The sequence below is a fragment of the Anaeromyxobacter paludicola genome (assembly GCF_023169965.1).
GTDB lineage: Bacteria > Myxococcota > Myxococcia > Myxococcales > Anaeromyxobacteraceae > Anaeromyxobacter_B > Anaeromyxobacter_B paludicola.
In genome coordinates this window covers 1463201-1573231 of sequence record NZ_AP025592.1, presented here as the reverse complement: position 1 = coordinate 1573231, position 110031 = coordinate 1463201, and the positions used below count along the sequence as shown (strand labels likewise).

Sequence of the window (110031 nt, the reverse complement as noted above, 5' to 3'; positions counted from 1 at the left end):
GGTGCGCGACGAGGCGAAGCGGCGCGAGGCGCTCGAGGCGGTGGCCGCCGCGGCCGGGGCGCTCGGGTTCGAGGTGCTCGGCCACGCCGAGTCGCCCATCGAGGGCCCCGCCGGGAACCGCGAGTGGCTGCTCGGCCTGCGGCTCGCGGGGCGGCCGTGAGCGGCGCGCCGCCGGCCGGGGAGGGGGAGGGCAGCGCCTACCTGCGCGCCACGCCGGTGGTGGACTGGCACGCGCCCGCCGTCCTCGCCCTGGCGCGCGAGCTCGCCGCCGGCGCCGCCGGCCCGGTGGAGGTGGCGCGCCGCTGCTTCGAGCACGTGCGCGACCGGCTCCGGCACAGCGTGGACGCCGGCGACGAGCAGGTGACCTGCGCCGCCTCCGAGGTGCTCGCCGCCGGCACCGGCCTCTGCTTCGCGAAGAGCCACCTCCTCGTGGCCCTCCTGCGGGCCAGCGGGCTCAAGGCCGGCTTCAGCTACCAGCGGCTCGCCAACCGGAACGGCACCTTCTCGCTCCACGGCCTCGCCGCGGTGGACCTGCCGGGCGTGGGCTGGTACCGGCTCGACCCGCGGGGCAACAAGCTCTGGCTCGACGCCCGGTTCGACCCGCCCCACGAGCGGCTCGCCTACGCCGCGACCGGGCCGGGCGAGTGGGACTCGCGCTCGGTCTGGGCCGAGCCACTCCCCGAGGTGATCGCCGCGCTGCGCGCCCCCGGCAGCGTGTCGGACGTGGTGGCGCACCTCCCGGATCACCCGGTCCCGCCGGAGCCGGCCCGGAGCTGATCCCCCCTTCGGGTCCCCTCCAGGGCGCCCGCGGCGGTCGCTAGACTTCTCCGGCCCTTCCGCGCCGATCCAGGAGACCCCCCATGACCCGCCTCGCCCTCGCCGCCCTGCTCGCCCTCGCCGCGATCCCCGCCACCTCCCGCGCCCAGACCGCCTGGGAGCTCGGCAAGAAGGCGGTCGGCGGCGCGGCCGTCGGGAAGCTGGAGAAGGAGCTCAACAAGCGGCTGCTCGCCGAGAGCCGGAAGAACCAGTGCTCGTTCAAGACCGACTCCGACGAGCTCGCCCCCGGCTGCGACCCCAAGGCGAAGCGGCTCGCCAGCGCGCTCGTGGACGCGAAGAGGCGGCTGCAGTCGGCCGGGGTCGAGAACTTCAAGTTCGAGGTGTCCGGCCACACCGACACCTCGGGCAGCGCCGCCCATAACCGGGAGCTGTCGCAGCGCCGCGCCGAGCGGATGAAGAAGGAGCTCGCCGCGAAGGGCGTTCCGTCCGGCGACATCACCGCCGTCGGGGTCGGGTCGGAGCGGCCGCTGGTGAAGCCCGACGACACGCCCGCCAAGAAGGCGAGGAACCGGCGCTACGAGGTGCAGGTCCGGCTCTAGCCGTCGCGGGGACGGGGGTCGCCGGCGCCCGCCGGCCGGCCCCGGACCGGCCGTGACCGGCGGTGCCGCCGCGCCCGGGCTCCCCCGGAGGCGCAATCCGGCATTCCTTGACCGGGCGGCGTGTATTTGTTACCTACACCGCACATTTTCGCCCCGGGCCTCGCCCGGTTACGAAAGTGGGCAGCGGCAGCGCCCACTTTTTTCTTTTTCTGGAAACATGTCCGCCATCGGCTCCGAGTCCACCGTCGAGCAGGTCCGCCGCGTCGTCGAGCCCGTGCTCGAGGCCGACGGCTACGAGCTCGTCGAGGTGGAGTGGCAGCGCGAGGGCGGCGCCTGGGTCCTGCGCCTCTACATCGACAAGGCGGGCGGCGTCACCATCGACGACTGCCAGGCCGCGTCCCGGACCGTGGAGCCCATCCTCGACGTCGAGGACGTCATCGAGCCGGCCTACGCGCTCGAGGTCTCCTCGCCCGGGGTGAACCGGCCGCTGCGGAAGCCGAAGGACTTCGAGCGCTTCGCCGGCGAGCGCGTGCACGTGAAGACCTACGGGCCGGTGGAGACCGCGCCGGCCGCCCCCGGCGTCGGGCCCCGGAAGAACTGGACCGGAACGCTGCGCGGCTTCCGCGACGGGATGGTCGAGGTGGACGTGGACGGACAGCTCCACCGGATCCCGCACGAGAAGATCGCGAAGGCCAACCTCGAGTACGACTTCGAGGCCGACCTGCACAAGAAGGAGTAGACGTGATGCAGCCGAACGTGAACCTCAACCTGATCCTCGACCAGGTCGCGAAGGACAAGGGCATCGAGCGCCCCGTCCTGATCCAGATCCTCGAGGAGGCGATCTCGCAGGCCGCCAAGAAGCACTTCGGCGTCGAGCGGGCCCTCAAGGCGCACTACGACGAGGAGAAGGGCCAGATCGACCTGTTCCAGGTCCTGACCATCGTCCCGGACGCGACCGAGGAGAGCCCCATCGCCGACCCGGTGAACATGATCCCGGTGAGCGTGGCGCGGGAGAAGGGCATCGAGGTGGAGGCGGGCGACGAGCTCGACTTCCCGATCTACTACCGGCCCGAGGACGAGGTGGAGGCGCGCGCCCAGGACGAGCAGTGGGGCGACCTCCTCAAGCTCAAGACCTACCGCCGCAGCTTCGGCCGCATCGCCGCCCAGACCGCCAAGCAGGTGATGATCCAGGGCACGCGCAACGCCGAGCGCGAGCTCATCTTCAACGAGTACAAGGACCGCAAGGGCGAGGTCATCACCGGCATCGTCCGCCGCTTCGAGCGCGGCAACGTCATCGTGGACCTCGGCCGGGCCGAGGCGGTGCTGCCGGTCCGCGAGCAGGTGCCGCGCGAGAGCTACCGCGCCGGCGACCGGCTCCAGGCCTGGGTGCTCGACGTGCTGCGCGAGTCGAAGGGGCCGCAGATCATCCTCTCCCGCGCCTCGGTGGACCTGCTCCGCAAGCTCTTCGAGATGGAGGTCCCCGAGATCGCCGAGGGCGAGGTGGTCATCGAGGCCGCCGCCCGCGAGCCGGGCGGCCGCGCCAAGATCGCGGTCAGCTCGCGCAACAGCGACGTGGACCCGGTCGGCGCCTGCGTCGGCATGAAGGGCAGCCGCGTCCAGGCGGTGGTGCAGGAGCTGCGCGGCGAGAAGATCGACATCGTGCCCTGGCACGAGGACCCGGCCCGCTTCGTCTGCAACGCGCTGGCGCCGGCCGAGGTCTCGCGCGTGCTCCTCGACGAGCAGAACCGGGCCATGGAGATCATCGTCCCCGACGACCAGCTCTCGCTGGCCATCGGCCGCCGCGGCCAGAACGTGCGCCTCGCCTCCCAGCTCACCGGGTGGAAGCTCGACATCAACAGCGAGTCGCGCGTGAAGGAGATGCACGAGTTCGCCATCCAGAGCTTCACGGCCATCGGCATCCCCGAGCAGACCCAGGAGATGCTGTACGCCCACGGCTTCCGGAAGGCGCAGGAGATCGCGAGCGCCTCGCCGGAGATGCTGACCCAGTTCCCCGGCTTCACCATGGACATGATCCCGGACCTGCAGAAGCGGGCCCGCGCCCAGGCCGTGGTGGACGCCGAGGAGGAGATCCGGCTCGAGACCGAGCGGGAGCAGGCGCGCCTCGCCGAGGCCCGCCGCCACCCGGACACGCTCACCCAGGACGAGCGGCTCGCCCGCGTGCGCGGGGTGGGCGAGAAGACCATCGAGCAGCTCAAGGGCGCCGGCTACGGGACGGTCGAGGCCATCCACAACGAGGCCGACGTGATGCGGCTGGCCGAGTCCACCGCCCTCGGCGTCAAGAAGGCGCGGCAGATCAAGCACGCCGTGGGCGTGTACCTCGAGGAGGAGGCCCGGCTCCGGGCCGAGCTCGATGCGGAGCGGGCCAAGAGCCCCATCTAGCGGGGGCGCCGGGGCGGTCCGCCCCGAGCGCACCTGCGTCGGGTGCGGTGGCAAGGCCCCCAGCGCGGAGCTGGTCCGGCTGGTGGTGGCGGGGGAGGCGGTCGCGATCGACCGCCGGCGCTCGGGGGGGCGGGGCGCCTGGTTGCACCCCGCCCCGGCGTGCCTGGAGCGGGCGCTGAAGCGGAAGGCGTTCGGGCGGGCCTTCCGGCGGGCAGTGGTCGTCGACGGCGACCTGCTCCGCGGACAGTTGACGGGAAGTTGGCGTAAGGATTAGGAGACGGGTTCATGTCGAAGAAGCGGGTACACGAGCTCAAGAAGCAGCTCGAGGAGCAGGGGATCGAGCTCTCGAACCATGAGCTCGTCGAGAAGCTCCACGCGCTCGGGTACGACGTGAAGAGCCACTCGTCCTCGCTCGAGGACGATCAGGCCTCCACGGCGTTCGAGCGGATCGTGGGAGAGCGCAAGCCGAAGCCGGCGCCGGTCCGTCACGCCGGCCCGGGCTTCGTCGTGCGCAAGCACGCCCGCGCCGACGTGGTCGCGCCCCCGCCGCCGGTGGCCGCCCCCGCTCCCCAGCCGCAGCCCGCGCCGGAGCCGATCGAGGAGGCGCCCGAGGCGTCCCCCGTCGCGCCGCCGGCTCCCGCCGCCGCGCCGGTCGATCAGCCGCCCGCCGCGGCCGCGTCGGCCGCCCCGGCGCCGCAGCCCCAGGCCGCCCCCTCGGGCGCGCCGGCGCCGCAGCCCGCGCCGGCCGCGGCCCCGGTCCAGGCCACCCCTTCGGCCAGCCCCGTCGCTGCGCCGCCCCCGGCCACCCCGGCCGGCGTGACGCAGCGCCCCGCCCAGCCCATGGCCGCTTCCTCGCAGACGCCGTCCACCACCCCGCCGGCCCCCAAGCCGCCCGCGGCGCCGCCCGTCGATCCGCGCACGCTCCGCCCCACCTCCACGCAGGCGGTGGTCATCAACCGGCCCCTCGTGCCGGTCCGGCGCGTCACGCCGCCCTCGTCGTCGCGGCAGAGCTACCCCGCCGCCCCCGGGCCGCGCGCCCTCGGCGAGGTCCGCGAGTTCAAGGTCGTCCCGGGCATGCTCGGGCGCGAGCGCGAGATCATCGACGTGTCGAAGCGCCGCGGCCGCGGCGGCGGGCGCCCGGCCTCGGAGACCCAGCAGGCGCTCTCGGGCAAGGAGCTCCTGCAGGCCGCCATCAGCGACCGGGCCTACGTTCCGATCCGCGGCAAGAAGAAGAAGCCCACCAAGAAGGGAGCGAAGACGCAGGTGACCGAGCGTGCCGAGCACAAGAAGGTCATCCGCGTGGAGGAGTCCATCTCGGTCTCCGAGCTCTCCCAGTCCATGGGCGTCAAGGCCTCCGACCTCATCCGGAAGCTGATGCAGCTCGGGACGATGGCCACCATCAACCAGCTCATCGACGCCGACACGGCGGCGCTGCTGGCGACCGACTTCGGCTTCACCGTCGAGAAGAAGGGCTTCGAGGTGGAGGAGTTCATCCCCGAGGTCGAGGTGGACGAGTCGAAGCTCGTCAACCGGCCGCCGGTCGTGACCGTCATGGGCCACGTGGACCACGGCAAGACCTCGCTCCTCGACGCCATCCGCCAGGCCGACGTGGCCGCCGGCGAGGCGGGCGGCATCACCCAGCACATCGGCGCCTACTCGGTGCAGACGCCGAAGGGGCCCATCACCTTCCTCGACACGCCGGGCCACGAGGCCTTCACGGCGATGCGCGAGCGCGGCGCCAAGGTCACCGACCTCGTGGTGCTGGTGGTGGCGGCCGACGACGGCGTCATGCCGCAGACCGCCGAGGCCATCAAGCACGCCCAGGCCGCCGGGGTGACGATCCTCGTCGCCATCAACAAGATCGACAAGCCGGGCGCCACTCCCGAGCGCGTCATGCAGCAGCTCACCGAGTACAAGCTCGTCCCCGAGCAGTGGGGCGGCGAGACCATCATGCTGCCGGTCTCCGCCCGCACCAAGCAGGGCGTGCCGGAGCTGCTCGAGTACATCGCGCTGCAGGCCGAGGTGCTCGACCTCAAGTCGAACCCCGAGACGCTGGCCGCCGGCCACGTCATCGAGGCCAAGCTCGAGAAGGGCCGGGGCCCGGTGGCCACGGTCCTCGTCGAGGAGGGCACCCTCCGGGTCGGCGACGCCATCGTCACCGGCATCCACTACGGCCGCGTCCGCGCGATGATGAACGAGCGCGGCGAGCAGGTGAAGGAGGTCCCGCCGGGCTACCCGGTGGAGGTGCTCGGCCTCTCCGGCGTCCCCGTCGCCGGCGACGAGTTCAACATCGTCGAGGACGAGAAGGCGGCCAAGGAGGTCGCCGCGCACCGCGCCGAGAAGGCCCGCCAGAAGGAGCTCGGCTCGGTCAAGCGCGCCACCCTCGAGGACCTGTTCGCGAAGTCGAAGCCGGGCGGCCAGAAGGAGCTCAACGTCGTCGTCAAGGCCGACGTCCAGGGCTCGGCCGAGGCGGTCTCGCAGGCGCTCCAGAAGCTGGCCGGCAAGAAGGTGGGGGTGAAGATCCTCACCTCGGCCGTCGGCGCCATCACCGAGTCCGACGTCCTCACCGCGGCCGCCGGCAAGGCGGTCATCGTGGGCTTCAACACCAAGCCCGAGACCAAGGTGGAGCAGATCGCGAGCCAGCAGGGCGTGAAGATCCTGCAGTTCTCGATCATCTACGAGGCGGTGGACGCCATCCGCACCGAGATGGAGGACCTGCTCGAGCCCATCATCAAGGAGAAGCCGCTCGGCAAGGCCGAGGTCCGCCAGCTCTTCAGCATCCCGAAGGCGGGCACCATCGCCGGCTCCGCGGTCACCGAGGGCGTCATCAAGCGCTCCGCCCACGTCCGCATCGTGCGCGAGCGCAAGGTGGTGTTCCAGGGCAAGATCGCGACGCTCCGCCGCTTCAAGGACGACGTGAAGGAAGTGGCCCAGGGCTTCGAGTGCGGCATCGGCATCGAGGGCTTCACCGACCTGAAGCCGGGCGACGTGGTGGACGCCTACGAGCTCGAGCAGATCCGGCAGTCTCTGGAGTAGCCGGCCGCCGGCGGCCGGCGCGAGAGAGAGGTAGGGCGTCATGTTCGTGGGCATCCTGCGGCTGACGCTCTACCTGCCCGAGCCCGGCTCGCTGAAGTCCAAGCGCCACCTCCTCCGCTCGGCCATCGACCGGGTGAAGGCCAGGTTCAACGTGTCGGTGGCGGAGGTCGGGGACAACGACCTCTGGCAGCGCAGCGTGGTCGGCGTCGCCGCCGTCGGCAACGACCACGCCTTCGTGAACGAGACCCTCGACAAGGTGGCCGACTTCGTCGGCTCCATGCACGGCGGGCAGGTGCAGATCATCGATCGGGTCCTCGAGATCGCGAGCTACGGCGATTCGCTGGGGCAGGGCGGCGCGCGGACCCTGGCCGAGGCGGAGGCCGAGGCCATGGAAGAGGACTGGGACAAGGACGAGAACCCATGAGCACCCACGACCGCCCGGCCCGCGTGGCCCACGACGTCCAGCGGGAGGTCTCGGCGCTCATCGCGCGGGGACTCAAGGACCCGCGCATCGGCGGCTTCATCACCGTCACCGGCGCCAAGATGTCGCCCGACCTGCGCGACTGCACCGTCTACGTCTCCGTCCACGGCGACGAGCCGGTGAAGAAGCAGACCATGGCCGGCCTCGCCGCCGCCGCCGGCTACCTCAAGCGCGAGGTGGCGCGGAACCTCAAGCTGCGCCTCGTCCCGAACCTCCGCTTCTCGTACGACGAGAGCATCGAGGAGGGGGACAAGATCGACCGGCTCCTCCGGGAAGTCTCCGAGAAGGAAGGCTGGAAGAAGTAGGCGCGCCCGTGACCACCGGCGTCCTCGTCGTCGACAAGCCCGCCGGCCCCACGAGCTTCGACGTGGTGCGCCGGGTGTCGCGCCTCTTCGGGCGCGAGAAGGCCGGTCACACCGGCACCCTCGACCCGGCGGCCACCGGCGTGCTGGGGGTCTGCCTCGGCGAGGCGGTCAAGCTGCAGCGCTTCCTCATGGAGGGCGACAAGGCCTACGAGGCCCTGGTCGCCTTCGGCGCCTCCACCACCACCGAGGACGCCGAGGGCGAGCTGGTCGAGGTGCGCGACCCCGCCGGCCTCGACGAGGCCCGGGTGCGCGCCGCGCTGCCGGCCTTCGTCGGCGAGCTCCGCCAGGTGCCGCCGATGTACTCCGCGGTCCGGGTGGACGGGCGCCGGCTCCACGAGTCGGCCCGCCGGGGCGAGGAGGTCGCGCGCGAGCCGCGCACCGTCCGCGTGGACGCCCTCGAGCTCCTCGGGTTCGAGCCGCCGCGGGAGGGGCGGGCGATGGCCCGCCTCCGGGTCGCCTGCGGGAAGGGCACCTACGTCCGCACCCTGGCGGTCGATCTCGGCCGCGCGCTCGGGCTGCCGGCGCACCTCGCCGCGCTGCGGCGCACCGCGGCCGGCCCGTTCCGGCTCGAGCAGTCCATCCCCCTCGAGGAGGCGGAGCGGCTCGGGCGCGAGACCCCCGCCGCCCTCGCCGCCCGGCTGGTGCCGCTCGAGGCGGCGCTCGGCTTCCTGCCGGCCGTCCGGCTCTCCGAGGGGGAGGCGCGCGATCTGCGCCACGGTCGCCTCCTCCCTTTGCCGGAGGTGCCTCCGGGGTACTCGGTGGCGCTGGGACCGGGGGGCGAGGTGCTGGCGGTGTGCGAGCCGTCCGGCGGGAGGCTCAAGCCGGTGCGGGTGCTCCAAGGAACGAATTGACGGCAAGCCCCCGGATCGCTTAGTAACACACCCCTCACTCCCGCCCGCACTGTCGCCCGTGGCGCGCGCCTTCGCCCCAGCGACGGTCCTGGCGGTCACCCGAAAGGAAGCATCTATGGCGTTGGTCCAGGAGAAGAAGTCCGAGCTCGTCCAGAAGTTCCGCCGTCACGACAGCGACACCGGGTCCCCCGAGGTCCAGGTCGCCCTGCTCACCGAGCGGATCACCTACCTGACCGAGCACTTCAAGACCCACAAGAAGGACCACCACAGCCGCCGCGGCCTGCTGAAGCTGGTCGGCCAGCGGCGCCGGCTCCTCGACTACCTCCGCACCGTCGACCAGAACCGCTACAAGGCGCTGATCGACAGCCTCGGCATCCGCAAGTAGTCGAAGGCCACGGCGCCCCGGCTCGCAAGGCCGGGGCGCTGTCGCATCCAGGCGGCGCCTCAGGGAGGAGCTTCCGTTTCCGATTGGATCGCCTCTCGCCGGAGGGGCGCTGCAGTCAGGAACTGAAGCACCTCGCGGGCGCCGCCGCCCGGCGCGAGCGCCGGTCAACCCGCTTGAAGAGGTGTACATGACTCCCATCCAGCAGAAGGTGCAGTGCGGCGCGAAGGAGATCCTGCTCGAGACCGGCAAGGTCGCCAAGCAGGCCGACGGCGCGGTCTGGGTCCGCTGCGGCGACTCGATCGTCCTCGTGACCGTGGTCTCGGCGAAGGAGAAGAAGGAGGGCATCGACTTCTTCCCGCTCACCGTGGACTACCAGGAGAAGCTCTTCGCCGCGGGCAAGATCCCGGGCAGCTTCTTCCGCCGCGAGGGCCGGCTCACCGAGCGCGAGACGCTGGTCTCCCGCATCATCGACCGCTCCTGCCGCCCCCTCTTCCCCGAGGGCTACGCCAACGAGACCCAGATCATCGCCACCGTCGTCTCCTTCGACCAGGAGAACGACACCGACGTGCTGGCGCTGACCGGCGCCTCGGCGGCGCTCCAGGTCTCGAACGTCCCCTTCAACGGCCCCATCGCCGGCGTCCGCGTCGGCCGCATCAACGGCCAGTTCGTCGCCAACCCCACCCTCGCCCAGCGCGGCGAGTGCGACATGGACATCGTGCTGGCCGCCTCGCGCGACGCCATCGTGATGGTCGAGGGCGGCGCCCACGAGGTGGACGAGAAGACCATGGTGGACGCGCTCCTCTTCGGCCAGGCGGCCGTGAAGGAGCTGCTCGACGCCCAGGAGGCGCTCGGCAAGGCCGCCGTCGGTGGCGGCGTGAAGCGCGCCTTCGAGGCGCCCAAGGCCGACGAGGCGCTCAAGGAGAAGGTGAAGTCCCTCACCTGGGAGAAGGTGAAGGAGGCCTACTCCCGCAACGAGAAGCACGACCGCTACGGCCGCCTCTCCGAGATCAAGAAGGAGATGATGGAGGCCTTCAAGGCCGAGGCCGCCGGCGACGCCGCCAGGCTGGCCGCGCTCGCCCAGCGCGAGAAGGAGATCAAGGGCTACTACGAGGACGTGAAGTACGAGTACATGCGCAAGATGATCACCGATGAGAAGCGTCGCATCGGTGGCCGCGGCGAGACCGACATCCGCAAGATCACCTGCGAGGTCGGCCTGCTCCCGCGCGTGCACGGCTCGGCCCTCTTCACCCGCGGCGAGACCCAGGCGCTCGTCGCCACCACCCTCGGCACCGCCGAGGACGAGCAGCGCGTCGAGCAGCTCACCGGCATGAGCTTCAAGAAGTTCATGCTGCACTACAACTTCCCGCCGTTCTCGGTCGGCGAGGCCAAGTTCCTGCGCGGCCCCGGCCGGCGCGAGATCGGCCACGGCGCCCTCGCCGAGCGCGCCCTGCGCCAGGTGATGCCGGACAGCGCGAAGTTCCCCTACACGGTCCGCATCGTCTCCGACATCATGGAGTCGAACGGCTCGTCCTCGATGGCGTCGGTCTGCGGCGGCTGCCTCTCGCTGATGGACGCCGGCGTGCCCATCAAGGCCCCGGTGGCCGGCATCGCCATGGGCCTCATCAAGGAGGGCGCGAAGATCGCCATCCTCTCCGACATCCTCGGCGACGAGGACCACCTCGGCGACATGGACTTCAAGGTCTGCGGCACCGAGGCCGGCATCACCTCGATCCAGATGGACATCAAGATCGGGGGCGTGACCCGCGAGATCCTGGAGCGCGCGCTCGCCCAGGCCGCCCAGGGCCGCAAGCACATCCTCGGCGAGATGGCCAAGGCCCTCACGGCGCCGCGCGGCGACGTGTCCGCCTACGCGCCCCGCATCACCACCCTGAAGATCCGCCCCGAGCGCATCAAGGACGTCATCGGGCCCGGCGGCAAGGTCATCAAGGAGATCGTCGCCACCACCGGCTGCGCCATCAACGTCGAGGACGACGGCACGGTCTCGGTGGCGAGCTCCGACCAGGAGCGCGTCGCCGCCGCCATCAAGCGCATCAAGGACCTCACCCAGGAGGCGGAGGTGGGCAAGACCTACCTCGGCACCGTGCGCAAGATCGTGGAGTTCGGCGCCTTCGTGGAGCTCTTCCCGGGCACCGACGGCCTCATCCACATCTCCGAGCTCTCCGACAAGCGCGTGAAGAGCGTCTCCGACGTCCTCTCCGAGGGCGAGGAGGTGATGGTGAAGGTCGTCTCCGTCGACCGCGCCGGCAAGATCCGGCTCTCGCGCAAGGAGGCCCTCGCCGACGCCGCCAAGAAGGACGGCGAGCCGAAGGCCGAGGCCAAGCCCGAGGTCAAGTAGGGGAGGGCGGCCCCGCCGCCCCTGAGCTTGCGCGCCGCGCCCGGGTCCGCCCTGGCGCGGCGCTTTCGATCCGGCCCCCGCCGGACCAGAGGACCGAATGAGCGTCACCGTGAAGATCCAGCGCGTCGCCGGCCGGGGCGAGCCGCTCGAGCTGCCCTCGTACCAGACGGCGGGCTCCGCCGGCCTCGACCTCCGCGCCGACGAGGCCTGCCTCCTCGCGCCGGGGGAGCGGCGGCTCGTGCCCACCGGGCTCCGGCTCGAGCTCCCCGCCGGCTACGAGGGCCAGGTGCGCCCGCGCTCCGGGCTCGCGCTGAAGCACGGCGTCGGCATGGTCAACGCCCCGGGCACCATCGACAGCGACTACCGCGGCGAGGTGGGCGTCATCCTGGTGAACTGGGGCCAGGCGCCGTTCGAGGTCCGGCGCGGGGAGCGGATCGCCCAGCTCGTCGTGGCCCCGGTGGTCCGGGCCGAGCTCGAGCTCGCCGACGCGCTCGCGGGCTCGGACCGGGGCGCCGGCGGCTTCGGCTCGACCGGCCGCTGACCCGCGCCATCTGCTAAGTTCACCGCGCCCCGCACGCCCGGGGCGCCAGGGCCCGAGGGGCCGAGGAGGACCGATGATCCCGCGTTACACCCGTCCCGAGATGGCGGCCGTCTGGTCGCCTGAGCGGCGCTACCGGATCTGGCTCGACGTCGAGCTCGCCGCCTGCGAGGCGATGGTCCGCCTGGGCCAGGTGCCGCCCGAGGACTTCGGCGCGCTCCAGCAGCGCTTCCAGGGCTTCCAGTTCGGCCCGGCCGACGTGGCGCGGATCGAGGAGATCGAGAAGACGGTCAAGCACGACGTCATCGCCTTCCTCACCTACGTGGAGGAGCTCGGCGGCCCGGCCGCGCGCCACCTGCACAAGGGGATGACCAGCTCCGACGTCCTCGACACCACCCTCGCGGTGCAGCTCCGCGAGGCGACGGGCCTGCTCCTCGCCGGCCTGGACCGGGTGATGGCGGCGGTGAAGCGCCGCGCCTTCGAGCACAAGCTCACCCCGATGATCGGCCGCAGCCACGGCATCCACGCCGAGCCCATCACCTTCGGGCTCAAGCTCGCCGGCTGGTACGACGCCTGGGGGCGCCGGCGCGAGGCGCTGGCGCGGGCTGGCCGCACCGTCGCGGTGGGCAAGATCTCCGGCGCGGTCGGGACCTTCGCCAACGTCGATCCCCGGGTCGAGGGCTTCGTGATGGAGCGGCTCGGCCTCGAGGGCGGCGAGGGGGCGGCCACGCAGGTGGTGAACCGCGACCGGCACGCGGAGCTCTTCTGCGCCCTCGCGCTCTGCGGCGGTACGCTCGAGCAGCAGGCCACCGAGGTGCGCCACCTGCAGCGCACGGAGGTCCGCGAGGCGGAGGAGCCGTTCACCGCCGGCCAGAAGGGCTCCTCGGCGATGCCGCACAAGCGGAACCCCATCCTCTCCGAGAACCTCACCGGCCTCGCCCGCCTGCTCCGCTCCTACGCGCTGGCGGCGCTCGAGGACGTGGCGCTCTGGCACGAGCGCGACATCAGCCACTCCTCGGTGGAGCGGGTCATCGGCCCCGACGCCACCCTCGCGCTCGACTTCGCCCTGCACCGGTTCGCCGGCATGATCGAGAACCTGCGCGTCTACCCGGAGCGGATGAAGGAGAACCTCGACCTCACGGGCGGGCTCTACGAGGCCCAGCGCGTGCTGCTCGCCCTGGTCGGGAAGGGGGTGGCGCGGCAGGAGGGGTACGTCTACGTCCAGCGCAACGCGATGAAGGTCTGGGAGGACAGGATCGACTTCCGGTCGGCGCTCAAGAAGGACCCGGACGTCCGGCGCGCGCTCGACGAGGCCGAGATCGACGCCTGCTTCGCGCTCGACTACCATCTCCAGCACGTGGACACGATCTTCCAGCGAGTGTTCGGTCGATGAGCCGCGGCGCGGGAGCCGCGATGGCGGCGGCGCTGGCGCTGCTCGCCGCCTGCGCCCACGGCGGCGCGGGGGCCCAGGGCGGCTCGGGCGCGCCGCCGGAGGCGCCGGGGTGCGCCAGCTGTCACGTCGCGGGCGAGCCCCGGCTGCGGGCCGAGGTGGTGACGGTCTGCCGGAGCTGCCACCCGGCGGCCCACGGCACGCTCCAGCCGAACGACCCGGGCGCGAACATGGCGTGCAACAGCTGCCACGATCCGCACGGCGTGCACGGGCTCTCGGCGAAGCCCGGGGCGTAGCGCCCGGCTCGCCGGGCCGCCGGCCGCGAGCGCCCCTCCCCCGCTCCCGCGTCGCGCGGGAGGGGGAGGGAGGCGGCGCGATCGCGCGGCGCCCTAGAGCAGCCCCGCCGCCGCCAGGTTCTTGCGGATGCGGGCGTCCACGCTGCCGGGCTCCGACTCGAACGTCTCGCCGGTGAGCCGCTCGTACGCCTCCATGTACTTCTGCGCCAGCATCACCCGGACGTCGTCGGAGAGCGGCGGCGGCTTGCCCTGGCCGGAGAAGCCGTGCTCCTTGATGAGCCACTGCCGGATGTTCTCCTTGTCGAGCATCTCCGGCTCCTCGCCGCGCGCGAACCGCTCGGCGTAGGAGGCCTCGACCCAGTAGCGGGAGCTGTCGGGGGTGTGGATCTCGTCGATGACCACCAGCTTCCCGTCGGCGATCCCCATCTCGTACTTGGTGTCCACGAGGATGAGCCCGCGCTGGTGCGCCCACTCCTGGCCGCGCGCGAAGAGCCGGTGGGCCACGGCGGTCGCCTCGGTCCAGACGTCCTTCGGGACGAGCCCCTGCCGCAGGATCTCGGCCTCGCTGATGGGCTCGTCGTGCTTGCCGTACTCGGCCTTGGTGGACGGGGTGATGATGGGCGCGGCGAGCCGCTGGTCGCGGGTGAGCCCCGCCGGCCAGTCGATGCCGTAGGCGCCGGCCTTGCCGGCCTGGTAGTCGCGCCAGAGCGAGCCGGTGATGTAGCCGCGGATCACGATCTCGACCGGCAGCGCCTGCGCCCGCTTCACCACCATGACGCTCGGGTCGGGCGAGGAGAGGACGTGGGTCGGGGCGATGTCCTTCACCTTGTCGAACCAGAAGAGCGTCAGGCGGGAGAGCACCTCGCCCTTGAACGGGATCGTGCCGAGCACGTGGTCGAAGGCGCTCACGCGGTCGGTGGTGACCATCACGATCCGGCCGTCCTGCGAGTAGTTGTCGCGGACCTTGCCCCGGTAGAGCGTGCCGAGGGCGGGGGCGTCGAATTCACGGAGGGTGTGGGCCAGCTGGGCCCGGATGCGCGGTTCGGTGATCATGGGGGAGGCATGCTAACGAGGCCGGCGCGGCAGGGGAAGCGCCATCTCCCAGCCCCTTGAGGTACTGTCGGCCCATGCGCCCGGATCGCGTCGTCCTCGTCCTGCATCGCCCCTCCAGCGCCGACAACATCGGCGCCGCGGCGCGGGCGATGAAGAACTTCGGGCTCTCCCGCCTGGCGATCGTGGCTCCGCCCTCCTGGAGCGGACCCGCGCGGAGCGGGGGGGCGGCGACCGGGCGCGAGGACGTGCTCGCCCGCGCCCGGGTGCTCGCCCGGCGGGCGAGCGACCTGCTCGACGCGGCCGAGATCGCGCCCGACGCCCGCGCGGCGCTCGCCGGGGCGACCTGGGTCTGCGGGACCACCTCCCGCGCGCTCGAGGGCCGGCCGCGGCTCACCCCGCGCGAGCTCGCCGCCGAGGTCGCCCGCCGCAGCGAGGCCGGGCCGGTGGCGGTCCTCTTCGGCGAGGAGCGCCGCGGGCTCTCCGACGAGGAGCTCGAGCTCTGCCAGGCCGCCTGCACCATCCCCACGAGCCCGGCCTACGACTCGATGAACCTGGCGCAGGCGGTCGCGGTGCTCTCCTACGAGCTCTCGCAGGCCGCCTCGGCGCCGCTCGCCGCGCCGCCGCCGGCCGAGCCGGCGCGCCACGCCACCGTCGAGGCGCTCTTCGGCCGGCTCGAGGCGCTCCTGTCGGCGACGGGCTACCTCAACCCGCAGAACCCGACGCAGATCCTGGCCGACCTGCGCCGCCTGCTCGCGCGCGCCGAGCCCACGCAGCGCGAGGTGGAGCTGCTCGCGGCGGCGGTGAAGTCGGTCGAGCGCCGCCTGCGCGCGCCCTGAGCCGGAACACGAAAACCCTCGCCCCGGCTGGCGGGGGAGGGTTCGTGCGCTGCGGGGCTGGCGAGGGGTGAGGCTAGCTCGCGGCGGCCTCGGCCGCCTTGGCGCCCTTGCGGCTCTTCTTCCAGGCGTCGAAGTGCTCCTGGCAGAGCCCGTGCTCGACGACCTTCTTCTTGCAGCCTTCCTTGCTGCAGGTGTCGTAGCGGCCGGGGAACTTCTCCAGCTCGCCGCGGCGCCACTGGTCGTAGTGGAAGAAGCAGAACCCCTTGGCGCGGTAGGCCCGCTTGCAGCCCTCGATCTTGCAGGCCTTCTTGCCGCCGCCCTTGGGCGCGGGCGCCTTCTTCTTGGTCTTGGTCTCGGCCATCTCTCGAACTCGTTGGTTGACCGCGCGCCTGAGGCGGCGCAGCGGCGGCTAGATAACCCGAGCGCGTGCCGAATGGCAACCCTGGAGAGAGGGTCGGCGCCCCAAGGGCGCCCACCCGAGCGCGTGCCGAATGGCAACCCTGGAGAGAGGGACCGACCTGCGCGGACCCTCAGTCGCCGCCGGAGGCCTCCTGCCCCGGGGACGGCGCCCTGGCTCCGGCGACCCGCTCCTCGCCGGGCGGCGCCGGGGTGAGCTGCACGGCGAGCGCCCGCTCCTCGTCCCTCCCGCGCCGGATGGTGAGCGCCACGCGCCGCCCCACGCCCGCGGTGGCCACCTGCCAGCGCAGCCGCGCCGCGTTGCGCACCGCCCGCCCGCCGAAGCCGGTGATGACGTCGCCCACGCGCAGCCCGGCCCGCGCCCCCGGCCCGCCCTCGGCCACGCTCGTCACCATCACCCCCCGCTCGGCGCCCAGGCCCGCCGCCCGGGCGAGGTCGCGCGACACCTCGCGCACCGAGACCCCGAGCCAGCTCCGCACCACCTTCCCCTGCGCGCGGAGCTGCCCCAGGATCTCCTTCGCCATGTTGATGGGGACGGCGAAGCCGATGCCCTGGCCGGTGGCGTTCACGGCGGTGGCGATGCCCACCACCTCCCCGCGCAGGTTGAGGACCGGGCCGCCGGAGTTGCCGGGGTTGATGGAGGCGTCGGTCTGGATGAAGTCGTAGAAGCCCTCGCGGCCGGCCGGCGACACGTCGTCCCGCCCGGTGTGGCTCACGATCCCGAAGGTCACCGAGTGGCTCAGGCCGAAGGGGTTCCCGAGCACCAGCGCCCACTCGGCGATCTCCACCCGGTCGGAGTCGCCGAGGGGCACCACCGGCAGCGGCTCCGGCACCTCCACCTTGAGGAGCGCCACGTCGGTGGGCCCGTCGGCGCCGACGATCCGGGCCGGCACGCGCTGGCCGTCCTCGCCGAGGTCCACCTCCACCTGCGCGGCGCCCTCCACCACGTGCGCGTTGGTGAGGATCCAGCCGTCGCGGTGGATGACGAAGCCGGTGCCGAGCCCCTTCTTCGGCGCGCCGTCGTGGTACCGGTCGAAGAGGTCCTCGGGCGCGCCCTGGCCCGGCCCGCCGCCCTTGGGCGCCTCCGGCGGGGCGGTGGTGATGACGCTCACCACCGCGGGCATGGCCGCCTTCACGAGCCGGGTCAGGTCGGGGATGGGGGGTCGCGGGGCGGCCCCGTGGAGCTCGCTGAAGAGCGGCTCCTCCGGCGGGGCCGCGCCGGCCGGCGGCTCGGCCGCGAGCGCCAGCGCGAAGAGGAGCGCCCCGAGCACCATCCCACCTCCTGCGGGATCGCGAGGGCGATCCCCGGTGAGAAGGTGCGCGCGGCCGCGGCCGGGCACAACCGAGCGCCGGCGCCGCCGCGCGGAGCCGTGAAGGCTCCCGGCTGGCGGCCGCCCGGGGGCCGGGCGCCGGGCATGGCGCCGCCGCGGAGATCGCTAGCGCGCCCGCTCGGTCACCAGGCGATCGAGCGCGGCGTGGTCGGAGGCGCTGTGCTGCTCGTGGGGGAGCGGGCTCGGCCGGGCGGCGGAGGCGGAGCGGCGCGCAGGGGAGGGCGACGCCGGGGAGGGGGCGGGCTTCGCCGGCGGCTCCCGGCGGGGCGGCGCCGGGCTGGGCTCCTCCTCGTCGGCCTCGTCGGGCGCCGGGGCGGGGCGGGCGTGGCCCCGCGCGTGCGCGTGCGCCTGGGGCGCGTGGAGCGCTCCCGCGCGCTCGAGCAGCGTCTTCCCGTCCACCGGGACGAGCGCGAAGAGCGCCGCCAGGGTGCCGAGGACGAGGAGCCACTTCAGGAGCGCGAGCATGCGGGGGAGGGTGGCACGAGCGCCCGGGGCGGTCGAGTTTTCGGGCCGTCCGGAGGAGGGCGGCGCCGGAGGGCGCCGACGCCTACGCCAGCCAGGGCGCGAGGTCGGCGGCGCGGTGCACGATCACCTCGGCGCCGGCCTCGCGCAGCGCCGCCTCGGGCACGAGCCCCCACCCGACCGCCACGAAGGGGATCCCGGCGGCGCGGGCCGTCTCGAGGTCCACCCGGCTGTCGCCCACGAAGACCGCGTCGCCGGGCGACGCGCCGAGCTTCGCCAGGAGCGCGAGCGCGCCGGCCGGATCGGGCTTCCGGGCCGCCTCGTCCCCGCCGACCACCGCCGCGAAGCGGCCGCCGACCCCGAGCCCGTCGAGGATGCGTCGGGCGAGCCGCCCCGGCTTGTTGGTGAGCACGGCGAGGGTGCGCCCCGCGCCGGCGAGGACCTCGGCGACGCCCGGGTAGAGGCGGGTCCGGTCGAGCAGGTGGGCCTCGTAGTGCTCCCACCAGGCCGCGAGGGCGGGCTCGAGGAGGTCGGTCCGCGGCGCGACGGCCCGGGCCACCAGCTTCGCGGCCCCCTCGCCGACGAAGCTCGTCACCTCCTCGAGCGAGCGCGCCGGCAGCCCCACCACGCCGAGGGCGTGGTTCACGGCGAGGCAGAGGTCCTCGCGCGAGTCGATGAGCGTGCCGTCGAGGTCGAGGAGGGCCGCCCGGGTCACGCGCGCGCCTCCCGCTCGCCGGCCGCGCCGCCGGTCTCGCGCCGTTGCAGGACCCGCTCCAGGGCGGCGGCCACGCGGGGGTCGATCTGGCGCCCCGCCATGCTCGCCACCTTCTCGCTGGCGGTCGCGGGCGGGAGGGGCCGCTGGTACGGGCGCTCCGAGGTCATGGCGTCGTAGACGTCGGCGGCCGAGACGATGCGGGCCACGAGCGGGATCTGCTCGCCCGCCAGCTGGTCCGGGTAGCCGCCCCCGTCCCAGCGCTCGTGGTGCGAGCGGATGCCGGGCAGCGCGCCGGCCAGGAACTCGACGCCGCGCACGATCTCCGCCCCGATCACCGGGTGCTCGCGCATGACGGCCATCTCCTCCTCGGTGAGCTGGCCGGCCTTGCGCAGGATGGGCTCGCCCACGCCGATCTTGCCCACGTCGTGCAGGAGGCCGCCGTACTCGAGGAGGCGCAGCTGCGGCCCGTCGAGCCCGAGCTCCCGGCCGATCTCGACCGAGAGGTCGGCGACGCGCTGGCTGTGGCCGCGGGTGTACGGGTCCTTGGCGTCGATGGCGCCGGCGAGGCTCCGGAGGGTGTCGAGGTAGCCGCGCTCCAGCGCCGCGATGAGCCGGTGGTTCTCGGCGTCGTAGCTCGCGAGCTCGCGCGACATGTGGTTGAAGGTGTAGGCGAGGTCGCCGATCTCGTTGCGGACCTGCACCGGGACCTCGCGCCCGAAGCGGCCGCGCGCGATCTCGAGCGCGCCGGCGACGCAGGCGCGCACGGGGCGGGTGAGCCGCCGGGCGAACCAGGCCGACAGCGCGACCGAGAGCGCCACCGAGAACGCCCCCGCGCCGATGGCCAGGCCGTCGAGCTCGGCGCGGGTGGCGAGCAGCGCGCCCAGGACCGCCACCGGCACGGCCGACGACAGGAGCATCAGCCCGAGGATGGCCCGGAAGAGCCTCATCCGGCGCGCGCCGCCCGGGCCAGCTCGGCCAGCGCGCGCTCGATGGTGCGGCGCCGGAACGGCTTCTCGAGGTAGGCGTCGGGGGCGTCGCCGCCGTCCACCGCCCGCACGCTGTCGTCGCTGATGGCGGTGAGGAGCGCCGCCGGGACCCGCGCGCCGCCGCGCCGCATGGCCTGGAGGGCGTCGAGCCCGGAGAGGCGCGGCATGAGGAAGTCGAGGATGACCGCGTCGGGCCGCTCGGCCTCGTAGAGCCGCACCGCCTCCTCGCCGTCGGCGGCGGCCACGACCGTGTGCCCGAGCTCGGCGAGGATGTCCGAGAGCATGGCCCGGATGAGCCGGTCGTCGTCGGCGATGAGGAGCTTCATCGGGCCTCCATGATATCCCGGACCGAGGGCCGGGTCAGGGGCCGAGCCCCACCCACTCCGTGCCGTCCGCGAAGACCTCGCGCTTCCAGATGGGCGTCTCGCGCTTGAGCCGCTCGATGGCCTCCTCGCAGGCGCGGAAGGCCGGCGTGCGGTGCGGCGCGGCGGCCGCGATCACCACCGCCGACTCTCCCGGCTGGAGCACGCCCACCCGGTGGACGATGGCGAGCACGGCCCCGTGCGCCTCGGCCAGCTGGGCGCCGATGCGGGCGAGCGTCTTCTCGGCCATGGAGCGGTAGGCCTCGTACTCGAGCCGGACCACCGGGCGGCCGCGCGTCTCGCTGCGCACGTCGCCGCTGAAGGTGACCACCGCCCCGCGCCCGGGCGAGGCGACCGCGGCCACCACCTCGGCGAGCGAGAGGGGCGCGTCCTGGACGCGGAAGAGCGGGGCGCCGCCGGAGACCGGCGGGATGACGGCCACCTCCGCCCCGTCGGCGAGCGGGTGGTGCTCCTCGACCAGCTCCTCGCCGGCCGCCATGCGGCAGCGGGGGAGGATCCGGGCCAGGGCGGGGTGGCGCTCGGCGAGCGCGCGCCGCAGGGCGGCGACGTCGGCCGGCTCGGGCAGGACGATGGTCTCGCGATCCAGCCCGGCGGCCTCCCGGGCGGCGGCGAAGAAGAGGACGGTGAGGTTCATGCGGCCATTCTAACCGGCGCGGGCCGCCTGCGTGGGCCGCGCGGGCGCCTCGCACCAGCGCAAGAGCTCGCCCTCCGGCGGCAGCGCCTCGGCGCGCCGCACCTCGGCGCCGCGCGAGAAGAGGATGAAGGTGGGGGACCGCTCGACGTCGTAGGCCCGCGCCGCGGCCGGCTCGGCGCCCGGGTCCACGGTCAGCACCAGCAGGTCGCCCGCCTGGTCCCGGGCGATGCGCCGCAGCTCGGCGGGCGCCTCGCCCGCGGAGAAGTCCACCAGCACCGGGGCGGGCGAGGAGCGCAGGGCCGAGACGAGCGAGGCGGCGTCCACCTCCTGCGGCGCGCCCGACACGTCGAGCGCGCGCTTGCAGCGGGCGCACTCGCTCCCGCCGGCCGGCGAGCCGACGCGGTTCACCGCCCCGCAGGCGGTGCAGCGGAAAACTGGCATGGGTCCCCTCGCGTGAAGCACATCCCCGCCGGCCAGTATAGCAGGAAGGGGACGGAGGGGGTCGCGCTATCGGTGGAAGAGCCGCGCCAGGTCGCCGAAGACGGTCAGGAGGATGAGGCCGAAGATGGCGATGAAGCCGACCAGGTGGACGGTGCTCTCCACCTTCTCGTCCACCCGCCGCCGGGTGACGATCTCGTAGCACAGGAAGACCAGCCGGCCGCCGTCGAGCGCGGGGATGGGGAGCAGGTTGAAGAGCGCGAGGACGATGGAGATGAACCAGACCATCGACAGGAACGGGGCGAGCCCCGCCCGCGCGCTCTTCGCCATCTCCTGCGCGATGCCGACCGGGCCCCGCAGCTCCGCCTGCTGCTTGCGGCTCACCATCTGGCCCAGGCCGGCGAGGATGTCGCCGGCCCGCGCGTTGGTGAGGGCGAGGCCGCGCCCCAGCGCCGCTGCCGGCGGGGCCCGGACGAGCCGCATGCTCGGCCCGAGCCCGAGACGGCCGCGGCCGCCGATCGCGTCCGGCACCGCGGTGAGCGCGAGCGGCGCGCCGCCCCGCTCCACGTCCAGCCGGACCGGCCGCGAGGGGCGGGCCTGCACCGCCGAGACCAGCGCCGCCCACGAGCCGACCGGCGCCCCGTCCACCGCCACGATCCGATCGCCCTCGCGCAGCCCGGCGCGCTCGGCGGCGCTCCCGGCCACCACCTCGCCCACCGCCGGCGCCGGGTCGGGCTCGCGGATGCCGGTGGTCGCGATCATGGCCCACGCGAGCAGCACCGCGCCCACGTAGTTCATGGCCGGGCCGGTGAGGATGACGAGGAAGCGTCGCCAGGCGGGCTGGTTCGAGTAGGCGGCCGGGTCGCCCGGCGCGATCTCCTCGTCCGGCGCCATGCCGGCGATCTTCACGTAGCCGCCGAACGGCAGGATCGAGATGGCGTACTCGGTCTCGCCCCGGCGGGTGGACCAGACCACCGGCCCGTACCCCACGCTGAAGCGCTCGACGCGCATCCCGCACGCCCGGGCCACGGCGAAGTGGCCGGCCTCGTGGATCACGATGAGGAAGGAGAACGCGAGGACGACGACCAGCGCGACGGCGAGGAAGCTCGCCGCCGCGGAGAGGGCCACGGCAGGGATCATCCGGCAGTTCCTATCACGTCCCCGACCTCCAGCACCTCGAAGGCGAGCACCCGGGTGCCGGGCAGCGCGGCGGCGTCGGCGCGCAGCCCGGCGCGCAGGCAGGCGTGCTTCAGGTACTCGGCGGCCCCCCAGCCCTGGCCCGCGGCCGCCGCCGGCAGCAGCACGGCGGCGTGGTCGCCGTGGGTGACCGAGAGGCCCTGGCGGGCCGGGTCGAGCCGGCCCGGGTCGTCGAGCGGCTCCGGCGCGGCCGCGAGCGCGACCGTGCAGCGGGCCCGCGGCAGCTCCGCCGCGGTGACGGGCGGGGTGCGCGGGTCCTCGAGGGCGGCGCGCACCGCCATGGCGGCGGTCTCCTCGAGGAGCGGGGCCGAGGGGGCGATGGCGCCGAGGCTGCCGCGCCGCTCGCCGTCCACCGTCCAGCTCACGAAGACGCCGGCCCGCAGCGAGGCGAGCCGGCCGGGCGCGGCGGGCGGGTCGGCGGGAGCGCCGAGGGCCCGCGCCAGCGCGGCGCGGGCGACGAGGAGGAGCGCGGCGCGCTCCTCGGGGACGAGGTCGATCACAGGCGCCTCCGCTGCCCGGTGAGGAGGTAGCGCCGGACGTCCCCCAGGATCTCGGCGTGGTCGAAGCAGAGCGGCGAGGGGAGCGCCGTCCAGGGGAAGGGGCGGGCCTGCGCGGCGTCGTCGCCGCCGACCGGCTCGCCCTCGGCCCGGCCGATGAAGACCGTGGTCACGGTGTGGCGGCGGGGATCGCGGCGCGGGTCGGAGTAGGCGTGGAACTGCTCCTCCAGCGTCACCTCGAGCCCGATCTCCTCGCGCGCCTCGCGCACCGCGGCGGCCTCGAGCGACTCGCCCTCGTCCACGAAGCCGCCGGGGAGGGCCCAGCCGCGCGGCTCCCCCTTGCGCTCGACCAGCACCACCCGATCGCCGGGCAGGAGCACCACCAGGTCCACGGTGGGGGTGGGGTTCCGGTACTCGGCCACGCTCAGGCTCCCGGCCCGACGATGAGCGGCGCCTCGCGGCCGGTCCCCGCGCCGCCCTCGGGGCGGGCCGGGAAGGCCTTCTCGACGAGGAGGCGCGCGAAGGGGATCTCGGCGGCGGGCCGGCCGGCCTCGAGGGCGCGGGCGGCCGCGGCGGCGGCGCGCGCGTCGTCCGGGCGGCCGGTCCGCTCGAGGTGATCGGCCACCGTGCGGAGCCGGGCCGCGAGCAGCGCGCGGCGGGGCGCGTCGAGCCAGGCCTCGGCCGCCTCGGCGACGGCGCGGGCCGACTGCTCCTCGCGCTGCTGCTCGTCGAGGTAGAGCGGCGAGACCGCGATCTCGTCGAGGCGGGCCGCGAGCGCGCGCAGGGCGTCCTCATCGGCGAGCCACGAGCGGAGCAGCGGCAGGGCGTGGAGCCGGCCGGACGCCTCGAGGGCGGCGCGCTCCTCGGGCTCGGGCAGCGGCGGGAAGCGGGCGGGCAGGTCGGGCGCCTCCCCGGCGGGCCCGAGCTTCGAGAGCCAGAGGTCGGCCCCCTCGGGCGGCGGCTTCGCCTCGCCGTTCAGCCGGCGCGCCTGCGCGACCAGCGCCTGCGCCGTCCCGCGATCGACCTCGTCGATGCCGAGCACGCGCCCCCGCTCCTCGAGGTCGTGCGCGAAGGCGCGGAACTCCTTGCGCCCGAGGACCCCGACCTGGAACTCGAGGAGGCCCTGGGCGTCGGAGAGGATGAGCTGGGCCACCTCGACGCCGCGGCCGGGCTGGTTGCGGGCGATCCAGACGGCGCGCTCGCCGTGCCCGTCCACCACCGAGGCGTAGCAGGGGAACTCCGGCTCGACGACGGCGACGGGAGCGGGAGGCGGCGGCCGGGCCGGCTCCGGGACGGAGACGCCGCGGGCCTTGAGGAGGTGGAGGCAGCGCTTCCCCTCCTTGGCCACGTCCTTCGAGGGGTGGGCGGCGGCGGCGGCGAGCAGGTCGGCGCGGCCCGCCTGCAGGGCGGCGCGCAGGACCGCCAGCGCGAGCGGCGCCGGGAGGGACTGCACCTCCTCGGGCTTGGCGCGGGCGATCGCGAGCACGATCCGGCAGGCGCGGCCGGCCTCCTCCCGGGGCGCGCCGGTGGCGGTGGCGATCTCCTGGGACTCCACGTTGGGATCCTTGAGAAGCGCCAGCACGGCGTCGGGGTCGGGGAGTGGGGTCATGGCGAGCGGACTCTAGCCGCGGGCGCCCTCTCCCTCAATTGTTTCGCGCCGGCGCGGCGCTACGCCACCTTCTGGAACTTCTCGCCCGGGAGGCCGCAGACCGGGCACTTCTCGGGGACGCCGAACTCGAGGTCGCCGCAGACCGGGCAGAGGTAGACCTGCATCTGCGAGAGGTCCTGGCCGCCCTCGAGGGCCGCGAGCGCCTGCTGGAAGAGGCGCGCGTGCACCTTCTCGACCTCGTTGGCGAACCCGAGCATCTTCTGGCCGCGGTGCCCCTCCTGCCTGGCCTGCTCCACCATGGGCGGGTACATCTCGCTGAACTCGTAGGTCTCGCCGGCGACGGCGGCCTTCAGGTTCTCGAGGGTGGAGCCGACGTGGCCGGCGTTGGCGAAGTGGGCGAGGGCGTGGATGGTCTCGGCCTCGGCGGCGGCGCGGAAGAGCCGGGCGATGGCCGGCAGCCCCTCCTTGTCGGCCTTCTTCGCGAAGGCGAGGTACTTGCGGTTGGCCTGGCTCTCGCCGGCGAAGGCGATCTCGAGGTTCTCGTTGGTGGTGGGCATGGGTCCTCCGGAGGAAGGTGGGAGGAACTCCTTACCGCATTTCCGCGCGCCGCGGATCGCGGGCCGGAGGGGCCGCCCTGGCCGGCGCGGGGCCGGTGAGGGAGGTCCTCCGGGCCCTCAGGAGCCCGCGAGCACCTGGGCCCGGCCGCGGGTGCCGCGCGTCTGGTGGTGGGCCAGCACCTTCGCGAGGTAGTGGCCGGTGTGGCTGGCCTTCACGCGCGCCACCTCCTCCGGCGTCCCCTCGGCGATGACCTGGCCGCCGCCGTGGCCGCCCTCGGGACCGAGGTCCACGAGCCAGTCGGCGTACTTGATGACGTCGAGGTTGTGCTCGATGACCACCACGGTGTTGCCGGCGTCCACCAGCCGGTCGAGCACGGCGAGGAGCTTCTTCACGTCCTCGAAGTGCAGCCCGGTGGTCGGCTCGTCGAGGATGTAGAGGGTCTTGCCGGTCCCGACGCGGGCGAGCTCGCGCGAGAGCTTGATGCGCTGCGCCTCGCCGCCGGAGAGGGTGGGGGAGGGCTGGCCGAGCTTGATGTAGCCGAGCCCCACGTCGTCGAGGGTCTGGAGGATGCGGACGATCTCGCGGTGGTGGGCGAAGTGCTCGATGGCCTCCTTCACCGAGAGGTCGAGCACCTCGGCGACGTTCTTGCCCTTGAACTGCACGCGCAGGGTGGCGTCGTTGAAGCGCTTGCCGCCGCACACCTCGCAGGGCACGAGCACGTCGGCGAGGAAGTGCATCTCCACGAGCTTCATGCCGTCGCCCTGGCAGGCCTCGCAGCGCCCGCCCTTCACGTTGAAGCTGAAGCGGCCGGGCTGGTACCCGAAGGCGCGCGCCTCCGGGGTCTGGGCGAAGACCTCGCGCACGAAGTCGAACACCTTGGTGTAGGTGGCCGGGTTCGAGCGCGGGGTGCGGCCGATGGGCTGCTGGTTGATGTCGATGACCTTGTCGATGGCCTCGTAGCCGCGCAGCGCCCGGTGCTTCCCGGGCACCTCGCGCGTGCCGTAGAGGTGGCGCATCAGGGCCGGCCGGAGCACCGCGTTCACGAGCGTGGACTTGCCCGCGCCGGAGACCCCGGTGACCGCGGTGAAGGTGCCGAGCGGGAACTCGACCGTGACGTCCTGCAGGTTGTTCTCGGTGGCGCCGGCGATCGTGATGGCGCCGTGCTTGCGCGGGCGGCGCCGCTCCGGGACGGGGATCTCGGCCCGGCCGGACAGGTAGGCGCCGGTGAGCGAGCGCGGGTCGGCCTTCACCGCGGCCGGCGTGCCCTGCGACACCACCTCGCCGCCGTGGGCGCCGGCCCCGGGGCCGAAGTCCACGAGCCAGTCGGCCTCCTCCATGGTCTCCTCGTCGTGCTCGACCACGATCACCGAGTTGCCGATGTCGCGCAGCCGCTTGAGGGTGGCGAGGAGCTTGCCGTTGTCGCGCTGGTGCAGGCCGATGGAAGGCTCGTCGAGGATGTAGATGACCCCGGTGAGCTCCGAGCCCATCTGCGAGGCGAGCCGGATGCGCTGGCTCTCGCCGCCCGAGAGCGAGGGGCCGGGGCGGTCGAGCGTGAGGTACCCGAGCCCCACGTCGAGCAGGAACTTGAGCCGGTTCTTGATCTCCTTGAGGAGCTCGTCGGCGATGCGGGCCTCGTTCCCGGCGAGCGCCAGGTCGGAGAGCCACTGGTGGGCGTCCACGATGGTGAGGCGGGACAGGTCCACGATGCCGCGGCCGCGCACCTTCACCGCGCGGCTCTCCGGCTTGAGCCGCTCCCCCTCGCAGGCGGGGCAGGGCTTGTCGGAGAAGTAGCGCATGTAGTAGCGGCGCATCGCCTCCGAGCCGGTGGACTTGAAGCGCCGGTAGAGCTGGTTCAGCACGCCCTCCCAGACGATCCGGGTGCGCGCCATCCCCTCGTTGCCGTTGAGGACGATGTCACGGTCGCGCTTCGAGAGCTTGCCCCACGGGGTGTCGAGGTCGAGCCCCAGCGAGCGGGAGAGGTGCTCGACGAACTCGAAGGTCCAGCCCTCGCCCCGCTCCATCCCGCTCGCCCAGGGCTCCACCGCGCCCTCGCGGATGGTGAGCGACGGGTCGGGGATGATGAGGTCCGGGTCCATCTCGGCCCGGGTGCCGAGCCCCTGGCACTCCTGGCAGCTGCCGAGCGGGCTGTTGAAGGAGAAGTTCTGCGGGGCGAGCTCGGAGAAGCTGAGCCCGCAGGTGTGGCAGGCGTTGGTCTCGGAGAAGAAGCGATCGTGCCGCTTGTACTCCTCGGGGTCGATGCCCGGCCCGACCTTCTGCTCCTTCTCGGCGTCGGCGACGATGAGCGTGCCCTTGCCCTCGCGCAGCGCCGTCTCGACCGAGTCGGTGAGGCGCCCCTTCACGCCCTCCTTCACCACGATCCGGTCCACCACGAGCTCGATGTCGTGCTTCAGCTTCTTGTCGAGGGCGAGCCGCTCGGTGAGGGCGTGGATCATGCCGTCCACGCGGACCCGGGAGAAGCCGCGCTTGGCGACGTCGCCGAGGAGCTCGCGGTACTCGCCCTTCCGGTTCTGGACGAGGGGGGCCAGCACCAGGATGCGCGAGCCCTCCGGCAGGGCGAGGATCGCCTCCACGATCTGCTGGGCGGTCTGCTTGCCCACCTGCCGCCCGCAGGACGGGCAGTGCTGCACGCCGATGGAGGCGTAGAGCACGCGCAGGTAGTCGTGCACCTCGGTGATGGTCCCGACCGTGGAGCGGGGGTTGTTGGAGGCCGCCTTCTGCTCGATGGAGATGGTGGGCGACAGGCCGCGGATGGTGTCGTACCGGGGCTTCTCCATCTGCCCGAGGAACTGCCGTGCGTACGAGGAGAGGGACTCCACGTAGCGGCGCTGCCCCTCGGCGTAGAGGGTGTCGAAGGCGAGCGAGCTCTTGCCCGAGCCGGACACGCCCGTGAAGACCACCAGCTGCTTCTTGGGGATCTCGAGGGTGACCGACTTGAGGTTGTGCTCGCGTGCGCCCTTCACGATGATGTGGTCGGGTTCGCTCACGGTCCGCCTCTCTTAATGCATGGAGGCCCCGCTGGCCAGCGCGAGCCGGACGCGCTAACACGGGCGCATGGACGCGCGCGCCGGGCGAGGAGGGTCGCGGTCGCTGGCCCGGCTGGCGATGCTGGCCTCCGGCGTCTGCTTCGGCCTGATGGCGGTGCTGGCGCGCCTGCTCTCGCGCGGCCCGGCCCACTTCACCGCCGGCCAGCTCACGGTGGTCCGCTTCGTCTTCGGCGCCGCCGCGAGCCTCGCCTACTTCCGGCTGCGGCCCGGCACCTACCGCCCCGTGAACCGGCGGCTGCTCTTCTCGCGCGGGATCTCGGGCGGCCTGGTGGTGGTGCTCTACTTCAGCGCCCTCGCCCGCATCCCGGCCGGCGAGGCGAGCCTGCTCTACAACCTGTTCCCGGTCATCGCCACCGGGATGAGCTTCTTCGCGTTCGGCGAGCGGCCCACGGCGCACCTCGTCGCGGCGCTCGGGGTGGCGACCGCCGGCGTGGGGCTCGTGCTCTCGGGCGACGCCGGCGCGGCGCGCCTCGGCCTCGGGCTGGGGGAGCTGCTGGCGCTCGGCGCCGCCGTCTTCGCGGCCACCTCGGCGGTGGTCATCCGCGCCATGCGCGCCACCGACAACGCGCCGACCATCTTCTTCTGGTTCTGCCTGGGCGGGATGCCGGTGGCGCTCCCCTTCGCGCTCACCGCCTGGCCCGCCGGGGCCGGCGCCTGGGCCGGGGCCGCCGCGCTCGGCGCGGTGTCGATGGCCGCGCAGGTGCTCATGACCGAGGCCTACGGGGCGCTCAGCGTGGGCGAGGCGGCCGTCTGGCTCCAGCTCACGCCGCTCGCCACCTACCTGCTCGCGGTGCCGCTCCTCGGCGAGCGCCCCACCGCCGCCGGCCTCGCGGGCGTGGTGATCGGGGTGGCGGGCGTGGCCTACGGGTCCGTCCTCGGGCACGCGCCCGCGCGCCGCGGCGGCGCCGAGCCCCAGCCGGGGAGGTGAGCGGGCGCCGTCCCGATCGAACGCCGCCCGGACGGGGGAGCGTGCTGGTGTTCGACTGGCTGTTCGTGCAGCATGGCAGCATGAAGGGCTCGGGGGGCGGGAAGCCCCGCCCTCCCATGAACTCCAACGAGAACCGAGGAGGCACACATGCGGAAGATGATGATCGCGCTGGCGATCCTGGCGATGGCGGGCAACGCTTCGGCGGCGCAGGGCGGCGGCGGCATCAAGGGGAGCGGCACCTACGGCACGGCCGGCTGCGGCCTCGGCTCGATGGCCTTCGGCAACCAGAAGGGCGCGATCCAGATCCTGGCCGCGACCACCAACGGCCTCTTCGGCACCCAGACCTTCGGGATCACCTCCGGCACCTCCAACTGCGGCGAGTCGGCGGTGGGCCTCTCCGGCACGAAGACCTTCATCGAGGCGAACCGCGAGGCGCTCGCGAAGGACATGTCGCGCGGCTCCGGTGAGACCATCTCCGCCCTCACGCACCTCGCCGGCTGCGCCGACGCCCAGGCCGTGGGCGCGAAGCTGCAGCAGAGCTTCCAGGCGGTCTTCCCGGAGCAGTCGATCTCGGACGAGGCGGTCTCCGCCAACGTGATCTCGACGCTCAAGGCCGACAAGGCGCTCTCCTGCTCCGAGCTGGGCTAGCTTCCGGCGCTGGCGCCGTGAGGCCCGGAGAGCCCCGTCCGCGGGGCTCTTCGCGTCTCCGCCCGAGGCGAGCGCCCCTCCTCGCCCTCCTCCTCGCGGCCGCGCTCCCGGCCGTCGCGGCGGCGGCCGGGCCGAGCTACCGCGAGGAGCTCGTGGGCGAGGCGCGCGCGGCGGGGCTGGCGCGCGATCGCCAGTGGCTGCGGCTCGGCCACTGGCGCGAGCGGGCCGCGGGCGGCTTCGAGAGCGAGGCCGACGGGCCGGGCTTCTTCCTCTCGGCCCGGGGGAAGACCGATCCGGAGGCCGAGCTCGCCGCCACCGTGCGCGGGCTCTTCGCCCCGGAGCCGAAGGACCCGGAGCGCCAGCACCCGCAGTGCCAGTTCCCGGCCCGCTTCGCCTTCCTCGTCCGGCGCCTCGGCATCGACGTGTCCCGGCTGCCGCCCCGGCGCTGCGAGAAGCTGGAGCGCTTCTGGGAGCGGACGCAGGCGCGCGGCGTCACCCTGGTCTTCTCGTCCTACTTCCTCGACAACCCCGCCTCGGCCTTCGGGCACACCTTCCTGCGGCTCGACAAGGGCGGGGCGGGGGGGCGCGGAGAGCGCGAGGAGCTGCTCGACCAGGGGGTGAACTACGCCGCGACCGCCGACACCGGCAACGCCGTGCTCTACGCGGTGAAGGGGCTCGTCGGGCTCTTCAAGGGCGAGTTCACGGCGCTGCCCTACTTCTACAAGGTCCGCGAGTACGCCGACTACGAGTCGCGGGACGTGTGGGAGTACGACCTCGCGCTCGAGCCGGACGAGGTCGCCATGCTGGTGGCGCACGTCTGGGAGCTCGGCTCGACCTGGTTCGACTACTACTACCTGTCGGAGAACTGCTCGTACCACATCCTCGGCGCGCTGGAGGCGGCGGCGCCCCGGCTCGACCTGCTCTCGCGGCTCGCCCCGGTGGTGCTCCCGGCCGCGACGGTGCAGGCGCTCTACGACAACCCCGGCCTCGTGCGCGGCGTGCGGTTCCGCCCCTCGATCCGCTCCCAGTTCCGCCAGCGGGCGGCGGCGCTCGACCCGCGCCTCCACGACGCGGTGGAGGCGCTCGCCGAGGACCCGGCGCGCCCCTCGCCGGCGGGGCTCGCGCCCGAGGCGGAGGCGGCGGTCCTCGACGCGGCGGTGGACCTCTACGACATGCGCCACGCCCGCGCGCTGGTGGAGGGGCGGGCCGGCGTCGCCGAGGCGCGCCAGGCGCTGCTCGCGCGCCGCAGCGGCGTGCCGGTGCAGAGCGCGCCGCTCACGGTGCCGCCGCCGGCGCACGGCGGGCCGGAGGTGGGGCACGGCTCGGCCCGGTTCACGGTGGGCGGCGGCGCGTCGAGCGACGCGGGCCCGTTCCTCTCGCTCGGCTGGCGCGCGGCGCTCCACGATCTCCTCGATCCGCCGGCGGGCTTCTCGCCGGGGAGCCAGCTCGAGTTCCTGGTGACGCGGCTCCGGGTCGAGACCCGGTCGCAGCGGCTCCGGCTCGAGGACTTCTCCTTCGTGGACGTGGTCTCGACCAACCCGCTCGACCGCTTCGACCGGCGCGTCTCCTGGCACATGCGCGCCGGCGCGACCACGCTGCGCGACGGGGGCTGCCGGGGCTGTCTGGCCGGCCTCCTCGAGCTCGGCGGCGGCCCGGCGGTGGTGGGCGGCGGCGGCGCGGTCACCGCCTGGCTCTCGGCCGACAGCGAGCTCGCGGGCACGCCTTCGCTCCGGGGCGCCTTCGGGTCGGGGCTGCGGCTCGGGGTCGGCCCGACGGCCACGCTGCGGCTCGCGGGCGCGCGCGGCGCGCTGCAGGCGAGCGCCGGCTGGCGCTTCCAGCCGTGGGCGGCGCCGGACACGGGGTTCGCCCTCGGGGCGGGGGGGCGGCTCCACCTCGGGCCGGTCTCGCTCGCCCTCGACTGGCGGAAGACGCCGCTCGCCCACGAGGGCGAGCTCTCGCTCCTGCTCTACCGGTGACGGCGCAGCCCTACAAATCCAGCTCGGGCGCGAACCGGTAGGCGTCCTCGCTCCGCTCGGTCACCACCCGCGGCGCGCCGTCGGGGCCGGTCAGCGTCAGGATGACCTGGTCCCGGAGCAGCAGCCGGTGCGGCACGAGCGTGTCGGGCTCGGTGGTGAGCACCTGCTCGGAGCTGGCGGACACCGACTTGAGCGCCGCGCCCTGGGGGCCCGGCAGGGCGGCCGCGACCTGCGCCAGGATCTCCTGCTCGCTCTTCTTCGCCGGCCGGACGGTGCGGGCCAGCTCCACGCAGCGCGCCTCGGCCTGCCCCTCCTCGCAGGGGACGCGCTTGTGGAAGAGGAGCTCCACGTCCATGGTCCCGGTGACCGCCGGGAGGAGGGCGAGGGCGCCCTCCTGCTGCGAGGTGACCGGGCGGCCGGCGGCGAGGGACCGGCCGCGCCAGGCGCCGACGGTCATCTCCCAGTCCTCGCGCACCTGCCGGCCGATGCTGTCGCGGGCGGTCCTGCCGCTGGGCTCGTCCGCGCCGCCGCGCCGCAGGAGCTCCACCGCGCGGTCGATCCCCTCGGCGCGCTTGAAGGCGCCGTCGCGCCCCACCACCTGCACCAGCGCCTCGCCGATGGCGAGGTTGAGCTGCAGCTCCGGCTCGTCGCCCTCGCCCTCGGTCCCCGAGGTGCGGACGAAGATCTCCCCGCCCTTGCGCTCGGTGGTGAGCTCGTGGCGCACCACCGCCCGGGTGGGGGGATCGCCCTCGCGCAGGGTCTGGTGCTCCAGCGCCACGCGGGCGCGGAAGCCGTCGGGCCAGGCGAAGCGGAGCGCGACCTGCTCGGCCCCGGGCGCGGCGCCCCCGTCCGCCTGGCGGGCGGCGTTGGAGGCGCAGGACGCCCCCGAGCAGGCTGCGAGCGAGACGGCGAGCATGGCGAAGGTGGGGCGGGCGGACATGGCGGCCTCCATCCGGTGAGTGAAGCACCACCGGGGCGCCCTGGCGAGGACCGAAGGGGGCGCACGTTCCGATTGGCGGCCGCGCCCGCCCGCCGGTAGAGGAGAGGCGTCCCCGGTGAGGCCTCATGCCCGCCCGTCTCGAGCCCTTCGGCGAGGAGCACCAGGCGTTCCGCCGCACCGTCCGCGCCTTCGTGGAGGCGGAGCTCCGGCCGCACGCGCGCGCCTGGGACGAGGCGGGGATCTTCCCGCGCGCGCTCTTCCGCCGCTTCGGCGAGCTCGGGCTCTTCGGGATCCGGCACCCCACCGCCTGGGGCGGCTCCGGGCTCGACTACTGGTACGTCGTCGCCTACGCCGAGGAGCTCTGCCGCTCCCGCTGCGCCGGGCTCGACATGGCCATGCTGGTGCAGGGGGAGATGGCGACCCCGGTCATCGGCGCGCTCGGCACCGACGAGCAGAAGCGCGAGTTCCTGGCCCCGGCCCTGCGCGGCGAGAAGGTGGCGGCGCTCGCCATCTCGGAGCCCGACGCCGGCTCGGACGTGGCCGCCATCCGGACCACCGCGCGGCGGGACGGCGACGAGCTCGTGGTGAACGGGGCCAAGACCTGGATCACGAACGGCACCCGGGCCGACTTCCTCACGCTGCTCGCGCGCACCGGGGAGCCGGGCGCGGGCGGGCTGTCGCTCCTCACCTTCCCCACCGACGTGAAGGGGTTCCAGGTCTCGCGCCGGCTCGAGAAGATCGGCAACCACGCCTCCGACACGGCGCTCCTCTTCTTCGAGGACTGCCGGGTGCCGGCGCGCTTCCTGCTCGGCGAGCCGGACCGCGGCTTCGGCTACCTCATGGAGAACTTCCAGGGGGAGCGGCTGGTGGCGGCGGTGATCGCGGTGGCGGGGGCGCGGCTGCTCCTCGAGGACGCGCGGCGGTACGGCGAGGAGCGGCGCGCCTTCGGCCGGCCGCTCTCGTCGATGCAGGCCTGGCGCCACCGCCTGGCGCAGCTCTCGACGGAGGTGGAGGCGGCGCGCTGGCTCACCTACCGCGCGTGCGATCTCTTCGATCGCGGCGAGCCGGCGCAGCGCGAGATCTCGATGGCGAAGCTCCTCGCCTGCGAGCTCGCGCAGCGGGTCGCCTACGACTGCATGCAGCTCCACGGCGGCATGGGGTACGTGCTGGAGAGCGACGTCGCGCGGGCCTGGCGCGACCTGCGGCTCCTCACCATCGCCGGCGGGACGAGCGAGATCATGCGCGAGCTCGTCTCGCGCGCCGAGGGGTGGTAGACCGCGCCCGAGGAGGGGTAGAGATGACCGACGCCCTGGCCGTGATCGTCACCGCGCCGACCGCCGACAAGGCGGCCGAGCTGGCGCGTACGCTGGTGGAGGAGCGGCTCGCCGCCTGCGGCAACGTGCTCCCGGGCGTGCGCTCCATCTACCGATGGGAGGGGAAGGTGGCGGACGAGCCCGAGGTGCTGCTGGTCCTCAAGACCAGCCGCGAGCTCTTCCCGCGGCTGCGCGACCGCGTGCTGGCCCTCCACCCGTACCAGGTGCCGGAGGTGATCGCGCTGCGCGTCGAGGGGGGGAGCGCCGCCTACCTGCGCTGGATCGAGGAGAGCCTGGCGCCGACGGCGTGAGGGCCTTGGGCGAGAAGGTTCCCGGCCCGCGGCTTCGCGCCATCCCCGGCGCGCCACCGACGAGGCGCCGGGAGCGGCGCGCGCGAGGCCCCGATGCTGGAAGGTGCCGGCTCGAGATCGCGCTCGAGCCGGACGTGGAAGGGCAGGGCGGCCGCGGGACACGGGCCGCCCCGCGCCGACGGGCTCGCCGCCACACGGTCGCGGAGCGAGCCCTCCGTTTGCCAGGCCATGCGCCGGGGTGAGGTGTGGACGGGCCGCGGGCTTGGGTTCATGGTGGGGGCCATGCCTGCCCGAGCCATCGGCCCCCACCGGCGACGACTCCGCGCCGTAGCCGCTGCGGCTCGCGTCGCGGCGGTCGCGCTCCTCCTGGCGCTCGCCGTTCCGGTCGCCGCAGATGGCTCGTCCGCTCGACCCGCGGCCACCCGGCTGGCGGCGCTCGAGGCGCAGGTGAGAGGGCGCCTCGGGGTCGCGGCGATCGACACGGGCTCCGGCCGCCGCCTCGAGTACCGGAGCGGCGAGCGATTCCCGATGTGCAGCACCTTCAAGGTGCTCCTCGCCGGCGCCGTCCTCCAGCGGGTGGATCGCGGAGAGGAACGGCTCGGGCGGCGCATCGCCTTCACCCCCGAGGACGTGCTGGATCACGCCCCGGTCGTGCGCGCGCACGCCGGAGAGGGCGCGCTCCCGGTGGAGGCGCACTGCGCGGCGAGCATCGAGGTGAGCGACAACTCGGCCGCGAACCTCCTCCTCAACGCGCTCGGCGGGCCTCCCGCGCTCACCGACTTCGCGCGCTCGCTCGATGACCGGGTCACCCGCCTGGACCGGACCGAGCCGGAGCTCAACACGGCGCTCCCCGGCGACCCGCGCGACACCACCAGCCCCGCGGCGATGGTGGACGATCTGCGCCGGCTGCTCCTCGCCGGGCGGCTCTCGCCCGGCTCGGCGCGTCGGCTCGAACGCTGGATGACCGCTTCCGTGACCGGCTCCAAGCGCCTCCGGGCCGGCATGCCCGGGAGCTGGTCGATCGCGGACAAGACCGGGACCGGCGCGCGCGGGACCTCGAACGACGTCGCGCTCCTGCGGCCCCCCGGGCGCGCACCGATCGCCGTCGCCGTCTACCTCACCGGCTCCGACGCACCGGCGGACGACCGTGATGCGGTGATTGCCGAGGTCGGCCGCATCATCGTGGAGGTGTTCACGAGCGAGCAGAGGTGAACGGGGCGCGCGCTCACTTGAAGCGGCCGAACGGGACCATCGCTTGATGGCCGCGGATTCCGGCCCAGCAGGTCGAGCGGCTGCGCTCCCGCGCTGGGGTGTCCTCCGGGCGCTGAGCTCCGCGCCGGCCGGGTTCCGCACGCCCCGCCCGCGCGCTCGGGTCCGCGGGGCGCGATGCGGGACTCGGCCGCCACCCGCGGCGGCGTCCGCGGGCAGTCCTCGCTCACGCTCAGGGCTCGGCAGGGCGATGGCCGGCGCACACGGTGCTACTGGGCTCAGCCGCGGGATCGGGCGCCGGGCAGCAGGTCGCATCGCTTGTCGAAGCGCCAGCGATCCGTAAGAGGGTCGAAGAGAGTGCCTCCGAGGTCCGAGTCCGAGGGCGAGTGGGGCTCGTCCCGACATTCTTGATTCGGCGTATGTTCTGGTGGTGAAGGGCCGACAGGGCATCCGCTGCGCTCCGACGTGCGGGCAACCAGCGTTCGGCGCCGGGACGCTCGCGCACCCAATGGGGCTGAACGCGTGTTCCGTATTCGTGCGATGATGCGGGCCATGTCGAAGCGCACCGGCCCACGTCAGCTCCCGCTCGACCTGCGCACGTGGGGTGGCCGCCGCGATGGGGCCGGGCGAAAGCCGCGCGGCGCGACGGCGGGGGTCGCCCACGTGCCCCGGCCCGAGGTGAGCGGGCGCCACCCCTTCCACCTCACCGTTCGCGCGCTGCCGCACGTCTGGAGCCTGCGCTCGCCACGCCAGCTCGAGCTGGTGCGTCGCGCGCTCCGCGGTTCGATGTCGGCTCGGACCGGCTTCCGGGTGGTCCACTTCTCGGTGCAGACGAACCATCTCCACCTGCTCGTCGAGGCCGACGACGCGGTGGCGCTCCGCGCCGGCGCGCGCTCGCTCGTCATCCGGCTCGCGAAGGGGCTGAACCGGCTCATGCGGGGGCGCGGTCCGGTGTTCTCCGACCGCTACCACCTGCGCCCGCTCACCACGCCGACCGAGACCCGCCGCGCCCTCGCCTACGTGCTCGGGAACTTCGCGTCCCACGCGCGGCGCAGCGGCGAGCCGGTGCCCGCGGGATGGCTCGATCCCTGCTCCTCGGCGGCGGCCTTCGACGGGTGGGCCATCGAACAGCCCGCTACCGCCCGAGCCGCACGGCGCACGCGGCCAGCGGCGCGCCCGAGGCGGTCACGGCGCCGGCGCGGACCTGGCTCTTGCGCGGTGGTTGGAAGAGGGCGGGCGGCCCGATCCCGCTGGAGGGCGCGGAGGGGGGCGCTCCTTCCGTCTGGAAGGTGCGGGAACCGGAGGCGGCGTACGCGATCGCGGCGTGAGCGGAGCGGTGCTCGGTCAGGCCCTTTGCGCGGACTCGGCACGTTGAACCGAGGAGCGCGAAGCGCTGGCCCGGGCGGCCGGGGGGCGCACCACCTTGCCGCAGATCTTCTTCGCGCAGATCTTCTTCGGGGACCGCGCCGTCGGCGGCTACGAGGAGCTGCAGGAGCTCGATCGGCGCGGCGGGCTCCGCACCGCTGCCGCCGCGCCGACCGAGGGGTGACCGGGCCGAGCAGGCCCGCGCGCTGGCTCAGTGCGGCTGCTGCGCCGTCTGGCCCAACCCGGCGCCGCGACCCTGCTGCTGGGCGCCCATCCCCGCCCCCTGCCCGAGCTGCCGCATGAGGCCGAGGGCGTCCCACTGGGACCACTCCTCGGCGACCTTCCCGCCCTTGAAGTGGGAGATGGAGATCCCCTCGACCGTGCAGGACTTGCCGGTCGGGGCGATCCCCATGAGCGGGGCGCGGTGCGTGCCGGTCATGCGCCAGCGGGTGAAGCAGGTGTCGCCGTCGGCGTCCACCCAGGACTGCAGGATGGTCGGCTTGAGATCCGGGAAGGCGGTCCGGTAGCCCCGCACGAGCTCGCGCTCCTGCGCCAGGTCGGCGTCGCCGGTGAGCGGGTCGTGGGCGCGGTACGAGGGATCGCAGAGCTCGTCGTAGACGTCGAAGTTCCCCTTGCCGAAGGCCTCCTCGATCAACCGGCGCTGCGCCTGCTTGATGTCCATCGCCATGGCTTGCCTCCTCCGCCGCCGGGAGTGGCGGCGCGGGAGATCTGCGCAGCGCGGCGGGCCGGGCAAGGGCGCGCGGCCCTCGAAACGAGGCGGCCCCCGGGAGACAGGGCTCGCGGGGGCCAGCGTCCGTTTCGGGAATGGCGGGGGCCGCCCGCGATCAGGGGGTTATTCTCTCCATCATGCGCGCGAACGGGATGGTCTCCCGCACGTGGTGGAGGCCGCAGATCCAGGCGACCATGCGCTCGACCCCCGCCCCGAAGCCGGCGTGCGGCACGGTGCCGTAGCGGCGCAGGTCGAGGTACCACTCGAACGCCTCGCGCGGGAGCTGGTGGTGCGCGATGGCCGCCTCGAGCACGGCGAGGTCGTCCTCGCGCTGGCCGCCGCCGATGATCTCGCCGTAGCCCTCGGGCGCGAGCACGTCGCAGCCGAGCGCGACCTTCGGGTCGTCCGGGTCCTTCTTGAAGTAGAAGGCCTTCATCTCGGCGGGGTAGCGGTGGACCATCACCGGCCGATCGAAGGCCGAGGCGACGATGGTCTCCTCGTCGCCGCCGATGTCGTCGCCCCACTTCATCGGGTGGCCGGCCTTCTGCAGCACCTCCACCGCCTCGGTGTAGGTGATGCGCGGGAAGGGGGCCTTCACGTTCTCGAGCTTGGACACGTCGCGCTCGAGCACGCTCGCGAGCTCGCGGCCGTGCTTCGCGAGGGCGGTCTGGACCACGTAGGAGACGAACTCCTCCATGAGCGTCATGTCGCCGTCGAGGTCCATGTAGGCCACCTCCGGCTCCACCATCCAGAACTCGGTGAGGTGGCGGCGGGTCTTCGACTTCTCGGCGCGGAAGGTGGGGCCGAAGCAGTAGACCTTGCCGAGCGCCGTCGCGCCGGCCTCCATGTAGAGCTGGCCGGACTGGGTGAGGTAGGCCTTGCCGAGGTCGAAGTAGGGCACCTCGAAGAGCGTGCTCGTCCCCTCGCAGGCGCTCGGCGTGAAGATGGGCGCGTCCACCAGCGTGAAGCCGTTCTGGTCGAAGAAGTCGCGGATGGCCTTCACCACCGTGTGGCGGACCCGCAGGATCACCTGCTGCCGCTGCGAGCGGAGCCAGAGGTGCCGCTGCTCCATCAGGAAGGCGACGCCGTGCTCCTTGTGGCCGAGCGGGAACTCGCGGGCCGGCCGGGCCTGGACCGACAGGTCCTTCACGTCGAGCTCGTAGCCGATGGGCGAGCGGGCGTCCTTCTTCACCGTGCCGGTGACGGTGAGGCTCGTCTCCTGCGGCAGGTGGTCGGCCTCGTGGAAGGCCTCGGGGCTGACGTTCCCCTTGAACACCACGCACTGGATGAACCCGGTGCCGTCGCGGAGCTGCAGGAAGTGGAGCTTGCCCGATGAGCGGCGGTTGTGGAGCCAGCCGTGGAGCGTGACCTCCTGGCCTTCGTGCTTCGCGATGTCGGCGACGTAGATGGTCGGTCTCATGTCGGTTCCCTCCGGGGCGGGCGCAATATACCCGAGGTCGCGCGCGGAAGCCCGCGGCGTTCCGTCGTGGAAAAGCCCTGGGCTCGCGGTAATATCCCCGGCCCCGAGAACCGACCATGTCCATGAACGAGCGTTACGAGCCGCAGTCGATCGAGTCCCGCTGGCAGGGGCGCTGGCGCGACGCCGGCGTCTTCCACGCCGGCCGCCGCCCCCAGGCCGAGGAGCGGTACGTCCTCGAGATGTTCCCCTATCCCTCCGGCGCCATGCACATGGGGCACGCCCGCGTCTACACCATCGGCGACGCGCTGGCCCGCCACCTGCGCATGAAGGGCTTCGACGTCCTCCACCCCATCGGCTTCGACGCCCTGGGGCTCCCGGCCGAGAACGCCGCCATCAAGGACGGCAAGCACCCGCGCGCCCGCACCGAGGAGAACATCGTCAGCTTCCGCGCCGAGATGAAGAGCCTCGGCTACTCCTTCGACTGGGACCGGGAGATCGTCACCGCCGATCCCTCCTACTACCGCTGGAACCAGTGGTTCTTCGTGAAGATGCTCGAGAAGGGCATCGTCTACCGGCGCGTCGGCAAGGCCAACTGGTGCACCGGCTGCAACACCGTCATCGCCAACGAGCAGGTGGTGGACGAGACCTGCGAGCGCTGCGGGTCGAAGGTGCTCGAGAAGCAGATCCCGGAGTGGGCCTTCCGCATCACCGCCTACGCCCAGGATCTCCTCGACGGGCTCGACGGGCTCACCGAGTGGCCCGAGCGCGTCACCACCATGCAGCGGAACTGGATCGGCAAGAGCGAGGGCGCCGAGGTGGACTTCGCCGTGGCCGGCTCCGGCCGGACGGTGAAGGTCTTCACCACGCGGGTGGACACCATCCACGGCTGCACCTACGTGGTGCTCGCCCCCGAGCACCCGCTCACCGCCGAGCTCACCACCCCGGCCCAGCGCGAGGCGGTGCAGGCGTTCGTGGAGCGGATGCGCCGGACCGACGCCGCCGAGCGCACCGGCGAGGGCGCGCCGAAGGAGGGCGTCTTCACCGGCGCCCACGCGGTGAACCCGTTCACCGGCGAGGAGGTGCCGATCTGGGTCGCCAACTTCGTGCTCGCCGAGTACGGCACCGGCGCCGTCATGAGCGTGCCGGCCCACGACCAGCGCGACTTCGAGTTCGCGAGGAAGTACGGCCTGCCGATCCGGGTGGTGATCCAGCCGGCCGTGGGCGAGCCGGTGGAGGAGGCCCGCCTCGAGGCGGCCTTCACCGACGACGGGCGGCTCGTGAGCAGCGGGACCGCCACCGGGCTCACCAGCGCCGAGGCGCGCCGGCGGCTCTCGGCGGAGGCGAAGGAGAGGGGCTTCGGCGCCCCGACCGTCCGCTGGCACCTGCGCGACTGGGGCTTCTCGCGCCAGCGCTACTGGGGCACGCCCATCCCCATCGTCTACTGCGAGGACCACGGCGCGGTGCCGGTGCCCGTGGACCAGCTCCCGGTGGTCCTGCCCGACGAGGCGATCATCACCGGCACCGGCGAGCCGCCGCTCGCGAAGGTGCCGTCCTTCGTGAACACCACCTGCCCGACCTGCGGCAAGCCGGCGAAGCGCGAGACGGAGACGATGGACACCTTCGTCGACTCCTCCTGGTACTACGCGCGCTACCTGTCGCCGAAGGACGACCAGCGCCCGTTCGACCCCGAGGCGGCGCGGCGCTGGCTCCCGGTGGACGTGTACGTGGGCGGCCCCGAGCACGCCGTCATGCACCTGCTCTACTTCCGGTTCTGGAACCGGGTGATGCAGGAGCTCGGGCTCGTCCCCTGCGCCGAGCCGGTGAAGCGGCTCGTCACCCAGGGGATCGTGAACGGCCCCGACGGCCGGAAGATGTCGAAGCGCTGGGGCAACGTGGTCGCTCCGGGGCCGATGGTGTCGCGCTTCGGCGCCGACACGGTGCGGCTCTTCATGCTCTTCGCCGCCCCGCCGGAGAAGGACATCGACTGGTCGGACGAGCAGGTGGAGGGGCTCTTCCGGTTCCTCTCGCGCGTCTGGCGCATCTTCGTGGCGCGCGAGGGCTGCTTCGGCGCGTCCGAGGCGGCGCTGGCGGACGCCTCCGGCGAGGCGCTCGAGCTGCGCCGGCGGACGCACCGGACCATCAAGCGGGTCACCGAGGGCTTCGAGGGCGACCTCAAGTTCAACACCGGCATCGCCGCGCTGATGGAGCTCGTGAACGCGCTGTACGCCTTCGAGCCCGGCTCGGAGGCCGACCGGGCGGCGGTGCGCGAGGCCCTGGCGGCCGCGGCGGCGCTGCTCGCGCCCTTCGCGCCGCACGTGGCCGAGGAGCTCTGGCACGCCGTGCTCGGGCCGGTCGCCGAGGGGAAGCTGCTCGCCGAGGCGCCGTGGCCCGGCTTCGACCCCGCGCTCTGCGCCGCCGACGTGGTGACCATCGCGGTCCAGGTGAACGGCAAGCTCCGCGGCGAGGTGCAGGCGCCGGTGGGCGCGGCGGAGGCCGAGGTCCGGGCCCTCGCCGAGGGGCTCGAGAAGGTGCAGGCCCACCTCGCCGGCAAGACCGTCCGCAAGGTGGTCTTCGTGCCCCGCCGGCTCGTGAACTTCGTGGTCGGGTAGGGCCGATGGCCCGCGCCGCGCCAGCCGCCCGCCGCCTCGCGCCGCCCCGGCGGCTCGCGGCGGCGCGCGCCGGGCTCCTCGCCGCGCTGCTCCTCGCCGCGGGCTGCGGCTACGGGTTCACCTCCGGCGCCGGCCGGCTGCCCCCCGGGGCGGAGCGGATCTTCGTGCCGCCCTTCGACAACCGCTCCTCCGACGCCGAGGCGGGCGCCTGGGTGGCGGCGGCCGTCCGCCAGGAGCTGGCGCGCCGCGGCGCGTCGGGCCGGCCGGGGGACCGGGCCCGCATCGAGGGGGAGGTGGAGACGATCCGCTTCCTGCCGGCGGGCACCACCTTCGTGCTCACGCTGGCGGTCCGGGCCCGGCTCGCCGTGGACGGCAAGCCGGTCGCGGAGCTCCCGCTGGCCCGCAACGAGGAGTACGTCGCCGGCCAGGATCCCCTCGAGACCGAGGGCCGGCGGCGGCTCGCCCTGCGAAGGGCGGCCGAGGCGCTGGGGCGGGATCTGGTGGAAAAGCTCGAGCGGCCGTGACCCGAGGGGTCAGGCCGCTCGTGCGGTGAGGCGCGGTCGAACGGCGCCTTACGCCTGGGGCTTCGCGGCCTTGGCCGCGGCCTTGGCGAGGCGCGAGATGCGGCGCGAGACCGCGTTCTTGTGCAGGACGCCCTTCGAGGCGGCCTTCGAGAGCGCGCGAGAGGCCTCGACGACGGCCTGCTTCGTGTCACCGCCCTGGGCGATGGCCTCGCGAGCCTTCTTGACGGCGCCCTTCACGCTCGTACGGACGTGGACGTTGCGGGTGCGGCGCTTCTGCGCCTGACGGTTGCGCTTCTCAGCCGAGCGGGTGTTGGCCAACGGAGTTCTCCGAGAATCAGATAGATAGAGAGCGGCGTTCTCTACCTTCCGGCGCGCGCGACGTCAAGCAGGTACGAGGCCTCTCGGCTGCTTTCCCGGGCCGGCAGACGGCGCGGGTCCGGATCGCGCTCGCGACGCGGGTTGCGCCGCGACGTCGCGCCGGCGGGAGGGAGCGGGGAGGGTGGGGCCGCCGGCGCGGCCCGCTCCGGCCGCGCCGTGCGCCGAGGGTGCGTGGCGAGCGCTTGTGCCACGTGGCCGGCAGCGACGCGTGCTGCGCTCGCCCTACGGCGGAGCGGGGGAGCCGGGCAGGCGCCCGGCTCTGGCTTGAGCGTCAAGGAACTGGCGTGAGGTGGGCCGATTGCCCACATCTCGCGACGGGTCCGGGGCGGCTGCGCTCTGAGTTATCCACCCAGGATGAAAGCGGGGGGGGCGCGGCACCCGGCAGGGATGATGGCCCGGCCAGGCAGGCGAGCGGTATCGGTCCAAGACACCGTTATTCCAGCAGCTTCATGGGTAGGAACCGCGCTTGCAAAGCCGTGACGTGGAGGAAACGACAGGGTGTCGCGCAGGCCACGCCGAGTTTCTCCACCAGTTATCCACAAACTTCGGTCTTGACGGGGGCGGCCGCTTGGCGGGAGTCGGCTAGCTCCCCTTCCCCTCTTGGGAAAACTTCCGCTTGGCCTCCTGCCAGAGCGCCTCCATCTCTTCGAGAGAGGCCCCCGCGTGAGGGATGCCGCGCCGCTCCAGCTCCTCCTCGATGTACTGGAAACGGGCGACGAAGCGGTCCACGGCCCCGCGCAGGGCCTCCTCCGGCGGGATCGAGAGCTTGCGGGCCACGTTGGCGAGCGCGAACAGCACGTCCCCGAGCTCCTCCTCGACGCGGCGCCGGTCGTCGCCCGCGAGGGCCTCGTCGAGCTCGGCGAGCTCCTCGTCCACCTTGGCTCGCGCCCCGGCCACCTCCGGCCAGTCGAAGCCGATGCGGCTCGCCTTCTCGGTGAGCCGCTCGGCGCGCGCGAGCGACGGCAGCTCGCGCGGCACGCCCTCGAGGACGCTCTTCCCGCCGCCCCTGGCCTGCTTCTCCTTCCGCTTCAGCGCCGCCCACTGCTGCAGCACCGCCGCCGAGTCCTTCACCTCGGCCCCGCCGAACACGTGCGGGTGGCGGTAGACGAGCTTCTGCGAGATCGCCTCCGCCACGTCGGCGAAGTCGAACTGCCGCTGCTCGCTCGCCAGCTCGGCCTGGAAGACGATCTGGAGGAGGAGGTCTCCGAGCTCCTCGCAGTGCGCCCGGGGATCGCCCGACTGCATCGCCTCGAGCACCTCGTAGGTCTCCTCGAGCACGTACGGCCGCAGCGAGTCCATCGTCTGCTCGCGGTCCCAGGGGCAGCCGCCCGGGCCGCGCAGGCGCGACATGATCCCGAGCAGCCTCTCCATCGCTTCCGTCGATCGGCTCATGCCGGAGTTTTCTAGCCCAAACGGGCCCGTGCTAGCATCCGAACTCGCTTGAGAGGGTCGCCCAGAACACCCGCCCCGTCGCCCCGGCGAACGACGCGCGTCGCATCGCGCCGTTGCGCCGGCCTCCTCCTGCTCGCCGCCGGCCTGTGGACGGCGCCCGCGCTCGCCCAGGTGGCGGCGCCCTCGCTCGTCACCGACGACCTGCAGCAGGAGGAGGAGCCCCAGCCGCCGTCGCAGGCGGCCGCTCCGGAGGACCGGGCCGCCCCCGAGCGGGCGCGCGAGCGCGCCGCCCCGGCCCTCCCGGCCACGCCCTCCGCGCCTCGCGCCGCGGCGGGCACCTCGGCGCCGGCCGCCGCCGCCCCGCAGGTGGGCGCGCCCGCGGCCTCCCAGACGGCCCCAGCCGCCGCCGCGCCGGCTGCGCCGGCCGCCGCCCCGCCCAGGCCCGACCCGAGCGCGACCCGCGCCATCGAGCCGGTCCGGGCCACCCGCGCCGACCTCGCCGCGCGGTGGCAGGAGCGCCGCCGCGCGCTGCGCGAGCAGGACCTCCCGACGGCGCTCTCGGCCCAGAAGGCGATCCTCTCCGGCATGCGCGAGCTCGGGATCGAGAACCTCGTGCCCGAGGCGGCCGCCGAGGCGCGCGACGCCGAGCGCGCGCTCGACGCCCGCGCCCCCGCCGACGCGGTCTCGCACGCCGAGCTCGCGGTCCAGCTCGCCCCCGACCTGCCCGACGGCTGGCTCGCGCTCGCCCACGCCCGGCTGGCGCGGGAGCCGGGGCGTCCCCTGGCCGCGCTGGACGCGCTCCGCGAGGCCGCGGGGGCGGCGCTGCGCGAGCCGCACGCGCGGCGGGCCCTGCTGGCCGACCTGCTCGGTGCCGCGCTCGCCGGCCTCCTGGCCGCGGCGGCGCTGCTCGTGGTGGTGCTCTTCGCCCGGACGCTGCGGCTGTTCCTGCACGACTTCCACCACCTCCCGGTCGTCCGGGGAGGCACCTCGGTCCAGGCCGGCTTCCTCGCCGTGGTGCTGCTCTCGCTGCCGGTGGTCTTCCGGCTCGGGCCGCTCGCGGTGCTCGCGGCCTTCGCCCTCGCGGCCTTCCTCTACCTCTCGCTCGCCGAGCGGCTCCTCGCGACCGCCGCCCTCGCCGTGGTGATCGCGCTCCCCGGGCTGTCGGCGCTCTCGGCCCGGGCGACGGCGTTCAGCGGGACCCTCGGCGAGCAGGTCTGGGAGCTCGAGCGCGCCGGCGGGGCCGAGGAGACCGCGGCGCGGCTCGCCGCGCGGGCGGAGGCGGAGTCGCTGCCCGCGCCGGCGCTGGCGGCGCTCGGCCGCTGGGAGAAGCGGCGCGGGGCGCTCGACCGGGCCCGCGCCTGGTACGAGAAGGCCGCCGCGGCCGACCCGCGCTCGGGCGCGGTGCTCGTGAACCTCGGCAACGTCTCGTTCCTCGAGGGCGACCTCGACGCCGCCAAGGCGGCCTACCTCTCGGCGGCGGATCGCGCGCCCGCCGAGGTGACCACGCTCGCGGCGGCCCACTACGGCCTCTCCAAGATCTACCTTCGCCAGTCGGCGCTGGAGCAGGCGCAGGAGGCGCGCAAGCGCGCCGTGCTCGAGGATCACGAGCTGCTCGACCGCTACGGCTCGGACGACGACTTCCGGGCCAACCGCTACCTCGTGGACGTGCCCGTGCCCCCGGGCGAGCTCGATGCCCTCGCCGACGCCGGCGCGCAGCCCGCGGTCCGCGAGGCGGTCCGGGCCAGGCTGGCGCGCTGGATCCCGGGCGAGCTCTGGCCCTGGGCGCCGGGGGCGCTGCTCGCGCTGCTCTGGGCGCTCGCGCTCGCGGGGCGCTGGCTCTCGCCGAGCCACACCTGCGAGAAGTGCGGCCGGCCCGCCTGCCGGCGCTGCGACCACCTCCAGGGCGCGCTCTGCGGCCAGTGCGTCAACGTCTTCGTGCAGAAGGGCGTGGTGGAGGTGCGCGACCGGCTCCGCAAGGAGGCGCAGGTGAAGCGCCACGCCCGCGTGAGCGCCTGGACGGCGCGCGCGCTGGCCGTCCTCGGCGGCGGGGCGGGGCACGTCTGGGCCGGGCGCGCCGTGCGCGGGTCGGCCTACCTCGTCCTCTTCGCCGCGCTCGCCTTCGCCGCCTGGAGCTGGCGCGGCGTGCTGCCCGCCCAGGTCCCCTCGGCCTACGCGCCGGGGCTCAAGCTCGCGCTCTCGCTGCCGCTCGCGGCGGCGGTCCACCTCGTCGCCGTGCGCGACGCCTTCCGGAAGGGGAGGCGCTGACCCATGGCGCTCAAGGGCACCCTCAAGGACTTCGGGATCGCCGAGATCCTCCAGCTCATCGGCCAGCAGGCCAAGAGCGGCGTGCTGCACCTCTCCTCGAAGGACGACGAGATCCACATCGTCATGTCCGACGGGAACGTGGTCTCGGCCGAGTACGCCGGGCGCAAGGCCAAGGAGCGGCTCGGCAACCTCCTCGTCCGCGCCGAGATCATCAGCCGCCAGCAGCTGCGGACGGCGCTCGAGCAGCAGAAGCGCAGCCTCCGCCGGCTCGGCGACATCCTGGTGGAGATGGGCGCGGTCCAGAAGGACGAGCTGCGCCAGATGACCTCGCTCCAGACCACGGAGACGGTCTTCAAGCTCTTCCACTGGCGCAGCGGCACCTACGCCTTCGAGCCCGGCGAGGTCGAGTACGACCCCGAGACCATGAGCCCCATCCGCGCCGAGTCGGTGCTGATGGAGGGCTTCCGCCAGGTGGACGAGTGGCCCCTCGTCCGCAAGAAGATCACCTCGACGGCGATGACCTTCGAGCGGCTGCGCGAGCTCGCCCCGGAGCCGCCGCCCCCGGGCCCGGGCGCGCCGGCGCAGCCGGGCGACGACGTGGACGCGGCCTTCGACGCCTTCGACGGCGGCGGCGCGGGCGGCGACGACGCCTCGGGCGAGGACGCGCTCACCCGCAACGACCGGCGCGTCTACGCCCTCGCCACCCCCGGGCGCCCGGTCGAGAAGATCATCGACCTCTCCCGGCTCGGCGAGTTCGAGACCTGCAAGGCGCTCCTCAACCTCGTGAACCAGGGGCTCCTCGGGGCGATCCCCCCGCCGCGCCGCTCGGCCGCGGCCAGCGTGGGCGCCTACACCCGCGACTGGCGCGAGCGGATCAAGGAGGGCGTGGCCCGCGTCCTCGCCACCGGCGCGATCGCGGCGGTGCTCGCCTTCCTGGCGTTCCAGGCGAACGACCGCGGGCTCTCCTTCGCCGATCCCGGCGCCGGGCGCGTCCTGCGCGACAACGGCGCCCACCGCTTCGTGTCGCGGGCGGAGCTGGCGCGGCTGCGCGGCGCCCTCGAGATCTACCGGCTGGAGAAGGGCGAGTACCCGCCGGGGCTCTCGGCGCTGGTCGAGACCGGGCTGGCCACCCCGGCGGACCTGAAGTACCCCTGGTCGGAGGATTACTATTACCGCCGGAAGGGGGAGGGCGGTTACGTCCTCCTCCCGCCCGCCGAGTAGCTGACCGGAGGTCCCACACTTTGAGTTCGAGCGCCGCGCCGTCCCTCGAGACCCGCCGCATCGAGTTTCCAGACAACGACAAGGTGCGCGTGCTGTGCGGCGCGCACAACGAGAACCTCAAGCTCATCGAGAAGCGGCTCGGGGTCCAGGTCGGCTCCCGCGGCGGGCAGCTCGTCGTCGCCGGCCAGGACGTCGAGAAGGTCGCCACCGCGGAGCGGCTCCTCAACGAGCTCTACGAGCTCGCCGCGGGCGGCTACCCGCTCTACCTCGAGGACGTGGACCAGGCGACCAAGCTCGCCGGCCAGAACGTCCCGCTGAAGGAGATCTTCGGCGACACGGTCTACGTGTCGGCGCGCCACCGGATCATCACGCCCAAGGGCGTGGGGCAGAAGCGCTACATCCAGGCCATCCGGGACGACGACATCGTCTTCGGCATCGGCCCGGCCGGCACCGGCAAGACCTACCTCGCCATGGCGATGGCGGTCTCGGCGCTGGTCGAGCGCCGGGTGAAGCGGATCGTGCTCTGCCGGCCGGCGGTGGAGGCGGGCGAGAAGCTCGGGTTCCTGCCGGGCGACATCGCCGAGAAGGTGAACCCCTACCTGCGCCCGCTCTACGACGCCCTCTTCGACATGGTGGACTACGAGAAGGCGTCGGCCTTCATCGAGCGCGGGACGGTCGAGGTGGCGCCGCTCGCCTTCATGCGCGGCCGCACGCTCAACGACTCCTTCATCATCCTCGACGAGGCCCAGAACACCACCAGCGAGCAGATGAAGATGTTCCTGACCCGGCTCGGCTACGGGTCGAAGGCGGTCATCACCGGGGACGTGACCCAGGTGGACCTGCCGACCGGCCGGGCGAGCGGCCTGCTGGAGGTGCAGCGGGTGCTCAAGGGGGTCGAGGGGATCGGCTTCTGCACCTTCACCGAGGTGGACGTGGTCCGCCACCCGCTGGTGCAGGAGGTGGTGAAGGCCTACGACGCGTTCGAGGCGGAGCGGCGCAGGCCGGCCGAGCCGCCCCGCGGGGCCGCCGGGCCGTCCGCGGCGCAGCCCTGAGCGCGGCGCCCCTTCCCCGTTGCCTTTCGCGGTCGCGGGTGCAACCCTGCGCCCCCGAGGAGGATCCCGTGAGCAGCCCCCCGCCGGCAGAGGACGGCAAGCGCCCCGCCGGCGCCGACTGGACCGGTCGCGCCTGGCGGGCGCTCCTGCTCGTGCTGGTGGCGGCCGCGGCCGGCTGGTTCCTCACGCCGGGGACCGGCCTCTCGCGCCTCCCCGGGCACGACGCCCTCGGCAGCCTCGCCACCGCCACCGTGCGGGCGACCCGCGACTACGACCTCCAGGACCCGGAGGCGACCGCCCGGCTGCGCGCCGAGGCGGCCGAGGACTCGCGGGCGGTCTTCGACCTCGACGAGGGGGCGCTCGAGTCGAGCGCGGCCCGGGTGCGCGCCGCCTTCCGGCTCATGCGCGCCGCCATGGCCGAGTCCCCCGGCCGCCCCGGCGCCATCGCGCTCGCGGCGGCCCGCAGCCTCTTCGAGGCGCGCCTCGGCGCGCCGGTGCGCGAGGCCGACTTCCAGACCCTCTGGAGCGCGCGCTTCGCCGAGCCGCTCGAGCGCGAGGCGGTGGGGCTCGTCGCCCGCGGGCTCTCCGGCATGGTGCTCGCCGACGGCGAGCGGGCCGTCGCCGGGCGGGAGCAGGGGATCGTGGTCCGCTCGCTCCGGGGCGGCGTCTCCGAGGGCGAGCACGTCATCTCGGACCTCGGGCTGGTCCGCGACCTCTCGCAGGCCCGGGCCGACGTGGAGCGGGCCGGCGCCGCGCTGCCGCGCCAGGAGCCGGCGGAGGTGCGGGCCGCGCTCCTGCGCCTCGCGGCCGACTCGGTCCGCCCCACGCTCGCCTACGACCACGCCGAGACGGTGGCGCGCCAGCGCGACGCCGCCGCGCGCGTGAAGCCGGTCATCGTCTCGGTGAAGCGCGGCGAGCGGATCCTGGGGGAGGGGGAGCGGATCGAGCCGCGGCACCTCGTCCTGCTCGACGGCATCCGCGCCCAGACCCGGCAGCTCGACCTGCTCCGCGGCCGGGCCGGCGGCGCCGCCGTGACCGCGCTCGTGGCGCTCCTGCTCTGGGCGTTCGGCCGGGCGGCGCTGCCCGGGTTCCGCCCCGGCGGCAAGGACGCCCTGCTGCTCGCCACCCTGCTCGCCGGGACGGTGGCGCTCACGAGCGGCGGCTTCGCGCTCGCCGAGGCGCTGCACGACCGCTTCAGCGGCGTGGCGGTGACCACCCTCTACGAGCTCGTGCCGGTGGCGGCGGGCGTGCTCCTGGTGCGCGCGGTGCTCCCGGCCGAGGCGGCGCTGCTCTTCGCGGTCGCGGCGGCGGCCGTGGCCGGGCTCGGGGCCGGCAACTCGCTCTACTTCGAGGTGAAGACGCTCCTCGGCGCCCTCGCCGCCTGCATCCTCGCGCCGCAGGTGGCGCGGCGGGGCGCGCTCCTGCGGGCCGGGCTCGCGGTCGGGCTCGTCGGCGCGCTGCTCGCGGTCGGCTTCCGGCTGCTGGCGGGCCGCACCCTCGCCGAGGCGGCCCCGGCCGCCGGGGCGGCCCTGCTCGGCGGCACGCTGGTGCTCCCGGCGGTGGTGCTGGTGCTCGCGCCGGCGCTCGAGTCGGTCTTCGGCTACGTCACCGACGCCCGGCTGCTCGAGCTCGCCAACCTCAACCACCCCGCGCTGAAGGAGCTCATCGTGCAGGCGCCGGGGACCTACCACCACTCGGTGGTGATGGGCGCGCTCGTGGAGTCGGCGGCGCAGGCCATCGGCGCCAACCCCCTCCTGGCGAGGGTCTGCGCCTACTACCACGACCTCGGGAAGATAAGGAACCCGCTCTACTTCGCCGAGAACCAGCGCAGCGAGAACAAGCACGTGGGGCTCGCGCCGACCATGAGCGCCCTCATCCTGAAGCGCCACGTGACCGACGGGCTCGAGCTGGTGCGCCAGTACAAGCTGCCGAGGGTGGTGGCCGACGTCATCCCGCAGCACCACGGGACGCGGCTCATCACCTACTTCTGGGTCCGGCAGCAGGGGCTGGCGCGCGAGGAGGCGGGCAAGCCCGACGGCGCCCGCGCCGGCTGGGAGGAGGAGAGCCTCTTCCGCTACGGCGGGCCGCGCCCGCAGACCCGTGAGGCCGCGCTGGTGATGATCGCCGACGCCTGCGAGGCCTCCGCCCGCGCCCTCGCCGAGCCCACGCCCGAGGCGCTGCGCGGGCTCGTGAAGAAGCGGATCGACGAGATCTTCGGCGACGGGCAGCTCGACGAGTGCAGCCTCACCCTGAAGGACCTCTCCCTCATCGCGGCCGCCATGGTCCGCGGGCTGGAGGCGGTCTACCACAGCCGCCCGGAGTACCCGGGCAAGAGCGGCCGCGAGCCCGCGCAGCTCTCGCTCGTGTCCGGCAAGGTCCAGCCCTGATGGTCCGCGTTCGCAACGATCACCGCCGCGGCGACGCCGCGGCGCGGCGGCTCGCACGGAAGGCGCGCCGCTTCCTCGGCGCCCTCGGCCGCGACGGCGCCGAGCTCTCGATCCTGGTCTGCTCCGACGCCGCCATCCGCCGGCTCAACCGCGAGTGGCGCGGGAAGGACCGGCCGACCGACGTCCTCAGCTTCCCGCTCACCGAGCCCGCCGGCGCCGGGCCCTGGCTCGGCGACGTGGTGGTCTCGCTCGACACCGCCGAGCGGCGCGCCGCCCAGGACGGGCGGCCGCTCGGCGCGGAGCTCGACCGCTACCTGGCGCACGGGATCCTGCACCTGCTCGGCCACGACCACGAGCGCCCCCGCGACGCGGCCCGGATGGCCGAGGCGGAGGAGGCGCTGCTGCGGGGGGAGGGGATGGTGGCCGCGGCCGGCGCGGCCTCGCGCCAGCCCGCGCGCTCCGCGGCGCCCCCCAGCTCCCAGCGGTCCCCGGCGGCACCCCCTCCCCGCCCGGCGGGGAGGGCCGGAGAGGGGCGATCCGCGGCCTCCCGGCGCGCCCGGAGCCCCCGCCGATGAGCTGGCCCCGCTCCCTCGCGCTCTGCGTCGCCTCGGGCCTCCTCCTCGCGCTCGCGCTGCCGCTCGCGATCCCCTTCGTCTCGCTCCACGAGCTCGATCCCGCCGGCCACCTCGAGTGGCTCGCCTGGGTGGGGCTCGTCCCCGCGCTCTTCGCCCTGCAGCGCGCCCCCGGCTGGAAGAGCGCCTTCGCGCTCGGCCTCGCCGCCGGCCTCGCCTACTTCTACGCCGCCATCTGGTGGGTCAACCACGCGATGACGTCCTTCGGCGGCGTGCCGCTCCCGACCGCGCTCGCCGGCCTGTCGCTGCTCGTCCTCTACATGGCGTTCCACTGGGCGCTCGCCTTCGCCCTGGCCCGCGCCATCGGCGCCCGGCTGCGGTGGCCGCTCTGGGCGGTGCTGCCGCCGGTCTGGGTCGCCGCCGAGCTCTCGCGCAACTACCTCTTCACCGGCTTCCCCTGGGCCAACCTCGGGTACCTGCAGGCGCGCCACCCGCTGCCCTCGCAGCTCGCCGCCCTCGGCGGCGTGTACCTCGTCGCCGCGCTCCTGGTCCTCGTGAACGGCGTCGTCCACGCGCTGCTGGAGGCTCGGCTGGCGCGCCGCCCGGTGCCCTGGCGCGTCGCCGGCGCCGGCGCCGCCGCCGTGGCGCTCTCGCTCGGCTGGGGCGCCGTCCACCTCCGCCAGGTCCGCGCCGCCGCGGCCGCCGCCCCGAAGCTCAAGGTCGGCCTGGTGCAGGGGAACGTGAACCAGTCGGTGAAGAACGAGATGCGGCAGCACGGGAGCTTCATCCTCGGACGGTTCCTGCCGCTCACCGCCGAGGCCGACCGCCGCGGGGCCGACCTCGTCGCCTGGCCCGAGGCGAGCTTCCCGTGGCTCGTCTCGCCCGAGCTCGGGACGTTCGAGCTCCCGACGCTCCGGTTCCCGAGGCTGACGCACGCCCACCTCCTGCTCGGCGCGGTGACGAGCGGCACGGTGGTGAAGGAGGACGGCCGCCGCGAGCTCGTCGGCGGCAACAGCGTCTTCCTCGCCGGCCCCGACCTGAAGGTGCTCGGCCGTTACCAGAAGCACCACCTCGTCCCCTTCGGCGAGTACGTGCCGCTCCAGGAGTACCTGCCGTTCATCCGCCAGGTGGTGCCGCCCATGGTGCCGCAGGTCCCCGGCGCGCAGCTCCGGACGCTGTCGTACCGGGGCGCCGAGGGCGAGGTGCGGATCGCGCCGATGATCTGCTTCGACGCCATCTTCCCGGAGGTGAGCGTCGCCCTCGCGCGGCAGCGGCCCGACCTGCTCGTGAACCCGACCAACGACGCCTGGTACGGCTACTCCTCCGGCCCCTACCAGTTCCTCGCCATCGTCCGCCTGCGCGCCATCGAGACCATGCGCGCCGTGGCGCGCCCCGCCTACGCCGGCGTGAGCGCGCTCGTGCTCCCCACCGGCGAGCTCGCCCCCGGCGCCATCGACCTCGGCCCGGTGGACCCCGACCTCGCGCCCGATCCCGAGGAGCCCGCGAGGCTGCTCGTGGGGGAGGTGCCGCGCATGTCCGGCGAGACCCTCTACACGCGGACCGGCGACGTGTTCGCCTACGCCTGCGTCGCCTTCACCCTGGCCGGGCTCGCCACGCTCGCGATGCGGCGGCGCGAGCGGAGCGCCGCGCCCCACCCGGCGCGCGCGCCGGGCCCGTAACTTTCCTCCGGCCGCGGTCCGTGGCGGTAGACTCCCCCCGTGCCGTCCCGCCCGCACCACGTCCTGCTCGTCCCCGGCTTCTTCGGCTTCGCGAACCTCGGCGACTTCGCCTACTTCGCCCACGTCCGGGACTACCTCGCCGAGATCGGCCCCCGCGCCGGGCTCACCGGCGAGCTGCGGGTGGTCCGCACCGTGCCGACCGCGTCGCTGCGCAAGCGGGCCGCGCTGGTGGCCGAGACCATCGACGAGGTGCTCGACCTCGCCGACGGGGACGTGACCCTCGTCGGCCACTCGAGCGGCGGCCTCGACGCGCGCCTGGTGGTGACGCCCCAGGTGTCGCTGCCCACCCCGGCCGACGTGGAGCGGTGCGCGCGCGCGGTGCGGGCCGTGGTCACCGTCTCGACCCCGCACTACGGCACCCCGCTGGCGCACCTCTTCAACAGCCTCCTCGGCCAGCAGCTGCTCCACCTGCTCTCGCTCAGCACCATCTACAGCCTGCGCGCCGGCCGGCTCCCGCTGCGCGTGGCGCTCAAGTTCGCGGCGCTCCTGCGCGGGCGCGGCGCGCGGCCGTCGGGCGTCATCGACCAGCTCGTGATGCAGCTCCTCGCCGACTTCTCGCTCGACCGCCGGGAGGCCATCGAGGAGTTCTTCCGGAACGTGGGCCAGGACCAGGACCTCGTCGCCCAGATCACGCCCGCCGGGATGGACCTCTTCAACGCCTCGACCGAGGACCGGCCGGGGGTGGCCTACGGCTGCGTGGTGACCCGCGGCCGGAAGCCCGGGCTGCGCTCGGCGATGAAGGCCGGGCTCGACGGCTACGCCCAGGCGACCCACGCGCTCTACGTCGCGCTGTACCGGCTCGCCTCGCGGGGCGCGCCGGGCCGGGGGCCGAGGCTCGACCGCGCCCACGCCGCCATGCTGCGCCAGGCCTTCGGCCGGATCCCCGACTCCCGCGCCAACGACGGCATCGTGCCGACCCTGTCGCAGGTCTGGGGGGAGATGGTGGGAGCGGTCTGGGCCGACCACCACGACGTCATCGGCCACTTCCACCGGCCCACCCACGTGCCCCCGCACTTCGACTGGGTGGCCTCCGGGACCGGCTTCGATCGGCCGCAGTTCGAGGCGATCTGGCGCGAGGTGGCCCGCTTCGCCGCGCGGGCCGCCCGGGCGCCGCGGTAGCGCGCCGGCGCCTTGCCACGCGACCCGGCGGAGGGTATGGAGGTCGCCATGGCCGCACCCACCACCGAGCTCCTCCAGGACCTCACGAGCCGTCTCGACGGGCTCCGGGGGTCCCTTTGACGTCGAGCGCAAGCGGTCGCGCGCCGCCGAGCTGACCCGGCTCGCCGAGGACCCGGCGCTCTGGTCCGACAACGCCAAGGCGCAGGCGCTCCTCAAGGAGAAGGCGCAGCTCGAGGCCGCGGTCGGGGCCTTCGACCGGGTGGCCCGCGGGCTCGACGACGCCCGCGCCCTCCACGATCTCGCCGAGGAGGCCGACGACGAGGCCACCCGCGCCGAGGCGGCCGGGGCGGCCGGGGCGATGGTGAGGCAGGTCGAGTCGCTGGAGTTCGAGAAGATGCTCTCCGGGCCGCACGACCGGGCCGGGGCCATCGTCGAGGTGAAGAGCGGCGCCGGGGGCATCGAGGCCATGGACTGGGCCGCGATGCTCTACCGGATGTACACGCGTTACTGCGAGCGGAAGGGCTGGGAGGTCGAGCCGGCCGATCTGGTCGCGGGCGAGGAGGCCGGCATCTCCTCCGCCTCGTTCATCGCCCGCGGCGACCACGCCTACGGCTTCCTCAAGGCCGAGAAGGGCGTGCACCGGCTGGTGCGCATCAGCCCCTTCGACCAGGCGGCGCGCCGCCAGACCAGCTTCGCGGCCGTGGACGTGACCCCCGAGATCGAGGACGACATCGTCATCGACATCAAGGAGGCCGACGTCCGCATCGACACCTACCGGTCCTCCGGCGCCGGCGGCCAGAAGGTGAACAAGACCGACTCCGCCGTCCGCATCACCCACCTGCCCACCGGCATCGTGGTGGCGATGCAGAACGAGCGCAGCCAGCAGAAGAACCGCTCCATGGCCTGGAAGATCCTCCGCTCGCGGCTCTACGAGCACGAGGAGAAGAAGCGGCAGGCGGCCCTCGACGCGGTCGAGGCGCAGAAGAAGGACATCAACTTCGGCTCGCAGATCCGCAGCTACGTCCTCGCGCCGTACCGGCTGGTGAAGGACCTGCGGAGCGGGATCGAGACCGGCAAGGTGGAGGACGTCCTCGACGGCGACCTCGACCAGTTCGTCTACCCGTACCTGCTCGGCGTGCGCCGCACCGACCGGAGCGTGGACGAGTAGCGGCCGGCGGGCCGCCTCAGCGGTCCGCGCCGACCAGGATCGGCTGCCGCGCCAGCGTGAAGCGGTCGATCGCCTCGACCGCCCACCCCGGGAGCCCCTCGAGGCGCACCCCGCAGCCGGAGGGCTGGCGGCCGGTGGTCGCCCCCTTCTCGCGCACGAAGGCGACCTCGCCCTCGAGGTCGAGCTTGCGCCCGTCGGCGAGCCCGAGCCGGACCTGGAGCCGGGTGCCCACCGGCGGCGGGAGCTGGGTGGCGATGAAGACCCCACCCGAGTCGACCCGGCGCGTCGTCCCCACGAAGAAGTTGTGGTCCGACACCAGGCTCACGTTCACCTCGACGCGCGTGACCCGGGGGCGCGGGGCCTCCCCGAGCAGCTCCTCCTCGATCAGCGCCGAGAGGTCCACGGCGCGCCGGGGCGCGGGGCGCTCGGGCGGCGGCGCGTCCGGCTCCTCGAGGGCGAGCGCCTCCGCGGGCCAGGGCGCGGCGTGGGCAGGCGCCGCCGGGGCGGGGAAGCGCGGCGCCGGGCGCGCGGCGCCGCCGTCCAGGAGCGCCAGCGGGCGCGCCAGCAGGTCCGCGCGGGCGTAGGCCCGCTCCGCGCCGGCGACCGCCGCGAGCGGCTCGACCACCTCGCGCGACGGCGCCACCAGGACCACCCGCACGCCCACCCGGGCCGCGCTGGCGGCGGTGGTGAGGGCGCCGCCCCAGGCCGCGTCGGGCGACGCCGGCAGCATGAGCACGACGAGGTGCGGCGCCGCCGCCCGGAGGAACAGGTCGAGCTCCGCCGGGGCGGGCACGGCGTAGACCGCGTGGCCCGCCCGCGCCAGGTGCAGGTGCAGCGCGGCCGCCAGCTCCGGATCGGCGCCGACCGCGAGCACCCGCAGGCTGGAGGAGGCGCCGGCCATCAGGCTCCGCGGCCCCCGGCCTCGATGAGGAGGCGGCGCTCGAGGTCGGCCCGGACGGTGGCGTTGGAGAGCGCGGTGTCGAGCGAGATCCGCTTCGCCTCGTGGAGCTTGTACAGGTACTGGTCGAAGGAGTGCATGCCGAGGTCCGCCCCGGCGGTCTCCATGTAGTGGCGCAGCTCCTCCATCTTGGCGCCGCTCCGGATGGCCTCGCGGACGGTGCTGGTCGCGAGCAGGGCCTCCACGGCGGGGATGAGCCCGTTCGCGTCGGAGCGGACGAGGAGCCTGAGCGCCAGCACCGCCTGCAGGTTCTCGGCGAGCCGGGCCCGGACCGTCTCCTGCTCCTCCGCCGGGAAGAGCCCCACCACGCGGCCGACGGCGCGCGGGACGTCCGGGGTGTGGAGGGAGCTGATGACGAGGTGCCCCGTCTCGGCCGCCTTGAGGCAGATGTCCACCGACTCCCGATCCCGCAGCTCGCCGACCATGATGAGGTCGGGGTCCTGCCGGAGCGCCGCCTTGAGCGCGTCGGCGTAGCTCGCGGTGTCGGTGCCCACCTCGCGCTGGATGACGAGCCCCTTCGCCGAGCTGAAGACGAACTCGATCGGGTCCTCCACGGTGACGACGTGGAGCCGCTCCTGCTGGATGATGTGGTGGATGATCGCGGCGATGGTGGTGGACTTGCCGTTGCCGGTGGCGCCGGTGACGAGCACCAGCCCGCGGCGTGCGTCGGCGATGGTCCGGACCACCTGGGGCAGGTTGAGCGTGGAGAAGTCGGGGATGGAGAAGGGGATGGTGCGCAGGATGGCGCCCCAGCTGCCGCGCTGCTTGAAGATGCTGGCGCGGAAGCGCGAGACCCCCGGGATGGCGTAGCTGCGATCCACCTCGCGAAAGTCGAGCGGCGTGAACCCGGCCCCCGGCGCGGACAGGAGGTAGCCGGCGATCGCCTCGGTGTCCGCCTCGGTGAGCGGCGGGTACTTGGCGCTCAGCAGATCGCCGAACACGCGGTAGGTGGGCGGGTAGCCGACCTCGAAGTGGACGTCGCTCGCCTGCCGCTTCACGGCCAGCTGCAGGAACGAGTGGAACGTCTCCTGGCTCAGGGGCCCTTGCGTCTGTCCGTCCATGGCGACCACGAGTCTAGCGCGGCGGGCCTTCGCTCGGCCAACGGCATCTTCGCGTGCCGGTCCCTAGCTTTCGAGGGTGCGGATCGCCCTCGTCTCGACGCCCTTCGTCCCCGTGCCCCCGAGGACCTATGGCGGGACCGAACTGGTCGTGGGCGAGCTGGCGCGCGGGCTGTCGCGGGCGGGCCACGAGGTCACCCTGTTCGCCACGGGGGACTCGCGCGGCCCCGACGTCCGCTACGCCTTCGAGCGGCCGGTCTGGCCGCCAGACCCCCACGCCGAGCTCCTCCACTGCGCCCACGCCGCCCGCGAGATCGCGGCCGGGGACTTCGACCTCGTGCACGCCCACAGCCCCGCGCTCCTGGCCTTCGCCGAGCAGCTCGGGGCCCCGCTCGTCTACACGCTCCACCACGTCCGGGAGGAGCGGCTCTCCCGCTACTACGGCTGGCGCCCGTCCGTCCGCTACGTCGCCATCTCCCGCCGGCAGGCCGAGCTCGAGACGGGGCTCGCCTGCGACGTCGTCCACCACGGGCTCGACCCGTCGCTCTACCGCCCGATCGCCCTCGAGCCGGCGGGTGGCCGCCCCTTCGCCTTCTTCCTCGGGCGGCTGGCCTGGTGCAAGGGGCCGGAGCTGGCGGTCGAGGCCGCCGGCCGGGCCGGGCTCGAGCTGATCGTCGCCGGCAAGCCCCACGGCGCGGACAACCCGCCCGGCTGGGAGGAGGAGGTGCTGCGCCCCGCGCTGGCGCGGCCGGGCGTGCGCTGGATCGGCCCGGCGGATCTGGCGGCGAAGCGGCGCGCCTTCGCCGGCGCGCGGGCGCTGCTGGCGCCGCTCCGGTGGGAGGAGCCGTTCGGCCTCTTCCTGGTGGAGGCGATGCTGGCCGGCTGCCCGGTGCTGGCCTACCCGCGCGGCGCCGCGCCCGAGCTGGTGGACGACGGCGTGACCGGCTACCTGGTGGACGGGGTCGAGGAGATGGCCCGCGCCCTGGCCCGCCTCGAGCGCTTCGACCGGGCGGCCTGCCGCCGGCGGGCCCTGGAGCGGTTCTCCTCGGACCGGATGATCAGGGACTACCTCGCCGTGTACGCGAGCGCCCGGGCGGCGGCGCGGGCCGGGGTGGCCGGCGCCGCCGCCGGGACCACCGAGGCGATCTGACGCCGCCGGAGGCGAGGACCATGGGCGAGCCAGCGCGCACCGAACCGGCGGAGCTCCTCGGCTACACCGACCCCTCGGCGCGGCCCGAGGCCACCGGGGTCGAGAAGCTGGTGCTGAAGCGGGGCAACCTCTTCCTCGTCGCGAACCGGCTCGGCGACCTCTCGCCCTTCGGCGTGCGCGATCTCGGGCTCTTCCTCACCGACACCCGCCACCTCTCCGGGTGGCGGCTCACGGTGCAGGGCGGACCGCCGCTCTGCCTCTCCACCCAGGTCTCCACCGACTACGTCGCCCAGGTGGACTTCACCGTGACCAGCCTGCACCAGGGCGATCTCCTCGGGGCCGAGCCGGTCAACTACGTCCACCTGCGCCGCGACCAGCTCATCGACGAGGCCTTCGTGGACCGGTTCGTCCTCACGAACTTCCTCGGGCGGCCCATCGACTACTGGATCGAGCTCGCCTGGGCCGCCGACTTCGCCGACGTGTTCGAGATCCGCGGCGCGCGCCGGCTGCGGCGGGGGACCTTCGAGGCCCCGGAGGTGACGGCCCCCGGCGTGGTGCGGCTGCGTTACGAAGGCACCGACCGCCGGGCCTACCTGACCGAGGTCCACGTCGAGGGCGCCCGCGACGAGGGGCCGGTGGCCCTGGAGCGGCTCGACGGCGCGGGGGCGCGCGTCACCTTCCACCTCGAGCCGGGCGAGCACCGGGAGGTCACCTTCGCCGTGCTGGCCGGGCAGGGCGGGGCACCGCCGCGCCCGCCGCGCCCGTACCCGGAGCTGGCCCGCGCCTCGCGGGAGGACTACGGCCGATGGGCCGAGAGCTGCACCCGGTTCCGCTCCTCGAACGACCTCTTCGACCTGGCGCTCGCGCAGGGGGTGGCGGACCTGAAGGCGCTGAAGGTGTTCCACTTCGGCCAGCCGGTCATCTCGGCCGGGATCCCCTGGTACACCTGCCCGTTCGGCCGCGACGCGCTCATCACCGGCTTCCAGGCCCTGCTCGCGACGCCGCAGGTGGCCTGCCACGCGCTGCAGTTCCTGGCCCGGCTGCAGGGGACCCGGGACGATCCGTCGCGCGACGAGGAGCCGGGCAAGATCCCCCACGAGATCCGGTTCGGCGAGATGGCGCGCGCCGGGGAGGTGCCGCACACGCCGTACTACGGCTCCGTGGACGCGACCCCGCTCTTCCTCGTGCTCCTCACCGAGTACGAGCTCTGGACGGGCGACCGCGCCACCGTGGACGCGCTCCTCCCCGCGGCCGAGGCGGCGGTGGGCTGGATCGAGCGGCAGCTCGAGGCGGGCGGCGGCTTCATCGCCTACGAGCGGCGCACGCCGCGCGGCCTGCGCAACCAGGGCTGGAAGGACAGCTCCGACGGCGTCCCCTTCGCCGCCGGCACGCCGGCGGAGCCGCCCATCTCGCTCGTGGAGGTCCAGGGCTACGCGGTGGACGCGCTGCGCCGCATGGCCCGCCTGTACCGGCGCCGGGGGAACGTGGACGAGGCGACCCGGCTCGCCGCCCGCTCGCGCCGGCTGGCGCAGCGCATCGAGGAGCGGTTCTGGATGCCGTCCCGGGGGACCTACGCCATCGCGCTCGACCGCGACGGGCGGCAGGTGGACGCGATCACGAGCAACCCCGGCCACCTCCTCTTCTCCCGCGCGCTCTCCCGGGAGCGGGCGGACCAGGTGGCGGCCTCGCTGCTCTCGGAAGGGATGTGGAGCGGGTGGGGCATCCGGACCCTGGCGCGCGACCAGCGCGCCTACAACCCGCTCAGCTACCACAACGGCACCATCTGGCCGCACGACAACTCGATGGCGGCCTTCGGCCTCGCCTGCTTCGGGCGGACCGCCGAGGCGGTGCGGGTGCTCGACGGGCTCTGGGAGGCGGCGCAGCACTTCCGCCACCTGCGCCTCCCCGAGCTCTTCTGCGGCCTCGACCGGGCGGGGCAGGCGTTCCCGGTCCACTACCCGGTGGCGTGCTCGCCGCAGGCCTGGGCGAGCGGGGCCTTCTTCCTGCTCCTGCGCGGCGCCCTCGGCGTCTTCCCCGACGCCCCCCGGCACGCGCTCCACATCTCCTCGCCGCGGCTCCCGGAGTGGCTCGACGAGCTCACGCTCCAGGGGCTGCGCGTGGGGCGGGCGCGGGCCGACCTGCGCTTCACCCGGAGCGGCGGCGGGACCTTCGTCGCGGTGACCAACGTCACCGGTGGACCGCTGCACGTCCGGATCGACCTGCTGCGCTGAGCGCCGGTGGAGCGACCGCGGGGAGTCCCTTCACGCGCCGAGCGCCGCGGCCGGGCGCTCACTCCGCCGGGAAGCGGCGCCGCAGCCGCGCGGCGACGCGGGCCAGGTCCTCTCGCGCCTTCACCGGCTCGAACCGGCTCGCGCCCGGGTCGTCTCGCGGCACCTCGACGAAGGCGACCGGGAGCACCGGCCGGCCGTCGGGGCGGGCGAGGGTGGTCACCTCGGCGGTGACCTGCTCGAGCTGGAGCACGCGCCGCCCGCCCACCGTCTTCTCGACCGCCCGCCACGGGAGCGTGAACGGCTCGTCGAGCAGCGGCGCCAGCTCGAAGAGGAGGTTGTTGGTCGAGATGAGCGGGTGGGCGGTCGGATCGACCTTCTCCAGGAGGAGCAGCCGCCCGCCGGCCCGGACCGGCGCCGCGCCCGCGTCGAGCCCGCCGCACGGCGAGCGGCGCCGCGTCACCTCCACCGTCATGGCTCGCCCGAGCGACAGGTGCACCCCCACCACCCGCGCGTCCACCGTGGCGGCGAGGTTGTCCACGTTGCTGAAGCAGAGGTGGCGCACCCCTCGCCGCCGCAGCGCCTCGCCCGCGCCGCTCTCCCGGAGGGCCCTGAAGAAGTCGCCGTGGCCGGCCGGCGCGAGCGAGGGCGCCCCGCCGGCGTCCCGGACGACCTCGCCCTCCGGCGTGACCCGGGGGAGCATGCGCTGCGTGAAGAGCACGACCTCCCCGTGCGCGCCGCGCCGCGCGAGGTGCGCCGCGATGGCGGCGTGGGTGAGGGGCGAGGTCATCACCGCCACGGGGACGCGGCCGCCCGCCCGTCGCGCCGCCCGCCGCGCGTCCTCCAGCTTCAGATCGAGGAAGGTCCGGCCGCCCAGCACCGGGACGAGGGCCTTCACACAGCCGCCGAAGCGGGTGCCGGCGCCGCCGGCGACGACGACGCAGCCGACCTCGCCGCGGGCGATCGCGGCCTCTCCCATCCGCCGGACGCGCGCCTCCTCGGGCGAGCCGGACCCCGGCAGCGCGGCCAGGTCCCCGGGCCGGAGCGGCTCGGGGCCGAGGGCGCCCGGCGAGGGGGGCTCGGCGCGCGCCCGGCGCACCAGCTCGGCGAGCGCCGCGAACGGCTCGGGCTCGCCGGCGCCCCACGCGCCGGAAGGCTGGATCTCGCAGGCTTCCATGCGAGAAAAGCTGGCCGGGCGCCGTTCGGGAGGCAACGCCCGGCCCCGCCGCGACGCTGGCGGCCGAGCGCCTGCTCCGCTATGAACGCAGGGTGATCGCGACCGTGGAGAGCGCGCGCCAGGGGCTCGAGGCGGCGGGGTACCTCGCCTCGCGCGAGATCGCCACCGCCGTCTTCCTCGCGGAGGGGCTCGACAAGCCGCTGCTGGTGGAGGGGCCGGCGGGCGTGGGCAAGACCGAGCTCGCCCGCGCCTTCGCCGCCGCGGCCGGGCGCCGCTTCCTCCGGCTGCAGTGCTACGAGGGGCTCGACGAGGCCAAGGCCCTCTACGAGTGGGAGTACGCGAAGCAGCTCCTCTACACCCAGCTCCTGCGCGACCGGATCGGCGACGCGCTCGGCGGGGCGGCGAGCCTCTCCGAGGCGGCCGACCGGCTCGCGGCCGAGGGCAACGTCTTCTTCAGCGAGCGCTTCCTCGTGCCGCGCCCCATCCTGCAGGCGGTGACGAGCGAGGCCCCGGCGCTCCTCCTCGTGGACGAGGTGGACAAGGCCGATCCGGAGTTCGAGGCCTTCCTCCTGGAGGTGCTCGCCGAGGGGGCGGTGACCGTCCCGGAGCTCGGCACCTTCCGCGCGCGCCACCCGCCGCGGGTGGTGCTCACCTCGAACGCGGCCCGCGACCTCTCCGACGCCTTGCGCCGGCGCTGCCTCCACCTGCACATCGACTACCCCACGCTCGAGCGCGAGCTCGCCATCCTCCGGGCGCGGGCCCCCGAGGCCCGGGAGGCGCTGGCGCGGCAGGTGGTCGCCGCGGTGGCCCGGGTGCGCCGGCTCGACCTGCGCAAGCCGCCCTCGATCGCCGAGACGCTCGACTGGGTGCGCGGGCTGGTCCTGCTCGGGGCCGAGGCGCTCGACCCGGCCGTCGCGGGCGAGACGCTCTCGCTGCTCCTCAAGCACGAGACCGACGCCGAGCGCGTGCGCGGAGAGCTGCGGCAGATCGTCGAGGGCTGACCGGCGGCGCGCCACCACGACGGTCGTGGGGGCGCTCGCTCGCCCGGGGGCTCGACGAGGGGCAGGCGCCCGAGCCCGCCCGCGTGCCTAGATTGCCGGCTGGACGGCAGGAGGGTGCGCAGCGACGGCCCTCCCGCCCCGCGGAGGGGCAGGCGGCGCGATGGACTCCAGACGCGTTCTCATCGTCGAGCCGGACGCCGCGGCGGCGCGCCAGCTCGCGGCCATCGCCGCCGCCGAGGGCTGTGAGCCGGCGCGGGCGACGACCGCCGCCGAGGCGGAGGCGGCCCTCGCCCGGGACGCCGCCGACCTCTTGCTCCTGCGGGCGGAGCTGCCCGACCGGAGCGGGTTCGGGCTCTGCGCCGCGCTCCGGCGCGACGCGCGCACCGCCGAGCTCCCGATCGTGCTGCTCTCGTCGGAGGCGCCGGCCGAGGCGATCGCCGCGCACGCGCGCGGCCCGGCCGCCGCCGACGCCTACCTGGGCCTCCCGCTCGAGCCGGGGGACCTCGCGGCGCTGCTCCGGCGGCTGCTCGGGGCGCCCCCCGCCGACGACGCACCGGGCGCCGACCTCCGGGAGCTGCTGCAGCGGCTCTCCGAGGAGCGGGCCCGCTTCGCCGAGCGCGAGCGCGAGCACGCCGCGGCGCTCGAGCGGCTCATGCTCGAGAAGCTCGCCCTGGATCGGGCCCTCCGCGAGGCGGAGGCGCGCCGCGGCCGGGAGCTCGCGGAGGCCGCGGACGGGCGCCGCGCGCTGGAGGCGGCGCTGGTCGAGGCCCGCGAGGGCGGGGAGCGGGCGCGCGCGGCGGAGGCGCGCGAGCGGATGGGGCAGGGCGCCGCGCTCGCCGAGGCGGAGGAGCGGGCGGCGCGGCTCGCGGCCGAGCTGGAGGCGAGGGGCGCGGAGCTCGCGGAGGCGCGCGCGCGCGCCGAGGCGCTCGCCGCCGGGCAGGGCCGCCTCCTCGAGGAGGCGGAGCGGCGCGCCCGGGAGGCCGAGGGCGCGGCGCGGGCGGCCGACGCGGCGCTCGCGGAGGCCCGGCGCGAGGCCCGGGCCGCCGAGGAGGGGGCGGCGAGCGCGCGGGCGGAGCGCCAGGCCCGCGAGGCCGCGCTCGAGGAGGAGCTCCGCCGCGAGCGCGAGGCGGCGGCCGCGCGGGAGGCGGACCGGGCGGCGCGGCTGCAGGACTCGGAGCGGGGGAGGGCGGCGGCCGAGGAGGCCCGGCGCGCGGCGGAGGCGGGCGCGGAGGCGGCGCTGGAGCGGGCCGGGCGCGCCGAGGCGGCGCTCGCCGAGCTGGAGGAGCGGGCGCGGTCGGCGGGCGCGGAGCTGACGGGCGCGCGCGAGCAGCTCGAGGCGCGCGCCGCCGAGCTCGCCCGGGCGCTGGCCCGCCGCGCCGAGGAGGTGGGGGCGCTGCAGGCCGAGGTGGAGCAGGGCGCCCGCGAGCGGCGGCGCGTCGAGGCGGAGCTCAGGTCGGCGCTGGCGGGGGCCGGCGCCGAGGCGGCGCGGCAGCGGGAGGAGGCGGCCCGGCGGGCGCGCGAGCTCGAGGCCCGGGCGGCGCAGGCCTCGGCGGGCGAGCAGGAGGCCTCGCGGGCCCTGGAGCAGGCCCGGGCCGGCCTGGAGCGGGAGCGGGGCGGGCGGGCGGCGGAGCGGGCCGCGCACGCGGCGAGCCTGGAGGCGGAGCGGACGCGCGCCGGCGAGCTGGCGCGGGAGCGGGACGCCGCGGCGGCCGCGCTCTGCGCCCTCGAGGACGAGCGGCAGGCCCAGGCCGCGCGCGAGGCGGAGCTCCGCGCCGCCGCCGAGGCGGAGCGCGGGCGGGCCGGCGCGCTCGCCGCGGCGCTGCGCGACGCGGAGGAGCGCCGCCGCGCGCTCGAGGAGCGGGTGGCCGCGGCGGCCGGGCAGCTCGCGGCCCTCACGCGCCACGCCGAGGCGGCGCGCGCCCGGGCCGAGCAGGCGGAGGCGGCGGCCGGGGAGCTCCGCGCCCGGGTGGGCGAGCTCGAGGCGGCGCGCGAGGCCGAGCGGCGCCGGGCCGAGGGGCTCGCGCCCGCGGCGGCGCGCGCGCGCGAGGCGGAGAGCGAGCTCGCGGACCTGAAGGCGGCGCTCGAGGGCGCCTCGCTCGAGGCGGAGCGGGCGCGCGCCGCCTCCGGGGAGGCGCTCGCGGCGGCGGCCCGCGACGCGGAGGAGCTGCGGGCGGCGCTGCTCCAGGCCACCTCGGCGGCCGAGGACGGCCGCGCCCAGGCGGCGGCCGCCGTCCAGCGCGGGCGCGAGCTCGAGGCCCGGCTCGCCGCGGCCGCCAAGGAGCGGGCCCGGCTCTCGGCGGCGCTCGAGGCCGAGGCGGGCGCCCGGCGCGAGGCGGAGGCCGCGCTCGGGGCCCGCGACGAGGCGGCCGCGCTGGCGCAGTCCGAGCGCGAGGAGGAGCTCCTGGCGGAGCTGGCGCGCAAGACCGACGCGCTCGCCGAGCTCGACCGCGTCGTGCGGGCCGAGGGGGGCGAGCGGGGCCGGCGCGAGGAGGCGCTCCGGCGCGACCTCGCGGAGGCGGCCGAGGCGCGCGCGGTGGCGGAGCGGCGGGCCGAGGCGCTCGCGGCCGAGGCGGCCGCCGCGGCGCGGGCCTCGGCCGAGCGGCTGGAGGCGACCCGCGGCGAGGCCGAGAAGGGGCGGGCCTCCCTCGAGGCGCGGGTCGCGGCGCTCCAGTCGCGCCTCGCGGCCGCCGAGGCGGCGCGGGCCGCCGATCGGGCCGAGCTCGGGCGCGCGGCCCAGGCGGCGGAGGCGCGGGCGGCGGCGCTGGCCGAGCGCGAGGCGCGGCTGGCGGGCGAGCGGGAGCGGGCCGCCGCCGAGCTCGCCGCGCGCGCCGAGCGGGGCGAGGCCCGGGCGCGCGAGGCCGAGGAGCGGCTGCGGGCGCTCGGGGAGGAGCTCGAGGGCGTGCGGGCGGCGCGGGACGCGCGCGAGCGCGAGGCCGAGGCGCTCGTCGAGGCGGAGCGCGCCCGGCGGGAGCAGGCCGAGCGGGAGGCGGCCGGGCGGGCGGCGGCGGCCGAGGCGCGCGCGGCCGAGGCGGAGCGGCGGGCGGCGCTCGCGGCGCGGACCGGGGACGAGGCCGCCGCGCGGGCGCGCGCCGCCCTCGAGCAGGCCCGGGAGCGGGCGCGGGAGGAGCTGGCGCGGCGCGACGCGGCGCGGGCCGAGGAGGCGGAGCGGCTCCAGGCGGCGCTGCAGGACAAGGCCCGGCGGCTGCGCCTCGCCGAGCTCGAGCTGGAGCGCGCCCGGCGCGGCGGCCCGGAGCCCGACGTGAACCGGGCGGTGGAGGTCCCCTAGCCGCCGGCGGCGGCCTGCTCGGAGCCGAGCGCGTGCTCGAGCAGCCGCGCGTGGGAGATGGCCATCGCCGCCTGGCTCGCGACCGACTGCAGGAGCTGCAGCTCCTCCGCCGAGAAGCCGTCGAGCACCGGGCGGAAGAGGTCGAGCACCCCCACGCACTCGCCCTTGTAGAGCATCGGCAGCGCCACCAGCGAGCCCTGCGAGTCGGCCACCCGCGACCCCTGCAGCCGCGAGTCCCGGGCGGTGTCCCGCACCAGCACGAGCTCGCGGGAGACGGCGGCCGCCTGGGCCACGCCCTCGCCCGGCGGGAGGCGCGTCCCCGTGATCTCGGCCCGCACGCCGTAGCTCTCCGCCGCCACGAGGTCCCCCGAGCCCTCGGCCAGGAAGATGACGAAGCGCTCGTAGCCGAGCGCCTGCCCCAGGTGATCCACCACGTAGCGGAGCAGCTCGTCGAGCCGCAGCGTCGAGGCGAGGGTGCGCCCCAGGTCGTGGAGGAGGGTGAGCTCGTTGAGGCGCGCCTCGAGCCTTCGGTTCGTGTCGTCGAGGAGCCGGTGCTGGGCCTCGAGCTCGCGCTTCAGCGCCACCTCGCGCTGGAGGAAGTCCATGGCCCGCGCGTCGTCGAGCCGGAGCGCGTGCAGGTCGGTGATGGCGGCGAGCATGGCGTTGTACCGCTCGGCGAGCTGGCCGAGCTCGTCCCGGCTCGCCACCGGCATGCGGAAGAGGAAATCGCCCTCCTCGGCCCGGCGCATGCCGGCGGCCAGGCTCCGCAGGGGCCGCTCGACCAGGAGCCGCACCGCGAGGAAGTGGGCCGCCGACATGGCGAGCGCGAGCACGGCCACGGCCGCGAGCACGGCCTCCGCGAGGTGGGGCGAGAGGTGGGCGGTCTCGGCGCGCAGCCAGAGGAGCCCGGCGCCGGCGATGACGGCCGAGGGCAGGCCGACGGCGAGGAGGAGCTTCCTGCCGATGGACTTCTCGATGAAGGCGTTCATGGGTCGCGAGCGCGAAAGCGTACCACCGGGGTTTCGCGCGCCACAAGGCGCGGGGCGCGCTAGGCTCCCGGCCATGGAGATCGTGAAGAGCCGCCTGCTCGCCGCCTTCCCGCACGGCTTCACCACGCGCGACGGCGGCGCCTCCGCGCCTCCCTACGACGCGCTCAACCTCGGCGGCGGGGTCGGGGACGACCCGGCGGCCGTCGCCGGGAACTGGGCCCGGCTCGGGCGCGAGACGGGCCTGCGCTTCGCCCGCGTCGATCAGGTCCACGGCGCGCGGGTGGTGGTCGAGCCGGATCCGGACGCGCCGCGCGAGCCGGCCGACGCGGTGGTCTCGAGGCGCCGGGGGCTCGCCGCCTGCGTCTCGGTCGCCGACTGCGTCCCGGTGCTCCTCGCGGACCCGGAGACGGGCGCGGTGGCGGCGGCGCACGCCGGCTGGCGCGGCACCCTGGCGCGGATCGCGGCCGAGACGGCGGCGACCCTTTCGCGCCTGACCGGGACCCCCGTGGGATCGCTGCGGGCGGCGGTCGGGCCTTCGATCGGGCGCTGCTGCTACGAGGTCTCTCCCGACCTGGCCGATCGCTTCACCGGCGCGTTCGGGGCCGGGGTGGTCGCGCAGGCCGAAACCCCGCACCTCGATCTCTGGCAGGCGAACGTGCAGGCGCTCGTCGCCCTCGGCCTCCGTCCGGAAAACGTCGAGGTTCTCGGCCTCTGCACGGCGTGCGACCGGCGCCGCTTCTTCTCTCACCGGCGCGACGCGGGACGGACCGGGCGGCAGGCCGGCTTCATCGCCCCCCTTCCTTGACTCGCCCCCCGTTTAGCTTGAAGATTCTCGGGATTTTTCTGGCGAGACCCTCGAAGGAGCCCGTCCCATGAGCCCGAGCCGCACGATCGCACTCCTCGCCCTCGTCCCGGCGGTGGCGCTCGCACAGACGCAAGCCCTCGACGCGGCCCGCAAGGCGGGCGCGGTCCAGGCGGCGGGGACGGCGCGCCATACGCGGGCCGCCGACGCGGCGCTCGCAGAGGAGGCCGGCGGCCAGAAGGGCAAGCCGGGCGACGGGAGCCTCGACCTGGGGCGCGCCGCGGAGAAGCTCGAGTCGGGCGAGGTCTCCGCCGTCGAGGTGGCGGGCGCGCCCGCCGCCGACGTCGCCGACAAGCACACCGTCCAGAAGGGCGACACCCTCTGGGACATCACCGGCAAGTACCTCCAGGACCCCTACGCCTGGCCGAAGGTCTGGTCCTACAACCCGGAGATCGCGAACCCGCACCGGATCAACCCCGGGCAGGAGATCCGGCTCGGTCCGGCGGGCAAGCCGGCGGCCGCGCCGGCGGCGCCGGAGGTGGCCGAGGACGCGCCGGCGCGCGAGACCGAGGACCTCTCCAAGGGCGACCTCCGCATGCCGGAGATGGCGAACGACGACGTGAAGGTCGTCGGCCCGTACAAGATCGGGCTCGCCCCGGTGAGCGGGCGGGCCGTCCGTCGCGACACCTTCATCACCAAGAAGGAGCTCGAGCAGTCCGGGTCGATCACCTCCGCCTTCGAGGAGAAGTTCCTCCTCTCGACCGACGACCGGGCCTACGTCCGGTTCTCGCACGAGGGGGCGGTCCAGCCCGGGCAGCGCTACCTCGTCTTCGAGCCGGGCCTGCAGGTGCTCCACCCGGTGACCCGGCAGCCCTTCGGCCTGCGCACGTCGATCATCGGCACCGCGCAGGTGCTCTCCATGGACGGCCCCGTCGCCACGGTCCGCATCGCCAGCGCCTACGGCCCCATCGAGCGCGGCGCGCTCGTCGCCCCCTACGCCGACCGGCTCACCGGGCGCGTGGTCGAGAAGGCGAACCGCGCCGCCGTGAAGGGCGTGATCGTCGCGGCGCAGCTCGACGACACCACCCAGATCGGCAACAACGAGTTCGTCTTCGTGGACAAGGGCACCACCGACGGCGTCGAGGACGGGAACGTCTTCACCGTGGTCCGCAACGGCGACCCGGTGAACGTGCGCACCGTCCAGCAGCTCGACCGCAAGCCGCTGCCCGACGAGGTGGTCGGGAGCCTGGTCGTGGTGGACGCGCGCGAGCACTCCTCGACCGCGCTCGTCACCCGCACCGTGCTCGAGCTGGTGGTCGGCGACCGGGTGGAGATGCGGGTGCCCGCGACCGCCCAGTCGGGCGCCGGCTCCAACTGACCCGCGCCGAATTCGCGAGGTTTTCAGGGGCTTGCTGCCCTCGGCGGGTCCTGGCCGGCGCTCCCTCGGCCGCGCGGCCCCGTCTTGACGCTGTCGGACCCCGCGAGTATATGGCCCGACCTCATGGGGGACGCCCGCACCATCCTGCGCGACGATCCCGGCTTCCCGGCACGGCTCCGGGACGTCCCGGGGGCGCCGGCGTGGCTGCGGGTCCGGGGTGAGCTCGGCCCCGCGGCGGCGCGCCGGGTGGCCGTGGTCGGCTCCCGGCACTCGGACGAGTACGGGCTCGCCATGGCCCGCGCCCTCGGGCGCGACCTCGCCCGGGCGGGCGCCACCGTCGTCTCGGGCGGCGCCGACGGCGTGGACGCGGCCGCCCACGAGGGCGCGCTCGCGGCCGGCGGCCACACCGTCGCGGTCCTCGGGTGCGGCGTGGACGTGGTCTACCCGCCGCACCACGCCGGCCTCTTCGACCGGATCCTGGCGGGCGGCGGCGCCCTCTGCTCCGAGTACGCCGACGGCGCCCACCCGGCGCGGTCCACCTTCCCGCAGCGAAACCGGATCGTGAGCGGCATGAGCGAGGCGGTGGTGGTGGTCCGCTGCCGCGCCCGGAGCGGCGCCCTCATCACCGCCGCCTGCGCTCGCCGGCAGGGGGTGCCGCTGTTCGCGGTCCCCGGGCAGGTGGGCGACCCGCTCGCCGAGGGCCCGCTCGGGCTGCTGCGCGACGGGGCCCGGGTCGCCACCTCGGCCCGCGACGTCCTCGCCGTCCTCGGCATCGCCGCGCAGCTGCCGCTCGTCCCGCCCGCGCCGCGCGCCGCGCCGCCGCTCCCGCCCGACGAGACCGCGCTCCTCGCCGCGCTCGGGGCCGCGCCGCGCCACGCCGAGCAGGTCGCGACCGCGGCCGGGCTCCTGCCGGGGGCCGCCCTCGCCGGGCTGCTCTCGCTCGAGCTCCAGGGGCTTTGCGAGCAGCGGCCCGGAAACTACTTTCTGCGCCGCGAAGACGGCAGCGCCTAGCGGTTGCTCCAAAAGGAAGAGATGACGACCAAGACCGACAGCCTCGTCGAAGCCCCCAAGAAGAAGAGCGCCCCCAAGGCCAGGAAGCCGGCCGCGAAGGGCGCCGCCGCCCTGGGCGGACCGAGCCTGGTCATCGTGGAGTCCCCCGCGAAGGCCAAGACCATCAAGAAGTACCTGGGGCGCTCCTACGACGTGAAGGCGTCGGTGGGCCACGTGAAGGACCTGCCGAAGTCGAAGATCGGCGTGGACGTCGAGCACGGCTTCCAGCCCGAGTACGACGTCATCAAGGGCAAGGCCAAGGTCCTCTCCGACATCAAGAAGGCGGCCAAGAAGGCGGAGCGGGTCTTCATCGCGACCGACCCCGATCGCGAGGGCGAGGCGATCGCCTGGCACATCTCGGAGGAGCTCGGCGCGGAGGGCGGCGACGAGCGCGTGCGCCGGGTGCTCTTCAACGAGATCACCAAGAACGCGATCCAGAAGGCCATCCAGGCCCCCATCGACCTCGACCGCAAGAAGTTCGACTCGCAGCAGGCCCGCCGGATCCTCGACCGGCTCGTCGGCTACCAGATCAGCCCCATCCTCTGGAAGAAGGTGCGCCGGGGCCTCTCGGCGGGGCGCGTCCAGTCGGTGGCGGTGCGCCTGGTGGTGGAGCGCGAGCGCGAGATCCAGGCGTTCGTCCCCGAGGAGTACTGGAGCCTCGAGGCCGACCTCGCGGCGGCCCTGCCGCCCGAGTTCCGGGCCAGGCTCGCCAAGCTCGACGGCAAGAAGGCGGAGCTGAAGGAGGGCGAGACCACCCGGGCGCTGGTGAAGGAGCTCGACGGCGCGGCCTTCCAGGTCGCCACCGTGGAGAAGAAGGAGCGCCGGCGCAACCCGCCGCCCCCCTTCACCACCGCCAAGCTGCAGCAGGAGGCGGCCAACCGGCTCGGCTTCACCGCCAAGAAGACCATGACGCTCGCGCAGCGGCTCTACGAAGGCGTGGAGCTGGGCGACGAGGGCGCGGTCGGCCTCATCACCTACATGCGCACCGACTCGGTGCGGCTCTCCACCGAGGCGGTGGACGCGGTCCGCGTCCACATCGGCGAGCGCTACGGCAAGGACCTGCTCCCGGCCGAGCCGAACGTCTACAAGACGAAGCAGAAGGCGGCCCAGGAGGCCCACGAGGCGGTGCGCCCGACCTCGCTCGACTGGACCCCGGAGCGCGTGGCCGGCTACTTCGACGAGATGGGCGAGCGGGACATGTTCCGGCTCTACGAGCTCATCTGGAACCGCTTCGTCGCCTGCCAGATGATCCCGGCGGTCTACGACCAGACCACCGCCGACATCGCCGCCGGCCGCGCCACCTTCCGCGCCACGGGCTCGGTGCTCAAGAACCCGGGGTACCTCGCCGTCTACGGCGCGCAGCGCCCCGAGGACGAGGCCGGCGCCGCCCCCGAGGAGAGCGCCGGGGAGGGCGACGAGAAGGACAAGAACGCCGAGAAGCTGCTGCCGCCGCTCGAGGCGGGCCAGGCGCTCCAGCTCCGGAAGCTCCTCCCCGAGCAGCACTTCACCCAGCCGCCCCCGCGCTTCAACGAGTCCTCCATCATCAAGGAGCTCGAGGAGCGGGGCATCGGCCGCCCGTCCACCTACGCCGCCATCCTCTCCACCATCCAGGAGAAGCAGTACGTGGAGAAGGTGGAGAAGGTCTTCAAGCCCACCGAGCTCGGCAACGTGGTCACCGACGAGCTGGTGCGCGCCTTCCCGCGCGAGATGGAGGTCACCTTCACCGCCGGGATGGAGGAGAAGCTCGACGAGATCGAGGAGGGCAACCTGCAGTGGCAGGCGGTCCTCGGCGACTTCTACGTGGGCTTCAAGGAGGACCTCGCCAAGGCCGAGGTCCAGATGCGCGACGTGAAGCGGCAGGAGACGCCGACCGAGCACGCCTGCGAGAAGTGCGGCAAGCCGATGGTCATCAAGTGGGGCCGCATGGGCGAGTTCCTCGCCTGCTCCGGCTACCCGGAGTGCCGCAACACCATGAACTTCAAGCGGGACGGCGAGCAGATCGTCCCCGAGAAGGAGGAGGAGATCACCACCGACGAGAAGTGCCCGACCTGCGGCGCTCCGATGGTGGTGAAGAAGGGCCGCTTCGGCCGCTTCCTCGCCTGCTCCAAGTACCCCGAGTGCAAGACCTCGCGCCCCATCAGCATCGGCGTGTCCTGCCCGAAGGGCTGCGGCGGCTACATCAGCGAGCGCCGCTCCAAGCGCGGCCGGACCTTCTACGGCTGCTCCTCGTACCCGTCCTGCGACTTCGTCTCCTGGGACCGGCCGCGGAACGAGCCGTGCCCGACCTGCGGGAGCGCCTTCCTGGTCGAGAAGTACTCGAAGAAGGACGGCCCGTTCATCGCCTGCCCGAACAAGGAGTGCGACTACCGGCGGGCCAAGGACGAGCCGGCGCGCTCCACGGCCGGGGGCTAGCTCGCTTGACAGCCTCCGTCCGGGGCTGGTAGGAAAATCGCTCCTGATTTCAGGCGGGTCTCCCGATTCGGGATGACCCGCCTACCTCCAAGGAGCGAGGTCGATGATCCAGCACCTGGCCGATTTCTTCCGCGAAGGCGGACCGTTCATGTTCGTGAACCTGGTCGCCTCGGCGGTGGCCGTGGCCGTCATCGTGGAGCGCTTCGTGGCGCTCGGGTTCAAGCTGAACGTCGACGCCGGGCCGTTCGTCGGCAAGGTGGTCGAGGACGTCCGGGCCGGGCGGGTCGCCGCGGCCGAGCAGTTCGCGGCCGCCGCCGGAAAGGCCCCGCTCGCCGCGGTGCTCCGGTCCGGCCTCGCCGCCCACCAGCGCGGCGAGGACGTCGCCGGCGCGCTCGAGGAGGCGGTCCTCGACGCCACCCCGCTCGTCTCGAAGCGCATCTCCTCGCTCTGGTCGCTCGCCAACATCGCGACGCTGCTCGGCCTCATCGGCACCATCACCGGCCTCATCGGCACCTTCAAGTCGCTCGGCGCCGCCAGCCCCGAGATGAAGCAGCTCATGCTCTCCCGCGGCATCTCGGAGGCCATGAACAACACCGCCTTCGGCCTCGGCATCGCGGTGACCTGCATCGTGGCCCACCTCATGCTCACCTCGAAGTCGAAGGCGATGGTCGAGGAGATCGAGGCGTCGGCGCTCAAGCTCGAGAACGCCCTGGCGGCCGCGCCCGCGGTCCAGGCCCGCGGCGCCTAGCCGGTCGGGAGAGCGCCGATGCGCCGGCGGATCCGGGAGCAGGAGGAGGCGGGCGAGCTCAACATCGTCCCGTACCTCGACATCGTCACGAACCTCGTGATGTTCATGCTGCTCAGCATGACCGGGCTCGTGAGCCTCGGCGTGCTCAACGTCTCCGCGCCGCGGATCGGCGGCGAGAGCGCCGCGCTCCAGGGCGCGGAGCAGCCGAAGCTGCTGCTCACGGTCGCCATCTCCCGGCAGGGCTTCTACATCGCCAGCGCCGGCGGGGCGCTCGAGGGGCTGGAGAAGTCGATCGACGCGGCCCGCGCGCCGACCGTGGCCCGCAAGCCCGACGGCGCCTACGACTACGCCGCGCTCGCCGAGCACATGAAGCGCATCAAGGCGCGCTTCCCCAAGGAGACGAACCTCATCCTCTCCGCCGACGGCGAGGTCCCCTACGAGGTGCTGGTCCAGACCATGGACGCCTGCCGCGAACTCCGCGGCGCGGCGGCCGAGGGCGCCCAGGACCGCAAGCTCTTCCCCGACGTGTCGCTGTCGATCCTGGGCTGACGATGACCACGCCCCTCGCGACCGCCGCCCCGAAGACCGATCGCGCCCGCGAGCGCGCCCGGCTGCGCCGCGAGCGCCGCAAGGCCCGCGAGCGCGCCGGGGAGATCAAGGAGCTCAACATCACCGCGATGATGGACATGATGACCATCATCCTGGTGTTCCTGCTCAAGAGCTACTCGGCCTCGGCGCTCAACGTGAACCAGACCGAGGCCCTCAAGCTGGCGCAGTCCACCACCCAGCTCGCGCCGCAGGACAACATCAACGTCACCATCTCGCTCGAGGAGGTGGCGGTGAACGACCGGCCGGCGGTGAAGGTGCAGGACGGCGTCATCCCGGCGGCGGCGAAGGACGGCCGCGCCGACGCCCACCTCGTCCCCGCGGTGCTCCAGTCGCTCCGCCGCGAGGTGGAGAAGCAGAAGTACATCGCCCGCTACAACCCGAAGGCGCCGTTCACCGGGCGCGTGAACGTGATCGCCGACCGGCGCATCCCGTACCGCACCGTGATGGACGTGCTCTACACGGCCGGCCAGGCCGAGCTCGGCGAGTACAAGCTGATGGTGATGAAGGGCGAGTAGGCCGCCCCGGCTACAGCGTGGGCCCCACCGTCTCGGCCACCAGGCCCCGCTCGAGGCGCGTCGCGCAGTCGGCGCAGCGCAGGGCGTAGGGCAGGGCGTGCAGCCGCTTCGGGTCGATCTCGCTCTCGCAGTCGAGGCAGACGCCGTAGGCCCCGCTCTCCATGCGCGCGAGGGCCGCGTCGATGGCGGCGATCTCCCGCCGGTGCACGTCGGTGAGGGCGGTGAGCGTGTACTGGGCGTGCTCGTTCTGCGCCCCCTCCTCGAACTCCGGATCCCGCTCCGCGCTCCGCAGGGCGTCGAGCTCGGCGTGGGCGCGCCGGCTCGTCTCCAGGATCTGGCTGCGGCGTCGATGGAGGTGACGCTTCATCCGTTCGAGCTCTTGTGCGCGCACGCTGCTCACCTTTCCTGGCGCCGGGACGTCCGGCGACCTCAACATGGACACCCGGCGGCGGTTGCAGCAAGGTGGGCCGCTCGCCGGAGGGCCGGGGCGCGCTGGCGCGCCGCGGCGAAGCGGGCAGGGAGGCGTTCGGATGGCTGACAGGCGCGTGACGGTGATCGGCGGCGGGCTCGCCGGGAGCGAGGCCGCGGCGGTGCTGGCGGCGGCGGGGGTCGAGGTCGAGCTCCTCGAGATGAAGCCCGGCCGGCGCTCCCCGGCGCACCACCTGCCCGGCCTCGCCGAGCTGGTCTGCTCGAACTCCCTCCGCTCGGACAACCCGCACAACGCGGTCGGGCTCCTGCACGAGGAGCTGCGCCGGCTCGGGAGCCTGGTGCTCCGCTGCGCCGACGAGACGCGCGTCCCCGCCGGCGACGCCCTGGCGGTGGATCGCGAGCGGTTCAGCGCGCGCGTCACCGAGCGGCTCCGCGCCACGCCCGGCGTCGCCGTGGTGGAGCGCGAGGCGGCCGCGCTCCCCGAGGGGCCCGGCCTCGCGCTGGTGGCCACCGGGCCGCTCACCGCCGACGCCCTCGCGGGCGACGTCGAGCGGGCCTGCGGCGGCGGGCTCGCCTTCTACGACGCCATCGCCCCCATCGTCTCCGCCGACTCCATCGACATGGCGATCGCCTACCGGAAGAGCCGGTACGACAAGGGCGAGGGGGCCGACTACCTCAACCTGCCGCTCGACGAGCCGCAGTACCGCGCCTTCGTCGCCGCGCTCCTCGAGGGCGAGAAGGTCGCGGCGCACGGCTTCGAGGAGCCGCGCTACTTCGAGGGCTGCCTGCCGATCGAGGTGATGGCCGAGCGCGGGCCGGAGGTGCTCGCCTACGGGCCCATGAAGCCGGTCGGGCTCGAGGACCCCCGCACCGGGCGGCGCCCGTACGCCGTGGTGCAGCTCCGGCGCGAGGACGTGGCCGGGACCGCCTGGAACCTGGTCGGCTTCCAGACCCGGCTCACCTGGCCGGCGCAGCAGCGGATCTTCCGCGAGCACCTGCCGGGCCTCGCCCGGGCGGAGTTCCTCCGCCTCGGCCAGATCCACCGCAACACCTTCCTCGACGCCCCGCGCCTGCTCGCGCCCGACCTCTCGCTCCGGGCCCGCCCGCACCTCTTCTTCGCCGGGCAGATGACCGGCGTGGAGGGCTACGTGGAGTCGGCGGCCTGCGGCCACCTCGCGGCCCGCGCCATCCTCGACCGGCTCGACGGCCGCGACTTCCGGCCGCCGCCGCCCGAGACCGCCGTCGGGGCCCTGCACCGCCACCTCACCGGCGAGGCCCACCCCCCGGGGACCCCGTACCAGCCGAGCAACGTGATCTTCGCGCTCTTCCCGCCGCTGCAGGGCCGGTTCCGCGGGAAGCAGGCGCGCAAGGAGGGCTACGCGGCCCGCGCTCGCGAGGCGCTCGGGGCCTGGCTCTAGCCGGCGGCGCGTCCCCGGCCGGGCGCCGGCGCCCGCCGGGCGGCGCCGCCCCGCCGCGCGGGCCAGGAACTTCCCCCGCCCGCTCCCCTCTGCTACCGCTCTCCCCATGGCCGACGCCGCCACGCTCCCGCCCGAGCTGCAGGGCTTCCTGGCGCACCTCGAGACCGAGCGGCGCGCCTCGCCCCGGACGGCGAAGGCCTACCTCGTCGATCTCTCGCAGTTCGCCGCCTACCTCGCCGAGCTGGGGCTCCCGGCCGCGCGCGCCACCCCCGCCGTCGTGCGCGGGTTCCTGGCCCGGATCACCGGGAGCTGCGGCCCGGTGAGCGTCGCCCGCAAGCTCTCCGCGCTCCGGACCCTCTACCGCTACCTCGTCCGCGAGGGGCTCGCCGAGGCCAACCCGGCCCGCGCCGTCGCCTCGCCGAAGCGCCCCAAGAACCTCCCGACCGTGCTGCCGGAGGAGGAGGTGGCCGCGCTGGTCGAGACGCCCACCCGCCGCGCCGCGGGCGAGGAGCCGGCCTCGGCCCCGCTGGCGCTGCGCGACCGCGCCTTCCTCGAGCTGCTCTACGGCTCCGGGCTCCGCGTCGCCGAGCTGTGCGGCCTCGACCTCCCCGACCTCGACCTGGGCGAGGGGCTGGTGCGGGTGCTCGGCAAGCGGCGCAAGGAGCGGATCGTCCCCTTCGGCGCCGAGGCCCGCGGGGCGCTGCGGCGGTACCTCGACGAGGTCCGCCCGGCGCTCGCGGCCGGCAAGGACCACGCGGGCGGCGCGCGGCGCGCCGTCTTCCTCAACTACCGGGGCGGGCGGCTCTCGACCCGCTCGGTGGCGCGAAGGCTCGACGGCTGGGTGCTCGCGAGCGGTCTGCCGCGCCACGTCCACCCGCACGTGCTCCGCCACTGCTTCGCCACCCACCTCCTCGGGAACGGCGCCGACCTGCGCGCCATCCAGGAGCTCCTCGGGCACGCCTCCCTCTCCACGACCCAGCGCTACACCCACCTCGACTGGAAGCGGCTCGCCGAGGTCTACGACCAGGCCCACCCGCGCGCCAAGGCGTGAGGACACGGCCCGGGGCCGCCCGCCGCGGCGCGCAGCCGGCTACCGCGCGCGCCAGGGCGAGGGGAGCCGCAGGACCGCGCCGGCCCGCACCTCCCACGGCGGCGCCTCGTGGCGCAGCCCCCGGTTGACGGTCAGGACCCACTCCACCGGCCCCGTCGGCACGCCCGCGGTGAGGCCCGCCAGCATCGGCTCGTCGTCGCGCTCGTAGCCGGTGTAGCCGCGCCACTCCAGCTCCAGCCGCGCGCCGCCGGCGGAGCGGAGCTGCAGGGTCGCGCCGTAGTCGAGCCCGTCGTCCTGCCACCCGTCCCCCTGCTGCCAGGAGAGGAACCCCGCCTTCGCGAGCAGGCGGACCCGGGCGCCGCCCGGCCAGCTCGCGAGGTCCTTCCCGAGGAGCAGGTCGCCGAGGTACGCCGGGGCGGCGGTGAAGCGCCGGTTCTCGAGCCCCTTGCCGCTCGCGGTCTTGGTGAGGAGCCGGATCCCCAGCGCCGGCCGCAGGCCGGCCTCGGAGACCAGGAGGAAGCGGGCGCCGAACCGGACGTCGCCGAGCTCCACGCCCCGGGTCGAGGCCGCCTGCAGCCGCCGCTGGGTCGCGGGGGTCACGCGCCAGAGCTCGACCGGCACGGCGTCCACGGAGAGGGCGGCGATGCCGCGGAAGGGCACCTCCACGCGGAGGTACGGCGTCGCCGCGGCGTCGCGGGCGGAGAGGTCGGCGGCCTGCGCGGCCAGCTGCAGCGAGACCAGGACGTCGTCCCCCACCGCGGGGTCCTCGTTCGGCACGGCCGGGAGCGCGTTGTACCCCATGCGCCCCGGGACGAGCGCGCGATCCTGCGGGCGCGCCGGCGCGGCGGCGAGGAGCAGGGCGAGCGCGGCGGCCGCGGGGCCGCCGAGGGTCCGCCCCGAGGTGGTCGCGGGCCGCATGGCAGCCCGTTCTTCGCGCCGGCCCCGGCCGCGCGCAAGCGCCAAGAGCCGATTGCCCCGAACGGCCCGCCGCGCTACGTGTAGCCGATGTTCCACGGGACGACGGTGCTCTGCGTGCGCCGCGAGGGCCGGGTGGTGCTCGCCGGCGACGGGCAGGTCACGCTCGACAAGACGGTGATGAAGTCCACGGCCCGGAAGGTCCGGCGGCTCGCGGAGGGGCAGGTGCTGGCCGGCTTCGCCGGCGCGACCGCGGACGCCTTCCAGCTCTTCGAGCTCTTCGAGAAGAAGCTGAAGGAGCACGCCCGCTCGCTGCCGCGGGCCTCGGTCGAGCTCGCGAAGCAGTGGCGCACCGACCGCTTCCTGCGCAAGCTCGAGGCCCTGCTCGTCGTCGCCGACCGCGACCACACGCTCGTGCTCTCCGGCGCGGGCGACGTCATCGAGCCCGACGAGGTGCCGGGCGGCGGCGTGGCGGCGGTCGGCTCCGGCGCCCCCTACGCGCTCGCCGCGGCCCGCGCGCTGCTCGCCCACTCGAGCCTCCCGGCGCGGCAGGTGGCGGAGGAGGCGCTCAAGCTGGCGGCCGAGATCTGCATCTACACCAACACCCACCTCACCTTCGAGGAGCTCTAGTGCTTCTACCCAGGCCTGATGACGTGACGAGAGCGACGAGACCGACGCGAGGTGGGCGCCCGAGGAGGGAGCCGCGGAGGCGTAGCAGCGCTACGCCGAGCAGCGCACCGACGAGGCCGCCCGCCGCAGCGAGAGGATCGTCGCTCGCAGTAGGCAGCAGGCCTGGGTGGGAGCACTAACATGCCCGAGCCGCGGGACCTGTCGCCCAAGGAGATCGTGGCCGAGCTCGACCGGTACATCGTCGGGCAGGCCAAGGCCAAGAAGGCGGTGGCCATCGCGCTGCGGAACCGCTGGCGCCGGCAGCGCGTCGCGCCCGAGCTGAAGGACGAGATCCTCCCCAAGAACATCATCATGATCGGGCCCACCGGGGTGGGGAAGACCGAGATCGCGCGCCGGCTGGCCCGGCTCGCCGGCTCGCCCTTCGTCAAGGTGGAGGCCTCCAAGTTCACCGAGGTGGGCTACGTCGGGCGCGACGTGGACTCGATGGTGCGCGACCTCGTCGAGGCCGCGGTGAAGCTGGTGAAGGAGGAGGAGATGGAGAAGCTCCGCGGCCGCGCCCGGGAGGCGGCCGAGGAGAAGGTGCTCGACGCGCTCGGGCACGGCGGCGGCCTCGGGGTCGGCTTCCGGAGCGCGGTGCGGCGGGTGGCGGGGGAGGGGGAGGAGCCGGGCCTCTCGCCGCGCGAGAAGGCGCGCGCGCAGCTCCGCGCCGGCACGCTCGACGACGACGAGGTCGAGGTCGAGGTGGCCGAGAAGGCCGCGCCGCTCATGCCCATGGTGGCCGGCCCGGGCATGGAGGACATGGCGCAGGGGCTCAACGACATGTTCCAGAGCCTCGGCAACAACCCGCTCGTCTCGATGCTGGGCGGCGGCCCGAAGAAGCGGAAGCGCAAGCTCCGGGTGCGGGACGCGCTCGAGCTGCTCACGCAGGACGAGGCGGCCCGCCTGGTGGACATGGAGCGGGTCACGCGCGAGGCGCTCGAGCGGGCCCAGGACCACGGCATCGTCTTCATCGACGAGGTGGACAAGATCGCCGCGCGCGGCGAGGGCGGCGCCGGCCCCGACGTCTCGCGCGGCGGCGTGCAGCGCGATCTCCTCCCCATCGTCGAGGGCTCGAACGTCAACACCAAGTACGGCGTGGTCAAGACCGACCACGTCCTCTTCATCGCCGCGGGCGCCTTCCACGTGGCCAAGGTGTCGGACCTCATCCCCGAGCTGCAGGGGCGCTTCCCCATCCGCGTGGAGCTCGACCCGCTCGGGCGCGACGAGCTGGTGCGCATCCTGAAGGAGCCCCGCAACTCGCTGGTGCGCCAGTACACCGCGCTCCTCGCCACCGAGGGGGTGGACCTGCAGATCGGCGACGACGCCGTGGACGAGCTGGCGCGGCTCGCCGCCGAGGTGAACGAGCGGAACGAGGACATCGGCGCGCGGCGGCTCCACACGGTGATGGAGAAGCTCCTCGAGGAGGTCTCCTTCGACGCGCCGGCGCTGGCCGGCCGCCGGATCGTGGTGGACGCGGCCTACGTGCGGGAGCGGCTCGCCGGCGTGGCCGGCGACGAGGACCTCTCCCGCTACATCCTGTAGCCGCCCTGTGGTATGCAGGCGATTGCATGAACAACGAAACGCTCGTGGCCCGGGGCAAGGCGGTGCTCACCCCCAACTACCGGCAGGCGCCGGTGGCGCTGGTGCGCGGCGAAGGCTCGCGCGTGTGGGACGCCGACGGCAGGGAGTACCTCGACTGCATCTGCGGCATCGCGGTCAACGCGCTCGGCCACTGCCACCCGGCGGTGGTCGCGGCGCTCGAGGCGCAGGCGCGCGAGCTGTGGCACGTCTCCAACCTCTTCTTCAACCCGCGCGCGGTGGAGCTGGCCGAGGCGCTGGTGGAGGGCTCGCTGTTCGCGAGGCGGGTCTTCTTCTGCAACAGCGGCGCCGAGGCCAACGAGGCGATGCTGAAGCTCGCCCGCAAGTACCAGGCCGACCTCGGCCACCCCGAGCGGAACGAGATCGTCGCCTGCCTGAGCTCCTTCCACGGGCGGACGATGTTCGCCCTCTCCTGCACCGGGCAGGAGAAGTACCACCACGGCTTCGAGCCCCTCGTCCCGGGCGTGCGCCACGTCCCCTACGGCGACGTCGAGGCGCTCCGGGGCGCGCTCGGGCCGCGCACCGCCGCCTTCATCGTCGAGCCGATCCAGGGCGAGGCGGGGGTGATGCCCGCGCCGGAGGGCTACCTCGCCCGGGCCCGGGCGCTCACCCGCGAGGCCGGCGCGCTCCTCTGCTTCGACGAGGTGCAGACCGGGGTCGGCCGCACCGGGCGGATGTGGGCGCACGAGTGGGACGGCGTCGCCCCCGACCTCATGAGCTCCGCGAAGGCGATCGCCAACGGCTTCCCCATGGGCGCGCTGCTCGCGTCCGAGGAGGTCGGCGCGCACCTCACCCCCGGCAGCCACGCCAGCACCTTCGGCGGCAACGCGCTCGGGTGCGCCGCGGCGCTCGCGGTGCTGAAGGTCCTGCGCGGCGGGGCGCTCGAGGCCTCGCGCGCCGTCTCGGCCCGGCTGGTGGAGCGGCTCGAGGCGCTGCGCGCCACCGGCCGGGTGAAGGGCGTGCGCGGCCGCGGCATGCTGCAGGGGGTCCTGCTCCAGGGGGTCTCCGCCGGCGCGGTGGTCGAGCTCGCCCGCGCCCAGGGGCTCCTCGTGAACGCCATCGGCGACTCGGTGATCCGGTTCGCCCCCGCCCTGACCCTCACCGCCGCCGAGGCCGACCTGGCCGCCGAGCGGCTCGGCGCCGCCCTCCGGGCCGCGCCGGCCAAGGAATGATCCCGCCCATGTCCCGCATCGCCCGCAAGAAGCGCGACTTCCTCCGCATCACCGACCTCTCCCGCGAGGAGCTGACCGAGCTCGTGGAGCGCGCCGCCGAGTGGAAGCTGCTCGGGAAGGGCGGGCCGCGCCCGCTCGACCGGATGACGCTCGGGCTCATCTTCGAGAAGGCCTCGACGCGCACCCGCGTCTCGTTCGAGGTCGCCGCCTACCAGCTCGGCGGCAACGCCATGTTCCTCTCGCCGCGCGACACCCAGCTCGGCCGCGGCGAGCCGATCCGCGACACCGCCCGCGTGCTGTCGCGCTACCTCGACGCGCTCGTGGTCCGCACCTTCGAGCACGCCAAGCTCGAGGAGCTGGCGAGCCAGGCCGACGTCCCGGTGGTGAACGCGCTCACCGACGCCTCGCACCCCTGCCAGATCGTGGCCGACCTGCTCACGGTGGCCGAGCGCTTCGGGCAGGACGCCATCGGCCGGGAGGACCTCTCGGTGGCCTGGATCGGCGACGGCAACAACATGGCGAACAGCTGGCTCGAGGCCTGCGCCCGGCTCGGCTTCACCCTGCGGCTCGCCTGCCCCGAGGGCTACGATCCCGATCCCGCGCTGCTCGCGCAGGCCGGCCGGCACGCCCGGGTCTTCCGCACGCCCCGGGAGGCGGTGGAGGGGGCCCTCGTCGTCAACACCGACGTCTGGGCGAGCATGGGCCAGGAGGGGGAGGCGGCGAAGCGGATCCGCGACTTCGCCGGCTACATCGTGGACGACGCGCTCCTCGCCGCCGCCGACTCGCGCGCCATCGTCCTGCACTGCCTGCCGGCCCACCGCGGCGAGGAGATCTCGGAGGCGGTGCTGGAGGGGCCGCGCTCGGTGGTCTTCGACGAGGCCGAGAACCGGCTGCACGCCCAGAAGGCGCTCCTGGAGCTCCTGCTGGCGGGGTGAGGCGGGCGGGCCCATCGTTTGACCCCCCGCCGGGCCACCGCTAAGCTCGCGAGAAGCCCCGAGGAACAAGGGGGCCGCGCGCCGCCGTGACCTCTCCCCTCCCGCCCAAGCCCGCCGTCGACGAGGCCGCGCTCTACGAGCCGGTGGACCTCCCGCTCGAGCTGCGGCGGGAGATCCTAGAGCTGGAGGCCCGGGTGCGCGGCACGCACTGGGAGGTCCTGGGGCTCGCCTGGAACGCCGGCCCCGCCGAGGCCCGCGCCGCCTACCTGGAGCGGATCCGGCGCTTCCACCCCGACCGCTACAACGGGCGCTCGCTCGGCACCTTCAAGGTCCGGCTCGACCGGATCGTCCAGCGGCTCACCGAGGCCCGCGACCTCCTCGCGGACCCGGCGCGCCGGGACGCCTATGCCCGGGAGACGGCGCCGCCGGAGGAGGTGGCCCGGGTCGAGGCGCAGCGGCTCGACGACGAGCTCCGGGCCCAGGAGCGCCGGGCCCGGCTGGCCCGGAGCGCGTCGCTCGTGGGGCGGGCCGCCCGGGGCGGCGAGATCATGAAGCGGGCCCGGGCCGCGCTCGAGGAGGGCCGGTTCGCCGACGCCGCGAACGACTTCCTCACCCTCGTCGCCATGGATCCGCGCAACGCCGAGGCCCGCGACCTCGCGCACGAGGCGCGGCACCGCGCCGCGGCGGCGCAGGCCCAGGGCGTGGCGGAGCGGGCCCGCGAGTCCGAGGCGCTCGGGAGGCTCTCGGCCGCGCGGGCGCTCTGGGTCGAGGCGGCCGGGCTCGATCCCGAGGGGGCGCCGTGGCAGCTCGGCTGCGCCCGGCTGGCGCGGCTCCAGGGCGATCACGCCGAGGCGCTCTCTCGGGCCGAGGCGGCCGCGCGGCTCGCCCCGGCCGACCCCCGCGCCGCGGAGGAGCTGGGGCTCGCGCTGGCGCAGCTCGGGCGGGTGAAGGAGGCCCGGCGCGCCCTGCGCCGCGCCCTGGCGGCGGACGGCTCGCTCGAGGCCGCGCGCGCGCAGCTGCGCAAGCTGCGCTGGAGGATCTTCGGATGAGCGGCGGGCAGGAGCCGGTGATCGGGATCGACCTCGGCACCAGCAACTCGGTGGTGGCCGCGGTGGTGGACGGGCAGCCGCGCGTGATCCCGAACCGCGCCGGCCAGCTCCTCACACCGTCGATCGTGGCGGTGTCGCGGAACGGGAAGCGGCTCGTGGGCGGGATCGCGAAGCGGCAGGCGATCACCAACGCCGAGAACACGGTGCACGCCGCGAAGCGGCTCATCGGGCGCCGGTGGGGCTCGCGCGAGGTCGAGGACGCGCGCAAGGTGCTGCCCTACGAGCTCGTGCCCGGGCCCGACGGCTTCGACGTCCGGGTCCGGATGGGCGGACAGGTCTACCCGGTGCAGGAGATCTCGGCGATGGTGCTCGCCGAGCTCAAGGCGGACGCCGAGGCCTTCTTCGGGGAGCCGGTCACCAAGGCGGTGATCACCGTCCCGGCCTACTTCAACGACGGCCAGCGCCAGGCCACCAAGGACGCGGGGGCCATCGCCGGCCTCGAGGTGCTCCGCATCGTCAACGAGCCGACCAGCGCCGCGCTGGCCTACGGCTTCGGCCGGCAGCTCGACAAGAAGGTGGTGGTCTTCGACCTCGGCGGCGGCACGCTCGACGTCTCCATCCTCGACATCGGGAAGAACGTCTACGACGTGGTCGGCGTCGGCGGCGACACCTACCTCGGCGGCGAGGACTTCGACCGGCGGCTCGGCGACGCGGTGGCCGAGTCCTTCGCGGCCGAGCACGGCGGGGTGGACGCGCGGCAGGACAAGATGGCGCTGCAGCGGCTCCGGGACGCCAGCGAGAAGGCCAAGTGCGACCTCTCGGCGCTGCCGTCGGCGAGCGTGTCGCTGCCGTTCCTGGTCGCCGGGCCGGACGGGAAGGCGCTCCACCTCGAGCGGCAGGTCACGCGCGAGGAGCTGGAGCGGCTCACCCGCGACCTGGTGGACCGCTGCATCGACGTGACCGATCGGACGCTGCGCGACGCCGGGGTGCGCCGGTCGGAGGTGGCCGAGGTGCTGCTGGTGGGCGGGATGACCCGCATGCCGCGCATCCAGGCGGCGGTGCGGGCCTACTTCGGCCGCGAGCCCTCGCGCGGCGTCCACCCGGAGGAGGTGGTGGCGCTCGGGGCGGCGATCCAGGGGCAGGCGCTCCTGCACCCCGAGCAGCTCGCCTCCGAGCCGCTGCTCCTCGACGTCACGCCGCAGAACCTCGGCATCCTGGTGGCCGGCGGGTACTTCCGGACCGTCATCCCGCGCAACACCACCGTCCCGACCAGCCAGACCCACGTCTTCACCACCGTGCAGGACAACCAGACCGCGGTGCGCATCGCCGTGCTCCAGGGCGCGAGCGAGAAGGCGGACGAGAACGAGCTCCTCGGGGAGTTCGTGCTCGCCGGCATCCGGCCGGCCCGCCGGGGCGAGGTCCAGATCGACGTGACCTTCGACATCACCGCCGACGGCATCCTGGGCGTCTCGGCCTACGACCGGGTCACCGGGCAGCGGCAGTCGATCCAGGTCACCGCCACCTCCGGCCTCTCGGAGGAGGAGCTCGAGACGTTGCGCGAGCGCCGCGACTGGGAGCTCCCGGCCGTGGCGCCCGGGGGGGAGGATCCGACATGAGCGGAGACCGGCCGCAGAGGCCGCAGGAGGCCCCGAGCTCGGCCTGGGACGCGGAGCCCTCGCGCGAGCCGCCCATCGTGCTCGACGCGCGCGGCGGGCTCGACCTGACCGCCCTCGCCGACGAGCCGCTCGAGCCGCCGCCCCCGCCGCCCGCCCGCGACCCGCCGTCGGGCGTGCCGGCCTGGATGGCCGAGGCCCGGAGGCGGATGGCGCTCGACGACTTCTCCGGGGCCATCGAGCTCGTGGAGCAGGTGCTCGCCGCGGATCCGGGCCACGCCGAGGCCCGGGCCCTGCTGGCCCGGAACGAGGAGAAGCTGGTCGGCCTCTACGAGTCCAAGCTCGGCGGGATGATGGCGGTCCCGCAGCCGCGCATGCGGCCGGACCAGGTGCTCTGGCTCAACCTCGACCACCGGGCCGGCTTCCTGCTCGCCCAGGTGGACGGCACGGTGAGCTACGAGGACCTCTTCGCGCTCTCCGGGCTGCCCCGGCTCGAGACCGCGCGCATCCTGGCGCGGCTCGTCGAGCAGAAGGTGATCGGGTAGGCGGCGGCCAGCCCCGGCCGGCCGTCAGCCGCGGACGATCGCCGTCCAGGTCCCCTGCACCACCCGCTCCCCGCGCTGGTTCACCGAGGTGGTGGTGACGGTGAGGAAGTCGAGCCGCGAGCGCGCCTCGATCCCGGTCACCTCGCCCGTCGTCTCGAGCACGTCGCCCGGCCGGATCGGCGCGCCGTACTCGAACTCCTGCTCGGCGTGGACCAGCCGGACGAGGTCGATGCCGAGCGCCGGGTCGACGCAGGCCGCCGCGAAGGGGCGCATGGCGAAGACCGCGCAGAAGGTCGGCGCGGCGACCACGCTGCCGTAGGGGGAGGCGGCGCCGGCGGCCTCGTCCACGAGGAGCGGGTGGGGGGGCTGCGGCGGCTCGCCGGGGAAGGCGCTCCCGGGGATGCCGCCCGCCACCGCCACCGCGAACTCGCGCAGCTTCTCGAGCCCCACGGCGTAGCGGTACGGGCCGTAGCGGCGGCCGAGGTGCTTGCGGTCGATGGCCATCAGCGCTCCTCGCCGAAGGAGGCCTCGGCGACGGCCCCCTTCAGCACCTCCTGCCCGTGCTGGTTCACGGCCGAGAGCTCCACCCGGACCGTGCCCCCCTCGACCGCCACGCAGCGCCCGGTGACGGTCACGGTGTCACCGACGTTCACCGGGCGGGAGAAGCGGGCGCGGAGCCGCCGGATGCGCGCCGGGTCGTCGAAGTAGCCGACGCAGGCATCGGCCGCCCAGGCGAGCGTGCACATGCCCTGGAGGATCGCGCCCGGGAACCCGGCCTGCCGGCCGACCTCGGGATCGACGTGGATCGGGTTGAAGTCACCGGACGCCGCGGCGTAGTAGACCGGCCGGTAGCGGTCGCAGGTGCGGGTGAGGACGAAGGTGTCGCCGGGGCGGAAGTCCGCGAGCCGCTTCATCTCGGCAGCATGCCGGGCGGGCGGCGCGTCGGCCAGCACCCGTCGGGGCGTCGGTGCGCCGCTCACGGCCGCTCGGGCGCGGCGCCGCGGCGCGGGGGCGCCGGCGGGTCGTCGAGCGGGTCGTCCACCTCGAGGGCGCGGGCGGCCCGGCGCCGGGCGTACTGCTCCTTCACGAACTCGGTGAGCCGGTCGAGGTACGCGGTGAGCGGCGGGCAGCGCACCCCCGTGCCCTCGAGCAGCTCGAGCGTGTTGCGGCAGTTGTAGAGCGCGCCGTGGCTCACCGCCTCGATGGCGGAGCGCTGCGAGCGCGTCAGCCGCTCGAGCACCGGGAGCCGCAGGATGGCGTCCACCGCGCGCGCGGGCAGCGACATGGGCGGGAGCCGCCGGTGCTCGCGCGCCGCCACGAGCTCGTAGACGCGCCGGGCCGAGAGCGGCGCCGGGTCCACGAGGTGGACGGTGCGCCCCACCGCCGCCGGGTTCCGCCCGATGGTGACGGCCGACTCGACCACGAAGTCCACCGGGACCACGTTGAGCGGCGCCGCCCCGTCGCCCGGCAGCGGCAAGGGCAGCGTCAGCGGGGAGGCGAGCAGCAGGATGGCGAGCGCGTAGGGCCCCTCGAACCGGTCGATCTCGCCGGTCCGGGAGTCGCCGACCACGATGGAGGGCCGGTAGACGGTGACCGGCAGCCGGTCGGCGGCGGCGCGCTTCACCAGCACCTCGGCCCGGTACTTCGACTCCTCGTAGGCGTCGTGGAAGCCCTGCCCGAACTCGAGCTCGTCCTCGAGGATCACCCCGGTCCGATCGCCGGAGACCCAGGCGCTCGAGAAGTGGTGGAAGCGGCGCAGCCCCGGGGCGCTCCGCGCCAGGTCGAGCGCGTTCCGCGTGCCCTCGACGTTGACGCGCCGGAGCCGGTCGCGCCCGGCCGAGACCTCCTTCACCGCGGCGAGGTGCCAGATGCAGGTGACCTCGGCGGCCAGCCGCTTGAACTCCGGCCCGGAGAGGCCGAGGTGCATCGCCGAGACGTCTCCCTCGAGCAGCTCCGGGCGGAGCGGGAGGTCGGCCGCCGCGGCGCGCGCCGCCTCGAGCTGCGAGGGCTCGACGAGGAGCGTGAGCCGGGCGCCGGGCGAGAGCTCCCGCGCGAGCCGCTGGACCAGCCGCCGGGCGATGAAGCCCGGGTAGCCCGTGACGAACACCACCTCGCGCGCAGCCGGCCCGCCCATGGAGCGTCAATAGCGCTTCGGCGGCGCGTTGGGAAGCTTCCGGGAGAGGCCCAGGGAGAGGTCGCGCAGGAGCGGCTCGGCCTTGGCGCGGAGCGCGGCCGGGTCGGCCTCGTTGGTGACCAGCACGTCCGCCCGGCGGGCCTTCTCGTCGATCGGGAGCTGGGCCGCGAGGCGGGCCTTCGCCTCGGCGTAGGTGAGCCCGTCCCGCCGCTCGAGCCGGAGCAGCTGGCTCGCGGCGGGCGCGTACACCACCACCACGCAGTCGAGCACCTCCTCGAGCCCGACCTCGTACAGGAGCGGGACGTCGTAGAAGGCGAGGGGCGCCCCGGCGGCGTCGAGCCGGCGGGTCTCGGCCTGGAGGGCCTCGCGGATGGCGGGGTGGGTGATCGCCTCGAGCGCCGCCCGGGCGGCGGGGTCGCCGAAGACGCGGGCGGCGAGCTTCTTGCGGTCGAGCTCGCCGGCGGGGCCGAGCACCTCGGGGCCGAAGGCGGCCACCACCTGGGCGAGCCCGGGCGTCCCGCGGGCCACCACCTGCCTGGCCAGGACGTCGGCGTCGATCACCGGGACGCCGCGCTCGCGCAGCGCCGCGGCGAAGGTGCTCTTGCCGGTGGCGATGCCGCCGGTGAGCCCGATGAGCCTCACGGGGCCGCGGGCTCGCCGGCGCGGGCGTGGGGGGCGGCGGGCGCGTCGCCCTGCTTGAAGGTGATCGCCTCGACGTAGCCGTCCCGGCCGAAGAAGACCATCACCCCCGCCGACCGGTAGAGCCAGACCGGCCGGAAGTCGTCGGTGAACGTCTTCTGGGCGCCCTTGCCGTAGGTCCCCTCCACCGCCTCCTTGTCGAGCTGCGCGGAGGGGAAGACCGTCACCTCGAGCACCCGCCCGTCGTCGCGGGTGAAGAACTGCGCCTGGCGGGTGCCGTCGATGGCCTGGTCGCCCTTGTAGATCATCGCGCTGCGCCCCCCGAGCCGCCCCTTGGTGGAGGGCTCGCCGAAGCGCTGCGCCACGTCGGCGGCGGTGCTCGCGCCGGGCGTGATGCCGTTCCAGGGCCGGGCGAGGGCGGGCAGGGGGAGGAGGACGAGGAGCGCGAGGCAGGGCAGGGCGGCGCGCGTGGGCATGGGTCATTATACCCCGCCGCCGCGGCGGCAGGGCTGCTAGCATCGGCGCCTCCCCGGAGCGGAAGAAGGGTGGCGCGTGCCAGTCCAGGTCATCGAGGCGAAGTTCGAGAAGACGGCCACCCGGCGCGAGGAGTGGCCGGAGCCGCCCCTCCCCGAGTTCGCCTTCGTGGGGCGGAGCAACGTCGGCAAGTCGTCGATGCTGAACGCGCTCGCCCGGCAGAAGAAGCTGGCGCGGGTCTCGAACACGCCCGGCCGCACCCAGGCGCTCCAGTTCTTCCTCGTGACCGAGGTGCCCTCCAAGGCGGCGGCGCGCGAGGTGATCCGGTTCTGCGACCTGCCGGGCTACGGCTACGCCAAGGTGTCGAAGTCGGAGCGGGATCGCTGGGCGCGGATGATCGAGGACTACCTGCGGGTGCGCGAGCCGCTCCGGGCGGTGGTGCTCATCGTGGACGGCCGGCACCCGCCGAGCGAGAGCGACCGCGACGCGCTCGCCTTCCTGCGCAGCACCGGCCGCGACGTGCTCGTGGCCGCGACCAAGCTCGACAAGCTCGCCCGCAACCGGCGGCTCCACGCGGTCCGGGAGATCGAGCGGGAGCTCGAGCTGCCGCAGGGGAGCGCGGTGCCGTTCAGCGCCGTCGAGGGCACCGGCACCGACGCCCTCTGGGCGCGCCTCGTCGAGCTGGCGCGAGGCTGACGCTACTGCATCTTGCCCGCGGTCGGGCCAGGGCTGGTCTCCATCCCGATCTGGTGGGCGAACTCGTCCGCGTGCTCGCGGCGGTTGCGCCAGGCCTCGCCCATCTGGGCGCGGATCTCCTCGCCCCGCTTCGGCGCGAAGAGCAGGCCGAGGCCGGCGCCCACCAGCATCCCCACGGCGAACAGGCCGAGCCCGGTGAAGAAGTCGCCGGTGGGCGTGCTGCGCTCGAGCCCCATCATGTCGAGCACGTCGTCGCGGTCCATGTTCCGCAGCTTCTTCAGGCTCTTCCAGTCCATGTTCACGGTCGTTCCCTCCCTCTCGCGCCGCGCCGCGGCGCCCAGGCTCAATCATTCGCATCGAGGCCCGGCGCGGCAGCCTGCTGCCCTGTCAGCACCGTGTGCACGCCGGCGGCCTCGATCGGGCGGGCGGGCGCCGGGCGCCTCGCGGCGGGATCGAGCCGGAGCTGGACCACGAGCGGCAGGTGGTCGCTCGCGGCGCGGGCCTCGCGCGTGTCGAGGACCTCGCTCGCCTCGACGTGGAAGAAGCGGTCCACGTAGGCGCGGTCGAGCCGGAGCACGGGGAACGAGGAGGGGAAGGTGGCCCCTCCGCCGCGCCGGGCGTGCGAGCTGTCGGTGAGCTGGCGGCGCAGCCAGCGCGGCACGGCCGAGCGGCTCGACCAGGCGTTGAAGTCACCGACCAGCACGAGCGGGTGCTGCAGCGCGGTGTCGCGCAGGATGTCGGCCGAGAGGAGCATCGCCGCCTGCCGCCGGCGCTCGCGCCAGTCGAGGCCGAGGTGGCAGTTGAAGAGGTGGAACCCGGCGTCGCCGAGCCGGACGTCGGCCCGCAGGCACCCGCGCGGCTCCCGCCCCCGGACCGAGAGGTCGTAGCTGCGGGTCGAGGCGACGGGCAGGCGCGAGAGGATGCAGTTGCCGTACGGGAAGCCGCGGCGGAGCAGGGTGGGGCCGTAGACCGCCCGGAGCCCGGTGAGCGCGGCGAGCTCGCCCGCCGGGTCGGGGAGGTGGTCCCCGGCGCCGAGCCCCAGCGCCCCCACCTCCTGGAGGCCCACCACGTCGGCGTCGGCCTGGAGGATGACCGACGCGACCCGCTCCGGATCCCAGTCCCCCTGGAGCCCCACCATCCCGTGGACGTTCCAGCTCATCACCTTCACCCGCGCGCCGGTCATGGGGCGTGCTGCTCGCGCGGGGTGAGCGCCGGCGGCCCCGGAGGGCGCCGCGGCCGGCCGGGCGCGGTGCGGTAGGCGGCGGTGAGCAGCCGGTAGAGCGCGTCCGGGTGGCGCACCGCCGGGAAGTCGAACGCGCAGCCCGCCGGGTGGAGCACGAAGGTCTCGATCTCCTCCGGCGCCACGCCGCCGTGCGAGCCGAACTCCCAGGCGTAGGCGACCACCTCGCGCCGCTCGCCGCGCCAGCCGAGGACCACGAGGTCGCCGGAGTCGGGGAGGCGCAGCAGGCCGGCCAGGTAGTCGGCGAGGAGCGCCGGCTCGGGGTGCGGCAGCCGGGCCACGTCGCCCGGCACGGCCAGGTCGAGCTCGCCCTCCCGGCACAGGACGGCGCCGCGCCCGCCGTCGCGGACGGCGACGAGCCCGACGGCGCCGCACTCCCGCAGGGCGGAGAGGATGTCCGGGTGGCGCGCCCGGATCCCCGCCAGCGGAAGGGGATCCCGCTCGCCGGTGAAGTAGACGTGGGCGAGATCGCCGGCCTCCGCGGTGACCACCCGGTCCGACCGGGCGAAGCCGAGCGCGTGGCCGATGAGGCCGCGCTCGGCCCGATCCAGGCCGGCGGCGAGGAGCCGGCGCGGCCGCCGCGGCAGGCGCGCCAGCCAGGTCCGGAGCGCGCGGGTCTGGGCGAGCCTCACCGCCTCCTCGCCGCCGAGCGCGCGCGGCACGTGGACCCCGCCGCCCGCGAGCGCCAGGTACTCCGGCAGCGAGAGCCCGGTGTACGACTCGAAGGGGCGGGTGGCCACGTGGCCGTGGTCGGAGAGGACGAAGACGTCGTAGCGGAGCGCCGGGACCGAGTCCGCGGCCGCGAAGATCGCCTCGAGCGCGGCGTCCATCGAGCCGAGGTGGGCGAGCGCCGCCTCCGACTCCGGGCCGCGCCGGTGCCCGAACTCGTCGAAGCCGAGGAAGTCGCAGAAGATCACCGGCACGCCGCGCGCCACGTCCACGATGATCCCCTGCACCGCCAGCTCGCGCATGAGGGCGCCCACCATGAGCCGGTGGAGCAGGAACCGGGGCTCGTGCTTCCAGCGCCCCAGGCTCGCCGACCAGCGGACGGCGTCCCAGGCGCCGAGCGCGCCCTCCCACGCGAGCCGGCCCCCGACGCGCGCGGCGGTGAGGGTGTGCACGAGGCCGCTCGCGAGCGTGTCCCAGCCGTTGAAGTGGTCGCGGTAGTAGTCGAGGGAGAGCTCGCCGGCGAGGCCGGACAGGCAGAAGTGGGGGAGGGCGGCGTCGCCGGAGAAGATGGAAAAGTAGGAGGTGCCGCCGCGCAGCAGCCCGGGCGCGCCGCGGGAGAGCTCGAGCTCCACCGCGGCGGCGTCGGTGGCGCGGTCCATCCGCACCTCGCGGCCGGAGCGCCGGTCGTACCAGACGAAGCCGGGGACGCTCGGGGCGCGCCCGTAGAGCAGGCCGGCCTGGAAGGCGGGGGTGGACGCCGGGGCGCCGCTGCGGCAGCTCGAGAGCCGGTGGGTGCCGCGGGCGAGGCGGGAGGCCAGGAACGGCATGCGGCCGCTCGCGAGCGCTCCCTCGAGCCGGCGGTGCGAGACGCCGTCGAGCTGGATGAGCAGCAGGCGCCGTCCCCCCTCGAGCGGGCCGGGGCGGACCCGCCCGCGCCGGGCCATGGGCCGGAGCACGTCCCGCATCAGCGGGGCGACCGAGCGGGCGAGGAGCCGCCCCATGCCCAGCCCCGTCGCCGTGGCCCGCTCGCGCACGCGCCCCCCTTCGCGAGAGAAGGCTGTGGACGGGGCCGCCCGCCCGCTACTCCGGCGCGCCGGGCTCGGACCAGCGCACCTCGACGACCGTGAGCTCCACCTCGCCGCCGGGCGGCCGGAACCGGACCGCGTCCCCCTCGCGCTTGCCGAGCAGCGCCCGGCCGAGGGGCGCGTCCACGCTGAGGAGCCCCTGCGAGACGTCGAACTCGTCCGGCCCGACGAGCCGCCAGGTCCGGACCTCGCCCTCCTCGTCCTCCACCGTGACCCAGGCGCCGAAGAAGGCGCGCCCGTTCCCGTTCGGGCGAGGCTCCACCACCGTGAGCTCGTCCATGCGCAGGGAGAGGAAGCGGAGCCGCCGGTCGAGCTCGCGCAGCTTCTGCTTGCCGTACTTGTACTCGGCGTTCTCGCTCCGGTCGCCCAGCGCGGCGGCGGCCTCCACCTCGGCCACGATCCTCGGCCGGAGCACGGTCCAGATCTCCTGCTGCTCCTCGGAGAGCCGCCGGAACCCCTCCGGCGTGATGTAGCGCGGTCTTCTCTGCTCGGTCATCGCGTCGGATCTTGGCAGCCCGGCGGGGGAGAAGCTAGGCTGTCGCGGTGAAGGTCACCGAGCTCCTGCGCTTCGCCCGAGAGCGGGGCGAGCCCATCTTCTCCTTCGAGTTCTTCCCGCCCAAGACGGAGGAGGGGGTCCGTCAGCTCTACGAGACCGTCGAGGCGCTGCGGCCGCTCGGCCCCGCCTTCGTCTCGGTCACCTACGGCGCGGGCGGCTCGACCCGGCAGCGCACCCTCGAGCTCGTCACCCGGCTCAAGCGCGAGACCGAGGTCGAGGCGATGGCGCACGTCACCTGCGTGGGCGCGTCGCGCGAGGAGATCGCCGCGGTGCTCGACGAGGTGGCGGCGGCGGGCGTGCAGAACGTGCTCGCGCTGCGGGGCGATCCGCCCCGGGGCGCGAAGGACTTCCAGCCGCACCCGGACGGCTTCCGCTACGCGAGCGAGCTCGTGGCCTTCATCCGCTCGCAGCCGGAGCGGTGGCGGTTCTGCATCGGCGCCGGCGCCTACCCGGAGGGCCACCCGGAGACGCCCGACCTCGTGAGGGACCTCGCGAACCTCAAGGCGAAGGTGGACGCCGGCGTGGACTTCCTCGTCACCCAGCTCTTCTTCGACAACCAGGCGCACTTCCGGTTCGTGGACCGGGCCCGGGCCGCCGGCATCGGCGTGCCCATCCTGCCCGGCATCATGCCGTTCACCAACGTGGACCAGGCCGAGCGCTTCACGGCCATGTGCGGGGCGGTGATCCCGCAGCCGCTCCGCGCCGCGATGGCGGCCCGGCGCGACGATCCGGACGGCGCCCTCCAGCTCGGGGTGGCCTACGCGAGCCTGCAGTGCGCCGAGCTCCTCCGCCGCGGCGTGCCCGGAATCCACTTCTACACGCTCAACCGCTCGCCCTCCTCCCGCGCCATCGTGGCCGCGCTCCGCGCCAGCGAGCCGTGGCGGCAGGGGGGGTAGGGAGCTCGGCGTCGGGACCTCCTCCGCGCTCCGGACGGCGAACGCAAAGAGGCCCAGGACGGCGGAACCATCCTGGGCCTCGAGTGACCCCACGGGGATTCGAACCCCGGTTACAGCCTTGAAAGGGCCGTGTCCTGGGCCTCTAGACGATGGGGTCTTGAGGGCGCGGGAAACTAGCGAAGGCGGCCCGAGGTGTCAAAGGGGGAGTGGGCGAAGACGAAAAGCCCGGAGCGGCGAACCGCTCCGGGCCTCGGAGTGACCCCACGGGGATTCGAACCCCGGTTGCGACCTCGAGAAAGGCCGAGTCCTGGGCCTCTAGACGATGGGGTCGGGGCCGACCGATCGCTCGGCCGACCCAGGCCCGATATAGCACCTTCCGGCCCTCGGAGGGAGCCCCTCCCGTGCGCCGTCACTACCGTTTTGCGGGAGGCCGGATGGCGCGCGCGATTTCGGGGAAGGTGGTCGTGGTGACGGGGGCGTCGAGCGGAGTGGGGAGGGCCATCGCGCGGGCGTTCGGGGCGGAGGGCGCGAAGGTGGGGCTCATCGCCCGCGGGCGCGAGGGGCTCGCGCACGCCGCGGCCGAGATCGCGCGAGCGGGCGGGGAGGCGCTCCCGCTCGCGCTCGACGTCGCCGACGCCGGCGCGGTGGAGCGCGCCGCCGACGAGGTGGCGGCCCGGTACGGCCGGATCGACGTGTGGGTGAACGACGCCATGGTCTCGGTCTTCTCGCCGGCCTGGGAGATGCGGCCGGAAGAGTACCGGCGCGTCACCGAGGTGAACTACCTCGGCACGGTCCACGGCACCCTCGCCGCGCTCCGCCACATGCGCCGGCGCGACGAGGGCACGATCATCCAGATCGGGTCGGCGCTGGTCTACCGCTCCATCCCGCTGCAGAGCGCCTACTGCGCCAGCAAGGCGGCCATCCGCGGCTTCACCGACTCGCTCCGCTCCGAGCTCCTCCACGACCGGAGCCGGGTGAGGCTCGTCATGCTCCAGCTCCCGGCCGTGAACACGCCGCAGTTCGACGTGGTGCGGACGCGGCTGCCGCGGAGGCCGCAGCCGGTGCCGCCCATCTACCAGCCCGAGGTCATCGCCCGGGCCGCGGTCCACGCGGCGCGCCACCCCGCGCGCGAGCTCTGGATCGCGGTCAGCGCCATCAAGGCGATCGTCGGCCAGCGGCTGGTGCCGGGCTTCGCCGATCGCTACCTCGCCCGGCACGGCTTCGACGCGCAGCAGACCGACGAGCCCGAGCCGCCGAACCGCCCCGACAACGTGGACGCGCCCCTGCCCGGCGACCGCGGGGCGCACGGGCGGTTCGACCGCCGCTCCCGCCGCTTCAGCCTGGAGCTCTGGATGCGGATGCACCCGCTCGCCGCCCTGGCCTCCGCCGCGCTGGCCACGGCCGGCGCGCGGGCGGGGTGGCGGGTGCTGCGGGCGTAGCCTCGCGTCCGCCGCGCGGCCGCTCCGCTTCCCCCGCGGACGCCCGATGGCGCCTCGGCCCGCGCCGGATCGCCACTCCGGGCCGGCCACTCCCTTGCACTCCCGCCGCGCATGACCGCGCCGTCCCCGCGCCGCCTCGCCGCCGCGCTGTCGCTCTCCCTGCTGCTCTCCGCCTGCGGCCCCGCGCCGCGCGAGCCCGCGCCCGGCTCGGAGCGGCTGCGGCTCGTCACCTGGAACGTCCACGACCTCTTCGACGAGTCGGACGACCCGCTCACGCAGGATCCCGTGCCGCGCCCCGACACGGTCGCGCGCAAGCTCGCCAGGGTCGGGGCCGTGCTGGCGCGGCTCGACGCCGACGTGATCGTGCTGCAGGAGGTGGAGAGCCTGGCGCTCCTGGAGCGGCTGGCGCGCGGCCCGCCGCTCGCGGCGCTCGGCTACGTCCACCTCCACCTCACCGAGGGGCGGGATCCGCGCGGCATCGACGTGGCCGTCCTCTCGCGCCGGCCGCTGGCGCGCTGCGTGAGCCACCTCGCGGACCGCGACGCGGCCGGAGCCCACCTCTTCTCCCGCGACCTCTCGGAGGTCCACCTCGCGGTGGCGGGCCGGCCGGTGGTCCTGCTCGCGGCCCACCTGGCCTCCAAGCGCGAGCCGCAGGACGCGCTCCGTGCCGCCCAGGCGGCCCGCGCCGACGCGATCGCGCGGGACCTCCTCAGCGGCCTGCCGGGCGCGCTGGTGGTCGTCGCCGGCGACCTCAACGACCTGCCCGGCTCGGCGCCGCTGCGGCCCCTGCTCGCGGATCCGCTGCTCGCCGACCTGGGCGCGCTCGTCGCGCCGGCCGACGCCTACACCTACACCCCGCCCGCGTACCGCGGTCGGCTCGACTACCTCGTCGCCAGCGCCAACGCGCTCGACTGGCTCGCTCGGGTGGAGGTGGCGGGCGGCGACGACGTCGAGGCCGCCTCGGACCACCGCCCGGTGCTGGCGGAGCTGTGGGTGCCGCCGCCGTGAGGATCAGTGCGGCTCCGCCTCCGGCCCCACCTTCCCCTGGTTGATGTGCTCGGCGAGCTTCCGGTCCATGGTCCGGATGTGGGCCCCGAGCCAGCGCCGGAGGGACCGGATGGTCTCGAGGGTGAGCGGGATGTCGTCCCGGGCGAACTGCTCGCGGAGCGTCCGCAGGTGCTCGAGCAGCTGCCGGTGCTCGTCGGCGTGGGCGTGCAGCTCGGGGTAGGAGTGGAAGCGCATCATGAGCTCCTCGCTCATGAAGTGCATGTTGCTGAAGTCGTCGAGCTGCCGGAGGATGTCCTCCGCCTCCTCGCGCGGCCGTCCCCGCTCCAGCACGTCCTCGAGCGCGTTCACGAGATCGACCTGCAGCTGGTGCTCGCCGTCGATCGGCTCGTTCTTGAGGGCGAGCCGCTCTTCCCAGTGTGGGTGGGGGTGGGGCTGGGGCATCGCGATACCTCCTCGGGGGGGGGAGTCGGTTCCATAACTTCGTCCTCCTCGCTCGGCCGTACCTGCTACGCTCGTCCCCCAAGACGGTCGCGCAGCCCCACCCGCCGCGCCCAGGCCTCACGCCCTACCCAGGAGGACGCCCTCGATGCTCCCCGCGCTGGTAGCCGCCCTTCCCCTCTTCGTCCTGCTCGTCGGACTGCCGCTGCTGATGAAGCCGGCCGTCAAGGTCGCGCCCGTCGCCTGGGCCGTGACCGTGCTCATCGCCATCCTCTACTTCCACCTGCCGCCGGGCGTCACCCTGCTGGCGGCGCTCCAGGGGGCGCTCTTCGGGATCTTCCCGATCATGTACATCCCCTTCGGCGCGCTCGTGGTCTACAACACGCTCAAGGCCACCGGCTGGATGGACAAGATGCAGGGGGCGATGGCGAGCCTCACCATCGACCGCCGCGCCCAGGCGCTCCTCATCGGGTTCGGGTTCGGCGCCTTCCTCGAGGGGATCTGCGGCTTCGGGGCGCCGGTGGCGATCCCGGCGAGCATCCTGGTGGGCCTGGGCTACGAGCCGATGATGGCGGCGCTCGTCTGCCTGGTCGCCAACACCGGCCCGGTGCCGTTCGGCTCGCTCGCCATCCCGACCGTGACCCTCGCCGGGACCACCCAGCTCGACCTGATGCGCCTCTCGCGCATGTCGGGCCGCCTCATGGCGCCGCTCGCCTTCATCATGGCCTTCGCGACGGTGTTCGCGATGTCGCGGGGCAAGGGCGTGAAGGGGGCGCTGCCGGTGATCCTGGTCACCGGCCTGAGCTTCTCGGTGACCCAGCTCCTCGTCTCCAACTTCGTGAGCGCCGAGCTCACCGACGTGGTCGCCTCGCTGGTGTGCCTCTCGGCGACGGCGCTCTACCTCTCGCGCCGGCGCGACGCCCGGCCCTGGCTCTTCCCGGGAGAGGGCGCGGCGGTGGCGAAGCCCAAGGAGTTCCACCCCCGCGAGCTGTTCCTCTCCTGGCTGCCGTACCTCCTGCTCGCCGTGCTCGTCATCGCGGTGAACCTGGAGGGGACGAAGCGCTACTTCAACGGCAGCGCCAAGGGCTGGGAGTGGATGCTGGTCCAGTTCCAGATCTACAACCCGGGCAAGCTCTACAAGTTCACCTGGCTGCAGAGCCCCGGCACCATCATGCTCATCGCCGGCCTGCTCGCCTTCCCGTTCCTCGGGATCCGGCTGCGCACCTTCGGCGAGCAGTTCGGGAAGACGGCGCGCCAGATGGTGCCGTCCTTCGTGGCGGTCGCCTCCATCCTCTCGATCTCCGAGGTGATGAACCTGGCGCTGCCGATCCTCGACCCCAAGACCAAGCTGGCGGTCTGGGGCACGCTGGGGGTGAAGCAGATCTCGATGGTCAACACGATGGCCAACAGCATCGTGAGCGTGGTGAGCGCGCACGTGTACCCGCTGCTGTCGCCGGTGTTCGGCACCATCGGCGTCTTCCTCACCGGCTCCAACACCTCGTCGAACGCCCTCTTCGGCAACCTCCAGAAGCTGACCGCCCACGGGCTCGGGCTCTCCGACGTCCTGATGGCGTCGGGCGGGAACGCCGGCAGCCCGGCGGGGAAGATGATCTCGCCGCAGAGCATCGTCATCGCCGCCGCCGCGGTGGGGCTCCTCAACCAGGAGGGGCGCATCATGCGGCAGACGATCAAGTACACCATCCCGTACCTCGTCATCCTCGGGCTCATGGTGTGGGGCTACGCCTTCCTGTTCCCGCACCTCGTCCCGTAGCCGGAGCGGAGGCCGCCATGCGCGTCGTCGTCGCGCCCGACTCGTACAAGGGGAGCGCCTCCGCGCTCGCCGTCGCGCAGGCGGTGGAGCGGGGGGTCCACGCGGTCTTCCCGGACGCCGAGGTGAGGAAGGTGCCCATCGCCGACGGCGGCGAGGGGACGGTCGAGGCCCTCGTCGTCGCGACCGGCGGCGCGCTGCGGGAGAGCGCGGTGCGGGGGCCGCTCGGCGCGCCGGTGCGGGCGCGCTGGGGCGTGCTCGGGGACGGCGAGACCGCGGTCGTCGAGATGGCCGCCGCCTCGGGCCTCCCCCTCGTGCCGAGGGAGCGGCGCGATCCGCGCGTGACCACCACCTTCGGCACCGGCGAGCTCGTGAAGGCGGCGCTCGACGCCGGGCTCCGCAAGCTCGTGGTCGGCATCGGCGGGAGCGCCACCAACGACGGCGGGACCGGGCTCGCGCGGGCGCTCGGGGCCCGCTTCCTCGACGCCTCCGGCGCGGAGCTCCCGGAGGGCGGGGCGGCGCTGGCCCGGCTCGACCGGATCGACCTCGCCGGGCTCGACCCGCGGCTCGCCTCGGCCGAGCTCCTGGTGGCCTGCGACGTGGACAACCCGCTCATCGGGCCCCGCGGCGCCTCGGCGGTCTACGGGCCGCAGAAGGGCGCCACCCCGGAGATGGTGGCCGAGCTCGACGCGGCGCTCGGCCGCTACGCCGAGGTGGCGAGGGCGGCGACGGGCCGCGACGTGGCCGGGCTGCCCGGCGCCGGCGCCGCGGGCGGGCTCGGGGCCGGGCTCCTCTGGTTCACCCCGGCGCGGCTCAGGCCGGGGGTGGAGATCGTCCTCGAGGCGACCGGGTTCGAGGCGCTCGTGCAGGGCGCCGACCTCGTCGTCACCGGGGAGGGGAGGACCGACTTCCAGACCGCCATGGGCAAGGCGCCGGTGGGCGTGGCCGCGGTGGCGGCGCGGCACGGCGTGCCGGTGATCTGCCTCTCGGGCGGCCTGGGGGACGGCGCCGACGACGTCCTCGCGCGCGGGATCGACGCCCTCGCGAGCATCGTGCCCCAGCCCATGTCGCTCGAGGAGTGCGTGGCGCGCGGGCCTTCGCTCATCGAGGCGGCGGCGGCGCGCGTCTGCCGGCTGCTCCGGGTCGGCGCGGCGCTGCGGCGCTGACCGCCGGGCGGGCCGGCGACGGAGAGAGTGAGGCGCGTGGGACTCGAACCCACAACCACCGGCTTAAAAGGCCGATGCTCTACCATTGAGCTAGCGCCCCAAGTTGTTGAATCTGCGGCCGATTTGTCGGGTTCCGACCGAGTCGAACCCTCGACCGTTACTCCAGTGTAACTAAGTGTACCGGGAAGAGGGGGCTGAACGAGTGGCAGCACCTTCGCCCCAGCTTCCAGTTCGACAGCAAGCAGACCCCGCTCGGAGGGGCCGAAGAGGTCTGCCTTCAGGTGGGCGTAGCGGCGGGTGACCTCGGTCGAGGAGTGGCCGAGCATGAGCGCCAGCTTCTCCATGGACCCGTTCGCCAGGACCCACTGGCTGGCGAACGTGTGCCGCGTGGCTTGATACCACGTGAGGTCGGGCAGCCCACAGGCTTTCAGTGCCTTGGAGATGTGGTTCAGCAGCGTGTGCTCGCGGATGAAGGAGGCCGGTCGCCCCGGACGCCCTCCACGGCCCGCGCAGACCGGCCGGAACATCAGCCCCAGACCACCCGACTGTTCCTTCCATGACCGCAGGACGGGGAGAAGAGCCGTCTGGATAGGCACGACGCGAGCTTCGTCGTCTTTGACTGGCCCCAGCTTCCCGTTGGCAGCCTGACGCCAGACCCGGATGTTCCCTGTGACCAGGTCCACGTCGTCCCAGTGTAGGCCGCGAATCTCGCCGGGACGAAGGCCCGCCAAGGCACCGACCAAGAACATGACCCGGTACGGCTCCGATAGCTTCTCGGCCACCCGCGCGACGTCGCCAAGGCGCTCGATGTACGGCGTGTCCCGGGGGTCGTGGGTCGGGCGGTAGAGCCGCCGGGTGGACCGAGGCAGGCTGCGCACCGGGTTGGCCGACACGAGGCCTCGCTCGACAAGGTCACTGTAGAACGTGGAGAGCAGTCGGATGCAGTGCCCGATGGTGGCCGGGTTGAGATGCTCGGCCAGCTTGGTCTCGACGAAGCGACGGAGGAGGGCGGAGTTGACCTCAGGGGGCCGGCACTGGCCGAGGAAGGGCTTGAGGTGCTTCTTCCAGCGGCAGGCATCGTTGCCGGCAGCGCGGTGCGTGAGCTTGCGTCGCTTGAGCCAGTCCTCAGCCAGGACGGATAGGGTCGGCAGGGTCTTCGGGTCCGGTGGCAGGCCTGCCCTCCCGGCCTTCATGTCCGAGACAATCTTGTCGAGGACTGCCTCAGCCTCATCTCGGGTCAGGTAGCCCTTGTCGAACCGTTGGACCCCGTTCTCTCTCCAGCGAATCCAGAAGTTCCTGGGCCCTCGCTGGATGACCGTCCCCTGCCCATGAGCGCGGCGGCGTTGCTTTCGAGGCACGCTGGGTCTCCCTAGTTGGACTGGGGTTCCCCGGAGGATTCACCCTCGGGCTGGTTCGCCGGCAGCTTAGAAAGCAGCGGCCGAACATCAATCATTCTAGCACGTCGTGCACTGAGAGTCGATGGGGTGGGCGCAGGCCGTAGTGCGTACCTGGCCAAGCCGGCCGCCTGCGCGGTGCGCGTCCGAGACCTGGCGTTGCCCTCGATGTACTGGTCGAGGTCTGCCTGCCGGAACAGCAGCCGGGTTCCATCCTTGACGCAAGGCAGCACTCCCGCCTCGGCACGCTTGTAGACGGTGCCGGTACTGAGGCCGAGGTACTCGGCGGCCTCGCTCACGCTGAGCAGGGGGTCCGAGCGCCGAGTGGGCTGACGTCCGAGAAGCTCGGAGAGACGTGCGGCGAGGTCGTCGATTCTAGCTTCGAGGCGCTCGTCAACGAGTTCACGGAGGTGACGGTCGAGAGAGTACTCAACACAGTGCGGCTGCGCGCTGCGGACGGCCGGACTGGTGTTGTTGTTGGTCGGTGGTGCCATACTAGTCCTGTAACAGAGCACAGAGGACTTCCCGGTCTATGCCCCCGGGGCGGCTTTAGATTCGGCAAGCCAGACCGCTTGTCTTCACGCCGACTGGCTCAAGGCCGGCATGCCGCTCGACCTCAGCGGCAATCTACTGATTGCCATGAAGGCCTTCGATGACGAGACCCGCCGCCGGCTGGCGACGGGATGGAATCCCCATGCCTGCACGGCCCGGGAGTACGCCGCCTCGGTGGGCATCGGCGAGCGTACGCTGCGACTGTGGCGGGCCCGGTACCTGGGCGAGGAACGGTCGGCCGTGCCGCCCCGGCATGCGGGCGTGCCGCTCGACGGCACGGTCGAGGCGCTCCAGGCAAGGCTGGTCGAGTTCGAGGCGCGACTGGATGCTGCACTCGCCGGGTTGGCGGCATGCCGGGCGGCACTGGAGACCTTGGGGTCTTCCCGGTGCGGGCAGGGGGGCAACGTCGATGTCGGAGACGACAGGGAGGACACCGGCACTGCCGCGCTCCCGACCGGCATGGAGGCCGCCATCGCCGCCATGCCTCTCCCGGTCTCCAGCCCTGGCGACATGCTGGGCGGCATGGGGACGGAGCAGGAGGTGCCGAAGCACCACGGTCTCCAGCCGGTGACCGTGAGCGAGCCTTGCTCAGCCGCTCCGGCATGCCGCCCGGCAATCAGCTTGGGAGCCGGCGTGGAGGTGCATCATGAAGAGACCCAGGTTGAGAGAGGCATGCTGACGTCGGAGCCGGTGAAGGTCGCGACCGGCGTGGAGCATCAGGCGGTTCAGGTCAACCCTGAGCCCACCCTGCGCAAGCGGCGATGGTCCTTCTTCGACGACCTCTCGGCGGTGGAGCCGGCGGATGGTGAGCCGGCACAGGCTCTGGAAGAGACTCCAGTGCAGGAGGCGGTAGCCATCGCCGAGTACGGGGTCACCCGTACTGAGCCTGGCCAGGTAGGGCTCTGGACGGGCGGCGGGTTCCTGGGGCGGTTCTGAGCTTCGGGCCGGTGCAGTTCTGGCCTAGACGATGAAATCGGCTGCTATGCGGACCAGTCCTGTCCCCGAGCCTGGCGCCGTGGCTGCTCGCGGCGGCGTCGAGTGTTCGGAAGGCAGTCGCCGGGGAGATGCCCGTACTCGAAGGTAGGCGGAACAAACGTCACCGTCGCTGGCGGTTGACGAGGCGCTTGATGTCTTCAGGCCGACGAGGCTCGGCCATCTGATAGTGGGCAACCCGGTGGCAAGTCGGGCACAGGAGTGCAAGGTCCTGCATCCTCGTCTCCTGGCGTCCAAGGGAGACCCGAATCGTATGGTGCACCTCGAAGACCTTGGAGAAACCGCTGCCATATCGGCCTGCTAGGTCCACGCCGCAGGCGTCACATACAAGAATCCCCTCACGCTCCCGAGCAGCGATGAACTGGGGCCTGACCTGAGAATTGCGTTCGTGCAGGAAGTGCGTGATGAGCCGTCGTTCGCCTTCTGGGTCGAATACCGTCCCCGCCTGGAACCGCACCGCTCCCTTGGCAGCCTCCTCGCTCCAGGGGAAATCATCAAAACCGTCGTGACGCCCTCCTGGCCGGATGAGTGGCATGCTAGGGGCTGGAACAGGGACGGAAGCGCCTCTCCGAACTACTCCCGCCCCACTGCACTCCCACTGGTCTGGGTCTAGGTTGCGCTGCTCGGCATGCACCTGTTCGCCATCCCGATAGACCCGATGACGCGAACAGTTGTTCTCGGGCTCAATCTTGCCGCTGGAATGTTTTCTAATGCCCCGACGACCGAACGCCTTAGGGAAGGGAAGAAAGACGTGCCTCTTCGCTATCTTCGAGCAAGTGGGGCACGTCTTCCATCCTCCGACGGCTTCGTGCCAGTCATGGACAACGTTGCCTCTCGTGTCCAGGAACAGACCATCGGTACCTTTGTTGAGCGGCTCGGGACAGAACGGGCATGGTGCTGACGTCTTTGGCATGCACGGACTCCGGCTCTGGGGACCATTCAGCCTACCCCTACGGCGAGTTCTAGGGGGCCTTCTTCATCAGCCGACTGTCAGGGGGCTGCGGTACCACTACAGCATGGCAAGTAACACGCCCACAGCCCGCCTCGCGCAGGTCGATGCCGTCGAGTGGCTCCGCTCGATGCCGTCCGGCTCGGTGGACCTCATCGTCACCGACCCCGCCTACGAGTCTCTAGAGAAGCACCGCGCCATCGGAACGACAACCCGGCTGAAGCACAGCAAGGCGTCCAGCAACGACTGGTTCTCCATCTTTCCGAACTCCCGGTTCCCCGACCTCTTCAGCGAGGCCTACCGGGTGCTCCGAAAGGACAGGCACTTCTACTTGTTCTGTGACCAGGAGACGGCGTTCGTAGCAAAGCCGCTCGCCGAGGCCGCCGGGTTCAAGTTCTGGAAGCCCCTGGTCTGGGACAAGAAGCGCATCGGGATGGGCTACCACTACCGCTCTCGGTACGAGTTCATCCTGTTCTTCGAGAAGGGCAAGCGGAAGCTGAACGACCTCGGAGTCCCCGACATCATCGAGTGCCCACGCATCTACAACGGCTACCCGACCGAGAAGCCGGTCGAGGTGAGCGAGGTGCTCATCAACCAGAGCACCCAGCCCGGCGAGTTGGTCATCGACCCCTTCATGGGCTCGGGGTCCTCGGGAGTTGCGGCTCTCCGGCTCAAGAGGTCGTTCGCTGGGGCAGACATCTGCGCCGAGGCCTTGGCTGTGGCGACGAAGCGGTTCACGGAAGCCGGAGCGGATGTCGCAGAGTGGAGGCCGACGACCGTCGAGCCCCGGCAGCGTTCGCTGCTCACCGCTGGCTAGGCCAGGGCATCCGAGGTAGGGGCGCCAACGTCCAGTACGGCAGGCCCAGCATCCGGCGGGCGTTCTCACGCAAGGTTCGCCCAGAGGAGGACCAGTGCGCGAAGCGACGGGGACGGTGCTGCGGTACATCGGGGACCAGAACGGAGCGGCCATCGCCCTGCACTTGGACGATGGCTGCCGAGTCAACCTGCTCGTGGCCCCGGCCGTCGTGAACGCTCTGACAGAGAAGTACGCGGTCCCGCAGCCCGACGGCTGCCTGGATATGGCTCCCTTCATCGGGCTGCGCGTCCGGTTCGTGGAGTCCGCCACCGGCATCATCACCAAGCTCAGCCTGGTCGAGTAGGGCTCCCTGTCACGCAAGTCTGCCGGGCCGCCCAGGTCGAGCACCCGAGGGCCTTCGCTACCTCGCGCCAGGAGTGACCCGCCTGACGAAGTTCTTCAACCTCGGCCCGGCTCGGCCCGGCGGCACGCGGTCGGCCGATGTGCTTGCCTGCGGCCCGCGCCTTCGTCATGCCGAGCCGGGTGCGCTCACGGATGAGGTCCCGCTCGAACTCGGCCACCGCCGCGAGCATCGTCAGCATGAGGCGTGACATCGCGTCGCCGCCCGGCCGGATGTCGATGCCCTGGGTGATGGCAAGGAACCGGACACCAGCGGCGTCCAGGTCCCGGATGTTGGCGAGCACGTCGAGCGCCGACCGGCCGAAGCGGTCCAGCTTCCAAACGACCACGGCATCGAGCTTGCCGCGTCGAGCGGCGTCCATGAGCTTCTGGAGGCCGGGGCGGTCGTTCCGCGCCCCGCTGCCCGTCTCCTCCACCTCGAGCACGACCTCGCCGCCCAGGCGGGCGGCGGCACCCTGAAGCTCCTCGCGTGCCAGGGTCGGGTTCTGGTCCAGCGTCGAGACCCGGTGGTACAGGCAGACCCGCATCCTGTTAGGCGTGGTTCCCATCGCGATGGTGTACGGGAAGGGACCCGTTCTCACAAGCCCATGGTCATGGGGCTAAGCACTTGGAACAAGGCGGCTGACCAGGGTCGAGGGCGAGGTCCCTTTTTCACAGCTTGGGTGGCGCTTCATCTCCGCCCAGCACGCCGTGTTCCGCCGCCTCGCTCCCTTCTTCCGGCATGGGCCAGTACGTCCAGAGTCGTCCGGACGTACTGGCCACGAAAAATAGGTGGGTCAGGCAGGAATCTTCACTTCCCCGGGCATCGGCCGGTTGGCGGGCCGCATGGCCAAGAAGCGGTCGATGTTCTCCCGCATGCCCGTGCTACCCCTGATTTCGACCTGGTACCAGACACCGTTGGAGGTCTTCTTGCGCTCCTGGCCCAAAAGCTCGGTGAGGCGCCTGCCAAACCTGGCAGAGGTCCAGAAGGTCTTCGGGTGGTTGTCCCTTTCCAGGAACTCCTTGAATGAATCGAAGACCCTGTGGGCGGTGGTCCACTCCTCGCTGAGTTCGCACTTCGCAGCCAAGAACTCCTCGACCGCGTCCTTCACCCTCATCTCCTCCTGCCGTGCCGCTAGCTGGTCCAGCACGCTCTTGACCGGCGCGGGGCCGTTCTCGTCAACGCTGCTCCAGAGCACTTGGTAGTCGATGGCGTTGACGGCGTTCCAATCGATGGGGTTGGAGCAGTTGACCTGGTGGAACCGGCGAATGCCGGTAGTGTCTACGATGAGGTTCTCAAGAGGTGTGTTGCTCGCTCCGATGAAGGTTGCGCGGTTGGGGCTTGTCTGGCGCAGGTTGCTGCCCAGGACACGCCAGCCCACGTCCGGCTGGCTGATGCGGTTTTTGAACGCGTCGAGGTCTGTCTTGCTGGCCTTGGCCATCTCGTCGAAGAAGACCACGTAGGCCCGGGCGAACCTGAAGGCCTGGCGCTCGTCCGCGACGATGGTGAGGTCACCGGGTTCATCCTTGAACTGCTCTACAAAGGCGAGAAGTTTCCGGATTGCCTCCGACTTGCCGGCCCGCTGTGCTCCGAACAGGATGGGCATGAGGTGGTGCTCCACCGGCATGTCAAAGACCTTGCGCTTCACCTGCCAGATGAAGTGGGCGAGGACGGCCACGTCCAGGGGGTCTTCCTTCCCGGTGAGGGCGCGGACGTAGGAGCGCAGGGTGAAGTCGCCGGTCTCTGGGAGGTGCTTCAGCCGAGCTTGCAGGTCGGCGACGGCGCGGTCCCGGGCGCCAACTGTCCAGACGAAGAAGGCGTCGTCGATGCTCAGCCTCTGCGGGCCTCCGTAGGTGACGCTGTCGAGGACCATGAGTCGGCGCAGCACCTCAGCCTCGACTGCCCGGCCATCCCGCTGGAACTGCTCGGCGCAGTTCCGAAAGACGCAGGTCACGTTGTTCCTGGCCATCCACTCGGCTACCCAAGTGCGAGGGTCGTGCCCGCCCCGCTCCTTCTCGGGCTGCACCACGAACTCTTCGACCCGGCGCAGCGGAACCCCAAGCTCCTGGGAGCACCGCTTCAGAAAGCTCGCCAGGTCGCGCTTCTTCATGAGGTAGCAGGCGAGGCGCACCGCTCGTTGGAGTTCGGTCTCCCGCTGCTGCTCATCCAGGTCTGGCCAGCGCTCGGCCAGGAACGACTCGAGGCACTCGACGACGTTGAACGGCCGCACCGACTCTTCGACCCGCCTGAGAGGGGCTGGCCCCTGCCGCTCCGATTCCGGAAGCGAGGCCAGGAAGTCGTCGAGGCCCTGCTTGCTGCCTTCCGAAGCCGGCTCGAGATAGGCCAGGTGAACGTCGGCCCCCTCCTCCTCCAGCATCTGCGCGAGGCGGATGGCTGCTTGCAGCACCGGCGCCTTCTGGTCGAGGTCCGAGTCGAAGCAGATGATGACCTTGCGCTTCTCCAGGGGCACGTCGGCGAAGTCGGAATGGAGAACTCTCCGGTCCTGGCCGCTTCCCTTGGCCGCCCAGCGGGCTGCCGGGTTGCCGAAGCAGTCCACCCCAGGCGCGCCGATGCATGCCAGCCCTGACTGGATGGCAGCAAGGGTCTTCTTCTCCCCCTCCACCAACCACAGAGGAGTCTCTTCATCGAGAATCTTTGGGCAGAGGTCCGGTAGCTTGTAGAGCTTCTGGCTGGAGCCGCGAGGAGAGAGGTACTTCGGGCCTTCGATGGTCTGCTGCTCAGGGTTCCGACTGTACTGGTGGTCGTGTGAGATGACCCGGTAGCTCGGGCTCGGTCGTGTGGTGCAGTCCGGGCGCAGGCGTACGTACCCGGGGCTCCCAGGGTAGGGGAAGGCCAGCGCCGGGATGTTGGCGTAGGCGTTCTCAGGAAGGTTGGCCAGCCGCAGGAACTCCGCCCGGTCAAGGACGGAGTAGATGCCGGACTTTTCGATAGTGTCAGAGGTGAGACCGCTGGCGGCCAAGTGACTACGGTGCGCTTCTGTAAGTAATTGCATGAGAATTCCTTCGTGCGAGCGGTAGCTCGCGAGTGCTTGTGGGTTCTGTTTGGAAGGGAGAGTTCCTCGACTCCCTTGCATCTACTGTAACAGAAGAAATACCCACTTCCGGACCGGAGCCCGGTCGTTCACCGGCTCAGGTCGGTCACGCGGAGGGGTTGGAACGATTGGATGACTACCCAATCGCCATTATGAAGGGTGATGTGATGGCTGCTTGCAGAACGGCGGTCCGGATAGCTTAGTTCCACTCCCTCCAACCGTTCCGGGTCCAAGTTGGAAGTGCTTGGAGGGAGTGGAACCTTAGCCACCATGACGTCACGTGCTTGAGGCAACGCTACCCGGCCCTCACGGCTGGCTGAGGTCACGCGCCGCCTTGCGGCTCGAGGGACCACCCACGCGCTGTTGTCTACTTGGCGCCGACCAGCATCTCCAGCACCACGTCTGCCGGCCGCTTCATACCAAGGGGGCTGCAAGGCGCCTGGGCGAGCTTCAAGGCGATGTCGGTCAGGGCCTCTGGCTCCCTACCGTAGCCCTCGAAGAGGTAGGCGAAGTCGTTCATTGACCCGAGGACCTGACGGCTCAGGGTCTTGCCGATGCACACGTCTGCCATCTCCATCGTCTCGGCCTCGACGATGGCTGCCGGGGCGCCGAGACGAAGGAGCATGCCGATGGCGGCGGCCGGGAACCTAGTCAGCAGGCTGCTCGCGGGGGCGGCCTGAACGAGCACTGGAAGCAACGACCGCTCGTTGACGAACAGGACAACCTGACCGCGCGGGCGGAAGAGAAGGTTGGCGTACCAGTCGCCGAGCAGCGTGGTCGGCTCGACCTCACTGAGCACCGGCGTCGAGCCCAGGCGGTCGAGGAGCTTCCTGGTGCAGCGTAGGGTGAACACGTGGGAGTAGTAGCACGTGGCCCGGGTGTCGCTTCGCTGGCTTCCAAGAGCCGGGCGAGGTGGAACGGGCGTGCCTCTAGACCCCGTCGTCGCCCAGGGTGGCGAGGGACGCTGAGGCAGCGTTCTCTTCCTTCTTCGTTTCCTCCTCCAGCTTCCACAAGTAGGACTCGATGTGGCCGTCTGGAGTCCTCTTTACTTCCAACAGCCCGAGAACCTCGCCGAGGTTGACGCCCTCCTCCTCGTCCCGTGCCAGTGCCCCGAGCGGCGTGTAGTAGCCCCGAGGCAGCGCGCCGACCGGCAGAAGCGCCTGGAGGGGCCCAGGGTTCCTGAGGGCACGCAGGGCGGAGAATCGAAGGGGGGCGGACGACGGCCAGTTACTTCGGCCGGTTCTTCGCCTGGAAGGTCTCGGCCAAGAACATCGCCACGCTGCCGGCCAGGTTAACAGCCAACGCCGCATGGCGTGGAGCCGGGCGGGTGCGGAGCGGTGACCGTCCATGAGCGTCGCTCAACTTGTTCCGCAGTGTGCCGAGCCCGTTCACCACGCTCTGGCAGCCCCCCAGGATGCGCTTGAAGACCTCCTCGTGATGCTGCTCGGGCGCGAGGTTCAGCGTCTGGGCCGCCGCCCGGTAGAGGTTCGGTAGGTCATCGTCCTCGTCGTACTCGGCCCCCTGCTGGTCGAGGATGTGCTTGCAGGTGGTCTCTAGAAGTGCGCGGGCCGCCGTGATGGCGCCCTCCGGGTCGTCCTCTCGCCGGTCGAGGGCCTTCTGCCAGACTTCGTTGATGTCCGCCGGTGCGAAGGTCTTCAAGGACGAGGTGATGGGCTCGTCGGCAGGCGCGCCCTGCTGCGCCTCCAGGTAGTCCAGCGCCGGTGTGAACTCAGTGCGCAGGAACTCCCGCCGCTCCTGGTAGTGGTTGAACTTCGGCTTGATGAACCCCCAGAAATCGTCCAGCGTGTAGCACGCCGCTACAAAACGGGGGAGCAGTCGCTTCATTGCAGGAACTGCCAGCAGTTCTCTCCGCAGTTTCTTGTACTGGTCCGTGCTCCACGCTCCCCCGGTCGCGCACGAGACCAGGACGTTCCGGAGCGACTCAACCTGGGTCAGTAGTTCCTCGTTCGGACTCATGTCTGGTCCACCTAACCAGCGTTCCTGGACGAA

At 73.7% G+C, this 110031-nt stretch carries 105 protein-coding genes, 3 tRNA genes and 1 pseudogene (1 of these 109 running past the window's edge); 63 read left to right on the top strand and 46 right to left on the bottom strand.

Annotated elements, in window-relative coordinates:
* The 15 genes from AMPC_RS07390 to AMPC_RS07320 form a co-directional block, all read left to right on the top strand.
* Positions 1 to 160 carry the final stretch of a TlyA family RNA methyltransferase gene (locus tag AMPC_RS07390; protein WP_248345507.1) on the top strand. It extends 590 nt beyond the left edge of the window, so only the last 160 of its 750 coding nucleotides appear in the window; the start codon falls outside the window, past its left edge; its stop codon occupies positions 158 to 160.
* Positions 157 to 777, top strand: coding sequence for a transglutaminase-like domain-containing protein (locus tag AMPC_RS07385; protein WP_248345506.1), 621 nt, complete (start codon positions 157 to 159; stop codon positions 775 to 777). The genes AMPC_RS07390 and AMPC_RS07385 overlap by 4 nt, the downstream gene beginning before the upstream one ends.
* Positions 778 to 860: 83 nt before the next feature.
* The gene (locus AMPC_RS07380) at positions 861 to 1376 is read left to right on the top strand and encodes an OmpA family protein (RefSeq protein WP_248345505.1); all 516 of its coding nucleotides are present in this window, start codon (positions 861 to 863) and stop codon (positions 1374 to 1376) included.
* A 217-nt stretch (positions 1377 to 1593) separates the two neighbouring features.
* On the top strand, positions 1594 to 2115 hold the full coding sequence (locus AMPC_RS07375; protein ID WP_248345504.1) for a ribosome maturation factor RimP: 522 nt from the start codon (positions 1594 to 1596) through the stop codon (positions 2113 to 2115).
* A gap of 5 nt (positions 2116 to 2120) precedes the next feature.
* Complete coding sequence (gene nusA, locus AMPC_RS07370) at positions 2121 to 3776, top strand: transcription termination factor NusA (RefSeq protein ID WP_248346275.1); 1656 nt, start codon at positions 2121 to 2123, stop codon at positions 3774 to 3776.
* A complete protein-coding gene (locus AMPC_RS07365) occupies positions 3748 to 4050 on the top strand; it encodes a YlxR family protein (protein WP_248345503.1) in 303 nt (100 codons plus the stop codon). The genes nusA and AMPC_RS07365 overlap by 29 nt, the downstream gene beginning before the upstream one ends.
* 11 nt (positions 4051 to 4061) lie before the next feature.
* The gene (gene infB, locus AMPC_RS07360; RefSeq protein WP_248345502.1) at positions 4062 to 6812 is read left to right on the top strand and encodes a translation initiation factor IF-2; all 2751 of its coding nucleotides are present in this window, start codon (positions 4062 to 4064) and stop codon (positions 6810 to 6812) included.
* A 40-nt stretch (positions 6813 to 6852) separates the two neighbouring features.
* The gene (locus tag AMPC_RS07355; protein ID WP_248345501.1) at positions 6853 to 7236 is read left to right on the top strand and encodes a DUF503 domain-containing protein; all 384 of its coding nucleotides are present in this window, start codon (positions 6853 to 6855) and stop codon (positions 7234 to 7236) included.
* Positions 7233 to 7598: a 30S ribosome-binding factor RbfA gene (gene rbfA / locus AMPC_RS07350; protein ID WP_248345500.1), complete on the top strand. Its 366-nt coding sequence runs from the start codon at positions 7233 to 7235 to the stop codon at positions 7596 to 7598. The genes AMPC_RS07355 and rbfA overlap by 4 nt, the downstream gene beginning before the upstream one ends.
* Before the next feature lie 8 nt (positions 7599 to 7606).
* On the top strand, positions 7607 to 8509 hold the full coding sequence (truB, locus tag AMPC_RS07345; RefSeq protein WP_248345499.1) for a tRNA pseudouridine(55) synthase TruB: 903 nt from the start codon (positions 7607 to 7609) through the stop codon (positions 8507 to 8509).
* A 115-nt stretch (positions 8510 to 8624) separates the two neighbouring features.
* Entirely contained in the window at positions 8625 to 8894 is a 270-nt protein-coding gene (rpsO, locus tag AMPC_RS07340; protein ID WP_248345498.1) for a 30S ribosomal protein S15, read from the top strand.
* 187 nt (positions 8895 to 9081) lie between these two features.
* Positions 9082 to 11250 carry a polyribonucleotide nucleotidyltransferase gene (gene pnp, locus AMPC_RS07335; protein ID WP_248345497.1) on the top strand — a complete coding sequence of 723 codons (2169 nt, stop codon included), beginning with the start codon at positions 9082 to 9084 and terminating at the stop codon, positions 11248 to 11250.
* Between the two features lie 97 nt (positions 11251 to 11347).
* Positions 11348 to 11791, top strand: a complete 444-nt coding sequence (dut, locus tag AMPC_RS07330) for a dUTP diphosphatase (RefSeq protein ID WP_248345496.1) — start codon at positions 11348 to 11350, stop codon at positions 11789 to 11791.
* A 73-nt stretch (positions 11792 to 11864) separates the two neighbouring features.
* The gene (gene purB / locus AMPC_RS07325; RefSeq protein WP_248345495.1) at positions 11865 to 13181 is read left to right on the top strand and encodes an adenylosuccinate lyase; all 1317 of its coding nucleotides are present in this window, start codon (positions 11865 to 11867) and stop codon (positions 13179 to 13181) included.
* The gene (locus AMPC_RS07320; protein ID WP_248345494.1) at positions 13178 to 13474 is read left to right on the top strand and encodes a hypothetical protein; all 297 of its coding nucleotides are present in this window, start codon (positions 13178 to 13180) and stop codon (positions 13472 to 13474) included. The genes purB and AMPC_RS07320 overlap by 4 nt, the downstream gene beginning before the upstream one ends.
* A gap of 93 nt (positions 13475 to 13567) precedes the next feature.
* On the opposite strand, the gene AMPC_RS07315 is transcribed toward AMPC_RS07320, so the two are convergent.
* A complete protein-coding gene (locus AMPC_RS07315) occupies positions 13568 to 14527 on the bottom strand; it encodes a phosphoribosylaminoimidazolesuccinocarboxamide synthase (RefSeq protein ID WP_248345493.1) in 960 nt (319 codons plus the stop codon).
* A gap of 74 nt (positions 14528 to 14601) precedes the next feature.
* Here AMPC_RS07315 and AMPC_RS07310 point away from each other — a divergent pair, with 74 nt between their 5' ends.
* Positions 14602 to 15363 (top strand): RNA methyltransferase, encoded by a 762-nt coding sequence (locus AMPC_RS07310; RefSeq protein WP_248345492.1) that lies wholly within the window; start codon positions 14602 to 14604, stop codon positions 15361 to 15363.
* 73 nt (positions 15364 to 15436) lie between these two features.
* Here the strand turns inward: AMPC_RS07310 and AMPC_RS07305 are convergent, their stop codons facing one another.
* The 14 genes from AMPC_RS07305 to uvrA form a co-directional block, all read right to left on the bottom strand.
* Positions 15437 to 15724 carry a hypothetical protein gene (locus AMPC_RS07305; protein ID WP_248345491.1) on the bottom strand — a complete coding sequence of 96 codons (288 nt, stop codon included), beginning with the start codon at positions 15722 to 15724 and terminating at the stop codon, positions 15437 to 15439.
* 169 nt (positions 15725 to 15893) lie between these two features.
* Entirely contained in the window at positions 15894 to 17054 is a 1161-nt protein-coding gene (locus tag AMPC_RS07300) for a S1C family serine protease (protein WP_248345490.1), read from the bottom strand.
* A gap of 162 nt (positions 17055 to 17216) precedes the next feature.
* Positions 17217 to 17576 carry a hypothetical protein gene (locus AMPC_RS07295; protein WP_248345489.1) on the bottom strand — a complete coding sequence of 120 codons (360 nt, stop codon included), beginning with the start codon at positions 17574 to 17576 and terminating at the stop codon, positions 17217 to 17219.
* 82 nt (positions 17577 to 17658) lie between these two features.
* On the bottom strand, positions 17659 to 18288 hold the full coding sequence (locus AMPC_RS07290) for an HAD family hydrolase (protein WP_248345488.1): 630 nt from the start codon (positions 18286 to 18288) through the stop codon (positions 17659 to 17661).
* Positions 18285 to 19235, bottom strand: coding sequence for an HD-GYP domain-containing protein (locus AMPC_RS07285; RefSeq protein ID WP_248345487.1), 951 nt, complete (start codon positions 19233 to 19235; stop codon positions 18285 to 18287). The genes AMPC_RS07290 and AMPC_RS07285 overlap by 4 nt, the downstream gene beginning before the upstream one ends.
* Positions 19232 to 19600 carry a response regulator gene (locus tag AMPC_RS07280; RefSeq protein ID WP_248345486.1) on the bottom strand — a complete coding sequence of 123 codons (369 nt, stop codon included), beginning with the start codon at positions 19598 to 19600 and terminating at the stop codon, positions 19232 to 19234. Before AMPC_RS07280 ends, AMPC_RS07285 begins: the two co-directional genes overlap by 4 nt.
* A 34-nt stretch (positions 19601 to 19634) precedes the next feature.
* Positions 19635 to 20291, bottom strand: a complete 657-nt coding sequence (gene moaD / locus AMPC_RS07275) for a molybdopterin converting factor subunit 1 (RefSeq protein WP_248345485.1) — start codon at positions 20289 to 20291, stop codon at positions 19635 to 19637.
* A 9-nt stretch (positions 20292 to 20300) separates the two neighbouring features.
* Positions 20301 to 20732, bottom strand: coding sequence for a thioredoxin family protein (locus tag AMPC_RS07270; protein ID WP_248345484.1), 432 nt, complete (start codon positions 20730 to 20732; stop codon positions 20301 to 20303).
* 66 nt (positions 20733 to 20798) lie between these two features.
* The gene (gene rseP / locus AMPC_RS07265) at positions 20799 to 21869 is read right to left on the bottom strand and encodes an RIP metalloprotease RseP (protein ID WP_248345483.1); all 1071 of its coding nucleotides are present in this window, start codon (positions 21867 to 21869) and stop codon (positions 20799 to 20801) included.
* Positions 21866 to 22426, bottom strand: a complete 561-nt coding sequence (locus AMPC_RS07260) for an AMMECR1 domain-containing protein (protein WP_248345482.1) — start codon at positions 22424 to 22426, stop codon at positions 21866 to 21868. Before AMPC_RS07260 ends, rseP begins: the two co-directional genes overlap by 4 nt.
* Positions 22423 to 22845, bottom strand: coding sequence for an NUDIX domain-containing protein (locus AMPC_RS07255; protein ID WP_248345481.1), 423 nt, complete (start codon positions 22843 to 22845; stop codon positions 22423 to 22425). The genes AMPC_RS07260 and AMPC_RS07255 overlap by 4 nt, the downstream gene beginning before the upstream one ends.
* A 2-nt stretch (positions 22846 to 22847) precedes the next feature.
* Positions 22848 to 24032: a hypothetical protein gene (locus tag AMPC_RS07250; protein WP_248345480.1), complete on the bottom strand. Its 1185-nt coding sequence runs from the start codon at positions 24030 to 24032 to the stop codon at positions 22848 to 22850.
* Positions 24033 to 24091: 59 nt separating this feature from the next.
* Positions 24092 to 24589 carry a rubrerythrin family protein gene (locus tag AMPC_RS07245; protein ID WP_248345479.1) on the bottom strand — a complete coding sequence of 166 codons (498 nt, stop codon included), beginning with the start codon at positions 24587 to 24589 and terminating at the stop codon, positions 24092 to 24094.
* 117 nt (positions 24590 to 24706) lie between these two features.
* A complete protein-coding gene (gene uvrA / locus AMPC_RS07240) occupies positions 24707 to 27595 on the bottom strand; it encodes an excinuclease ABC subunit UvrA (RefSeq protein WP_248345478.1) in 2889 nt (962 codons plus the stop codon).
* Positions 27596 to 27662: 67 nt separating this feature from the next.
* Between uvrA and AMPC_RS07235 the strand changes: the two genes are divergently transcribed.
* The 3 genes from AMPC_RS07235 to AMPC_RS07225 all read left to right on the top strand — a co-directional run bounded on the left by AMPC_RS07235 (position 27663) and on the right by AMPC_RS07225 (position 31207).
* A complete protein-coding gene (locus AMPC_RS07235; RefSeq protein WP_248345477.1) occupies positions 27663 to 28583 on the top strand; it encodes a DMT family transporter in 921 nt (306 codons plus the stop codon).
* Positions 28584 to 28730: 147 nt separating this feature from the next.
* Positions 28731 to 29231, top strand: coding sequence for a DUF3015 family protein (locus tag AMPC_RS07230; protein WP_248345476.1), 501 nt, complete (start codon positions 28731 to 28733; stop codon positions 29229 to 29231).
* 152 nt (positions 29232 to 29383) lie between these two features.
* Positions 29384 to 31207 carry an Lnb N-terminal periplasmic domain-containing protein gene (locus tag AMPC_RS07225; RefSeq protein WP_248345475.1) on the top strand — a complete coding sequence of 608 codons (1824 nt, stop codon included), beginning with the start codon at positions 29384 to 29386 and terminating at the stop codon, positions 31205 to 31207.
* A 10-nt stretch (positions 31208 to 31217) separates the two neighbouring features.
* On the opposite strand, the gene AMPC_RS07220 is transcribed toward AMPC_RS07225, so the two are convergent.
* A complete protein-coding gene (locus AMPC_RS07220; RefSeq protein WP_248345474.1) occupies positions 31218 to 32147 on the bottom strand; it encodes a hypothetical protein in 930 nt (309 codons plus the stop codon).
* Positions 32148 to 32272: 125 nt separating this feature from the next.
* On the opposite strand from AMPC_RS07220, the gene AMPC_RS07215 reads away from it, so the two are divergent.
* The 4 genes from AMPC_RS07215 (at position 32273) to AMPC_RS20425 (ending at position 36529) form a co-directional block, all read left to right on the top strand.
* Complete coding sequence (locus tag AMPC_RS07215; RefSeq protein ID WP_248345473.1) at positions 32273 to 33421, top strand: acyl-CoA dehydrogenase family protein; 1149 nt, start codon at positions 32273 to 32275, stop codon at positions 33419 to 33421.
* A 23-nt stretch (positions 33422 to 33444) separates the two neighbouring features.
* Positions 33445 to 33771: a divalent-cation tolerance protein CutA gene (cutA, locus tag AMPC_RS07210; RefSeq protein ID WP_248345472.1), complete on the top strand. Its 327-nt coding sequence runs from the start codon at positions 33445 to 33447 to the stop codon at positions 33769 to 33771.
* Positions 33772 to 34218: 447 nt separating this feature from the next.
* Entirely contained in the window at positions 34219 to 34983 is a 765-nt protein-coding gene (bla, locus tag AMPC_RS07205; RefSeq protein ID WP_248345471.1) for a class A beta-lactamase, read from the top strand.
* A gap of 1420 nt (positions 34984 to 36403) precedes the next feature.
* Positions 36404 to 36529 (top strand): thioredoxin domain-containing protein, encoded by a 126-nt coding sequence (locus AMPC_RS20425; protein WP_256466122.1) that lies wholly within the window; start codon positions 36404 to 36406, stop codon positions 36527 to 36529.
* A gap of 27 nt (positions 36530 to 36556) precedes the next feature.
* Here AMPC_RS20425 and AMPC_RS07200 read toward each other — a convergent pair whose 3' ends face one another.
* Together AMPC_RS07200 and asnS are read right to left on the bottom strand one after the other, a co-directional pair.
* Entirely contained in the window at positions 36557 to 37033 is a 477-nt protein-coding gene (locus AMPC_RS07200) for an ester cyclase (protein ID WP_248345470.1), read from the bottom strand.
* 157 nt (positions 37034 to 37190) lie between these two features.
* Complete coding sequence (asnS, locus tag AMPC_RS07195; protein WP_248345469.1) at positions 37191 to 38495, bottom strand: asparagine--tRNA ligase; 1305 nt, start codon at positions 38493 to 38495, stop codon at positions 37191 to 37193.
* 116 nt (positions 38496 to 38611) lie between these two features.
* On the opposite strand from asnS, the gene leuS reads away from it, so the two are divergent.
* Positions 38612 to 41104 carry a leucine--tRNA ligase gene (gene leuS, locus AMPC_RS07190; RefSeq protein ID WP_248345468.1) on the top strand — a complete coding sequence of 831 codons (2493 nt, stop codon included), beginning with the start codon at positions 38612 to 38614 and terminating at the stop codon, positions 41102 to 41104.
* Between the two features lie 5 nt (positions 41105 to 41109).
* On the top strand, positions 41110 to 41628 hold the full coding sequence (gene lptE / locus AMPC_RS07185; protein ID WP_248345467.1) for an LPS assembly lipoprotein LptE: 519 nt from the start codon (positions 41110 to 41112) through the stop codon (positions 41626 to 41628).
* Between the two features lie 48 nt (positions 41629 to 41676).
* Here the strand turns inward: lptE and rpsT are convergent, their stop codons facing one another.
* Both rpsT and mazG read right to left on the bottom strand, forming a co-directional pair.
* The gene (rpsT, locus tag AMPC_RS07180) at positions 41677 to 41946 is read right to left on the bottom strand and encodes a 30S ribosomal protein S20 (protein ID WP_248345466.1); all 270 of its coding nucleotides are present in this window, start codon (positions 41944 to 41946) and stop codon (positions 41677 to 41679) included.
* A 642-nt stretch (positions 41947 to 42588) separates the two neighbouring features.
* Complete coding sequence (mazG, locus tag AMPC_RS07175) at positions 42589 to 43398, bottom strand: nucleoside triphosphate pyrophosphohydrolase (RefSeq protein WP_248345465.1); 810 nt, start codon at positions 43396 to 43398, stop codon at positions 42589 to 42591.
* A gap of 171 nt (positions 43399 to 43569) precedes the next feature.
* Between mazG and AMPC_RS07170 the strand changes: the two genes are divergently transcribed.
* The 8 genes from AMPC_RS07170 (at position 43570) to prfB (ending at position 54921) form a co-directional block, all read left to right on the top strand.
* Positions 43570 to 45663, top strand: coding sequence for a tetratricopeptide repeat protein (locus tag AMPC_RS07170; RefSeq protein WP_248345464.1), 2094 nt, complete (start codon positions 43570 to 43572; stop codon positions 45661 to 45663).
* Positions 45664 to 45666: 3 nt separating this feature from the next.
* A complete protein-coding gene (locus AMPC_RS07165) occupies positions 45667 to 46884 on the top strand; it encodes a DUF4388 domain-containing protein (RefSeq protein ID WP_248345463.1) in 1218 nt (405 codons plus the stop codon).
* A gap of 20 nt (positions 46885 to 46904) precedes the next feature.
* Entirely contained in the window at positions 46905 to 47936 is a 1032-nt protein-coding gene (locus AMPC_RS07160) for a PhoH family protein (RefSeq protein ID WP_248345462.1), read from the top strand.
* A gap of 68 nt (positions 47937 to 48004) precedes the next feature.
* Positions 48005 to 50323, top strand: coding sequence for an HD family phosphohydrolase (locus AMPC_RS07155; protein WP_248345461.1), 2319 nt, complete (start codon positions 48005 to 48007; stop codon positions 50321 to 50323).
* The gene (gene ybeY, locus AMPC_RS20575) at positions 50323 to 50898 is read left to right on the top strand and encodes an rRNA maturation RNase YbeY (protein WP_248345460.1); all 576 of its coding nucleotides are present in this window, start codon (positions 50323 to 50325) and stop codon (positions 50896 to 50898) included. The genes AMPC_RS07155 and ybeY overlap by 1 nt, the downstream gene beginning before the upstream one ends.
* A complete protein-coding gene (gene lnt / locus AMPC_RS07145; RefSeq protein ID WP_248345459.1) occupies positions 50895 to 52574 on the top strand; it encodes an apolipoprotein N-acyltransferase in 1680 nt (559 codons plus the stop codon). The genes ybeY and lnt overlap by 4 nt, the downstream gene beginning before the upstream one ends.
* Positions 52575 to 52613: 39 nt before the next feature.
* Complete coding sequence (locus AMPC_RS07140) at positions 52614 to 53753, top strand: esterase/lipase family protein (protein WP_248345458.1); 1140 nt, start codon at positions 52614 to 52616, stop codon at positions 53751 to 53753.
* A 48-nt stretch (positions 53754 to 53801) separates the two neighbouring features.
* Positions 53802 to 54921 (top strand): peptide chain release factor 2 gene (prfB, locus tag AMPC_RS07135; RefSeq protein ID WP_248345457.1). Its coding sequence is split into 2 segments (ribosomal slippage): positions 53802 to 53870 and positions 53872 to 54921, totalling 1119 coding nucleotides; the frame shifts between segments, so codons are not numbered across the junction.
* 16 nt (positions 54922 to 54937) lie between these two features.
* Here the strand turns inward: prfB and AMPC_RS07130 are convergent.
* Both AMPC_RS07130 and AMPC_RS07125 read right to left on the bottom strand, forming a co-directional pair.
* A complete protein-coding gene (locus AMPC_RS07130) occupies positions 54938 to 55822 on the bottom strand; it encodes a PilZ domain-containing protein (protein WP_248345456.1) in 885 nt (294 codons plus the stop codon).
* On the bottom strand, positions 55822 to 56940 hold the full coding sequence (locus tag AMPC_RS07125; protein ID WP_248345455.1) for a type IV pilus twitching motility protein PilT: 1119 nt from the start codon (positions 56938 to 56940) through the stop codon (positions 55822 to 55824). Before AMPC_RS07125 ends, AMPC_RS07130 begins: the two co-directional genes overlap by 1 nt.
* A 76-nt stretch (positions 56941 to 57016) precedes the next feature.
* Here AMPC_RS07125 and AMPC_RS07120 point away from each other — a divergent pair, with 76 nt between their 5' ends.
* Both AMPC_RS07120 and AMPC_RS07115 read left to right on the top strand, forming a co-directional pair.
* Complete coding sequence (locus AMPC_RS07120; protein WP_248345454.1) at positions 57017 to 58087, top strand: glycosyltransferase family 4 protein; 1071 nt, start codon at positions 57017 to 57019, stop codon at positions 58085 to 58087.
* Positions 58088 to 58107: 20 nt separating this feature from the next.
* The gene (locus AMPC_RS07115) at positions 58108 to 60318 is read left to right on the top strand and encodes an amylo-alpha-1,6-glucosidase (protein ID WP_248345453.1); all 2211 of its coding nucleotides are present in this window, start codon (positions 58108 to 58110) and stop codon (positions 60316 to 60318) included.
* A gap of 58 nt (positions 60319 to 60376) precedes the next feature.
* On the opposite strand, the gene AMPC_RS07110 is transcribed toward AMPC_RS07115, so the two are convergent.
* On the bottom strand, positions 60377 to 61492 hold the full coding sequence (locus AMPC_RS07110) for a UTP--glucose-1-phosphate uridylyltransferase (RefSeq protein ID WP_248345452.1): 1116 nt from the start codon (positions 61490 to 61492) through the stop codon (positions 60377 to 60379).
* Between the two features lie 92 nt (positions 61493 to 61584).
* Here AMPC_RS07110 and AMPC_RS07105 point away from each other — a divergent pair, with 92 nt between their 5' ends.
* Both AMPC_RS07105 and AMPC_RS07100 read left to right on the top strand, forming a co-directional pair.
* A complete protein-coding gene (locus AMPC_RS07105) occupies positions 61585 to 62493 on the top strand; it encodes an AAA family ATPase (RefSeq protein ID WP_248345451.1) in 909 nt (302 codons plus the stop codon).
* 160 nt (positions 62494 to 62653) lie between these two features.
* Positions 62654 to 65779, top strand: a complete 3126-nt coding sequence (locus AMPC_RS07100) for a response regulator (RefSeq protein WP_248345450.1) — start codon at positions 62654 to 62656, stop codon at positions 65777 to 65779.
* On the opposite strand, the gene AMPC_RS07095 is transcribed toward AMPC_RS07100, so the two are convergent.
* The gene (locus tag AMPC_RS07095; protein WP_248345449.1) at positions 65776 to 66768 is read right to left on the bottom strand and encodes a GAF domain-containing protein; all 993 of its coding nucleotides are present in this window, start codon (positions 66766 to 66768) and stop codon (positions 65776 to 65778) included. The genes AMPC_RS07100 and AMPC_RS07095 overlap by 4 nt on opposite strands.
* Before the next feature lie 73 nt (positions 66769 to 66841).
* Between AMPC_RS07095 and pgeF the strand changes: the two genes are divergently transcribed.
* From pgeF to AMPC_RS07060, 7 genes are all read left to right on the top strand, one after another.
* Positions 66842 to 67573 carry a peptidoglycan editing factor PgeF gene (gene pgeF / locus AMPC_RS07090; protein WP_248345448.1) on the top strand — a complete coding sequence of 244 codons (732 nt, stop codon included), beginning with the start codon at positions 66842 to 66844 and terminating at the stop codon, positions 67571 to 67573.
* 67 nt (positions 67574 to 67640) lie between these two features.
* Positions 67641 to 68948 carry a LysM peptidoglycan-binding domain-containing protein gene (locus AMPC_RS07085; protein WP_248345447.1) on the top strand — a complete coding sequence of 436 codons (1308 nt, stop codon included), beginning with the start codon at positions 67641 to 67643 and terminating at the stop codon, positions 68946 to 68948.
* 123 nt (positions 68949 to 69071) lie between these two features.
* Entirely contained in the window at positions 69072 to 69959 is an 888-nt protein-coding gene (dprA, locus tag AMPC_RS07080) for a DNA-processing protein DprA (protein WP_248345446.1), read from the top strand.
* A 21-nt stretch (positions 69960 to 69980) separates the two neighbouring features.
* Entirely contained in the window at positions 69981 to 72410 is a 2430-nt protein-coding gene (gene topA / locus AMPC_RS07075; RefSeq protein ID WP_248345445.1) for a type I DNA topoisomerase, read from the top strand.
* Positions 72411 to 72513: 103 nt separating this feature from the next.
* The gene (locus AMPC_RS07070) at positions 72514 to 73158 is read left to right on the top strand and encodes a MotA/TolQ/ExbB proton channel family protein (protein ID WP_248345444.1); all 645 of its coding nucleotides are present in this window, start codon (positions 72514 to 72516) and stop codon (positions 73156 to 73158) included.
* A gap of 18 nt (positions 73159 to 73176) precedes the next feature.
* On the top strand, positions 73177 to 73707 hold the full coding sequence (locus tag AMPC_RS07065; RefSeq protein WP_248345443.1) for an ExbD/TolR family protein: 531 nt from the start codon (positions 73177 to 73179) through the stop codon (positions 73705 to 73707).
* Positions 73708 to 73709: 2 nt separating this feature from the next.
* A complete protein-coding gene (locus AMPC_RS07060) occupies positions 73710 to 74282 on the top strand; it encodes an ExbD/TolR family protein (RefSeq protein WP_248345442.1) in 573 nt (190 codons plus the stop codon).
* A gap of 10 nt (positions 74283 to 74292) precedes the next feature.
* Here AMPC_RS07060 and AMPC_RS07055 read toward each other — a convergent pair whose 3' ends face one another.
* Positions 74293 to 74649 carry a TraR/DksA family transcriptional regulator gene (locus AMPC_RS07055; protein ID WP_248345441.1) on the bottom strand — a complete coding sequence of 119 codons (357 nt, stop codon included), beginning with the start codon at positions 74647 to 74649 and terminating at the stop codon, positions 74293 to 74295.
* A 163-nt stretch (positions 74650 to 74812) separates the two neighbouring features.
* Between AMPC_RS07055 and trmFO the strand changes: the two genes are divergently transcribed.
* A complete protein-coding gene (gene trmFO / locus AMPC_RS07050) occupies positions 74813 to 76129 on the top strand; it encodes a methylenetetrahydrofolate--tRNA-(uracil(54)-C(5))-methyltransferase (FADH(2)-oxidizing) TrmFO (protein WP_248345440.1) in 1317 nt (438 codons plus the stop codon).
* 106 nt (positions 76130 to 76235) lie between these two features.
* Positions 76236 to 77180 carry a tyrosine recombinase XerC gene (gene xerC, locus AMPC_RS07045; RefSeq protein ID WP_248345439.1) on the top strand — a complete coding sequence of 315 codons (945 nt, stop codon included), beginning with the start codon at positions 76236 to 76238 and terminating at the stop codon, positions 77178 to 77180.
* 39 nt (positions 77181 to 77219) lie between these two features.
* Here the strand turns inward: xerC and AMPC_RS07040 are convergent, their stop codons facing one another.
* Positions 77220 to 78098, bottom strand: a complete 879-nt coding sequence (locus tag AMPC_RS07040; protein WP_248345438.1) for a hypothetical protein — start codon at positions 78096 to 78098, stop codon at positions 77220 to 77222.
* Positions 78099 to 78185: 87 nt separating this feature from the next.
* Here AMPC_RS07040 and hslV point away from each other — a divergent pair, with 87 nt between their 5' ends.
* The 7 genes from hslV to AMPC_RS07005 all read left to right on the top strand — a co-directional run bounded on the left by hslV (position 78186) and on the right by AMPC_RS07005 (position 85677).
* Positions 78186 to 78725 carry an ATP-dependent protease subunit HslV gene (gene hslV, locus AMPC_RS07035; RefSeq protein WP_248345437.1) on the top strand — a complete coding sequence of 180 codons (540 nt, stop codon included), beginning with the start codon at positions 78186 to 78188 and terminating at the stop codon, positions 78723 to 78725.
* 180 nt (positions 78726 to 78905) lie between these two features.
* A complete protein-coding gene (gene hslU / locus AMPC_RS07030; RefSeq protein ID WP_248345436.1) occupies positions 78906 to 80306 on the top strand; it encodes an ATP-dependent protease ATPase subunit HslU in 1401 nt (466 codons plus the stop codon).
* 26 nt (positions 80307 to 80332) lie between these two features.
* Entirely contained in the window at positions 80333 to 81535 is a 1203-nt protein-coding gene (locus tag AMPC_RS07025; protein ID WP_248345435.1) for an acetylornithine transaminase, read from the top strand.
* 8 nt (positions 81536 to 81543) lie between these two features.
* The gene (gene argF / locus AMPC_RS07020; protein WP_248345434.1) at positions 81544 to 82470 is read left to right on the top strand and encodes an ornithine carbamoyltransferase; all 927 of its coding nucleotides are present in this window, start codon (positions 81544 to 81546) and stop codon (positions 82468 to 82470) included.
* 86 nt (positions 82471 to 82556) lie between these two features.
* On the top strand, positions 82557 to 83519 hold the full coding sequence (locus AMPC_RS07015) for a J domain-containing protein (protein WP_248345433.1): 963 nt from the start codon (positions 82557 to 82559) through the stop codon (positions 83517 to 83519).
* Positions 83516 to 85135 (top strand): molecular chaperone DnaK, encoded by a 1620-nt coding sequence (gene dnaK, locus AMPC_RS07010; protein WP_248345432.1) that lies wholly within the window; start codon positions 83516 to 83518, stop codon positions 85133 to 85135. The genes AMPC_RS07015 and dnaK overlap by 4 nt, the downstream gene beginning before the upstream one ends.
* Complete coding sequence (locus tag AMPC_RS07005) at positions 85132 to 85677, top strand: tetratricopeptide repeat protein (protein ID WP_248345431.1); 546 nt, start codon at positions 85132 to 85134, stop codon at positions 85675 to 85677. The genes dnaK and AMPC_RS07005 overlap by 4 nt, the downstream gene beginning before the upstream one ends.
* Positions 85678 to 85701: 24 nt before the next feature.
* Here AMPC_RS07005 and AMPC_RS07000 read toward each other — a convergent pair whose 3' ends face one another.
* From AMPC_RS07000 to AMPC_RS06980, 5 genes are all read right to left on the bottom strand, one after another.
* Positions 85702 to 86181, bottom strand: a complete 480-nt coding sequence (locus tag AMPC_RS07000; protein ID WP_248345430.1) for an FAS1-like dehydratase domain-containing protein — start codon at positions 86179 to 86181, stop codon at positions 85702 to 85704.
* Positions 86181 to 86591 carry a MaoC family dehydratase gene (locus AMPC_RS06995; RefSeq protein ID WP_248345429.1) on the bottom strand — a complete coding sequence of 137 codons (411 nt, stop codon included), beginning with the start codon at positions 86589 to 86591 and terminating at the stop codon, positions 86181 to 86183. The genes AMPC_RS07000 and AMPC_RS06995 overlap by 1 nt, the downstream gene beginning before the upstream one ends.
* 62 nt (positions 86592 to 86653) lie before the next feature.
* Complete coding sequence (locus tag AMPC_RS06990) at positions 86654 to 87811, bottom strand: SDR family oxidoreductase (protein ID WP_248345428.1); 1158 nt, start codon at positions 87809 to 87811, stop codon at positions 86654 to 86656.
* A gap of 6 nt (positions 87812 to 87817) precedes the next feature.
* Positions 87818 to 88453: a dephospho-CoA kinase gene (coaE, locus tag AMPC_RS06985; protein ID WP_248345427.1), complete on the bottom strand. Its 636-nt coding sequence runs from the start codon at positions 88451 to 88453 to the stop codon at positions 87818 to 87820.
* Complete coding sequence (locus AMPC_RS06980) at positions 88450 to 88926, bottom strand: hypothetical protein (protein WP_248345426.1); 477 nt, start codon at positions 88924 to 88926, stop codon at positions 88450 to 88452. The genes coaE and AMPC_RS06980 overlap by 4 nt, the downstream gene beginning before the upstream one ends.
* Positions 88927 to 89002: 76 nt before the next feature.
* On the opposite strand from AMPC_RS06980, the gene yihA reads away from it, so the two are divergent.
* A complete protein-coding gene (gene yihA / locus AMPC_RS06975; RefSeq protein WP_248345425.1) occupies positions 89003 to 89620 on the top strand; it encodes a ribosome biogenesis GTP-binding protein YihA/YsxC in 618 nt (205 codons plus the stop codon).
* 2 nt (positions 89621 to 89622) lie between these two features.
* On the opposite strand, the gene AMPC_RS06970 is transcribed toward yihA, so the two are convergent.
* The 4 genes from AMPC_RS06970 to greB are packed head-to-tail and all read right to left on the bottom strand — an operon-like array spanning position 89623 to position 93110.
* Positions 89623 to 89916, bottom strand: a complete 294-nt coding sequence (locus AMPC_RS06970; protein ID WP_248346273.1) for a YtxH domain-containing protein — start codon at positions 89914 to 89916, stop codon at positions 89623 to 89625.
* 47 nt (positions 89917 to 89963) lie between these two features.
* On the bottom strand, positions 89964 to 90803 hold the full coding sequence (locus tag AMPC_RS06965; protein ID WP_248345424.1) for an endonuclease/exonuclease/phosphatase family protein: 840 nt from the start codon (positions 90801 to 90803) through the stop codon (positions 89964 to 89966).
* Positions 90800 to 92563: an alkaline phosphatase family protein gene (locus AMPC_RS06960; protein ID WP_248345423.1), complete on the bottom strand. Its 1764-nt coding sequence runs from the start codon at positions 92561 to 92563 to the stop codon at positions 90800 to 90802. Before AMPC_RS06960 ends, AMPC_RS06965 begins: the two co-directional genes overlap by 4 nt.
* 46 nt (positions 92564 to 92609) lie before the next feature.
* Positions 92610 to 93110 (bottom strand): transcription elongation factor GreB, encoded by a 501-nt coding sequence (greB, locus tag AMPC_RS06955; RefSeq protein ID WP_248345422.1) that lies wholly within the window; start codon positions 93108 to 93110, stop codon positions 92610 to 92612.
* A gap of 47 nt (positions 93111 to 93157) precedes the next feature.
* Here greB and metF point away from each other — a divergent pair, with 47 nt between their 5' ends.
* On the top strand, positions 93158 to 94066 hold the full coding sequence (gene metF, locus AMPC_RS06950) for a methylenetetrahydrofolate reductase [NAD(P)H] (RefSeq protein ID WP_248345421.1): 909 nt from the start codon (positions 93158 to 93160) through the stop codon (positions 94064 to 94066).
* Between the two features lie 84 nt (positions 94067 to 94150).
* On the opposite strand, the gene AMPC_RS06945 is transcribed toward metF, so the two are convergent.
* Together AMPC_RS06945 and AMPC_RS06940 are read right to left on the bottom strand one after the other, a co-directional pair.
* Positions 94151 to 94223, bottom strand: a tRNA-Glu gene (locus AMPC_RS06945).
* 99 nt (positions 94224 to 94322) lie between these two features.
* Positions 94323 to 94396, bottom strand: a tRNA-Arg gene (locus AMPC_RS06940).
* 104 nt (positions 94397 to 94500) lie between these two features.
* On the opposite strand from AMPC_RS06940, the gene AMPC_RS06935 reads away from it, so the two are divergent.
* Positions 94501 to 95505, top strand: a complete 1005-nt coding sequence (locus AMPC_RS06935; protein WP_248345420.1) for an SDR family oxidoreductase — start codon at positions 94501 to 94503, stop codon at positions 95503 to 95505.
* A gap of 111 nt (positions 95506 to 95616) precedes the next feature.
* Positions 95617 to 96513 carry an endonuclease/exonuclease/phosphatase family protein gene (locus tag AMPC_RS06930; protein WP_248345419.1) on the top strand — a complete coding sequence of 299 codons (897 nt, stop codon included), beginning with the start codon at positions 95617 to 95619 and terminating at the stop codon, positions 96511 to 96513.
* Between the two features lie 3 nt (positions 96514 to 96516).
* On the opposite strand, the gene AMPC_RS06925 is transcribed toward AMPC_RS06930, so the two are convergent.
* Positions 96517 to 96954 carry a bacteriohemerythrin gene (locus tag AMPC_RS06925; protein ID WP_248345418.1) on the bottom strand — a complete coding sequence of 146 codons (438 nt, stop codon included), beginning with the start codon at positions 96952 to 96954 and terminating at the stop codon, positions 96517 to 96519.
* Positions 96955 to 97099: 145 nt separating this feature from the next.
* Between AMPC_RS06925 and AMPC_RS06920 the strand changes: the two genes are divergently transcribed.
* The gene (locus AMPC_RS06920) at positions 97100 to 98722 is read left to right on the top strand and encodes an L-lactate permease (protein ID WP_248345417.1); all 1623 of its coding nucleotides are present in this window, start codon (positions 97100 to 97102) and stop codon (positions 98720 to 98722) included.
* 17 nt (positions 98723 to 98739) lie between these two features.
* Positions 98740 to 99885 (top strand): glycerate kinase, encoded by a 1146-nt coding sequence (locus tag AMPC_RS06915; RefSeq protein ID WP_248345416.1) that lies wholly within the window; start codon positions 98740 to 98742, stop codon positions 99883 to 99885.
* A 28-nt stretch (positions 99886 to 99913) separates the two neighbouring features.
* Here the strand turns inward: AMPC_RS06915 and AMPC_RS06910 are convergent.
* The 3 genes and pseudogenes from AMPC_RS06910 to AMPC_RS06905 form a co-directional block, all read right to left on the bottom strand.
* Positions 99914 to 99985 (bottom strand) — tRNA-Lys (locus AMPC_RS06910).
* Positions 99986 to 100220: 235 nt separating this feature from the next.
* Positions 100221 to 100634: pseudogene (locus tag AMPC_RS20570) on the bottom strand (tyrosine-type recombinase/integrase); the annotation flags it as partial.
* Between the two features lie 620 nt (positions 100635 to 101254).
* Positions 101255 to 101773: a helix-turn-helix domain-containing protein gene (locus AMPC_RS06905; RefSeq protein WP_248345415.1), complete on the bottom strand. Its 519-nt coding sequence runs from the start codon at positions 101771 to 101773 to the stop codon at positions 101255 to 101257.
* 109 nt (positions 101774 to 101882) lie between these two features.
* Here AMPC_RS06905 and AMPC_RS06900 point away from each other — a divergent pair, with 109 nt between their 5' ends.
* Positions 101883 to 102767 carry a hypothetical protein gene (locus AMPC_RS06900; RefSeq protein ID WP_248345414.1) on the top strand — a complete coding sequence of 295 codons (885 nt, stop codon included), beginning with the start codon at positions 101883 to 101885 and terminating at the stop codon, positions 102765 to 102767.
* Between the two features lie 160 nt (positions 102768 to 102927).
* On the opposite strand, the gene AMPC_RS20565 is transcribed toward AMPC_RS06900, so the two are convergent.
* The gene (locus AMPC_RS20565; RefSeq protein WP_404800635.1) at positions 102928 to 103359 is read right to left on the bottom strand and encodes an HNH endonuclease; all 432 of its coding nucleotides are present in this window, start codon (positions 103357 to 103359) and stop codon (positions 102928 to 102930) included.
* Between the two features lie 93 nt (positions 103360 to 103452).
* Here AMPC_RS20565 and AMPC_RS06895 point away from each other — a divergent pair, with 93 nt between their 5' ends.
* The 3 genes from AMPC_RS06895 to AMPC_RS06885 all read left to right on the top strand — a co-directional run bounded on the left by AMPC_RS06895 (position 103453) and on the right by AMPC_RS06885 (position 104933).
* Positions 103453 to 103725, top strand: a complete 273-nt coding sequence (locus AMPC_RS06895; protein ID WP_248345413.1) for a hypothetical protein — start codon at positions 103453 to 103455, stop codon at positions 103723 to 103725.
* 115 nt (positions 103726 to 103840) lie between these two features.
* On the top strand, positions 103841 to 104590 hold the full coding sequence (locus tag AMPC_RS06890; RefSeq protein ID WP_248345412.1) for a DNA-methyltransferase: 750 nt from the start codon (positions 103841 to 103843) through the stop codon (positions 104588 to 104590).
* Positions 104591 to 104684: 94 nt separating this feature from the next.
* Positions 104685 to 104933, top strand: a complete 249-nt coding sequence (locus tag AMPC_RS06885; RefSeq protein ID WP_248345411.1) for a hypothetical protein — start codon at positions 104685 to 104687, stop codon at positions 104931 to 104933.
* Here AMPC_RS06885 and AMPC_RS06880 read toward each other — a convergent pair.
* The 4 genes from AMPC_RS06880 to AMPC_RS06865 all read right to left on the bottom strand — a co-directional run bounded on the left by AMPC_RS06880 (position 104917) and on the right by AMPC_RS06865 (position 109998).
* On the bottom strand, positions 104917 to 105516 hold the full coding sequence (locus AMPC_RS06880) for a recombinase family protein (protein WP_248345410.1): 600 nt from the start codon (positions 105514 to 105516) through the stop codon (positions 104917 to 104919). The two genes, AMPC_RS06885 and AMPC_RS06880, sit on opposite strands and share 17 nt — an antisense overlap.
* Positions 105517 to 105765: 249 nt before the next feature.
* The gene (locus AMPC_RS06875; RefSeq protein WP_248345409.1) at positions 105766 to 107949 is read right to left on the bottom strand and encodes a DUF3854 domain-containing protein; all 2184 of its coding nucleotides are present in this window, start codon (positions 107947 to 107949) and stop codon (positions 105766 to 105768) included.
* A gap of 439 nt (positions 107950 to 108388) precedes the next feature.
* Positions 108389 to 108874, bottom strand: coding sequence for a DUF6933 domain-containing protein (locus tag AMPC_RS06870; protein WP_248345408.1), 486 nt, complete (start codon positions 108872 to 108874; stop codon positions 108389 to 108391).
* A gap of 374 nt (positions 108875 to 109248) precedes the next feature.
* Complete coding sequence (locus tag AMPC_RS06865; protein ID WP_248345407.1) at positions 109249 to 109998, bottom strand: abortive infection family protein; 750 nt, start codon at positions 109996 to 109998, stop codon at positions 109249 to 109251.
* Between the last annotated feature and the right edge of the window lie 33 nt (positions 109999 to 110031).

What these genes read in the sequence shown, in the direction of transcription:
- AMPC_RS07040 (WP_248345438.1), bottom strand. Translation starts at nt 78,098, where the DNA reads ATGCGGCCCGCGACCACCTCGGGGCGGACCCTCGGCGGCCCCGCGGCC.
- infB (WP_248345502.1), top strand. Translation starts at nt 4,062, where the DNA reads ATGTCGAAGAAGCGGGTACACGAGCTCAAGAAGCAGCTCGAGGAGCAG.
- AMPC_RS07315 (WP_248345493.1), bottom strand. Translation starts at nt 14,527, where the DNA reads ATGATCACCGAACCGCGCATCCGGGCCCAGCTGGCCCACACCCTCCGT.
- AMPC_RS07130 (WP_248345456.1), bottom strand. Translation starts at nt 55,822, where the DNA reads ATGGCCGGCGCCTCCTCCAGCCTGCGGGTGCTCGCGGTCGGCGCCGAT.
- AMPC_RS07235 (WP_248345477.1), top strand. Translation starts at nt 27,663, where the DNA reads ATGGACGCGCGCGCCGGGCGAGGAGGGTCGCGGTCGCTGGCCCGGCTG.
- rpsO (WP_248345498.1), top strand. Translation starts at nt 8,625, where the DNA reads ATGGCGTTGGTCCAGGAGAAGAAGTCCGAGCTCGTCCAGAAGTTCCGC.
- AMPC_RS07250 (WP_248345480.1), bottom strand. Translation starts at nt 24,032, where the DNA reads ATGACCCCACTCCCCGACCCCGACGCCGTGCTGGCGCTTCTCAAGGAT.
- AMPC_RS06990 (WP_248345428.1), bottom strand. Translation starts at nt 87,811, where the DNA reads ATGGGCGGGCCGGCTGCGCGCGAGGTGGTGTTCGTCACGGGCTACCCG.
- AMPC_RS07115 (WP_248345453.1), top strand. Translation starts at nt 58,108, where the DNA reads ATGGGCGAGCCAGCGCGCACCGAACCGGCGGAGCTCCTCGGCTACACC.
- rseP (WP_248345483.1), bottom strand. Translation starts at nt 21,869, where the DNA reads ATGATCCCTGCCGTGGCCCTCTCCGCGGCGGCGAGCTTCCTCGCCGTC.
- AMPC_RS06915 (WP_248345416.1), top strand. Translation starts at nt 98,740, where the DNA reads ATGCGCGTCGTCGTCGCGCCCGACTCGTACAAGGGGAGCGCCTCCGCG.
- AMPC_RS20565 (WP_404800635.1), bottom strand. Translation starts at nt 103,359, where the DNA reads ATGCCACTCATCCGGCCAGGAGGGCGTCACGACGGTTTTGATGATTTC.
- AMPC_RS06965 (WP_248345424.1), bottom strand. Translation starts at nt 90,803, where the DNA reads ATGACCGGCGCGCGGGTGAAGGTGATGAGCTGGAACGTCCACGGGATG.
- AMPC_RS06880 (WP_248345410.1), bottom strand. Translation starts at nt 105,516, where the DNA reads ATGCGGGTCTGCCTGTACCACCGGGTCTCGACGCTGGACCAGAACCCG.
- xerC (WP_248345439.1), top strand. Translation starts at nt 76,236, where the DNA reads ATGGCCGACGCCGCCACGCTCCCGCCCGAGCTGCAGGGCTTCCTGGCG.
- AMPC_RS07100 (WP_248345450.1), top strand. Translation starts at nt 62,654, where the DNA reads ATGGACTCCAGACGCGTTCTCATCGTCGAGCCGGACGCCGCGGCGGCG.
- hslU (WP_248345436.1), top strand. Translation starts at nt 78,906, where the DNA reads ATGCCCGAGCCGCGGGACCTGTCGCCCAAGGAGATCGTGGCCGAGCTC.
- ybeY (WP_248345460.1), top strand. Translation starts at nt 50,323, where the DNA reads ATGGTCCGCGTTCGCAACGATCACCGCCGCGGCGACGCCGCGGCGCGG.
- AMPC_RS06925 (WP_248345418.1), bottom strand. Translation starts at nt 96,954, where the DNA reads ATGCCCCAGCCCCACCCCCACCCACACTGGGAAGAGCGGCTCGCCCTC.
- AMPC_RS06930 (WP_248345419.1), top strand. Translation starts at nt 95,617, where the DNA reads ATGACCGCGCCGTCCCCGCGCCGCCTCGCCGCCGCGCTGTCGCTCTCC.
- AMPC_RS07025 (WP_248345435.1), top strand. Translation starts at nt 80,333, where the DNA reads ATGAACAACGAAACGCTCGTGGCCCGGGGCAAGGCGGTGCTCACCCCC.
- AMPC_RS07285 (WP_248345487.1), bottom strand. Translation starts at nt 19,235, where the DNA reads ATGAGGCTCTTCCGGGCCATCCTCGGGCTGATGCTCCTGTCGTCGGCC.
- mazG (WP_248345465.1), bottom strand. Translation starts at nt 43,398, where the DNA reads ATGAGCCGATCGACGGAAGCGATGGAGAGGCTGCTCGGGATCATGTCG.
- AMPC_RS06905 (WP_248345415.1), bottom strand. Translation starts at nt 101,773, where the DNA reads ATGGCACCACCGACCAACAACAACACCAGTCCGGCCGTCCGCAGCGCG.
- AMPC_RS06895 (WP_248345413.1), top strand. Translation starts at nt 103,453, where the DNA reads ATGCACCTGTTCGCCATCCCGATAGACCCGATGACGCGAACAGTTGTT.
- lnt (WP_248345459.1), top strand. Translation starts at nt 50,895, where the DNA reads ATGAGCTGGCCCCGCTCCCTCGCGCTCTGCGTCGCCTCGGGCCTCCTC.
- AMPC_RS07005 (WP_248345431.1), top strand. Translation starts at nt 85,132, where the DNA reads ATGAGCGGAGACCGGCCGCAGAGGCCGCAGGAGGCCCCGAGCTCGGCC.
- leuS (WP_248345468.1), top strand. Translation starts at nt 38,612, where the DNA reads ATGTCCATGAACGAGCGTTACGAGCCGCAGTCGATCGAGTCCCGCTGG.
- purB (WP_248345495.1), top strand. Translation starts at nt 11,865, where the DNA reads ATGATCCCGCGTTACACCCGTCCCGAGATGGCGGCCGTCTGGTCGCCT.
- AMPC_RS07320 (WP_248345494.1), top strand. Translation starts at nt 13,178, where the DNA reads ATGAGCCGCGGCGCGGGAGCCGCGATGGCGGCGGCGCTGGCGCTGCTC.
- AMPC_RS07165 (WP_248345463.1), top strand. Translation starts at nt 45,667, where the DNA reads ATGGCGCTCAAGGGCACCCTCAAGGACTTCGGGATCGCCGAGATCCTC.
- AMPC_RS07280 (WP_248345486.1), bottom strand. Translation starts at nt 19,600, where the DNA reads ATGAAGCTCCTCATCGCCGACGACGACCGGCTCATCCGGGCCATGCTC.
- AMPC_RS06890 (WP_248345412.1), top strand. Translation starts at nt 103,841, where the DNA reads ATGGCAAGTAACACGCCCACAGCCCGCCTCGCGCAGGTCGATGCCGTC.
- AMPC_RS06970 (WP_248346273.1), bottom strand. Translation starts at nt 89,916, where the DNA reads ATGGACTGGAAGAGCCTGAAGAAGCTGCGGAACATGGACCGCGACGAC.
- pnp (WP_248345497.1), top strand. Translation starts at nt 9,082, where the DNA reads ATGACTCCCATCCAGCAGAAGGTGCAGTGCGGCGCGAAGGAGATCCTG.
- greB (WP_248345422.1), bottom strand. Translation starts at nt 93,110, where the DNA reads ATGACCGAGCAGAGAAGACCGCGCTACATCACGCCGGAGGGGTTCCGG.
- asnS (WP_248345469.1), bottom strand. Translation starts at nt 38,495, where the DNA reads ATGAGACCGACCATCTACGTCGCCGACATCGCGAAGCACGAAGGCCAG.
- dnaK (WP_248345432.1), top strand. Translation starts at nt 83,516, where the DNA reads ATGAGCGGCGGGCAGGAGCCGGTGATCGGGATCGACCTCGGCACCAGC.
- AMPC_RS07110 (WP_248345452.1), bottom strand. Translation starts at nt 61,492, where the DNA reads ATGGAAGCCTGCGAGATCCAGCCTTCCGGCGCGTGGGGCGCCGGCGAG.
- AMPC_RS06920 (WP_248345417.1), top strand. Translation starts at nt 97,100, where the DNA reads ATGCTCCCCGCGCTGGTAGCCGCCCTTCCCCTCTTCGTCCTGCTCGTC.
- AMPC_RS07215 (WP_248345473.1), top strand. Translation starts at nt 32,273, where the DNA reads ATGCCCGCCCGTCTCGAGCCCTTCGGCGAGGAGCACCAGGCGTTCCGC.
- nusA (WP_248346275.1), top strand. Translation starts at nt 2,121, where the DNA reads ATGCAGCCGAACGTGAACCTCAACCTGATCCTCGACCAGGTCGCGAAG.
- dprA (WP_248345446.1), top strand. Translation starts at nt 69,072, where the DNA reads ATGGGGGACGCCCGCACCATCCTGCGCGACGATCCCGGCTTCCCGGCA.
- topA (WP_248345445.1), top strand. Translation starts at nt 69,981, where the DNA reads ATGACGACCAAGACCGACAGCCTCGTCGAAGCCCCCAAGAAGAAGAGC.
- argF (WP_248345434.1), top strand. Translation starts at nt 81,544, where the DNA reads ATGTCCCGCATCGCCCGCAAGAAGCGCGACTTCCTCCGCATCACCGAC.
- AMPC_RS07245 (WP_248345479.1), bottom strand. Translation starts at nt 24,589, where the DNA reads ATGCCCACCACCAACGAGAACCTCGAGATCGCCTTCGCCGGCGAGAGC.
- AMPC_RS07125 (WP_248345455.1), bottom strand. Translation starts at nt 56,940, where the DNA reads ATGGACGGACAGACGCAAGGGCCCCTGAGCCAGGAGACGTTCCACTCG.
- AMPC_RS06935 (WP_248345420.1), top strand. Translation starts at nt 94,501, where the DNA reads ATGGCGCGCGCGATTTCGGGGAAGGTGGTCGTGGTGACGGGGGCGTCG.
- pgeF (WP_248345448.1), top strand. Translation starts at nt 66,842, where the DNA reads ATGGAGATCGTGAAGAGCCGCCTGCTCGCCGCCTTCCCGCACGGCTTC.
- AMPC_RS07070 (WP_248345444.1), top strand. Translation starts at nt 72,514, where the DNA reads ATGATCCAGCACCTGGCCGATTTCTTCCGCGAAGGCGGACCGTTCATG.
- AMPC_RS07305 (WP_248345491.1), bottom strand. Translation starts at nt 15,724, where the DNA reads ATGGCCGAGACCAAGACCAAGAAGAAGGCGCCCGCGCCCAAGGGCGGC.
- AMPC_RS07300 (WP_248345490.1), bottom strand. Translation starts at nt 17,054, where the DNA reads ATGGTGCTCGGGGCGCTCCTCTTCGCGCTGGCGCTCGCGGCCGAGCCG.
- AMPC_RS06865 (WP_248345407.1), bottom strand. Translation starts at nt 109,998, where the DNA reads ATGAGTCCGAACGAGGAACTACTGACCCAGGTTGAGTCGCTCCGGAAC.
- AMPC_RS07060 (WP_248345442.1), top strand. Translation starts at nt 73,710, where the DNA reads ATGACCACGCCCCTCGCGACCGCCGCCCCGAAGACCGATCGCGCCCGC.
- AMPC_RS07085 (WP_248345447.1), top strand. Translation starts at nt 67,641, where the DNA reads ATGAGCCCGAGCCGCACGATCGCACTCCTCGCCCTCGTCCCGGCGGTG.
- AMPC_RS07065 (WP_248345443.1), top strand. Translation starts at nt 73,177, where the DNA reads ATGCGCCGGCGGATCCGGGAGCAGGAGGAGGCGGGCGAGCTCAACATC.
- lptE (WP_248345467.1), top strand. Translation starts at nt 41,110, where the DNA reads ATGGCCCGCGCCGCGCCAGCCGCCCGCCGCCTCGCGCCGCCCCGGCGG.
- hslV (WP_248345437.1), top strand. Translation starts at nt 78,186, where the DNA reads ATGTTCCACGGGACGACGGTGCTCTGCGTGCGCCGCGAGGGCCGGGTG.
- AMPC_RS07270 (WP_248345484.1), bottom strand. Translation starts at nt 20,732, where the DNA reads ATGCCAGTTTTCCGCTGCACCGCCTGCGGGGCGGTGAACCGCGTCGGC.
- AMPC_RS07365 (WP_248345503.1), top strand. Translation starts at nt 3,748, where the DNA reads ATGCGGAGCGGGCCAAGAGCCCCATCTAGCGGGGGCGCCGGGGCGGTC.
- AMPC_RS07230 (WP_248345476.1), top strand. Translation starts at nt 28,731, where the DNA reads ATGCGGAAGATGATGATCGCGCTGGCGATCCTGGCGATGGCGGGCAAC.
- AMPC_RS07095 (WP_248345449.1), bottom strand. Translation starts at nt 66,768, where the DNA reads ATGAACGCCTTCATCGAGAAGTCCATCGGCAGGAAGCTCCTCCTCGCC.
- AMPC_RS07000 (WP_248345430.1), bottom strand. Translation starts at nt 86,181, where the DNA reads ATGGCCATCGACCGCAAGCACCTCGGCCGCCGCTACGGCCCGTACCGC.
- AMPC_RS06980 (WP_248345426.1), bottom strand. Translation starts at nt 88,926, where the DNA reads ATGCCCACGCGCGCCGCCCTGCCCTGCCTCGCGCTCCTCGTCCTCCTC.
- AMPC_RS07220 (WP_248345474.1), bottom strand. Translation starts at nt 32,147, where the DNA reads ATGTCCGCCCGCCCCACCTTCGCCATGCTCGCCGTCTCGCTCGCAGCC.
- trmFO (WP_248345440.1), top strand. Translation starts at nt 74,813, where the DNA reads ATGGCTGACAGGCGCGTGACGGTGATCGGCGGCGGGCTCGCCGGGAGC.
- AMPC_RS07310 (WP_248345492.1), top strand. Translation starts at nt 14,602, where the DNA reads ATGCGCCCGGATCGCGTCGTCCTCGTCCTGCATCGCCCCTCCAGCGCC.
- AMPC_RS07380 (WP_248345505.1), top strand. Translation starts at nt 861, where the DNA reads ATGACCCGCCTCGCCCTCGCCGCCCTGCTCGCCCTCGCCGCGATCCCC.
- AMPC_RS07055 (WP_248345441.1), bottom strand. Translation starts at nt 74,649, where the DNA reads ATGAAGCGTCACCTCCATCGACGCCGCAGCCAGATCCTGGAGACGAGC.
- AMPC_RS07295 (WP_248345489.1), bottom strand. Translation starts at nt 17,576, where the DNA reads ATGCTCGCGCTCCTGAAGTGGCTCCTCGTCCTCGGCACCCTGGCGGCG.
- AMPC_RS06900 (WP_248345414.1), top strand. Translation starts at nt 101,883, where the DNA reads ATGCCGCTCGACCTCAGCGGCAATCTACTGATTGCCATGAAGGCCTTC.
- rbfA (WP_248345500.1), top strand. Translation starts at nt 7,233, where the DNA reads ATGAGCACCCACGACCGCCCGGCCCGCGTGGCCCACGACGTCCAGCGG.
- dut (WP_248345496.1), top strand. Translation starts at nt 11,348, where the DNA reads ATGAGCGTCACCGTGAAGATCCAGCGCGTCGCCGGCCGGGGCGAGCCG.
- AMPC_RS07200 (WP_248345470.1), bottom strand. Translation starts at nt 37,033, where the DNA reads ATGGCGATGGACATCAAGCAGGCGCAGCGCCGGTTGATCGAGGAGGCC.
- AMPC_RS07375 (WP_248345504.1), top strand. Translation starts at nt 1,594, where the DNA reads ATGTCCGCCATCGGCTCCGAGTCCACCGTCGAGCAGGTCCGCCGCGTC.
- AMPC_RS06995 (WP_248345429.1), bottom strand. Translation starts at nt 86,591, where the DNA reads ATGAAGCGGCTCGCGGACTTCCGCCCCGGCGACACCTTCGTCCTCACC.
- AMPC_RS07355 (WP_248345501.1), top strand. Translation starts at nt 6,853, where the DNA reads ATGTTCGTGGGCATCCTGCGGCTGACGCTCTACCTGCCCGAGCCCGGC.
- moaD (WP_248345485.1), bottom strand. Translation starts at nt 20,291, where the DNA reads ATGAACCTCACCGTCCTCTTCTTCGCCGCCGCCCGGGAGGCCGCCGGG.
- cutA (WP_248345472.1), top strand. Translation starts at nt 33,445, where the DNA reads ATGACCGACGCCCTGGCCGTGATCGTCACCGCGCCGACCGCCGACAAG.